Source organism: Actinokineospora sp. NBRC 105648 (genome assembly GCF_030269645.1).
In the GTDB taxonomy this organism is placed as follows: Bacteria; Actinomycetota; Actinomycetes; order Mycobacteriales; family Pseudonocardiaceae; genus Actinokineospora.
The window spans coordinates 57,672-173,014 of record NZ_BSTR01000004.1; the positions used below are offsets into that span (position 1 = coordinate 57,672).

Here is a 115,343-nt window from a genome sequence, read left to right on the forward strand (position 1 = left end):
TGCTCGACCTGACCGACGCCGCGGTCGAGGGCACGCTCCGGCTGACCGACGCGGTGCTGAACAACCCGGGCATGGCCGCGCTGCTCGGCGCCCGGCTGCGGGTGACCGGCTCGATTCAGGCCGCCGCCTTGCGGGCCGCGGGCGAACTGCGGCTGCGCGGCGCGAACGTCGGCGGCAGCGTGCACCTGACCGGCGCCCGGCTCGCGCACCCGTCCGGCACCGCCCTGGAGGCGACCGGGCTGACCATCGCGGGCAACCTGTTCTGCGACACCGGCGGCGGCTGCTTCGACGCGGCCGGGACGGTGATCCTCTCCGGCGCCCGCATCGGCGGCGACGCGGTGTTCTCCGGCGCGCGGCTGCACGACGCCCGCGACGGCGACGGCCAGGTGCTGGTCCTGCCGCACGGCTCGGCCGTGGACCAATACGTGCTCGACGCCGACCGGCTGCGCGTCGACGGCGACGTCAAGCTCGACGCCGGGTTCACCGCGGGCGGCACGGTCGGCCTGCGCGGCGCGCACATCGGCGGCCACCTCCTGCTGTCCGGCGCCACCATCGGCCACCGCGCGGCGGTGGCCGACCTGGCGAAGGCGTTCACCGAGGGGCGGGCGGTCACCCGGGTGCCGGTCGCCCTGGTGGCCGACGGCGTCGAGGTGCGCGGCGACGTCGAGGCCAGGGGCAGCACGAACGGCAAGATCGACTCCGACGGCGACGTCCGCACCGCGTTCCGCGCCTACGGCCAGGTCCGCCTGGTCGACGCCCACGTGCACGGCAGCGCCAGCCTGTCGCGCGCCCGGTTGCGCGGTCCGGCCATCGACGTGCTCTTCGCCGACCGGCTGCGCGTCGGCGGCACGCTGTTCCTGCGCAAGGTCCGCGCCAGCGGCTCGATCCGGCTGCAGAACGCGCACATCGGCTCCAGCCTGGACTGCTCGGGCGCCCGCCTCACCAAGCCGCGCCTGCGCGCCGACGGTTCGCTCAAGCCGTCCCTCGACGCGCGGGTCGCCACCGTCGGCAAGGACCTGCTGTGCAGTCACGGGTTCCGCGCCATCGGTGGTGTGCGGGTGCGGTTGGTCGAGGTGGGCAAGATGGTCACCTTCGCGGGGGCTCGGCTCGGCGGCCGCAGCGGACCCGGCCACCCCGTCGCCGACAAGGTCCTGTCCGCGTACGGCCTCACCGCGCAAGAGCTCGTCCTCATCTTCCCCGCAGACCGCCCGCCTCTTGGTGCCGTTGTCCTCACCCGCGCGTCAGCCGTGTCGGTGATCGATGGCGCGGGGCTGTGGGCCGCGCGCGGGGGTGTCGAGGTCGAGGACTTCAGCTTCACCGCGCTGACCGCTGTCCCCGAGGTCTCGGTGCGCACCCGCCTGCTGTGGCTGCGCAAGGTGCAGCCGGACTTCGCCCCCGGGCCGTACGACCGCCTCGCTGCCGTCTACTCCCAGGGCGGCCAGGAGGAGCTCGCGCAGCGAGTGCACCTCGAGCGCCAGCGCCGCCGCTACGCCGAGCTGCACGCCGCGGGCCGGTTGTGGGGGCGGCTGCAGGACGCGACCGTCGGCTACGGCTACCGCCCGTGGCTCGCCATGATCTGGCTCGCGCTGTTCTGGCTGCTGGGCACGCTGTGGTTCAGCTGGCACGCGATGGACAAGCTCGACAACGACGTCAACCCGGTGTGGAACCCGCCGCTGCTGGCCACCGACCTGCTGCTGCCGATCATCGACCTGGGCCAGGACAACAAGTGGCGGATGGTCGGCGCGTCCCAGTGGATCTCCGGGGTGCTGATCGCGGTGGGCTGGGTGCTGGCCACCACGGCGGCGACCGGGGCGACCCGGGTGCTCAAGCGCTCGTGATCCACACCTGTGGACAACTTCGATCAGTTCTGCACGGGCACCAGGGGTACTGACTCAGGGTGACCTGTGGACACACTCTGTGTTCGTCACACGATCCGGTGGGCATGTTGAGTCACGCGTGCATAACGGTGCGTCCCGGTGCCAGTGTCTTCGTCGTACGGCCAGTCGCCGTGCGCATCCCGGATCGGAAGGCGCCAGGTACCTCGTGGACAAGCAGCAGCCGAAGGAGACGCCCGCACTGCGGCGCGTGCTCTCTCGCACCCTGCTCGTCCTCGGCGGCACCGTCGCCTCGACGGCCGCCGCGTGGGCCATCTCGACGGCCACCGCGGCCGCCGACGTCGCCACCGACCTGCAGGACGACCTGCGCTCCGTCGTCGACTCGGTGCCCGCGCTCGACGCGCCCGCACTGGGCGGCCCCAAGGCGCTGGTCACCGACCTCACCGACCGCGTGGGCGCCCTCATCGGCGAGCCGATGAGCGCCCCGCTGGCCCCCGTGGCCATCGCCGCGGTCGACCAGGTCGGTCGCGACCTCGCCGGTCGGTTCACCCCCAGGATCGACCTGCCCGCCAGTGGCGCGGTCGAGACCGTGGTCCCCGACCACAGCCCCGTGCTCGGCGCCACCGAGCTGCCCGGCCTGATCGACACCGATCTCGCCGCGCCGCCCGCCGCCGAGCAGCGGGTCCAGGCCCAGCCCGGACCCGTCGGCGCCGACCTGCCCGTGGCGGACGCCGGACACCGCGCCGTCAGCCACGTCCTGACCCGGCGCGGTTCCCCCGAGCCCCGCCACGAGGCACCGGCCCTGCCCACCGGCCCCAGTCCGCTGGCGCCCCTGAGCATGCCCGCTCCCGCCAACTCGGGTCACACCGCGAACAGCGCGGCGGACGCCAACGGCCTCGGCCAGGTGGCCACCGCCATCGCGGGCACCGACACCACCAGCCGTGCCCTGTGCACCGCCCAGGTCCGGGTGCCCGCCGTCATCGACGCACAGCCTGGCGTCACGCCCGACTGACCACCCCGCGCGGCCGGGGAGCGCTCTGCTCCCCCGGGTCATGCGCGCACGTCAGCCATGCCCCAGGCCGTGCTCTCCCGCGGGACCACTCCCGCACCCCAATTGCGGGTGACCTCCTTCCCCGACGCCTCGCGTCCGGTCACCCGCGTCCTCTCCCGATCAGGGAAAACCGAAGGAGAATCTCCAGATGCAGACCTGGGCTAAGCGCGGTTTCCAGACCGCGTTGGTCACCGGTGGCTTGTTGATGCTGGGTACCGGCATCGCCTCCGCGGACGACGTCGTCAACCCCGATGCCACGCCGAACTCGGCGCTGGACATCAAGGCCGTCGTCCCCGTCAAGATCCAGAACAACCCGATCGGCGTTGGCGGCGGCCGTCAGGTCGACGCCCCCGCGGTGAACCGCACGATCGCCGTCTCGCCCCGCGACGTGCTCAAGGCGGCGGGCGTCGAGAAGCTGGTCGCCCCGACCGTCGACGGCCCGTCGAGCAAGCTGCTCGACAACGAGAACGGCCCGCTGCGCGGCAACAAGATCGTCGGCACGGTCATCGTGCCGGTGGACGCCTCCGGCAACGCGATCGGCCTGCTCGGCGACGCCAAGGCCGTCAACGACTCCACCCAGAGCGTCACCGAGGACCGCCCGATCGTCACCGACGGGTCGGACCACGGCCTCGCGGGCAACGTCGTCGACCTCGACTACACCGCGCCGGTGCAGCTGACCGGCAACGCCGTCGCCGTCGGCGGCAACGCCGACACCGAGAACACCGCGTCGCAGACCGCCACCGCGGGCGGCGACACCACCACCAACGGCAACCACGGCGCCCTCGCGGGCAACGTCGTCGCCGGGCACGCCACCACCCCGGTGGGCGTCAACGGCAACGCCGTCGGCGCCATCGGCAACGCCTCCGCCCAGTCGGTCACCAGCTCGGACAGCCTGGCAGGCGGCGTGATCAAGACCGACGGCGCCGACAGCGCCGTCTCGGGCAACGCCGCGGGCGTCCCGGTGTCCGCCCCGGTCCGCGCCAGCGGCCAGGCGATCGGCGTGCTGGGCAACTCCGAGACCAACTCGGCGTCCACCACCACCGCGCAGGCGGGCGACCAGAGCCCGGACTTCAACGGCAACCCGACCTACATCCACACCAACGGGGCCGACGGCGCCACCGTCGCGGGCACCGCCGCGCAGCCCGCCATCAGCACCCCGATCACCGCCGACTGCGGCTCGATCGTGGGCGTGGGCAACGCCGACTCGCTGTGCACCTCGGACGTGTCGAGCAACGCCGGTGGCGGCAACCGCACCTTCGGCAACGACAGCGTGCTCGGCGGCACGATCATCGGTCAGTCCACCGGTGCCCCGGTCAGCGTGATCGGTGCCGCGGGCGGCGCCATCGGCAACGCCACCACCGACCAGACCAACACCGTCAACACCGGCGCGGGCGGCGCGAACCGCACCCGCGGCCACGACAGCGTGCTCGGCGGCACCCTGGTCAACTCCCCGGTCAGCAGCCCGGTCGACGCCTGCGGCACCAGCGCGGGCGCGGCGGTGAACAGCGACGTCGCGTGCAGCAACACCTCCACCACGGGTGCGGGCGGCGACGCGGGCTCCACCGGCGACGACTCGGTCGGCGGCGGCAACGGCGTGACCACGCCGATCTCCAACCCGGTCGAGCTGGTCAACAACAACATCGGTGGCGGCGGCGACTCCGCGATCGAGACCTCGGAGACCAAGGTCTCCCGCGCGGGCGGCGACGCCAACACCGCCGACGACGACGCGGTGCTCGGCGCCAACCTGGTGCAGGTCCCGGTCGCGGGCCCGACCCAGCTCTTCGGCAACAGCGCGGGCGTGCTCGCCAACACCGACTCGGCCACCACGCTGGACAACACCGTGGAGGCGGGCGGCACCTCCGAGGCCTCCGGCACCGGCGGCACCGGCTCGGGCAACATCGTGCAGGCCCCGACCACCCTGCCCGCCCAGGTCTTCGGCGCGGGCGGCACCGTGGGCGGCAACGGCACGGCCAACGGCAGCAACCTGACCTCGTCGTCCTCGGGCGGCTCGGCCACCACCGACGGTGTCGACGGCAACCTCGCGGGCAACGTGGTGGACGCGCCGCTGGGCAACGCCGCCCAGGTGTTCGGCGACTCGGTCGCCGTACTCGGCGACAACGACGCCGCGGCTGACAACACCACCGACCTGGTCGCCGGTGGCACCACCGAGACCAGTGGCAAAGACGGCAACATCTCGGGCAACATCGTCAAGCCGCAGGCCCTGGTCCCGCTGCAGAACGGCGCGACCGCGGTCTCCGGCGTCGGTGGCGACAACACCGCCACCGCGGGCAGCACCACCACCGGCGCGGTCGGCGGCGACGCCACCACCAACGGTGACAAGGGCTTCCTCGCGGGCAACCTGTTCGACGTCCCGGCCGCGGCCCTAGCGCCGGTGCACGGCGACGCCGTGTCCGCGGTGGGCAGCGACGCGCAGGCCACCTCCGAGCACGCCACCTCCGGCTCGGTCGGCGGCACCTCCACCACCAGCGGCAAGCAGGGCAGCCTCAACGGCATCCTGCTGACCGCGCCGACCAAGGTGAAGGCCCCGGTCAAGGACGCCGAGGTCGAGCTGGCGGGCGACGCGGACGCGGACGCCGACCAGACCGAGAACGTCACCGTCGGCGAGGCCAGCAACAACGTCCCGGACGAGGACCACCTGCGCCTGCCCACCGGTGGCCTCGGCGCGACCGAGCTGCCGAAGCTGCCGCTGCTCTCCACGCTGCCGCTGCAGGGCGGGCTGCCGCACTTCAACGGCCTGCCCACCGGTCGCTCCGCCTACGGTGCCGACCCTCTGACCGGCCTGCTGGGCGGTCTCCCGGTGAGCCTGCCCACCGCAGGCCTGCCGACCGGTGCCATCGGCGGCCTGCCGCTGGGTGGCGCTGCCGCTGCCCGCGACCTGCCGGTGAACGGCCTCGGCGGCACCAACCTGCTGGGCGGTCTGCTCGGTGGCGGTCTCCCGGTGAGCCTGCCCACCGCGGGCCTGCCCACCGGTGCCGTCGGCGGCCTGCCGCTGGGCGGCGGGCGCTCGATGGCCCGTGAGCTGCCCACCCCGGCGGCCCTGCCCACGACCGACGACCTCACCGGGTCGTTCTCCGGCAACCTGTTCCAGGCCCCGGCCCTCCCGGTGCAGACCCCGGCGCTGTCCACTCTGGACACCCCGTCGGCGTCGTCGCTGACCGACACCCGGTCCAAGCTGGCCGGCCTGTTCGGGAACCTCCCGATCGGCTGATCAGCCACACCTGAGCGGGCCCGGGAGCACAGTGCTCCCGGGCCCGCTCGCTGTTCGAGGGTCGAACTGGTCGAGCGACTAGTCGAACTGCCAGGACCGCTTGGCCAGGCCGTACCAGAAGCCGTCGATCACCGCGCGCTGCTCGCGCAGCGAGTCGACGCTGGCGCCGAGGGCGACGAACAGCGGGGCGAAGTGCTCGGTGCGCGGGTGCGCCAGCCGGGCGGCCGGGGCCTTGCGCTGGAAGTCGATCAATGCGTCCAGGTCGTGGTCGGTGATCGCGCGGTCGCCCCAGTCGTCGAACTCCGCGGACCAGCCGGGCGGCTCGTGCGCGGGATCGCGGCTCAGGCTCAGGCCGCTGAGGTTGTGCGTGAAGAAGCCGCTGCCGACGATCAGCACGCCCTCCTCGCGCAGCGGCGCGAGCTTGCGGCCGATCTCGACCAGGGTCGCCGGGTCCAGGGTGGGCATGGAGATCTGCAAGACCGGCACGTCGGCCGCGGGGAACATCTCGACCAGCGGCACGTAGGCGCCGTGGTCGAGGCCGCGCGCGGGGTCGTCGGCGACCGGGGTGTCGGCGGAGCGGAGCAGCTTGCGGACCTTGGTCGCCAGCTCGGGGGCGCCGGGGGCCGGGTACCGCACGCGGTAGTAGCGCTCGGGGAAGCCCCAGAAGTCGTAGGTCAGCGGCACGGTCTCGGTGGCGCCCAGGGTGAGCGGCGCCTCCTCCCAGTGCGCGGAGACGATCAGGATCGCGCTCGGCTTGGCCAGGTCCGCCGACCAGGCGGCGAGCTGCTCGGTCCACAGCGCGTCGTCGGCCAGCGGCGGCGCGCCGTGGCTCAGGTACAGCACGGGCTGCCGGGTGAGGTGTGTGGTCATCGTCCCGTTCCTGGTCGAGTCCGCCTTTAGTTGAACTTTAAACAATGTAGCACGAGGCGGGAGACGTGGCGGTCAGTCCAGGTTGTGCACCATCTTCGCCAGGGTCTGGACCGTCGCCAGGTACTCCTCTTCGCTCACCCCCTCGACGACCCGGGCGCGCAGGCGGTCGACGCGGACACCGATGTCCGCGCGCGCCTCGGCGCCCTCGTCGGTGAGCTCGATGATCTCGTCGTGCCGCGCCCAGCCCCGCTCGACGAGGACGTCCACCACCGGCGCCGCGGTCGGCTCGAACGGCGCCATGGACCGGTCGACCTCGCTCGCGGTCGCGGGCAGCAGGTTGAGCACCTGCCACTGGCGGCGGGTGGTCCCGCTCGCGCCCAGCTCGCGGTCGAACCCGGCCTCCAGCCTGCGGTCCAGTTCCTTGACCCAGTACCCGATCGGCTTCGGCACGACTGACCTCCATGTCAGGTAACAACTAAATGTAAGATAGCAAGTATGGATGACATCGCGGTGGTGGCGAAGGCGATGGTGGCGATCCGCCGCCTGCAGACCCGGCGAACCCTGGCGGGCCTGGGCGCGCGGCGCGGGCAGGACCACGACCCGGTGATCACCGCGGTGGTCGACGCGGTCGAGGAGCGGCAGCCGTGCTCGGTCGGTGCGGTCGCCGCCGCGTTGTCGGTCGACCAGCCGCGGGCGAGCAGGCTCGTTGCCCGCGCGGTCGAGGCGGGCGTGGTCGAGCGGCGCGCCGACCAGGCTGACGGCAGGCGGATCCTGTTGGTGCTGACCGAGTCCGGCCGGGCCCACGCCGAGGCCGTGCACGCCTTCCGGCACACCGTCTTCGCCGAGGCGCTCGCAGACTGGACACCTCGTCGACGCGCGTTGTTCGCCGGGATGCTGGTGGATTTCGTCGATTCGTATGCCGCGCTGACAGAGGGCTGACGCCTACCTGACAGGTAATCGACGGACCGCGCACGGCCTGGCACTGTAGGTGATGTTGCGGCCGCGACGGACCAGAAACCAGCTCCACCGAAGGGGAATCCCGCCATGAGCGACCTGACCGAGCTCGTCGACCGCTACATCGCCGTCTGGAACACCGCCGACGCCGACGCCCGCCGCGCCGCCATCGGCGAGCTGTGGACCGACAACGGCGTGTACGTCGACCCGCTGTTCGAGGTCCAGGGGCCGGACGCGATCAACGCGGGCATCGGCGCCGCGCTCGCCCAGTTCGTCGGCCACGAGATCAAGCTGCTGGGCGCGGTCGACGCCCACCACAACACCGCCCGCTTCCGCTGGGAGCTCGTCCCGGTCGGCGGCGGCGAGTCCGTCGTCGAGGGCTTCGACGTGGCGGTCGCCGAGAACGGCAAGTTCTCGGGCGTCTACGGGTTCCTGGACAAGGCCCCCGCGGCCTGACCACCGAGCCGCCGTGGGAGCCCGGTACCCCAGGGCTCCCACGGGCTCGATCTGGGTTGATCTTCCGATGCTGTTGGGCGCACCCCCCGAGCCCTGGTACGCATCGGGCACCGCGTGGACCATCGCGCTGCACACCCGCAGCGCCCGGGACATACCGCGCTCGGCCTTCGACGGTGAGCCGCTCTACCTCGAGCTCGACGCCCCGCGCCAACGCCTCGCCCCGGTGACCCGCGCGGTCGCCGCCGCCGCTTCCGCGGCGCTGTCCGGCGTGGCGGTCCTCGCGGTCTGGCTCACGATGGAGCCCCGGTCCGACTTCTTCAGCCTCGTTCCCCCACCGTCAGCGCTCACCCCGGTCGTAGGCGTCGGCTTGGGACTCGTCGTCCCGCTGGTCGCCCGGGCCATCGGCAGGTGGCGGCTGGGGCTTCTGCCGCGCGGGAAGGTCGAGCGGCTGGAGCGGCTCAGCCCTGGGCGAGGTCGGCGAAGCGGCTGTAGTGGAGTTGGTGGGCGACGACCACGGTGGCGGTCGGGCCCGCTCGGTGCTTGGCCAGGATCAGGTCGGCCTCGCCGGCGCGGGGGTCGTCGCGCTCCCAGGCGTCCGGGCGGTTGATCAGCAGGACCATGTCGGCGTCCTGCTCCAGGGAGCCGGACTCACGCAGGTCGGACAGCATCGGCCGCTTGTCGGTGCGCTGCTCGGGACCGCGGTTCAGCTGGCTGATCGCGATGACCGGGACCTCGATCTCCTTGGCCAGCAGCTTGAGCTGGCGGGAGAACTCCGAGACCTCTTGCTGCCGCGACTCGACGCGCTTGCCGGAGGTCATCAGCTGCAGGTAGTCCACGACCACCAGCTTGAGGTCGTGCCGCTGCTTGAGCCGCCGGGCCTTGGCGCGGATCTCCATCATGGTCAGGTTCGGCGAGTCGTCGACGAAGATCGGCGCCTCGCTGATCTCGCTCATCCGGCGGGCCAGCCGGGTCCAGTCGTCGTCGTTCATCTTGCCGCCGCGCATGTCGCCGAGGCGGATCTTGGCCTCGGCGGAGAGCAGCCGCATGACGATCTCGGTGCGGCTCATCTCCAGCGAGAAGATGGCGCTGGTGAGGCCGTGCTTGATCGAGCAGGAGCGGGCGAAGTCCAGGCCGAGGGTGGACTTGCCGACCCCGGGGCGGGCCGCGACGATGATCATCTGGCCGGGGTGCAGGCCGTTGGTGATCTCGTCCAGGTCGGCGAAGCCGGTGGGGATGCCCAGCGAGGTGCCCCCGCGCGAGGCGATGGCGTCGATCTCGTCCATGGTCGGCTGCAGCAGCTCCTCGAGCGCGACGTAGTCCTCGCTCATGCTGCGCTCGGTGACCTCGTAGATCGCGGCCTGCGCCCGGTCGACGATCTCGGTGACGTCCGCGCCCTCGGCGCCCTGGTAGCCCAGCTGCACGATCCGGGTGCCCGCCTCGACGAGCCTGCGCAGGATGGCCTTTTCGGCGACGATCTCGGCGTAGTAGCCCGCGTTGGCCGCGGTGGGCACGGTGGAGATCAGGTTGTGCAGCTGGACCGCGCCGCCCACCCGCATCAGCTCGCCGCGGCGCTCCAGCTCGGCGGAGACGGTGATCGGGTCGGCGGGCTCGCCGCGGCCGTAGAGGTCGAGGATGCAGTCGTAGATGACCTGGTGGCCCGGGCGGTAGAAGTCGCCGGGGCGCAGCGCCTCGATGACGTCGGCGATGGCGTCCTTGGACAGCATCATCCCGCCGAGCACGCTCATCTCGGCGGCCAGGTCCTGCGGTGGCTTGCGGTCCAGGCCGTGGCCGGACTCGCTCGGCATCGGCGGCAGGGAACGGTCGTCGGTGATCGCCACCGGCCTGCCCCCTCACCTGTTCTCGCGTCTCGCTCGCACGCGTGTTCGACCACACGGTACGTGCCCGGTACGACGTTTCCCTACGACATCCGGGTGTCTCCCCCACCCGCGGCGTGCCGTCCGGGAAACGCTAAGACCCCCGCTCGGCCGGGGGCAAACGGCCTTGGGGACGCACCTGTGGATAACCTGGGGATGGTTGGAGCCACATGGGTACAGCTCCCCAGTGGGGTGTGGACAACTTGGGGACAACCGACCGACTTTGCAGAAAATCCGCAGGTCAGCGGCTGTGTACAAGGTGTGGAGAAATTACCTCGTCCGATCCCCGGCGTGTCGCGGAATCGGCGTTTGTCGGCGTGTCGCGACCAGGTTCGCTCACTGGGGTGACCCCCACCTGTGGACAACCCGGGCACGGCGAACAGCCCCACTCAGCGTCACCGGGCGAACCGGTGACAAGAGCAACCGAGTGGGGCTGTTCGAAGGTGGTGTGCCCTCGGCCGCGTCAGTTGGCGGCGGCGACGTGCACGGTGAACGCGGCGGTCACCTCGGGGTGCAGGCGCACGCTGACGGAGTGCTTGCCCACCGTCTTGATGTGCCCGTCGACCTCGATGGCGCGCTTGTCCAGCACCGGGCCACCGGCCGCCTTGACGGCGGAGACGATGTCGGCGGTGGTGATCGAGCCGAACAGCTTGCCCGAGCCCGCCGCGGCCTTGGCCGCCAGCGGGATGCTGCCCAGGGCGCCCAGCGCGGCCCGGATCTCCTTGGCGTGGTCGAGGCCGCGGATCCGGCTGGCCTCCTGCGCGCGGCGGATGACCTGGACCTGCTTCTCCGCGCCCTTGGTCGCCGCGATGGCGAAGCCGCGGGGCAGCAGGTAGTTGCGGCCGTAGCCGTCCTTGACCTCGACGAGGTCGCCGGGGCCACCCAGTCCGGTGACGTCGGTGGTGAGGATGAGCTTCATGGTCGTCCCCTCCTGGTCAGCGGGCGGTCGAGGTGTAGGGGAGCAGTGCGACCTCGCGGGCGTTCTTCACCGCGATGGCGACGTCGCGCTGGTGCTGGCTGCAGTTGCCGGTCACCCGACGCGCGCGGATCTTCCCGCGGTCGGAGATGTACTTGCGCAGCAGCGTGGTGTCCTTGTAGTCGATGTTCACAGGACGGTCTTTCTTCTCGTCCTTGCAGAACACGCAGACCTTCTTCTTCGGCTTGCGAATGGGTGGCTTGGCCACGGTCAAACTCCTGAGTGGTGTCTAGAGAAAGCGTCTTTGGGGTGCGCGCGCCGGGATCAGAACGGCGGTTCGTCGTTGAAGCCGCCGCCACCGCCACCTGCGGGCGGAGCGGAGCCCCACGGGTCGTCGGGCGGTGCGGACGGGCCGCTGTAGCCACCGCCACCGCCGCCACCTCCGCCGCTGAAACCGCCGCCACCGCCACCGCCACCGCCGCCGGTGCCCCGGCTGACTTTGTTGACCTTGGCGGTCGCGTACTTCAGCGACGGGCCGACCTCTTCGACCTCGAGCTCGACGACCGTGCGCTTCTCGCCCTCACGGGTCTCGTAGGACCGCTGCTTGAGCCGCCCGTGCACGATGACGCGCGCACCGCGGGTCAAGGACTCGGCCACGTTCTCCGCTGCCTGGCGCCAGATGTTGCAGCGCAGGAACAGCGCGTCGCCGTCCTTCCACTCACCGCTGGCCTTGTCGAAGGCGCGCGGGGTGGACGCGACGGTGAAGCTGGCGACGGCCGCACCCGAGGGGGTGAAGCGCAGCTCCGGGTCGGCGGTGAGGTTGCCGACCACTGTGATGATCGTGTCGCCCGCCATGCTCAGGCCGTCTCGCGGCGCATGACCTTGGTCCGCAGCACGGACTCCTGCAGCGAGAGCTGGCGGTCGAGCTCCTTGACCGCGTCCGGCTCGGCGTTGACGTCGAGCACGGCGTAGATGCCCTCGCTGTGCTTGTTGATCTCGAACGAGAGGCGGCGCTTGCCCCAGATGTCGACCTTCTCCACGTTCCCGCCCGAGGTGCGGATGACGTTGAGGAACGTGTCGAGCGACGGTGCGACGGTGCGCTCGTCGAGCGTGGGGTCGAGAATGACCATGACCTCGTAATGACGCATGAAGACCACTCACCTCCTGTGGACTCGCGGCCACGGACTTTCCGTGGCAGGAGGGTCTGCGAACTCAGCGTAACACCGCAGGTCTCACGCCCCGCGCAGCACCCAGGCGCGGACGAGTGCACCAGTGACCACCGACAACGCCAGCGCGGCCGGCACCACCGGCAGGCCGACACCGCCGACCGGGACCACGGGCAGTACTCGCGCCTCCCCTGCCGTGCGTACCCCGGTGGTGTCAGACCCGAGGATCCCGAACTCCGGGGCGTAACCGGGTACCGCGCCGTACAGGGCGTCCGGCGCGGCGGCGGGCGTGAACACCCCCGCCTCGGCGTAGACGGTGCCCACCCGAGTAGCACCGCCCTTGAACGCCACACGGTCTGATCGCAGTCGACCGCGAGGAAGGGCAGCGCATCGGCCGCTGCCGGGGCGGCGCCGAGCACGCCGCAGGTCAGGGCCACCACTGCTGAACCGAGCAACTGCCGCACGCCACGAGTTCCTCCCCCGACCGGGTTGTCCACGATCGAGTGAAGGCTGCCGGGGAGTCAGGAAACGGTGCGGCGAAGCACCCAGGTGCGGACGAGGGCGGCGGTGACCCCGGAGAGCACCAGCACCGCGAGCAGCACCGGCAGCGCGACGCGGTTGCCGCCGACCGGGTCGAGGGCCTCGGCGTGCCCGGCCGCCTGGACGCCGTCGCTGTCACCGGTGCCGAGGATGCCGAACTGCGGCGAGTAGCCGGGGACCGCGCCGCCGTAGCGGACGCCCGGCGACGGGGAGAACAGCCCGGCCTGGGCGAACGGGATGCTGGAGTAGTCGGTCATCGCCGAGCGGCCGAAGTTCAGGCCGGAGCCGTAGAGCGGCAGGCCGCCGGTGGGCAGGCCGCCGATGACGGTGCCGTCGACGCCGGGGATCGTGCCGGTCGTGCCGCCGGGAGTGGTCGTACCGCCGCCCCCGCCGGTGTTGCCGCCGCCGGTCTGCGGGTTGCCACCGGTGCCCGGCGTGGTGCCGGGGTTGGTGCCCGGGTTGTTCGGGACCCCGGGGATGCCGGGAATCCCGGGGATCAGGTTGGGCAGCTGCGGGAGCGCCGCGGCGCCCTGCTCGATGGTCTTGCCGACAGTGGCCGCCCCGTCCTGAACAGGGGCCACGACCGTGTTCAAGACCTTGGTCGTGACGCCGCACAGACTGGCAAGTTTGCTGGTCACGGGAGCCAGGACTACGGAGCCCAAGGGCAGCGAGTTCACGACCTTGGCCGCGATCGCCTGCCCACTGATGGTGCTGTTGGCCGTCGAAATGGCGCCTATGGGGATCGCGGGCAGGTTGGTGAGGGTCTTGCGGAGGCCCAGGAGACCGAGTGGATCGGCGATTGACACGATCGGATCGAGGACCGCGGAGACCTTGAGTGAAATCGGGGTCCCAGGCGCCCCTTCGACTGTGGTGCTGCAGTCGCCGATCAGGATCGGCTCGGCGGCCGCCGCCGTGCCCGCACCCGCCACCAGGCCTGCCGTGACTCCGCTGATCACCAGCGTGAGTCCGGCCGCGATCGTCTTGACGCGCCGTCGCATGAAGATCCTCCGGGTACCGGCCAGTAGCTTCACTGGGAGAAACGACTGTAACCCGCAATGGTGACGTCGTCGGAACCAGTTTCCCCGAAAGAGGTTCGTGTTAGCCCGGATGGAGCACCGTGCCCGCGGGCACCCACCACCGAGGGATCCGACCGTCGGCCAGGGCGACTACCCTGCCTGACCATGAGCATCGGTGCCCACGTCCGCGATGACGACCCGCTCGGCGCCGCGCGGGAGCGCGGGGCCGACGTGGTGCAGTTCTTCCTCGCCGACCCCCAGGACTGGAAGGCCCCGAAGGCGCACCCGCGCACCGATGAGCTGCTGGCCACCGACCTGACGCTGTTCGTGCACTCCCCGTACGTGGTCAACCTGGCCTCGACGAACAACCGGGTCCGGATCCCCTCCCGCAAGCTGGTCACCCAGCACGCCGACGCCGCGGCCAAGGTCGGCGCCAAGGGCTTGGTCGTGCACGGCGGGCACGTCAACAAGGGCGAGGACGTCGAGGTCGGCTTAGCGAACTGGCGCAAGTTCTTCGAGCGGCAGCACGCCGAGGGCGGCTTCGCGGTGCCGATCCTGATCGAGAACACCGCGGGCGGCGACAACGCGATGGCCCGCCGGTTCGACGTGCTCGCCCGGCTCTGGGACCTGGTGGCCGAGTTCGGCGCGGGCTTCTGCCTGGACACCTGCCACGCCTTCGCCGCCGGGGAGGACCTGGTCGGCATCGTCGAGCGGGTCAAGGCCATCACCGGCCGGATCGACCTGGTCCACCTGAACAGCTCGCGCGACGAGTTCGGCTCCGCGCGCGACCGGCACGACAACATCGCCACCGGCACCATCGACGCCGACCAACTGGTCGAGGTGGTGGCCGCCGCGGGTGCGCCGGTGGTGGTGGAGACCCCCGCGGAGGGGCAGGCGGCGGACATCGCGTTCCTGCGTGCGGCGCTCGGCCGGTGAACACCGTGCCCGCAGGCGTCACGGCGACCGGGAAGGTGGACGGCACGGTGGAGGACACCGCGCGCCCGGCCCGGGGCTCGGCGGCTGGTCGGCTCGGCCGGTCCGCGCTCGCGGCGCTGGTCCTGCTCTGCGGGGTCACGCTGCTGCTCGGGTTCGCCAACAAGGACCGCTGCACCGGCCCGGAGTTCGACACCTGGGGCCGCAGTCAGCCGGACTTCGCCGAGCGCAAGTACGCCGAGGTCTGCTACTCCGACATCCAGTTCCTCTGGATCGGCCGCGACATAGACCGGCACGTCTTCCCCTACGTCAACGGCGGGATCACCCCCGATGGCGAGCTCAGGGGCGGCACCGTGGAGTACCCGGTGCTCACCGGGCTGCTCATCTGGGCGGGCGCGCTGTTCGCGCACACCGACGCGGGTTTCCTGCTCGCCTCGGCCCTGATCATGGCGCCGTTCGGCCTGGTCACCGCTTGGCTGCTGGGCAGGCTCTCGCGCTGGCGGGCGCTCATCTGGGCGTTGTCGCCGCCACTCGTGCTCTACGCCTTCCACAACTGGGAGCTCCCGGTCGTGGCTTGCGCGGTCGCCGCGGTCTACGTCGTGCACCGCGGCTGGGGCGCCCAGGGGGTCGCGCGGCCGCTGGTCCAACGGGCCTCGGTGAGCGCGGTGCTGCTCGGGCTCGGGTTCGCGTTCAAGCTCTACCCGGCGATCTTCGTGCTGCCGCTGATGCTCTACGTGCTCACCGGTGGCCGCGACGGTCGCGAACTCCCGGCGGGCAAGCGGCGCGACGTCGGCGGGATGGTCAAGGTCGCGCTGGTCGCCATGGGCACCGCGGCCGCGGTCAACCTCCCGTTCGCGATCGCGGGCTTCGACGGCTGGCTGGCCTCGTTCGTCTTCCAGGGCCAGCGCAAGGCCGACATCACGGCCAACTCGATCTGGTTCTGGGGCCTGCGACCGGACTCCGACCCGGAGAACGAGGCCGTGCACCAGCTGATCGGCATCGCCTCACCGGTCCTGGTGTTCGCCTCCTTCGCCGCGGCCTGTGTGGTCGGCTGGATCCGCTACCAGCGCGAGGGGACCTTCCCGTGGGTGGCCGTCTCGGCGGCGATGCTGTGCGGGTTCCTGCTACTGCACAAGGTGCACTCGCCGCAGTACACGCTGTGGCTGGTTCCAATGTTCGTGCTGATGAAGGTCCGCTGGGGCTGGATCGCCGCCTACTTCGTGGCCGACCTGGCGATGGGCATCGGGATCTTCCTGTGGTTCGCCCAGATCGCGGCCAAGCAGCCATCGGGCATCTACGAGGGCTTCGCCGCCCAGGCGGTGATGATCGGCGTCTGGGGCCGAGCCGCCCTGCTGGTCGGCCTGTTCATCGCGTTCCTGGGCGCCAAGTCCACTGTGGACGATGTGGACGCGGAACCCCTACCCTCGCGGGTATGACCACCGGCTACTCCGGCAAGCCACTGGCGGTGAAGCTGGGGGTGAAACCCGGCTCGCGCGTCCTGGTGACCGGCGCACCGGCGGACTTCGACCTCGACGCCCCACACCACCGGCGCGCCGGACGGGAGCCCTACGACGTGGTACTGCTGTTCTGCCCGTGGACAGCCGACCTCGTACGCGGCTGGGACACGGCGGTCGAGCGCACCACGGTAAACGGCGCCCTGTGGGTCGCATGGCCGAAGAAGGCGGCCAAGGTCCCCACTGACCTGGACGAGAACTGCGTACGCGGCCACGCCCTCGACCACGGCTTGGTGGACGTCAAGGTCTGCGCGATCGACGAGACCTGGTCCGGCCTGAAACTCGTCCGCCGCCTCACCGACCGCTGAGAGCGGGCCACTGAGAGCGGGCCGCAGCTCGATCCCACCACTTCGCCAGCCCGGCCCAGCCCGGCCCAGCCCCTCGTCTCCCCCTCCGCTCTTTCCTTTAATTTCGCCACCAATCCGCAATCGCGACAGGATCCCAAGCCCGCTGGTACGCAACACCCGCCACCCATGTGCTCGATTTGCTGGACTCGCTTCGTGTGGGGGGAGAGTGCCGCTAAACTTGCCGTGTGGTGGGGATGCCCTTCACCCGCCCTTTTTTCGCCACCGCGGTGCTCTAGGGGCCCCGCGCGAAGTGAGTTCAGTAAATCGAGCCCGCGTCTTAGTCGGGCAACCTGTATGAGCTACGCACGGCTGATACCAGTAGCCCATACAGGTTGCCCAAGTTAAGAGCGGGCGCTCGATCTAGTGAACTCCCTTTGCGCGGGGCCCCTAGAGCACCGCTGTGGGGAAAAAGCGTGGGGTGAAGGGCATCCCCACCACCAGGTCAAGGTTAGCGGCACTCCTCCCCCACACAAAGGGAGTCCACTAGATCGAGCATCCGTAGCGGGGCTGCCGGTACCAGCGGACTCGAGTTCTTTAAGAGCCCGGTCGGTTCGAGCGTGCGAGTTCTTTAAGAACCGGCCGGTTCGAGCGTGCGGGTTCTTTAAAGTCCTGCCGGTTTGGCGGGTGTGAGTTCTTTGAAGAGTGGGAGATTGGGCTGTCGCTCAGACCAGTTCTGCTTGGCGTTCCAGTGGCTTGGCCGCTGCGGCCTCTCGGTGGCGGTGCACCAGGGATTCCGTGGTGATCACCACCAGGGCCAGCCAGACCAGGCCGAAACCGACCCAGCGGGCCGTGGTCATCTGCTCGTGGAAGACGACCAGGCCGATGACGAACTGGATGGTCGGGACGAAGTACTGCAGCAGGCCCATGGTGGTCATCGACACCTTGGTCGCGGCGGCGCCGAAGAGCAGGAGCGGGATCGCGGTGATCACGCCGGTGCCGATGAGCAGTACCGCGTTGAGCCAGCCCGCGTGGCCGAAGGTGCCGTTGCCCTGTGCGTGGTCGAAGACCAGGTAGGCCAGGGCGAACGGGGTGAGCAGCAGGGTCTCGACGGCCAGGCCCTCGGACGAGCCGACGTCGGCCTTCTTCTTCATCAGGCCGTAGGTGCCGAAGGAGAACGCCAGGGTCAGCGCGATCCACGGCAGCCTGCCGTAGTCGAAGGTCAGCTCCACGACCGCCGCCAGTGCGATGCCCAGGCCGAGCCACTGGGCCGGGCGCAGTCGTTCGCCGACGAACAGGACGCCCAGGGCGATGGTGACCAGCGGGTTGATGAAGTACCCGAGTGCTGTTTCGACGACCTGGTTGCTGTTGACGCCGTAGATGTACATGCCCCAGTTGAGGCCGATCGTGATCGCGCCCGCGCTGATGTAGCCGAGTCGGGTGCGGGTCTCGCGGAGCTTGGACCAGCGGCGGGTGACCGTGATGAGCACCAGCACCACCAGCAGCGACCAGACGATCCGGTGGGCCAGGATCTCGACCGGTCCGGCCGGGCGCAGCAGTGGCCAGTAGAGCGGGAAGAACCCCCAGCAGGCGTAGGCGAGGAAGCCCAACCAGAAACCCTGCCTGCTGCGCACCGGCTGCTCCGATCATCCCACCACTGAGGGGTCAGTGTCTCATTGGGACAGCGCCGGGTCGAGTGAGTTGTATTCCGGCAGTCCGGGCCCGCGCCGGTCAGCCGGTCGTCGTGCCGACCTTCTCGCCCTCGTCGACGTCGGTCGCCTGCTCGGGCTCAGTCGGTCGCGACCTGCCGATGACCACCTTGTCCGGGGCGTCGGCCAAGATCCCGCCCGCCGGGTCGTCGCCCGCGAACCGGCGCACCCGGTCGAGCGCCGGGTGGTAGATCTCATAGATCACCAGCACGCACAGGCCGATGACCGCCAGGTCGCGCAGCACCACGAAGCCGAGGAACCACTCCTCCGGCAGGCCCTTGTTGCTCTCGCCCAGGTAGTAGGCCATCCGCGGCGCCCAGACCAGGGCGTCGATGGTCATCCAGGCCAGCAGCAGCTTCCAGCGCGGGATCGCGAGCACGGCCAGCGGCACCAGCCACAGCGAGTACTGCGGGCTCCACACCTTGTTGGTCAGCAGGAACGCCGAGACCACCAGGAACGCCAGCTGCGCGACCCGCGGTCGGGTGCGCGCGTGCAGGCCGATGTAGGCGATTCCCGCGCAGAACAGCACGAACAGCAGCGCGCTCACCAGGTTGAGCCAGTGCGGCGACTCGCCGAAGGGCACCTGGCCGTCGAAGCCCTCCCAGCCGGTGAACTTCATCAGCACGTTGTAGAGCGAGTCCGGGTCCGCGCCGCGCTCGGAGTTGCGGCGGAAGAACTCCCACCAGCCGGGGCGCTCCAGGATGATCAGCGGCAGGTTGCAGGCGAGCCACACCCCCGCGGCCGCGCCCGCCGCCTGCCACCAGGCGCGCAGCTTGCCGGTGCGGACGCACAGGATCAGCAGCGGGCCGAGCAGGAACAGCGGGTAGAGCTTCGCCGCCGCGCCCAGCCCGAGCAGCACGCCCGCGACCACCGGGCGCTTGCGCGACCAGGCCAGCAGACCGCCCGCGGCGCACGCGGTGGCGAGGGTGTCGAAGTTGGTGAAGGCGTGCACCAGCACCAGCGGGGACAACGCGATGAACGCGACGTCCCACGGCCGGTGCTTGGCCGTTCGCCCGGTGGCCCAGATGGTGATCAGCCAGGCCAGCGCCAGCCAGAACGCGCTGATGTCGAAGTAGATCACCACCGGCAGCCCGGTCGGCAGCCAGCCCTGGTCGGCCAGCACCACCCAGCCCTGCGCCAGCTTCGCGTTGACCCACTGGAACATCCCGGTGATCACCGGGTACTCCATGTACCGCAGCTGCTGGGTCGGCTTGCCCTCGTCGTCGTACCAGGACGTCTCGTACGGGAAACCGCCCTTGTCCAGCCGCTCGGCGGAGTAGAGCGGGACGATGTCGGAGTAGCACATCGCCACGAACGGGCGGTTCGCCCGCCAGTCCAGCTCGAGCTTGCCGTTGGCCTCGTACTGCTGGGCGCAGGCGGCCTTGCCGAACCAGCTGAACGCCAGCGCCACGATCGCCAGCAGCAGCCCCACCCGCAGCGGGGTCCAGAACCAGTGCCTGCCGACCACCGCGTGCTCCCCGAGCGGACCGCCGATCGGCCCGGTGGCGCCCCTGGCCAACGGCTCCGTCCAGGACGGCCGGACCCGCTCGTGCGGGCCGAGGGTGGCGGTGTCGCTGACCTCACCGAGCCCGGGCGCGCGAACGTCCCCGGTGGGTGACTCGACCTCGTCGGGCCGAACTGGATCGCCTGGCACGCGGCGATGCTACGGCCTGCGGTGTGCGAACGGGGTAGGCCGGCGGGCAAATCCGGGGGGCAAATGACCGCGAGGCCGGGGACGTCGTCCCCGGCCTCGCTGATCTACACCGCGGTACCGCTAACCGCCCTGTCCCGGTAGTGGGATGTCCGTCCCGGTGGCGGTGGGACGGGTCTTGGTCGGCTTGCCGGTCGTGGTCGTGGTGGTCGGCGTGTCCTCCGGCGTGGTGGTCGTCGTGGTGACCGGCGGCGGCGACTCGCTGGTCGGCGCCGGGTTGCTGGGCGGCGTGGTCGGGCGCACCGAGCTGCTCGGCGCGATCGACGGCTCCGCCCGGCCGATCGGGACGAACCGGCCGAAGGTCTCCTTGGGCGCGCCCTGCAGGTAGGAGTTCATGAACTTCTGCCAGATCCGGCCGGGCCCGTTCGCACCGGAGATCGGCTTGCCACCCGCGTCGCGGACCGGCGCGCCCTTCTCACCGCTGAGCGACACCGCGGTGGAGATCTGCGGGGTGTAGCCCACCATCCACGCCTTGGCGTTGTCGTTGGTCTCGGTGCCGGTGCGGTCGGTGTACTGGTGGGTGCCGGTCTTGCCCGCGCAGAGCCGGTTGTTGGCGCACTCCACGTGCGAGTACTTCGGGATCGGCAGCAGCGCCTCGGTGACGTTGCGGGCGATCTTCTGGTTCTGGTCCGGGTCGTTCGGGGTGAACGCCAGGGTCTCCTGGTAGGTGGGCTCGGCGCCCGCCTCCCAGACCGTGGCACCGTCCGGGTACTGGATCTTGGCGATGATGTGCGCGGGCCTGCGCACCCCGCCCGAGGCGAAGGTGGCGTAGGCGGTGGCCATGTCCAGCGTGCTCACCCGGGTGTTGCCACCGCCGATGGCGATGTTGCTGTCCAGCGCCGCCTTGCTCAGGTCGCTGGCGACCCCGGCCTCCTTGGCCGCCTCGGCCACCTGCGGCGGGTGCACGTCCTTGACCACCATCCGGACGAAGACGGTGTTCAGCGACTCCTTCATCGCCTGCGCGACCGGGCATTGCACCCCGCAGGTCGTCTTCCCGGCGTTCTTGACCCGGGGGCCGCCGTTGCTGCCGGTGATGTCCGAGCTGTCGTAGGTCTCCCCGAGGCCCTTGCCCTCCTTGAGCAGGCCCACCAGGTCGAACGGCTTGAACGAGGACCCGGGCTCCTGCGGCGCGCCCGCCCAGTCGATGCCGTTGCCGTCGCGGCCCGAGTAGTAGGCCAGGATCGCGCCGTTCTTCGGGTCGACCGCCACCAGGCCGGGCTGCAGGTTCTCCGGCTGACCGTCCATCCCGCTCTTGACCGCTTCCTCGGCCAGCTGCTGGGCCCGGGGGTCGATCGTGGTGGTGATCCGGTACCCGTTCTTCTTGACCTTCTCCTCGGAGTAGCCGAGCTTGGTCAGCTCGTCCTGCACCAGCTCCGGGAACTTCGCGCGCGGGCCGTTCAGCGACACCGGCTTGGTCGTCTCCAGCGCCACCGGTGCCGGGAACTGGCCGCGGTCGGCCTCGACCATCCACTTGTTGGCGATCATCCGGTTGGTGACGAACTCCCACCGGCCCTGCTGGTAGGGCAGGTCCTTGGACCGCGCGGGCGACTGGATCATGCCCGCGAGCAGCGCGGCCTGCGACTTGGTGACCTGGTGCAGGTCGTCGATGTTGTAGTACGCCTTGGCCGCCGCCGCGATGCCGTACGCGCCCCGACCGAAGTAGATCGTGTTCAGGTACGCGGTGATGATGTACTTCTTGTCGTAGGTCTTGTTCATCTTGTAGGACTTCACGACCTCGACCCACTTGCGCCGCAGCGTGGGGTCCTCGTCGCCACTGGCCTTCTTGATGTACTGCTGGCTGATCGTCGAGCCGCCGCCCTCGCCGCCGGTGACCTGGTTCCAGGTCGCGCGCAGGATGCCGCTGATGTCGAAGCCCGCGTTGGTCTCGAAGCTCTGGTCCTCGGCCGCGTACACCGCGTGCTTGATGTCGTCGGGGATGTCCTCGGGGTTGAGCAGCACCCGGTTGGCGCCCGCGTCGGCGATCTTGGCCATCTCGTCGCCGTTGGCGTAGAGCAGCGTGACGACCTTGTCCTGGTCGCGCGCGACGTCGGCCGGGTTGTCCACGTCGACGAGCTGGTAGGTGATGAAGAACGCCAGCACCGGGCCGATGATCGCCAGGATCAGCAGCACGTAGCAGGTGCGCCGCACCCGTCGCCAGATCTTCTTGCGCCGCATGGTCTTCGACTCTTCTTCGGTGGGACCGGTGTCGTCGTCGCCGGTGCCCTGCGCACCGCTGGCGACGGGTTCCTCGTAGTCGTCGAACTCCGGCTCGCGGTGGGTCAGCAGCTCCGGCTCGGAGCGCGCCTGGCCGGGCGTCTTGTGCATGAAGACCGTCGGGTCCTCGGGCACCTGCGGCCGGACCGGCTTGCCCGCGGGCGGGAGGGCGACCGTCGTCTGGTCGCCGCCGCGGCCGGGCACGGGCAGCGCGGTGGTCGCGCCGGGGGGTGCCTGCCGGGGGCCGTTGGGCCCACCGGGGCCCATGGCCAGTCCGGGCGCGCCGCCGGGACCGCGACCGCCGGGCCCACCAGGACCGTTGGGGCCACCGGGACCGCCGGGCCCACGCGGTGGTCCGCCGTTCGGGCCGCGCCGGGTGCCGCCGGGTCCACCCTGGACCGGGCCGCCCTGATCACCGGGGCCACGTCCGGGCCCACCGTTCGGGCCGCCGGGGCCACGTCCGTTGCCGTTGCCGGGGCCGGGGCCACCGTTGCCGATTCCGCCGGGGCCGCCCACCCCTGGGCCGCCGGGTCCACCGGCCGCGCCAATCCCCGGGCCGCCGGGTCCGCCGGGCCTGCCACCAGGTCCACCAGGTCCACCGGTCGCGCCTACCGGGCCGGGCCCGCCTGGGCCACGCGGCGCGGCACCGGGTCCACCCGCGGGTCCGCTGCCGGGTCCACGCCCGCCGCCGGGGCCGCCGGGTCCACGCGGCGCGCCGCCGTCGGGTCCGCCGTGCGGTGCTCGGGTCGCGCCACCGGGAGTGCCCGCGCCGCTACCGGCGCCGCCACTACCGCCGCGGCCGCTGGGACCCGCGGGACCGCCGTCGCCCGCCGGGCCGTCGCCCTCGTCCTCCCACAGCGGGCTCCAGAACCCGGTGCGCTCCTCGCCGGACTGCTGCTGACCCGCACGCGCCTTCCCCGCGTCCGGGTCGTCGCCGGTGGGCCACTCCGGTTCTTGTCGTCGCCGCTGGTCGTCATGGTCGTTCACGAAAAGCCTCCCAGACCGATCGCCCCGGTCCGGGGCTTCGTTCGGTGGTCATGCGCGGCGGCGGTGGTGATGTGGCCTGTGCTGGGGACCGAGTCTCGCAGGCACATCACTCAGCTGCCGTCCTCCGGCGGGTTTTGGGCGTGCGAACGCCCCCCGATCCCAGGACGTATGACTGCACCAGGTGGTTCCAGGAACATGTCCGGCAAACCTCGACCGTGTAGACGGTGAACTCCTCGAACGTCGTCGCCATCTTGGCCAGCTCCTCGGGGGCGCGGGCCGAGCCGGACGCGTGCTTGAGCTCGTCGCCGTACACCCAGCTGACCTGGGTCAAGTGCTCCTTGCGGCAGACCGGACAGGTCACCTCGGTCGGCTGACCGTGGAACTTCGCGGCGCGCAGCAGGTACGGGTTCGCGTCGCACACCTCGTTGGTGCCGACCCGACCCGAGTAGACCTCGGCGAGCAGCGACCGGCGCTGCAACGCGTAGTCGACCACCTGCCGCTGCGTTCGCACGCCGACAGCCTACGCGGCGGCGTTATCACGGCGGTGAGCCGATTGGTCCAGCCGACATGCACCGTGGATCACATTCGTGACCTGCGGACCGCTGACCGGCGGCGATGCCCGGTCGACCGCCAAACCCCACCACCTGCGGCGTTTGCGTGGTGATTGACACACGCCCCCGAGTTGGCAACCCTGCTGATGTATCGGCACGATATAAGTGGCCAGTAGGTCACTCCTACATCGTGCCTCGTCTTGAGGAGGTGCCCGTGCTCGAGTTCGCGATCCTCGGGCTGCTCCATGAGGCCCCGATGCACGGCTACGAGCTGCGCAAGCGCTTGCACGACCTGCTCGGCACGCTGCGCGCGTTCTCCTACGGCTCGCTCTACCCGACGCTGCGGCGGCTGCTGCGGTCCGGGTGGATCGTGGAGGAGACGCCGGACGCGGAGTCGCGGTCGTGGGGCAGGCGGGGCAAGCGCGTCTACAAGCTCACCGCCGAGGGCAAGGAGCACTTCGCCGAACTGCTCGCCGACGCGGGTCCGCAGACCTGGGACGACGAGGGCTTCGGCATCCACATGGCCTTCTTCTCCCGCACGCCCGCCGAGGTCAGGATGCGCATCCTGGAGGGCAGGCGGCGCCGGGTCGAGGAGCGCCGCGAGGGCCTGCGCAGCTCGATGGCGCGGGCGGGCGAGCAGATCGACCGCTACACCAGGGAACTGCACCGGCTGGGGCTGGAGACCAGCGAGCGCGAGGTGCGCTGGCTGAACGAGCTGATCGCCCACGAGCAGAGCGAACAGCGCGATCCCACCGATTGACCGTCAGGCAGGCGAGGCGCCTGTGACGAGACCCCGCGCGGGCGGGGCTTGAAACGAGAAGGAGAACCGGCATGGGCGAGAACCGCCAGAGCGTGCGGGTGGCCATCGTCGGCGTCGGCAACTGCGCGGCGTCGCTGGTGCAGGGCGTGCACTACTACCGCGACGCGGACCCGGCCGCCCGGGTGCCCGGCCTGATGCACGTCCAGTTCGGCGACTACCACGTGCGCGACATCGAGTTCGTCGCCGCGTTCGACGTCGACGCCAAGAAGGTCGGCCGCGACCTGTCCGAGGCGATCGTGGCCAGCGAGAACAACACCATCAAGATCTGCGACGTGCCGCCGCTCGGGGTCACCGTGCAGCGCGGCCACACCTACGACGGCCTCGGCGAGTACTACCGCGAGATGATCACCGAGTCGGACGAGGAGCCCGCCGACGTGGTCGCCGCGCTGCGCGAGGCCGAGGTCGACGTGCTGGTGTCCTACCTGCCGGTGGGCTCCGAGGACGCCGACCGGTTCTACGCCCAGGCCGCCATCGACGCGGGCGTGGCCTTCGTCAACGCGCTGCCGGTGTTCATCGCCTCGGACCCCGAGTGGGCGGCGAAGTTCACCGCGGCCGGGCTGCCGATCGTCGGCGACGACATCAAGTCCCAGGTCGGCGCCACCATCACGCACCGGGTGATGGCCAAGCTGTTCGAGGACCGGGGGGTGGAGCTGCAGCGCACCTACCAGCTCAACTTCGGCGGCAACATGGACTTCATGAACATGCTGGAGCGCAAGCGCCTGCAGTCGAAGAAGATCTCCAAGACCCAGTCGGTCGTCTCGCAGATCCCGCACGAGATGGCCAAGGCGGACGTGCACATCGGCCCGTCGGACCACGTGCCGTGGCTCGACGACCGCAAGTGGGCCTACGTCCGGCTCGAGGGCCGTTCGTTCGGCGACACCCCGCTGAACCTGGAGTACAAGCTCGAGGTCTGGGACTCGCCCAACTCCGCGGGCGTGATCATCGACGCGGTCCGGGCCGCGAAGATCGCGCTGGACCGGGGCATCGGCGGGCCGATCCTGTCCGCGTCGAGCTACTTCATGAAGTCGCCGCCCGAGCAGTACGCCGACGACGACGCCTACGAGGCCGTCGAGGCGTTCATCCGCGGTGACGTCGAACGCTGAGCCGCACCGACCTGAGAGCCGCCATCCGCACCGGATGGCGGCTCTCGGCGTTCCGGGGCGTCACGGTCCGGCAGCGCATCGCGACGACCTGGGTGTGCCGCTGGGGTGTTCGCTCGCCGTTCACGTGAATGTCTGCTTTAACTGGTTTGCGGCTCCTACGGTCACGCCGTTCCCACTGACCACGTTGCCCGAATTCCCGGAGGCCATGTGTCCCCCACCGACGGCCGGATCTCGCTGCCGCTGCTGCCCCCGAACCACCCGCTCGGCAGGTCCTCGGTCACCTGCGAGTACCGCTGCGCCAACGCCTGCTCGCACGAGGCGCCCAACAGCTCGGACAACGCCTACTTCGGCGATGTCGTCCGCTCGATCGTCAGCCGTCGGGGCATGTTGAAGGCGGGGGCCGTGCTGGCCGTCGCGGGGGCCGGTGTCGCCGCCACCGGCACCGCTGCCGCCGCCGCGCCCGTCGATGCCGCCGGGGCCGAGCGCCACCGCCCGGGCAGGCCCGCGCGCGGGCTGAACTTCGAGGCCGTCGCACCCAACCGCGAGGACCGGATCGTCACGCCCGCCGGGTACCAGTCCGCGGTCGTCATCCGCTGGGGCGACGCGGTGCTGCCGGGGGCGCCCGCGTTCGACTTCGACAACCAGACCGCCGCCGCGCAGGCGAAGCAGTTCGGCTACAACAACGACTTCTGCGGCCTGGTCCCGCTCGACCACGACTCGTACCTGATGGGCTCGAACCACGAGTACACGACCGAGTCGTTCATGTTCAAGGGGTACAACGCCGCGACCCCGACCGAGGAGCAGGTCAAGATCGGCTGGGCCGGGCACGGCTTCTCGGTGGTCCGGGTGGACCGCGAGCGGCGCAGCGGCAAGCTGCTGCCCAGGCTCGACCGCAAGTACAACCGGCGGATCACGGTGACCTCGAAGTTCGAGTTCACCGGTCCGGCCGCGGGCAGCCAGTTCCTGCGCACCACCGTCGACCCGACCGGCCGCCAGGTCTTCGGCACCTTCGGCAACTGCGCGGGCGGGGTCACCCCATGGGGCACCATCCTCTCCGGCGAGGAGAACTTCAACGGCTACTTCGGCAACGGCGACAAGGTCACCGACCCGGTCGCGGTGCCGCGGATCGCCCGCTACGGCACCCCCAAGGGTGAGAGCACCCGCAAGTGGGAGCGGTTCGACCCGCGCTTCGACCTGTCGAAGGACCCCAACGAGTTCAACCGGCACGGCTGGATCGTCGAGATCGACCCGCTGGAGCCGAACTCGACGCCGGTGAAGCACACCGCGCTGGGCCGGTTCAAGCACGAGGGCGCCACCATCCAGGTCGCCCGCGACGGCCGCGTCGTGTGCTACCTCGGTGACGACGAGCGCTTCGACTACATCTACAAGTTCGTCTCCAAGGAGCGCTACCGCCCGGGCAACAGCTCCCACACGCGCGCGCACAACAAGAAGCTGCTCACCGAGGGCACCCTCTACGTCGCGCAGTTCACCGGCGACAGCCCGGCCACCGAGTTCGATGGCACCGGCAAGCTGCCCGCCGACGGTGCCTTCGACGGCTCCGGCAAGTGGATCAAGCTGGTCTCCGGCAACGAGTCCTTCGTGGAGGGCTTCACCGCCGAGGAGGTCTACGTCTTCACCCGCCTGGCCGCGGACAAGGTCGGCGCGACGAAGATGGACCGCCCCGAGGACGTCCAGCCCAACCCGGTGACCGGCCGTGTGTACGCCGCGCTGACCAACAACACCGACCGCGGCAAGCCGGGCAAGGAAGGCCCGACCGAGATCAACCCGCGCAACGGCAACCGGCACGGGCACGTGCTGGAGTGGGAGGAGGCCCGCGGCGACCACACCGCGACCACCTTCGCCTGGCGCCTGCTGCTGGTCTGCGGCGACCCCACCTCGCCCGACACCTACTTCGGCGGCTACGACAAGACCCAGGTCAGCCCGATCTCCTGCCCGGACAACGTCGCGTTCGACCGCTACGGCAACCTGTGGATCGCCACCGACGGCAACGCGCTGGGCTCCAACGACGGCCTGTTCGCGGTGCCCACCGAGGGCCGCGAGCGCGGTCACCTCAAGCAGTTCCTCACCGTGCCGGTCGGCGCCGAGACCTGCGGCCCGGTCGTCGAGGAGGACTTCATCCTGGTGTCGGTCCAGCACCCGGGCGAGCTCGACGGCGCCAGCGCCGACAACCCGCTCGCGCACTGGCCCGACGGCGGCACCTCGCAGCCGCGCCCGTCGGTCGCGGTGATCTGGAAGTCCGGCTGCCGAGTCGGCGACTGAGCATGCCGGGCACTGGGCCGGTCGAGGTGTGCGTCCGCTGGGAACGGAAGCCTTGTCCAGCAGCGGACTCGTCGAACACCCGGCCTGCCCGGTGCCCGACCGCTGAGCGACGTGTGCCCGCTGTCGATCCGACAGCGGGCACACGGCTAGGTTGGGCGCCATGCCCCTGGCCCTGATCACCGGCGCGTCCCGCGGCATCGGCGCCGCCACCGCCCGCGCGCTGGCCGACACCCACTCGCTGCTGCTGGGCGGTCGCGACCTGGTCGCACTGCAAGCCCTGGCCGACGAACTGCCCGACGCCCGACCGTGGCCAGTCGAGCTGACCGACCCGGCGGCGCTCACCGCGGGCACCTCCGGTCTGTCCTCTTTGGACGTCCTGGTGCACTCGGCCGGGGTGGCCCGGGTCGGCCCGCTCACCGAGGCGACCGCCGACCTGTGGCGCACCACCTACGAGGTCAACGTCATCGCGGTCGTCGAACTGACCCGCTTGCTCCTACCGGCATTGCGCTCCGCACGCGGCCAGGTCGTCCTGGTCAACTCCGGCGCGGGCCGAACGGCCAACGCGGGCTGGGGTCCCTACGCGGCCAGCAAGTTCGCACTCCGGGCCTACGCCGACGTCCTGCGCGCGGAAGAGGAAACCTCCGGCATCCGAGTCACCTCGATCTACCCGGGCCGCACCGACACGGCAATGCAGAAGATCGTCCGCGCTGACGAGGGCGGGGACTACCAGCCAGACAACTACCTACGCCCGGAATCGGTCGCCACTGCCATCCGGACGGCGGTACTGGCCTCGGATGACGCACACCTCACCGAACTCATCCTCCGCACCCGCCCCACCCGATAGATCGTGCTCTTGGCTTTCCCTTTCCCCTTCCCTTTCTCTTGCCCGTTCTCTTGCCCTTGATCCCTAATTCCTAAGCCCTGCGGAACGCAACACCCGTTACGGATGTGCTCGATCTGGCGGACTCCCTTTGTGTGGGGGAGGAGTGCCGCTAACCTTGACCTGGTGGTGGGGATGCCCTTCACCCCACGCTTTTTCCCCACAGCGGTGCTCTAGGGGCCCCGCGCAAAGGGAGTTCGCCAGATCGAGCCCGCTCTTAGTCGGGCAACCCGTATGAGCTACGTTTCATGAACCGGGCGTAGCCCATACAGGTTGCCCGACTAAGACGGCGCTCGATTCAGTGAACTCACTTCGTGCGGGGCCCCTAGAGCACCGCGGTGGTGAAAAAAGGGCGGGTGAAGGGCATCCCCACCACACGGAAAGTTTAGCGGTACTCTCCCCCCACACGAAGTGAGTCCACTGAATCGAGCACTGGCGTAGCGGGTGTTGCGTAGCGTGGGGCTTGAGATCTAAAGATTGTGTCGGCTCGCGGCTGTTGGGGGCTTGAGATTTAGGGATTGTCGTGGCTCGCGGCTGCATGGGGCTCGGGATTTAGGGATGCGCCGCATTGGGTTGAGTTCTTGGGCTTGGGCCTTGTGTTGTGGCCGGGTCAGTTCGTGAGGGCTGGGACTTCGATGCCGGTGAGGCGTCGGGTCACCTTTCCCGCTGCTGCCTGTGCCTCGCGACGGTCGACCTGTGTCGGTTCGCCCGCTGCCACTACCTGCTCCCCCGCCACCCAGACATCGGTGATCGTGCGGGAGCCTGCTGTCCACACCAGGTTCGACAGCAGGTGTTCGTCTGCCACGTCGACTCCCGCCGCGAACGCCGGGTCGTCGATGCCGACGTGCACCACATCCCCCCATGCGCCCAAGGTCAGTGACCCGATGTCGTCTCGGCCCAGGGCCGTTGCGCCGCCACGGGTGGACATCAGCAGCAGGTCGGCTGCGGTGAGCGCTGTTGAGTCCATGGTGGACACGCGGGCGAGCATCCCGGCCAGCCTCAGTTCCTCCCACAGGTCCAGGTCGTCGTTGCTGGCGGGCCCGTCCGTGCCCAGCCCGATCGGGACCCCGGCCGCGCGCAGGGCCGTCACCCGGGCGATCCCGGAGGCCAGTTTGGCGTTGGAGCCCGGGCAGTGCGCTACCCCGACCCCGCGTCGGGCGAACAGTGCGATGTCGTCGTCGGACAGGTGTACCGCGTGCGCGGCCAGGACTCGTCCGTCGAGCAGGTTCGCCTTCTCGAGGAGTGCGGGTACTGAGCCGTGTTCCGCGCGTTGGGCGATGTCCTCCTGCAGGGACTCCGCGACGTGGATCTGGACCAGCGCGCCCCGGGCGCGGGCCTCGGTGCCGACCAGGGTCAGGACCTCGGGGGTGAGGGTGTACGCCGAGTGCGGGCCGTAGCCCAGTTCCACGCGGTCGCCCGGGCCGAAGCGGAGGCCGTCGGTGTCGATCCACCTGCTCACGCCGTCGAGTTGGCTGCGCCAGTCCCAGCCGGGGGCGTCGATGATCGCGGGTGCCAGCACCAGGCGGGCACCGGTGTCGAGTGTCGCCCTGGCCACGTCTTCGCCGTGGAAGTACATCTCCGCGCTCGTGGTCACGCCCGCGCGCAGCATCTCGACCGAACCCAGGACCATGCCCGCGTAGACGTCGGCCGCGTTGAGCCGGGACTCGGCGGGCCAGATGACCTCGGTGAGCCAGCGCATCAGCGGGAGGTCGCCGCCCATCCCGCGCAGGACCGTCATCGGGCTGTGCGCGTGTGCGTTCACCAGGCCCGGCAACAGGATCCCGGTCAACCGGCGCACTTCGCCGTCGAACTCGCCCGCCGTGCTGATTGGTCCACAGTGGATGATCCGACCGGTGTCGTCCAGGTCGACGACGGCGTCGCGCAGCACCGAGCAGGACGGGTCGCAGGGCAGCACGACGGGGGCGTGCAGGCGCAGGCTCATGGCCTGATCCTGCCACCGCGCCGGTCAGCGGCCGCGGGCTGGGAGCTGGCGCAGGAACGCCGGGTGCCCGCTGGACTCGACGGCGGGCACGTACACCTCGGCCGAGTGCTCCACGCGCACGCCCGCCGCGTCGAACGAGTGCAGGACGGCGCGGTTGAGCTCGACGGCGACGCGGTCGCGCCAGAGGGTGCGCTCGGAGGTGGTGTCCAGGCCGAGCTTGGCCGCGACGGTCGCCGCCATGGCGTAGGCGCCGTCCTCGGCCAGCACGTCCTCGCCGATGGCGCGGCAGATGTAGACGCCGTTGTAGGGCGCGGCCGGGTAGTCGATGCCGCCGATGTGCAGGCGGGTGTTGCTGATCACCGGCACCGCGTGCCAGCGCAGGCCCAGCCCGGCGAACCAGGGCAGCTCCGGGTGCCGCAGCGGCACCTCGAGCACCGCGTCGCGCGGGAGCGGGAACAGCCGCACGCCGTCGCTCTCCACCACCAGCGGCAGCAGGTCGAACGGCCCGCGGCTGACCGGCGGGCGCCAGCCGAGCCTGCACACCCCGGTGGTGAAGTCGAGGTAGCGGCGGTCGCCGAGCACGCGCTCGCCCTCGCGGTAGCCCGCGTACCGGACGAGCTGGTCGTTGCGGATGCGCGGCCCGGGTCGCCACGGCGAGTCCGGCGCGAACACGCTCACCACCGGCCGCACCGCGCCGCCGCTGGTGGCCATCCGCAGGTGGTGCACGCACTCGGCGGCGACCGCCGCGGGCTCGCGGACCTCGCGCAGGTCGCGCACCAGCAAACCGCGCCAGGGCACCTCCTCCGGGCACCAGCCGCTCTCGCGCAGCGCGACCCGGGCGCCGAACGCGAGTTCGCCGGGGGTGTGCCGGTAGGTGCCGGTGGCGGCGATCTCGGCGCGCACCTTGGCCAGCCGGGCGCCGATCGGGCCCGCCTTGGGCCGGGCGCCGTGGAACATCCGCAGGAACCGCTCCGCGGCGTGGTAGAGCGAGTTGCCGACCGGGCGGCCAGGAGCCGGGGTGATGAGGTCGTCGCGCAGGGCGGTCACATCACTGATATCGGTACCCGGGCAGTTCAGCTCGACTACTCGGACGTGTGGTCCTCGGCGAGGATGGGTGACTGACGGTCAGTCCTTCACTCGTTCGAAGAGCAAATCCCGACTGATCCGTCCTTCGTCCTGGGCCCGCGACTCGAACTTGGTGACCGGTCGCCAGTCCGGGCGCGGCGCCCAGCCGTCGTGCTGGTTGCGCAGCAGTGGCTCCGCGGTGAGCACTTCGAGCATCTGCTCGGCGTAGTGCTCCCAGTCGGTGGCCAGGTGGACGGTCCCGCCGGGGACGAGCCGGGAGGCGACCAGCGCGATGAACTCCGGCTGCACCAGCCGCCGCTTGTGGTGCTTCTTCTTCGGCCACGGGTCCGGGAAGTAGATCCGCACGGCGGCCAGCGACCCGGGCGCGATGTGCTCGGTGAGCAGCACGACCGCGTCACCGCGCAGCAGCCGCAGGTTCGTCAGCTCCATCGCCTCGGCGCGCAGGATCAGCTGGGCCAGCCCGGGCTCGTAGACCTCGACGGCCAGGTAGTTCAGCTCCGGCGCGGCCTGCGCCAGCCGGGAGGTGGTCTCGCCCATGCCGGAGCCGATCTCCAGCAGCACCGGTGCCCGCCTGCCGAACCAGGAGTCGGTGTCCAGCGGCCCGGCGGGCAGCTCGCCGACCTGCTTGCCCAGCTCCGGCCAGCGCCGGTCCCAGGCCCGCACCTGGCCCACGGTCATCCGGCCACCGCGGTGCACGAAGCTGACGACGGTGCGCTTGGGCGGTCCCTGGTCGGCCCCGGTCACGGGGTCGGTCGCTGTCGTGGGGTCGGTCGAAGTCACGGGGACAGCCTGCCACCCGACCCGACCACGCCCAGCCCTAGGCCGGGCGCAGGGACTCCAGCCTGGACAGGTTGGCGCGCAGGTCGGGTATGCCGCCGACGGCGATGGGCGCGGGCGGGCGGCCCGCGTGCACGGCCACCACGTCCACCCAGCCGGGGTGGCGGTGGGTGTGCGCCAGCGTGGTCGGCATCCCGGGCTCGGCCAACGCGCGCTCGGAGGGCATGTACTCCCAGTAGCCGGTGTCCCCGTCGATCCCCCACGGCACGAAGATCCAGCCGGGGCGGGCGTCGAGGAGCTTGGCGACCCGGTCCTCCACCGCGAAGCCCTCGCGGCGGGAACCCATGCTGCCCGCGGCGACGGCGCGCAGCCACCACGGCGCGGGCAAGCCGGGTTCGGCGCTCGCCGCCGCGCGGTAGAGGGCGAGGACCTGGGCCTCCGGGGCCCGGTGCACCCAGGCCCGGCGCGCCTGCCCGGGCGCGCCTGCCGCGGGGGTGCTGGGCTGCTCCAGGGCCTCGGACCATTCGAGGCCGATCAGGGGTTCGACGTGCAGGCCGCGTTGGGCCTTCGAGGCGCTGGAATCAAGCACCGTCAAGGTCCACCTCCAAGGGCTCCGAGACGGGTCCGTGTGTCCATCTGACCCCGGGACCGTAAGCGACGTCCGCAAGCTGTGGGGGGCCTCACAGCTTCTTAACGTGGTCTTAATCCCTCTGCTTGTTGTAGGAAACTCCGCGCCCCGGCGCCAGAGTCGGAAGACCTCAGGCGTCGCGGCGGTTGGCGGTGACCAGGGCCGCGGCGAGCACCACCAGGGAGATTCCCGCGAAGTAGACGAGGTAACCCCACGGTCCGAACGCCGGGTCCGGGATCCGTTGGCCCACCCCGATGAACTGGTCGGCGGCCACGAACGGCATCCAGCGGTGGATGTCCTCCCCCGCCGTCGGGATCAGCTGGATCAGGTTCTCCACCAGCAGCGAGTACACCAGCAGCAGCGCCACCGCACCCGCGGTCTGGCGCACCAGGATCCCCACGCCCAGGGCCAGGACCGCGGCCAGGGCGAACACCAGGCCCTCGCCCGCGACCGAGCGCCAGTCGTCCGCCGAGTCCAGCGCGAGGTCGGCCGACGGCTTGAGCAGCCTGCTGACCCCCCACGAGCCGAACGCCACCAGCTCGCCGAGCACACCCGCCAGCGCGGCCACGACCGCGGTCTTGGCCAGCAGCGCGGCGATCCGGTTGGGGGTGGCCTGGAACGTGCTGCGGATGGTGGAGAAGCGGTACTCGGTGGTGACCGCGAGCGCGGCCAGCACCATGACCACCGACCGGCCGAGGTTGGCCGTGGCCTGCGTGGTCGTCACCCCCACCTCAAGGCCACCGTTCGCCTGGCCCACCAGCAGCGCGGTGAACCCGATCGGGAGCACCACGGCGGCCAGCCCGCACCACCACGGTGACCTGGTGCTGAACAGCTTGATCCGCTCGGCGGTCAGCAGGCTCATGCGGGCGGTGCCTCCTCGGTAGCCCCGGCGGGCTCAGCGGGCGCGGTGTGCTGGTCGGTGTGCGCGGTGTACTCGACGGTGTCGCCGGTGAGCTGGATGAACGCCTCCTCCAGCGAGCCGATCTGCGGGTTGAGCTCGTGCAGCACGATCTTGTTGGCCGCCGCCAGCTCGCCGATCGCCGCACTGTCCACACCGGACACCCGGATCGCGTCGCCGTCGGCCACCAGCGAGACCCCGTCGGCGCGCAGCAGCTCGGTGAGCCGGTCCAGCTCGGGGCTGCGCACCACCACGGTGTTCTCGGTGGCGTTGGCGATGAAGTCGTCGACGGTGCCCTGGTAGATCAGCTTGCCGCGGCCGATGACCACCAGGTCCTGCGCGGTCTGGGCCATCTCGGAGAGCAGGTGGCTGGAGACGAACACCGTGCGCCCCTCGGCGGCCAGCCGGTGCATGAAGCGGCGGATCCACAGGATGCCCTCGGGGTCGAGCCCGTTGACCGGCTCGTCGAACAGCAGCACCCGCGGGTCGCCCAGCAGCGCGCCCGCGATGCCCAGGCGCTGCGACATGCCCAGGGAGAAGCCGCCGGCGCGCTTGTTCGCCACCGCCGTGAGGCCGACGATGTCGAGCACCTCGTCGACCCGGGAGTACGGGAGCTTGCTCGCCGCGGCCAGCCACCGCAGGTGGGCGCGCGCGGAGCGGTTGGGGTGCACCCACTTCGCGTCGAGCAGCGCGCCCACCGTGGTGAGCGGGCGCTTGAGGTCGCGGTAGTGCTCGCCATCGATGCGCACGTCACCGGAGGTCGGGCGGTCCAGCCCGAGGATCATCCGCATCGTGGTGGACTTGCCCGCGCCGTTCGGGCCGAGGAAACCGGTGACCCGGCCCTCGCCGACGCCGAACGAGAGGTTGTCGACCGCGACGGTGCGGCCGTAGTGCTTGGTCAGACCGGTCGCCTCGATCATGGCCCCGATCTTGGCACGTTCGCCCACCGGACGCCGGACGTGCGCGAGCCCGGGCCACCCCCCGAAGGTGACCCGGGCCCACGCGTCCCCGAGATGGTCCGGCCGTTCCCCGAATGACCGGCCGGACCGCTGGTCTAGGCGTCGCGCCGGTTGGCGACGACGAGTGCGGTGCCCAGCAGCACGGCGGCGACACCGGCGAAGTAGGCCAGCGCGCCCCACGCGCTCAGCGGCATCTCCGGGTCGACCCCGTTGAGGAACCGGCCCGCGTTGACGTACGGCATCCAGTTCCGCAGGTCGTCGCCGACCCGCGGGATCAGGCCGACCAGGTTCTCCGCCAGCAGCGGCCAGATGAGCAGGATCGAGATGGCCCCCGCCGACTGGCGGACCAGGATCCCCACCGCGACCGCCATGACCGCGGCCACGCCGTAGACGAGTCCGACCCCGGCGACCATGCGCAGGTCGCCGCTGTCGCGGATGGACAGCTCCGGGCCGCCGTCGATCAGCTTGGCGACCGCCCAGGAACCGAACGCGGTGATCTCGCCGACCACCACGGCCAGGCCGGTGACCACCGCGGTCTTGGCCAGCAGGATGGAGGTGCGGTTGGGCACCGCCTGGAAGGTCGTGCGGATGGTGGCGAAGCGGTACTCGGTGGTGACCGCCAGCGCCGCCATCACCGTGATGATCATGAGGCCGAACTGGGAGCCGAACTGGCTGTGCTCCACGGTGAGCGGGCGGTCCCCGGCGTGGGTGAGCGCGACCATCCCGGCCAGGCCGACCGTGATGCCCAGGGTCATGATCATCGACCACCACGGCGAGCGGGTGGTGAACAGCTTGATCCGCTCGGTGGCGAGCAGCGCGGTCATCAGGCGTCCCTCCGGTTCGCGACCGCCAGGGCGATCACCAGCAGCACCGCGGCGAAGCCCGCGAAGTAGGCCAGCGCGGCCCACGGGCCCAGCGTGGCGTCCGAGAGCGGCGGGCCGAAGTTGACGTCCCGCCCGGTCGGGTCGGGGTTGCCGGTGACGAACTGGTGGGCCATGTTGAACGGCAGCCACTTGTGGATCTTCGGGCCGACGTTCGGGATCAGCACGATCAAGCCCTCGACGAGCAAGTTGTAGATCAGCACCAGCGAGATCGCGCCCGCCGAGTGCCGCACCAGCACCCCGACGGCCACCGCGACCACCGCGGCGACGGCGTAGACCAGGCCGACCCCGGCGACCGCGCGCCACTCGTAGGCGGTGTTCAGGGTCAGGTCGACCCCCGGCTTGATCAGCTTGCCGATGCCCCAGGAGCCGAACGCGGCGATCTCGCCGACGATCCCGGCCAGCACGGCCACGACCGCCGTCTTGGCCAGCAGCGCCGACCAGCGGTTGGGCACCGCGAGGAAGGTGGCCCGCATGGTGGAGAAGCGGTACTCGGTGGTGATCGCCAGGCCGGCCATGACCATGACCACGACCAGGCCGAAGTTGTACCCGAACTGGGTGGCGGCCACCGTCAGCGGCGCCTGGGCGTCCGCGGTGCCCGCCATGAGCGCGGCGAAACCGATCGTCACGGCCAGCGCCGCCACCGTGCACCACCACGGCGAGCGGGTGGTGAACAGCTTCATCCGTTCGACAGCGAGGAGTGTCATGTCGTCACTTCCCCGCGGGCACGAGCGTCGCCGGGACCTGGCCCTCGGCGATCTCGGTGTGGTACTCGACCGAGTCACCGGTGAGCTGCATGAACGCCTCCTCCAGCGAACCGCGCTGCGGGCTGAGCTCGTGCAGCACGGTGCCGGTCTGCGCGGCCAGCTCGCCGATGTCGGCGCAGTCCATCCCGGACACGATCAGGCTCTCGCCCTCGTCCCGGATGGACACCCCGGTGCGGCCCAGCGCCGTGCGCAGCGCGCCCAGCTGCGGGCTGCGCACCCGCACGGTGTTCTCGGTGGCCTGGGAGACGAAGTCCTCGGTGCTGCTCTGCGAGATCAGCTTGCCGCGGCCGATGACGACGAGTTCCTGCGCCGTTAACGCCATCTCCGAGAGCAGGTGGCTGGAGACGAACACCGTGCGGCCCTCGTCGGCCAGCCGGTGCATGAACTTGCGGATCCAGAGGATGCCCTCGGGGTCCAAGCCGTTGACCGGCTCGTCGAACAGCAGCACCTGCGGGTCGCCGAGCAGCGCCGCGGCGATGCCCAACCGCTGGGACATGCCCAGCGAGAAGCCGCCCGCGCGCTTGCCCGCCACCGCGCTGAGCCCGACGATGTCGAGCACCTCGTCGACGCGCTTGGCGGGCAGCCGGTTGGACTTGGCCATCCATGCCAGGTGCGCGCGGGCCGACCGGTTCGGGTGGACCCACTTGGCGTCCAGCAGCGCCCCGACGGTGCGCAGCGGCTGGTGCAGGTCGCGGTAGCGCTTGCCGTCGATCAGCGCCGAGCCCCCACTCGGCGTGTCCAGGCCCAGGATCATCCGCATGGTGGTGGACTTCCCGGCACCGTTCGGACCGAGGAAGCCGGTCACCCGCCCGGTCGGGACTGTGAACGACAGGTTGTCGACGGCGAGCGTCTTGCCATATCGCTTGGTGAGGCCGACTGCCTCGATCATGGTGTACTCCTAGTGCTAGGTACCTCGTGTGACGCGCATCCCCATCGCGCCCCGTCCCCCGGCTGACCCAGCGAATACTTCCCGCCCGGCACGCCGCACCGCGTCGTCCTGTGGTCGCCCCTCGGGGTCAGCTTCCAGAGGTAGCCTCCATCAGCCCTGGGGCTGGCGGAATCCGTGACCACCCTGAGTGGACCCTGATCCGGTGCGCGGTCCACATAGGGGTGACAGGGTTAATGAACCATGCTTCAATAACGGCGTGGCCCGCCCCAAGACCATCACCGACCAGCGGTTGCTGGACGCGGCGCACGAGGTGATCGCCCGGGTCGGACCCGGGTTCACCCTGGCCCAGGTCGCCGCCGAGGCCGGTGTGTCGGTCGGCACCGTGGGCGGGCGGTTCGGCTCGAAGGCCGGGCTGCTGCGGGCGCTGTTCGCGCACGCGACGGCCGTGGTCGCGGTCGGGATGCGCACGGCGGCGGAGGCCGAGGACGACCCGGTGGCGGGCCTGCGGGCGGCCGCGACGGTCACCTTCGTCTCCCTCGGCGACGCCGAGAGCGCCGCCAACCACCTGAGCCAGCTGGGGTTCGACCTGATCGACCCGCACCTGCGGGCCATGTTGGGCACGCACTTCGAGGTGATGCAGGACGAACTGCGGCGCGCTTTCCGCCGGGCGGCACCGCTGCTGCCCGGTGCACCGGGCGAGGACCTGGCCTCCCGCGTGCTGCTGTCCCTGGTGAACGGCATTTCCATCGACTGGTCCATCCGCCCGCACGGGCGCCTGGTGGACCGGTTGTCCGACGACGTCGACGCGGTCCTCACGGCGTGGGGCCGCAGGTGAGCTGGGAGGACGAACGGTGACTGGGCAACTGGCGGGGAAGGCCGCGGTCGTGACGGGCGCGACCCGGGGCTGCGGCCGCGGCATCGCGGTCGAACTCGGCGCGGCGGGCGCGACGGTATACGTGACCGGCCGCACGACGCGGGCGAGCGCGTCGCCGATGAAGCGCCCGGAGACCATCGAGGACACCGCGGAACTGGTCGACGCGGCAGGCGGCAAGGGCATCCCGGTGCGCTGCGACTTCACGGTCGTGTCCGATGTGGACGCCCTGCGCGACCGGATCGCCGCCGACCACGGCCACATCGACGTCCTGGTCGACGACGTCTGGGGCGGCGACCCGTTCGTCGAGTTCGGCACCCCGCTCTGGGAGTCCGATTTGGACAAGGGACTCGGGGTGGTGCACAACGGCCTGGACACCCACATCATCGCCCTGCACCGCCTGCTGCCGCTGGTGGTGAAACAGCGAGGCGGCTTGGTCATCGAGGTGACCGACGGCGACAACGACCACTACTGGGGCGTCGGGATCCCGTACTACCTGGTCAAAGCAGGCGTCCGGGCAATCGGCCGGGTCCTGGGCGAAGACCTCAAGGCGCACGGCGCAACCGGCCTTTCGGTGACCCCGGGATTCCTGCGCTCGGAAATGATGCTGGAGGTCTTCGGCGTGACCGAGGAGAATTGGCGGGAGGGTGTGGCCAAGGACCCCAACTACATCATGGCCGAGACCCCGCGCTACCTCGGCCGCGCGATCGCCGCATTGGCGGCGGACCCGGCGGTCTCCCGCTTCGCGGGCAAGACCATGGCGAGCTGGACGTTGATGCGCGAGTACGGCTTCACCGACGTCGACGGCTCGCAGCCGGACTGGGGCCGCTGGTTCGACGACGTGGTCGCCAAGGGCCTGGACCCGAAGACAGTGGACGCAACCAACTACCGGTAGCGAAGCAGGTAGGCGGAAATAGGTAGGCGGAAATCGGTAGGGCCGAGTTCCGCCAACCTCGACTTGGCAGCGCAAATGCTCGATTGGGTGGATTGGCTTTGTTTGGGGAGAGAAGAGGCGCTAGCCTGGTTCCGGCGTGGGTGATCCCTTTCCCACCCGCTTCACCCCGGCGCCTCTTCTCTTAGGGGCCCCGAACAAAGCCAATCCACCCAATCGAGCGCCACAGCGGAGTGAACAGTTCCACCGCAAAACAAGACTCAGACGTCGCCGGGGCGGACCAGGCCGGTCTCGTAGGCGAGCACCACGGCCTGGACCCGGTCCCGGAGCTCCAATTTGGACAGGACGCGCCCCACGTGGGTCTTCACCGTCGCCTCGGACAGGAACAGCTTCCGGGCGATCTCGGTGTTCGACAGCCCCTGGGCCATCAGCACCAGGACTTCCCGCTCCCGCTCGGTGAGCACGTTGAGCACCGAGGCGTCCCGCAGCTCCCCGCCGCCGGGTCCCAGGAACCGGTCCAACAACCGCCGGGTGACGCTCGGGGAGACGACCGCGTCGCCGCTGGCCACCGAGCGCAGTGCGGAGACCAGGTGGCTCGGGGGTGTGTCCTTGAGCAGGAACCCGCTGGCCCCGCAGCGCAACGCGGACAGGGCGTACTCGTCGAGGTCGAAGGTGGTCATCACCAGCACCTTGGAGGTGCCGTTCTCGGTGATCACCTTGGTCGCCTCGACGCCGTCGAGCACCGGCATCCGGACGTCCATCAGCACCACGTCCGGGCGCAGCCGCTCGGCCAGCTCGATCGCCGCGCGGCCGTCGCCTGCCTCGCCGACGACCTCCATGTCCTCTTGCGCGCCGAGCACCATGCGGAAGCCGACCCGCATCAGCTCTTGGTCGTCCACCAGCACAACCCTGATCACGCGTCCCAACGTAGACCTCGCAGCCGCGGCTTCACGCGGTGGTCACCGGGAGCACTGCCCGGACCCGCCAGCCGCCCTCGGTGTGCGGGCCCGCTTGCAGGGTCCCGCCGAACACGTTCGCCCGCTCCCGCATGCCGATCAGCCCGTTGCCGCCCACCGCGGTGAGGCCCTTGCGGGAGCTGCCCGGTCCACGGTCGGTGATGTCGAGTTCCACCCGGTCCCCCACCCGGGTGACCTGCACGGCCGCGGTCGCCCCCGGGCCCGCGTGCTTGATCGTGTTGGTCAGCGCCTCTTGGACGATGCGGTAGATGCCCAGGCCGACACCGGCGGGCAGGTCGTCCAGCTCGCCTGCCAGGTCCAGACGCACCGGCACGCCGATCGCGCGCACCCGCTCGGCCAGGTCCGAGATGGACTGCGCGCCCGGCTGCGGGGCGCGGTCGGACTCGGTGTCGTCGCTGCGCAGCACGCCCAGCAGGCGCCGCAGTTCGGTGAGGGCCTCCCGGCCGGTGGCCGAGATCGTGTTGAGCGCCCGCTCGGCCATCTCCGGCTGCGAGCGGACCGCGTAGGCCGCGCCGTCGGCCTGCACCACGATGACGCTGACCGCGTGCGCCACCACGTCGTGCAGCTCGCGGGCGATGCGCGCGCGCTCCTGGCCGACGGCGATCCTGGCCTGCTGGTCGCGCTCGGTCTCCAGCAGGTCCAGCCGCCGTTCGACCTCGCTGTGGTAGGCCCGGCGGGCGCCCATGAACTCGCCGAGCACCCAGCAGAAGGCGAAGATCACCACGATGACCAGCGTCGGCAGCACCCCCGCGGGCATGTCCAGCCGCCAGATCGCCCAGATGGTGACGCCGACGGCCAGCCACAGCACGTAGAGGGCGCCCTGCCTGCGCCCGACGTAGGCGACCACGGTGTAGAGCGAGATCCCCAGCGCGATGTCGGCCACCCGGATGCGCGCGTCGGTCTGGTTCAGCGCCGCGGCGGAGTGGGTCAGCAGCTGGGCGAAGCCCGCGGCCAGGATCAGGTAGGCCGAGAGCAGCGGGTCGCGCCTGCGCACCACCAGCGGCCCGAGCAGCGCGACGCCGACGAGGAAGAACGCGACCGGTTGCACCCCGCCGGGCATGCTGATGACGGTGAGCAGCTCCATGCAGGCCAGCACCGCCGCGATGACGCAGTCCCCGGCGATGGGGTGCCTCTTCATCCACATGCTCAGCCGTCGCACCAGGTGAGCGTAGGCACCGGTGCCGTCCGACCGCGTCACCCCGCCGTCGCATTGCCGGTGCGACCGCAGGCTGAGCGGCGCGGACGCGGCTGTTCGGGCGACTCCGGCCACAGCCGGGGCCGGTCATGGCACGATTCGTCCCGACACCAGGGGAGGACCGGCTTGTCGACCGCGACCGAGCAGCAGCACCTGGCCGGGCCGTTGTCCGCGGCCGTGGCCAACCTGTGCCAGCGCCTGCAGCCGCAGGTGTCCGCGCGCACCGCGGCGGGTTTCCGCGAGGTGCTGCGCAGACTGTCCGCGCCGCTGCAGGTCGCGGTGGCCGGGCGGATCAAGTCGGGCAAGTCCACCCTGGTCAACGCCCTGATCGGCAGGCGGGTCGCGCCCACCGACGTCGGCGAGTGCACCCGGCTGGTCACCCGCTTCCAGTACGGCACCGTCGACCGGGTCGAGCTGATCTTCACCGACGGCCGCAAGCAGGTGCTGCCCTTCGACGTCGGCGGCATGATCCCCAACGACCTCGAGGTCGACTTCGACAAGGTCTCGCACCTGGAGGCGTACCTGACCAACGCCGTGCTGCGCGACCTGACGGTGATCGACACCCCCGGCCTCGGCTCGCTCGACCTGGCCTCGGTCAAGCGCACCGAGCAGCTGCTCGGTGCCGCCAAGCACCGCAAGTCGGGTGCCGAGGCCGTCGAGGGCGAGGAACCCGAGGAGGAGGACGGCGACGAGCTCGACGACACCTCCCGCAACGCGGTCGCCGGTGCCGAGGCGGTGCTCTACGTGGTCACCCAGGGCGTGCGCGCCGACGACCAGCAGGCCCTCGCCGCGTTCACCGCCGCCACCGCCAGCCGCGAGGCCGGGCCGGTCAACGCCATCGCCGTGCTCAACAAGGCCGACACCATCACCCCGGAGTCGGTCTCGGGCAGCGACGGCGACGTGTGGAAGGCGGCGACGATGCTCGCCGAGAAGCAGGCGGCCACGCTCAAGCCGCGGGTCGCCGACGTCATCCCGGTCATCGGCCTGATCGCCGAGTCCGCCGAGTCAGGCGGCTTCACCTCCGCCGACGCCGACGCCCTGCGCCAGCTCTCCCACCTCGACGACGCGGTGTGGGACACGATGTTGATCTCGGCGGACATCTTCACCAGCTGGGAGTGCGACGTGCCCACCGGCACCCGCGCGCGCCTGCTGGAGAAGCTCGACCTCTACGGCATCCGCTGCGCGGTGGACGCCCTGCGCGCCGAACCCGAGCTGACCGCAGGCGCCCTCCGCCGCAAACTCCTCGACGCCTCCGGCCTCGCGGGCGTCCGCTCCCGCCTGGACGCGGTCTTCCGCGCCCGCGCCGACGGCATCAAGGCGGCGGCGGCCCTGGCCTCGGTCACCGCGCTGGCGCACGCCTCCGGCGACCCGGGCGAACGCCAGCGCGTCCACGACGCGATCGAGGTCCTGCTGGCCAAGCCGGAAGCCCACCAACTGCGCCTCCTGGAGGCGCTGACCCTGGTGACCTCCGGCGCGGTCAACATGCCCGACGACCTGGCCGAAGAGGTGCTGAGAGTCGGCAGCAGCGCGGAGGTGGGCGAGCAGCTGGGCATGAAGGGCCGCCCGCACAAGGAGCTCTCGGCCTACGCCCTGGAACGCGCGGGCTGGTGGCGCTCGTTCGCCTCATTCGGCGCCACGCCGGCCCAGAGCCGCGTGGCGCACGTGGTGCACCGGGCCTACTTCCTGATCTGGCAACAACTCAAAGCCCAATCCTGACCTAGCGAAGATCCGACCCTGTGTCGTTCTCTACCTAGACCCTGCTCGTTACCGGGGGCGGTATCTGGAGGAGTTCCGCGGCGAGCCGGCCGGGCGAGCTTGCCCGAGTGGTCTACACGCTGCGCCTGCTGTCGAGGGTCGTCGCACTGCGCCAAGCGCGCGGCTTGGCCGGATGGCTTGGGACACGGCGGTGACCGCTCTCCTGCGGCACGTGGTCGACGACGGGGCCTGCACCCGGCGGGCGATAGCCTTGATCATCAGCACCGCGTTCGCCGTGGCCGGGTTGGTGGCCGTGCTCGGTCTTGTTCCCGTCACCGTCCTCGTCCCACCCAGCCTGTCCGCTCTCCTGCTCCGCCGGGGAAGGACACCCGAACGGGTCTGACCGAGCGTGTCCGCGCTATACGATTCGGCGGCAACTGGCGCGGACAGGCTGGGTGGGACGAGATGGCTTCCTGGTTCAAGGGCAAGCGCAAGGACGGGGTCGAGGACTCCACCATCGAGGTGCGGGCGCAGGTGATCGCCGACGTCGACAGCGCGGAGCAGGCCCGGCCGCCCGAGCAGACAGCAGAGGACGAGTTGGTGGACGATTTCCGGGTCGAGCCCGCGTTGGTGAGCATCGCGCCCGAGCTCTACGACCAGGCCGTGGACGAGCGGCGGTCGCTGGTGGCGCTGTGCCTCTACGCCCACGACCGGGCCCGCAGCTCCGGTGTCGCCGAGCGGATCGAGGAGGGGTTGGCCGCCGTGGGGGTCACCGCGCTGCGGCCCGACGGGGAGCGGTTCGACCCTGCCCACCACGAGGCCGGGGGCACCGTGGGCACCGAGGACGACCTGCTCGACGGCACCGTCGCGGAGACCGAGGTGGTCGGGTTCAGCGACCGCGGCCAGCTGCTGCGGCCGCCGATCGTCACCGTCTACACCGGCAAGGCGACCACCGCATGACCCAGCCGAAGCAGCCGCTGTCGCTGCCCAAGCAGGTCGCCCAGGCCCGCGAGTCGCTGCTGACCCTGCTCAAGGAGTCCGCGCCCGAGTCGGCGCAGTGGGTCGAGGAGATCCGCGCGCGGCGCAAGAAGAAGCCGAGCGTCGTCGTGGTCGGGGAGACCAACCGGGGCAAGAGCTCGTTGGTCAACGCCCTGATCGACAGCCCCGGGCTGTCCCCTGTGGACGCTGACGTGGCCACCGCGACCTACCTCGTGTTCGGGCACGCCGAGGAGTGGGAGGCGCGGGCCTGCTACCCCGGGCAGCTGGCGCCGGTGCCGGTCGACCTGGCCAAGCTGGTCAACTGGGTGTCCGCGGCGCACGAGCTGCCCGACGGCGAGCTGCCGCCGCGCTACGTCGAGGTCGACGGGCCGGTGCCGATGCTGGAGAAGCTGGTCGTCGTCGACACCCCCGGGGTCGGCGGGCTGGACTCGGTGCACGGCGAGCTGGCCGTCGAGGCCGCCGCCTCGGCCACCGCGCTGCTGTTCGTGGTCGACGCGTCCGCGCCGTTCACCACCGGCGAGCTGAGCTTCCTGGCCGGGGTCGGCGAGCGGGTGGAGACCGTGGTCTTCGCGCTGTCCAAGGTGGACGCCTACCGCGGCTGGCGGCAGGTGCAGGAGGCCAACCAGCAGCTCCTCGCCGAGCACGCGCCCCGGTTCAAGGACGCGGTCTTCCACCCGGTGTCCTCGCGGATGTACGAGATGGCGGGCAAGGCGCCCAACCCCGAGGCCGTCGAGATGCTCAAGGAGCGCTCCGGGATCGCCGAGCTCTCCCAGGCGCTGCAGTCGCTGCTGGTCGGCCGCTCGGCGATGCTCGGTGAGGCGAACACCCTGCGTGCGCTGTCCTCCGCGCTCGGTGAGCTGAAGGTGACCCTGGACAACGAGCGCCGCGCGCTGACCACCGGCGAGGCCGAGGCCGAGGCGCTGCGCGCGCGCAAGGACGAGCTGGCCGCCGAGCGCCGCTCGTCCACCCGCGGCTGGCAGGTGAAGCTGCGCAGCGAGATCCAGCGGGCCCGGCTGGAGAACGCGCACGAGGTCAGCCGCCAGATGCGCGACCTGCAGTCCTGGTTCCGCCAGGCCATCGACACCTCCGACCGGGACAAGCTCAAGGAGCTGCCCGGCCAGGTCGACGCGGCCATGCAGATGGTCAGCGGCCGGATCAGCGAGGCGGTGAGCGTCCGGCTCAACCAGGTGGCCGACTCCGTCCTCAGTGAACTGTTCAGCGCCGAGGAGCTGGAGGTCATCCGCGGCCAGTTCGCCCGGTCCGGACAGTCCCAGGTGGTCTTGCGGACCGCGGAGAAGCGGCTGCCGACCGCCGAGGACAAGCTGCTGGTGTTCATGGGCGTCTCCGGCGGCTTCGGCGCGGGCAAGATGGCCGTGCTCCCGCTCGCGGGCGCGATCGCCGCGCCGATCCTGCTGGTGCCCACGATCATCATCGGCCTGGGCGCCGGCTGGTGGATCGCCCGCACCCGCAAGCACACCGCGGACAAACAGCACATGAAGACCTGGCTCAACGAGTCGATCGCCGACTCGCGCTCCACTTTGGACCAGCTGGTCTCCGAGCAGCTGATCGACGCCGAGTCGCAGCTCTCGCTGGCCCTCGACGAGGCGCTGGGCAAGCGGATCAGCGGGATCGAGGAGCAGCTGCGCGAGGTGGACAAGGCCCTGCGGCTGGACGTGAGCGAGCGGCAGAAGCGGGTGACCGTGGTGAACAAGCGGCTCGCCGACGTGGTTTCCGGGCGCGACCGGGCCGAGCGGCTGCTCGCCGGGATCCGGTCCGTTCGCGACAAGAACTAACGGCGTAACACCGGGAACCGGTCCGGCGAAGCGTCAGTCATACCGCCAACAAGCCAGAGAAATCCCGAGAGGGATGAGTTAGGGGGCACCCGTGTACGTGGACGAGACCGGCGCTGACACCACCGACACCACCGCGGACGACGCGGGCCACGACGAGTTGACCGTCGAGGTCGGCGGCGAGGGCTACGAGGTCCAGGAGAACTACGACTACGACCAGGACGGCCACAACGACACCGCCGTGGTCCAGACCGAAGAGGGCTACATGGCCTTCACCGACACCGACGGCGACGGCACCGCCGACACCATGGTCGAGCTCGACCAGGACGGCAACGTCACCGCGGCCGCCGAGTACAGCGAGGCCTCCGGCGAGTGGACCGAGGCCGAGGCGGGCTCGGTGCACAACCCGTCCGGCGACGGCGCCGACGACGGCCACGGAACCGGTCACACCGCCCCCTCGAACGACGACGACAGCAACACCCACACGACCACGCACACCTCCGGCGGCGGTGACGACATCACCGTCGACACCAAGGACGGCGACGTGGCGGCGGGCGCCGCGGAGTACGACGCGGACGGCGACGGCAAGAACGACACCGCGGTCACCACCGACCAGCAGGGCAACACCTACGCGTTCACCGACTCCGACGGCGACGGCGAGGCCGACGAGGCCATCGTGATCGAGGCCGACGGCGACGTGACCGTGGCCCAGCACACCGGTGAGGACGAGTGGACCACCGTCGAGACCGGTCACATCGGTGCCGACGGCTCGTACTCCTCCGACAGCACCGCCGCGGCCCCCGCCTCCGGCTCGGACTCGGCCTGGACCAGCTGATTTGTGTTGATCACCGCACGGTGAGTGAGATAGGAAAAGATCCCGGCGCGCCACTGGCGCACCGGGATCTTTCTCGTTCCGGCCCGCTGACGTGGGCAGATTCACTGTGGGTCACGACCGTTCGGTAACCGGACACCTTGGTGGCCGATCATGACCCTCGCATCCGGGTACTGAATCGATCCCCTTATCGTTCTTGTGAGAGAACCGACAGGCAAGGTATCGGTTACCTGCCGGTCACTTCGCTAACCTCAACACATTCCCTTCACGGCACGTACCCGCTCCACCCGGGCGGGTGCTCAGCCATTCGGTTAGGACGCCGCCGTCCCGGTCAGGGCAGTGGTGTCCTGACTGGCATTTCGGCGTTCAGTCAGGAGACGAGGCGAGATGACGGCAGTGACAATCCCTGGCGTTGACCAGGCACCGACTACGCACAAACGGCTCCTGGCGTGGGTGCGGGAGGTGGCCGAGCTGACCGCTCCCGAGCAGGTCGTCTGGGTCGACGGGTCCGAGGAGGAATGGACCCGGCTCACCGACAAGCTGGTGGACGCGGGCACCTTCACGCGTCTGGACAAGAAGCCGAACTCGTTCTACGCGGCGTCGGACCCCAACGACGTCGCCCGCGTCGAGGAGCGCACCTTCATCTGCTCGGTCGACGAGGCCGACGCGGGTCCCACCAACAACTGGATGGACCCGGCCGAGATGAAGGGGCTGATGACCGAGCTGTACCGGGGCTCGATGCGCGGCCGCACCATGTACGTGATCCCGTTCTGCATGGGCCCGCTCGAGGCGGACAGCCCGATGCTGGGCGTGGAGATCACCGACTCCGAGTACGTCGTGGTCTCGATGAAGATCATGACCCGGATGGGCACCAAGGCGCTGGAGAAGTTCTTCGACGCCGAGGGCAAGGAGCGCGACTTCGTGCCCGCGCTGCACTCGATCGGCGCGCCGCTGGAGCCGGGTCAGGCCGACGTCGCGTGGCCGTGCAGTGACACCAAGTACATCGTGCACTTCCCGGAGGAGCGGCTGATCTGGAGCTACGGCTCCGGCTACGGCGGCAACGCGCTGCTGGGCAAGAAGTGCTACTCGCTGCGGATCGCCTCGGTGATCGGCCGCGACGAGGGCTGGCTGGCCGAGCACATGCTGATCCTCAAGCTGACCTCCCCCGAGGACAAGGTCTACTTCGTCGCGGCCGCGTTCCCCAGCGCCTGCGGCAAGACCAACCTGGCGATGCTGGAGCCGACCATCCCGGGCTGGCGGGTCGAGACCATCGGCGACGACATCGCCTGGATGCGCTTCGGCGAGGACGGCCGCCTGTACGCGGTCAACCCGGAGAACGGCTTCTTCGGCGTCGCCCCGGGCACCGACTTCCACACCAACCCGAACGCGATGCGCACCATCGCCAAGGGCAACTCGCTGTTCACCAACGTCGCGCTGACCGACGACGGCGACATCTGGTGGGAGGGCATCGGCGAGCCGCCCGCGCACCTCACCTCGTGGAAGAAGGCCGACTGGACCCCGGAGTCCGACGAGAAGGCCGCGCACCCGAACTCGCGCTACTGCACGCCGATCGACCAGTGCGACACCAAGGCGCCGGAGTGGGACGACCCGAAGGGCGTGCCGATCTCGGCGATCTTCTTCGGCGGGCGGCGGGCGACCACCATCCCGCTGATCACCGAGTCGCGCGACTGGCAGCACGGCACCTTCATGGGTGCCACGCTCTCCAGCGAGACCACCGCGGCCGCGGTCGGCAAGACCGGCGTCGTGCGCCGCGACCCGATGGCGATGCTGCCGTTCATCGGCTACAACGCCGGTGACTACTTCAACCACTGGATCGAGACCGGCAAGCGCGCCGACGCCACCAAGCTGCCGAAGATCTTCTACGTCAACTGGTTCCGCCGTGGCGACGACAAGCGCTTCCTGTGGCCCGGGTTCGGCGAGAACAGCCGGATCCTGAAGTGGGCGATCGAGCGCATCGAGGGCAAGGCCACCGCCCGCGAGACCCCGATCGGCTGGGTGCCCACCGCCGACGAGCTCGACCTGTCCGGCCTGGACGGCGCCCGCGCCGACATCGAGGCCGCGCTCGAGGTCGACGCCGAGGAGTGGCGCGCGGAGCTGCCGCTCATCGAGGAGTGGTTCGACAAGATCGGCGACAAGCTGCCGACCCCGCTGCGCGACGAGTTCGAGGCGCTCAAGCAGCGCCTGGGCTAGCCCGCCAGACCCCCGGAGGCCACCGTGCACGCGCACGGTGGCCTCCGGTGTATTTCTCCCCGGACCGGCCTCCCGTCTGCGACAGTGAGCGCGGGCGCGGAGACAAACGGGAGGTCCGGTGCGCGCAGACCGCACATGGCGCTGGGAGCGCTCGGGGTACGACGAGCGCGTGCACGCCTTCCCCGCCGACGAGCTGGCCAGCTTCGTCGAGGCCGCCTGCACCCACACCGTGCCCTACGCCAAGGTCACCCGCGGCCACGCGGGCGCCCGGTGCCTGCGCTGCCTGCTCATCGTCGGTGACCAGCTCGTCGCCCGGGTGGCCGGTCCCCCGGCTGGCTGAGTTCGCCTGTGGATCGTTCTGTGGGTAGCGCCGCCGACCGCTGTGGATCATGGGTGCGCGCGCCCTGGGCTGGGCGCTTGTCGGGAGATCATTCGTGCCGCTAGCCCCAGGTGTCCCAACTGCACCAGAGTTGTCCACAGCCTGGGGACAAGGTTGTGCACAGCCTGTGGAAACGATGGGCCGAATGGGGTCGGTGACTGACCGATCGCGATCACGTCCGGTCAACCAGTGACGTGACGGCCATCTCGTTCTAGGGTGTCGCGGCAACACTCCCGCTACCGGAGCGAGGTCGTGATGGCGCCACCCCCGAGGACAGGCATCCGCTGGAGCTGGTGGAACCTGCTGCTGCTGGTCCCCCTGGTCCTGTTGATCACACCGATCTTCAACCGCACCGGTCCCGCGCTGTTCGGGATGCCGTTCTACTACTGGTTCCAGCTCGCCGGGGTGGTGATCGGGGTCGGCGCCACGTCGGTCGTGTTCGCGATGACCAGGGACCGGCCGACACCCCCGCCGCCCGGGCCCGACCGCGGCGTGGACACCCTCGACGAGGGGGCGCGGCCGTGAAGTGGACCGAGTTGATCGTCTTCACGCTGCTGTTCGGCGTGGTGACCGTGCTGGGTTTCGTGGCCGCGCGCTGGCAGGCGGGCAGCACGCTCGACCACCTCGACGAGTGGGGCCTGGGCGGGCGCAAGTTCGGCTCGTGGATCACCTGGTTCCTGATCGGCGGTGACGTCTACACGGCCTACACCTTCGTCGCGGTGCCCGCGCTGATGTTCAGCGCGGGCGCGGCGGGCTTCTTCGCGCTGCCGTACACGGTGATCCTCTACCCGCTGGCGTTCATGCCGCTGCTGCGCATCTGGTCGGTCTCGCGCTCGCACGGCTACGTCACCCCGGCCGACTTCGTGCGCGGCCGCTACGGCTCCCGGGCCCTGGCGCTGCTGGTGGCGATCACCGGCATCGTGGCGACGATGCCCTACATCGCGCTGCAGCTGGTCGGGCTGGAGGCGGTGCTGCGCACGTTGGGGCTCAACGGTTCCGGCGTCGTGGGGCACCTGCCGCTGCTGATCGCGTTCGTGATCCTGGCGGTCTACACCTACCAGTCCGGGCTGCGCGCGCCCGCGCTGATCGCCTTCGTCAAGGACATCCTGGTCTACGTGGTGATCATCGTCGCGGTGGTCTACCTGCCGATCAAGCTCGGCGGCTGGTCGTCGATCTTCGGCGCGGCCGAGGCGAAGTTCGCCGCCACCCCGGCGCCGGGCGACGGGATCCTGCTCAACGCCAACAACCAGCTGCAGTACGCCACCCTCGCGCTCGGGTCCGCGCTCGCGCTGTTCCTCTACCCGCACTCGCTCACCGGCGTGCTCGCCTCCCGCGGCCGCAAGGTGATCAAGCGGAACATGACGGCGCTGCCCGCGTACTCGCTGCTGCTGGGTCTGTTGGCGCTGCTGGGTTTCGTGGCCATCGCGGCCGGGACCGCGCCGATCACCAACCGGGCCACCGGCAACCCGGACACCAACACGATCATCCCGAACCTGTTCGAGCAGCAGTTCCCGTCCTGGTTCGCCGGGATCGCCTTCGCCGCCATCGGCATCGGCGCGCTGGTGCCCGCGGCGATCATGTCGATCGCGGCGGCGAACCTGTGGACCCGCAACGTCTACAAGGAGTTCATCCACCAGCGGGCCACCCCGAAGGAGGAGGCCCGGCAGGCGAAGCTGGCCTCGCTGGTGGTGAAGTTCGGCGCGGTCGCGTTCGTGCTGTTCATCGATCCGCAGTTCTCCATCGACCTGCAGCTGATCGGCGGGGTGATGATCCTGCAGACGCTGCCCGCGGTGGCGATCGCGCTCTACACCCGGTGGTTCCACATCTGGGGGCTGATCAGCGGCTGGGTCGTCGGGATGGGCTGGGGGATGCTGATCCTGTTCAACATCCCCAGCGCGGACGGGAAACGCGCGCACTTCGGCGCCTCCGCGCTGAAGCTGGGCGAGCTGAACGTGTTCGGCTGGCACCCGTTCGGCGGCTCGACCGTGCAGATCTACGTCGGGTTCGTGGCCCTGGTGGCGAACCTGGTCGTCGCGGTGGTGGTGACCGCGCTCGCGCGCCGGTTCCGGGTGTTCAACGGCACCGACCAGACCAACCCGGCGGACTACCACGTCGACGAGGACGACAAGAAGCTGCGGGCCATCGCCGCGCACTAGCGCGGTGCCGTCGATGAGAGAGCGGTGTGCGGGCTTTGCCGCCCGCACACCGCTCTCCTGTCGGAACTGATGCGTTCTGGGAGATCAGCGGGTTGGAGATCAGCGGGTCAGCGTCTGCGGACGAGGGTGGTCGCGACCAGCACGGCGGCGCTGATCAGCGCGGGCACCGCACCGGCCAGCAGCCCGATCACCACCAGCCCGGCGATCATGGCGGCGACCAGGAGCAGGGCCAGGTGCAGTGTGGGCGCCCAGCCACCGAGCAGCCGTTCGGCGATGACCAGCAGGCGCTCGTGCGTGGTGCGGCGCGGCGGCGGCCGGTCGGCCACGACGGGCGACGCGGGCGCGTGCGGCCGTGGCGGGGTCAGGTCCGATTCTTCGAAGGTGAGGCGCAGGGTGCGGCGGTCGTCCGTCCGAACGGACTCCGTTCCTGTCACGGTCACAGCGTCGAGCTCCTTCGTGGTACTGCGGTTACCGACCAGTTTCCCCCTGATGCGGCGACGATCAGATGACTACTCCGTAGTAGACGATGAGCGGAGCGTGTTCGTCGGTAAGCGGCATCCTTGTGACTCCCCTCACCTATCGGGTGATGCTATGACCCAGCGCTACGGCAGATGGCCTAGAGGTACCGCCATCGATCGGCTGAAGAACTGAACGGGTGGAGTAGTAACGGTTCCGTCGGCCCAACCGCACCCACTACCGGCATTCTGGCCGCAACTTGCAGATAGCGCCCCGGTCCGCAGCCCGTTTCATTCGTTCAGAGCAGCGGTAGAACCCGTGCGTGGTACCGGCCCGCGGTCCGTTCGTCGTGCGCCGCGGGCACTTCACCGACGCCCAGCGGCTAGTTTCGGGCGATGACTGTGAGCCGCTTCGGCGTCGTCGACCTGACCGCCCTGCCCGAGGACCTGGGAACCCGGATCGGCGCCATCGCCGAGAGGTCCGGGTTCGTGCCCAACATCTTCCTGGCCCTGGGCCACCGCCCGGACGAGCTGCGCGCGTTCATGGACTACCACGACGCGCTCATGGACTCCGACGACGGACTCAGCAAGGCCGAGCGCGAGCTCGTGGTCGTCGCGACCTCGGGCGCCAACCACTGCACCTACTGCGTGGTGGCGCACGGCGCGATCCTGCGGATCCGCACCAAGGACCAGCACATCGCCGACCACGTGGCGTCGAACCCGTGGGCGGCCGAGCTGACCGACCGGCAGCGGGCCATCGTCGACCTCGCGCTCTCGCTCGCGGTCGACTCGGCGGGCTTCGGCGAGCACGACGTGGCGGTGGCCGAGGACGCGGGCCTGACCAGGGCGGAGATCTGGGACATCGGCGCGATCACCGCGTTCTTCGCCATGTCCAACCGGCTCGCGCACCTGATGTCGTTGCGCCCCAACGACGAGTTCTTCCTGATGGGCCGGGTGCCTAGGGCGTAGCGACCAGCCGGGCGGCGCCGACCACGCCCGCGTCGGCGCCCAGCTCGGCGGGCACGACCCGCAGGTGGTGCAGGTACGGCAACCTGGCGTGCTCGACGATCGCGGCCCGGATCGGGGCGAAGAGCAGGTCGCCCGCTTTGGCCACGCCACCGCCGACCACGGCGAGGTCCAGGTCGACCACGACCGCGGTCGCGATGATCGCCTTCGCCACGGCCCGGCCGCCGCGGTCGAACGCGGCGCGGGCGATCTCGTCGCCGTGCCGCGCGGCCGCGGTGAGGTGGGCGGCGTCGGCGTGGTCGGGCGCCCGCCAGCCGGCGGTCCGCGCCCAGCGGACCAGGTTCGGCCCGCTCGCCACGGTCTCGACGCAGCCCTTGCCGCCGCAGCTGCACAGCTCGCCGTCGTCCTCGACCACGATGTGCCCGAGGTGTCCGGCGTTCCCGGTGCGCCCGCCGTGCGGCTGGTCGTCGATGACCAGGCCGCCGCCGACACCCGTCGACACGACCAGTCCGACCATGGACGGGGTGTCCCGGCCCGCGCCGACCCAGGACTCGCCCAACGCCATGCACAGGCCGTCGCCCGCCAGCTCGACGCGGACCCGCGGCACGAGTTCGGCGACTCGGTCGCGCAGCGGGAAGTCGCGCCAGCCGGGGATGTTCAGCGGCGCGACGGTGCCCGCGACCGGGTCGACCGGGCCCGCGCAGCCGATGCCGACACCCGCGACGTCGGCGGGGAGGTCGGTGAGCACGTCGCGGACGGCGGTGAACACGTCCTCGGCGTCGCCGGGCGGGGTCGGGACCTGCCGCCGCCACTGGAGCCCGCCGTCGCGGTCCACCGCGCCGACGGCGATCTTCGTCCCGCCGATGTCGATACCCAGGAACACCGGTGCAGTATGCGCGGCGGCCGGGGCCGGAGACGCGGAAGCCCGGGAACCGAAGGCTCCCGGGCTTGATAAACCACCTGGGCATGAAGAAACCCCGTAGTGCTGCCAGGTCGGGGGTCCGCCAGCACTACGGGGTCAACCGGAACATCGTGCTCAGCCCCGGTCGTGTTACACAGAACCGAGATGTGCCCTGCATCACATCTCGGTTCCGGCTCTTGGTCAGCGCCAGACGTTCTGGGTCTGGGCGAGGGTGATCAGCTCGTGGCGCATCGACGGCGTGGCGGCCTGGTCGATGGCGCGGTTCACCGCCTTGCGAGTGCGGGCCTCGGCGCGGCGGGCGCGGATCTTCGCGGCGACGTTCATTGCTCCTGCATCCCCTTTGAGAGGTCTTCCTGCCGTCCTGGCTGGGCGGCATGCCTCAAGTATGCACCTCGAAGCCGCTCGATGCACGTGTTTGTCCGGTGAACTGGCGCACACACCGATGAATCATCGGTTGTTAACTGAAGTTAACCGGGTCCTGTCCGGTTAGTCGGGTGATCTGGCGGACACGTGCGTAACGTGCGCCGAGGTCCGCGCGACTGGCGATCGGGATGCATAGGGCTATCTAGCAATGAAGCTAGAGAAGTGGATACGGCGCCATCGAGGGCGCGCTACTCCGCCATGCCGAGCAGGTACCGGCCGAAGTGCGGCACGGTGAAGGCGATCCGGCCGCGCTCGGCGGAGTAGACCAGGCCCTTCTTGATCAGGCTGTCCCGCGCCGGGGAGAGCGAGGACGGCTTGCGCCCCAGGAAGACCGCGATGTCGGAGGTGCCGGAACCCTCGTCCCGGCCCTCGGTCAGCTCGGCCATCGCCCGCAGGTACTCCCGCTCGGCGGGCGTGGCCCGCTCGTAGCGCGACCCGAAGAACCCCACCGCCAGCTCCGCCTCCGCCTCGGGCGCCGCCACCGCGACGTCCTCGGCGGTGATCGGGTCGTCCGGTGCGGCGTCCCAGGCGGCCTTGCCGAACGCCTGGATGAAGTACGGGTAGCCGCCGGAGCGCTCGAACAGCGCGTCGAGCGCGGCCGGGGTGATCCCGGCCTGCTCCCGGTCGACCGGCACGAGCACGGCCTGGTCGGCGTCCTCCCGGTCGAGCCGATCGATCCGGACGTAGCGGAACAGCCGCTCGGAGTAGGACTTGCTGGCCGAGAGCAGCGCGGGCAGGTGCGGCAGCCCGGCCCCGACGACCACCAGCGGCGCGCCCGACTGCGACAGCTCGTGGCAGGCGGCGCACAGCGCGGAGATGTCCTCGGCGCCGATGTCCTGCATCTCGTCGATCAGGATCGCCACCCCGGTGCCGACGTCCTGGGCCAGCTCGGCGACCTCGGTGAACAGCTCGACCAGGTCGATCTCGATGTCCCCGGAGTCGGCCCGCCCCAGGGCGGCGGGCACGTCGATCCCCGGCTGCCAGCGGTCCCGCAACTTGGCGTTCTCCGGCGCCGCGCGCAGCGCAAACGCTTTCAGCACACCGAGAACCTCTTCGACCCGTTCCGGCGCGCGGTGCCGCACGGCGAGATCTCGGATGGCCCGGTGCAGTGCGGCCGACAACGGCCTGCGCAGATCGGCGTCAGGCCGTGCCTCGATCTTCCCGGCACCCCAGCCCCGGCGAACGGCCATCGAACGCAACTCACCGAGTAGGACGGTCTTGCCGACACCTCTTAGTCCGGTGAGCACAAGACTGCGCTCGGGCCTCCCCCGCGCGACCCGCTCCAAGACCACTTCGAAGGCCTTGAGCTCCTTCTCCCGCCCCGCGAGTTCCGGCGGCCGCTGCCCAGCGCCAGGGGCGAACGGATTGCGCACCGGATCCATCATCGGACTGTATCGGGCTGTCTAGCGAGCGGCCGATATTTGCCCGAGCGTGTTGCCGCCCGGCGTGGGACGTCGGGCTGCGTGGTGGTTCAGGCCGCATCGGAGGTCGGGCTGTGTGGGAGGTCAGGCCGCGTGGGCAGCCCACTCCACCCAATCGAGCCCCTCGCACGCAACTTGAGGCCGTGGTCATAGCGGCGGGCAGGCGTGAAGCTCTACCGTTCTCTAGTTCTGACTCTAGAGAGATGTAGAAACGGCTACTACTTCTCCAGGATGGCGGTGACGCCTTGGCCACCGGCGGCGCAGATGGAGATCAAGCCGCGGCCGGAGCCCTTCTCGTTGAGCAGCTTGGCCAGGGTGGCCACGATCCGGCCGCCGGTGGCGGCGAAGGGGTGGCCCGCCGCCAGCGATGATCCGTTGACGTTGAGCTTGGCGCGGTTGATCGGGCCCAGTGGTTCGGTCAGGCCGAGCTTCTCCTTGGCGAAGGCCACGTCCTCCCACGCGGCCAGCGTCGCCAGGACCTGGGAGGCGAAGGCCTCGTGGATTTCGTAGAAGTCGAAGTCCTGCAACGAAAGGCCGGCTCGGGAGAGCATTCGGGGCACGGCGTAGGCGGGCGCCATCAGCAGGCCCTCGCCGCCGTGGACGTAGTCGACGGCCGCGGTCTCGGTGAAGGTCAGGTAGGCCAGGACGGGCAGGCTGCGTTCCTTCGCCCACTCCTCGCTCGCCAGCAGCACCGCCGAGGCGCCGTCCGAGAGCGGTGTCGAGTTGCCTGCGGTCATGGTGCCCTCGGGGCCGCCGAACGCGGGCTTGAGCTTGGCGAGCTTCTCGGCCGAGGAGTCCGGGCGCAGGTTCTGGTCGCGGGTCAGGCCCTGGAACGGGGTCACCAGGTCGTCGAAGAAGCCCCGGTCGTAGGCGGCGGCGAGCTTCTGGTGGCTGGCGGCGGCGAGTTCGTCCTGCGCCTCGCGGGAGACGTTCCACCGCGCGGCGGTCAGGGCGGCGTGTTCGCCCATGGACAGGCCGGTGCGCGGCTCGGCGTTGCGGGGGATGTCGGGGACGATGTGGCCGGGGCGGATCTTGGCCAGCAGGGCGAGCCGCTGGCCGACGGTCTTGGCGTTGTTCAGCGAGATCAGGATGCGCCGGAGGTCCTCGTTGACCTGCAGCGGCGCGTCGCTGGTGGTGTCGACGCCGCCGGCGACCGCCGAGTCGAGCTGGCCCAGGGCGATCTTGTTCGCCACCTGCGCGATCGCCTGCAGGCCGGTGCCGCACGCCTGCTGCACGTCGTAGGCGGGGGTGTCCGCGGCGAGCCTGCTGCCCAGCACGCACTCGCGGGTGAGGTTGAAGTCCCGGCTGTGCTTGAGCACCGCCCCGGCCGCCACCTCGCCCAGTCGCACGCCTTGCAGGCCGAACCGGGCTACCAGCCCGTCCAGCGCGGCGGTGAACATGTCCTGGTTCGACGCCTGGGCGTACGGGCCGTTGGACCGCGCGAAGGGGATGCGGTTCCCGCCAAGGACCGCCACTCGGCGCACGTGACTCGGGGTCATTCCATCCTCCTGAGCACAGGTTTGCGGCTGCGGTAGCATCGTAACCTACTCTTGAGTAGCTTGACCGGCGAGCAGGGAGGCACACCACAGATGACTGACCGCTACCAGCAGTTCAGCACTTCCGGCGTCGGGCGGCTGCTTGTGCGGCGGCTGGGGTTGCCGGATCCCACACCGCTGCGCAGGTACCGGCCGGGCGCGCCCGCGTTGGACGGTCCCGCGCTGGTGGGCGGGGCGCCCGGCGGGCGGCTGCTCGACCACCTCGGCACCGTGCTCAAGTCGGCCGGGATCGAGGTGGCGGCCACCGCCGACGGTGTCCGGCCCGGCGCCCTGGTCTTCGACGCGACCGGGGTGACGACCGTCGAGCGGCTGCGCGAGCTGTACAACTTCTTCCACCCGGTCATCCGCGGCCTGGGCACCTGCGGGCGCGTGGTCGTGCTCGGCACCCCGCCGGAGCGGATCACCGACCCCGGTGAGCGGATCGCCCAGCGCGCGCTCGAGGGTTTCGTGCGCTCGGTCGGCAAGGAGCTCGTCCGCGGTGCCACGGCCCAGCTCGTCCAGGTGGCGCCGGGCGCCGAGGAGAAGGTCGAGTCCACCCTGCGGTTCCTGCTCTCCGGCAAGTCCGCCTACGTCGACGCGCAGGTGATCCGGATCGGCGCGCTCGGCGGCACCGCCACCGAGCCCGAGGACTGGGCGGCCCCGCTCGCGGGCAAGGTCGCCCTGGTCACCGGCGCCTCGCGGGGCATCGGCGCGGCCATCGCCGACGTGCTCGCCCGCGACGGCGCGCACGTGGTCGCGCTCGACATCCCGGCCCAGGGCGCGGACCTGGCCCAGGTCGCCAACCGCGTCGGCGGTTCCACGCTCCAGCTGGACATCACCGCGGCCGACGCCCCGGCCAGGCTCGTCGAGCACCTGCGCGCGCGGCACGGCGGCGTGGACGTCGTCGTGCACAACGCCGGGATCACCCGGGACAAGAAGCTGGCCAACATGAAGGAGGCCGCCTGGGACGCCGTCCTGTCGGTCAACCTCGCCGCCCAGCTGCGCGTCAACGACGCCCTGCTCGCCGACGGGACGCTGCGCGCGGGCGGCCGGATCATCGGCGTGTCCTCGATCGCGGGCATCGCGGGCAACACCGGCCAGACCAACTACGGCACCAGCAAGGCGGGCGTGATCGGCATGGTCGACGCCCTCGCCCCGGTGCTCGCCGAGCGCGGGATCACCATCAACGCGGTCGCGCCCGGCTTCATCGAGACCAAGATGACCGCCGCGGTACCGCTGGTCATCCGCGAGGCCGGTCGGCGGATGAACAGCCTGTCCCAGGGCGGTTTGCCGGTCGACGTCGCCGAGACCATCGCCTGGTACGCCAACCCCGCCTCCGGCGCGGTCAACGGCAACGTGGTCCGGGTCTGCGGCCAGAGCTTGTTGGGGGCCTGATGTCGGTGCGGGAACTGCAAGAACTGGACAGCGCGCCGAACCTGGGCTTGCTGTACCCCAAGGCTGTCCTCGCGGGCTTCACCAAGAAGGGCGGCGACCTGCCTGACCGCGCCTACCTGCGGCGCGGCGTGCGCGTCGATCCCCGACACCTGGCGGACTACAACCGGGTGTGCGAGTTCCGGCTCACCGACGAGCTGCCGGTGACCTACCCGCACGTGCTCACCTTCCCCATGCAGGTGAAGCTGATGACCGACCCGGACTTCCCGTTCCCGCTGATCGGCTCGGTGCACGTGGCCAACCGGATCACCCAGGCGCGGGCGCTGCGGGTGGACGAGGAGGTCGACCTGCGCGTGCACGTGGAGAACCTGCGGCCGCACCCGAAGGGCCGCCAGTTCGACATGGTCAGCGAGGGCGTGGTCGGGGGCGAGGTCGTGTGGCGGGACGTGAGCACGTACCTGCGCCGCGGTTCGGGTTCAGGGGCTCGCTCGGGTGAGGACCACCGCGAGCCGCCCGCGCCCTCGGCGGTGTGGCGGGTGGGCGACGACATCGGTCGCCGGTACGCGGCGGTGTCCGGCGATCGGAACCCGATTCACCTGCACGCCTTGAGCGCCAAGGCTTTCGGGTTCCCGCGGGCCATCGCGCACGGGATGTGGACCAAGGCGCGGTGCCTGGCCGCGTTCGAAGGGCGACTGCCCGGGGCTTGCACCGTGGACGTCCGGTTCAAGCTGCCGGTGCTCTTGCCCGCGAAGGTGGGCTTCCACGCGGCCGCCACACCCGGCGGGTGGGGCTTCGAGCTGTTCGACGCGCGGTCGGGCAAGCCGCACGTGGAAGGTGTGATCACCGAGCTCTAGGGCTGCGGCTCGCCCGCTTCCGGTGTGGGGACCCAGACCGTGCCGTCGACCAGGTCGCCCAGGCCCATCCAGACCAGGTTCATCAGCCAGGACGCGACGACCTTCTCCGGCACGTCGGGGTGGTCCAGCCACCAGTCGGCCAGCGACTCCCCCGCGCCCACCAGCGCGGCGGCCAGCGCCTCGGTGGACTTGGTGGCGGTCTCGTCCAAGCCCCGGCTGGTGGCCGAGCGGACCAGCAGGGCGTCGACCAGGTTGATCGCCCGGCCGCGCATCGCGAGCAGCTCCTCGCTGAACGGACCGCCCTGCGAGGTGGCCTGCCGGTGCAGCACCCGCCAGCTCTCCCGCTGGGCGCCGACGAAGCGGAAGAACGCGCGCAGGCCGTGCCAGAGCTGCATGTCCGGTGCCAGCTCCGCCCGGACACCCGCCGCGATGGCCTCCATCAGCAGGGTGGCCTCGCGCCGGATGCAGGCGGCGAACAGGTCTTCCTTGTGGCCGAGGTAGGCGTAGATCATCGGCTTGGAGACCCCGGCGACGTCGGAGATCTCGTCCATCGAGGCGCTGTGGTAACCGTGCTGGGAGAAAACCCGCACGGCGGCGTCGAGGATCTGGCGCTCCCGCACGTCGCGGGGCAACCGCTTCACCCGCGCCGGTCGACGCTGTTCGTCGACGCTCACGCCGTACCTCCTGTCGAAGACGGGTCCACCCTTGTCAGCCAACCTACCCGCCCGTAGCCTACTGATGAGTAGGTACGGGAGGTGCTCATGTCCGACCCAGGACGCGCCGGTGCGGACATCGGCGCGCTCGAGCCGCGGGAGCTGGTCGCGCTGCTCGATCGGATGGACCCCGCGGACATCGCCGCGATGGACATCGACGTGGATGCTATCGGTCGGGCGGTCGACCCGAGGCAGCTTGGCCGCGACGACCTCAGCCTGCTGCTCGGCGCCATCAACCGGCTGGCCGAGGCGGGCGCGGGCGTGGACCTGTCCGGGCTGGCCCCGCCGACCTTCGCCCGGATCATCGCGCACGCCTCCCGCGAGCAGGTCGAGGCGATCATGGGCCAGCCCCGCCTGCGCGCGGCGGTGCTGACTGAGATCTTCCGGCGCATGGGCTCCCACCTGCGGGAAGACCGAGTGGTCGGCCTGCACGCGGTGATCCACTGGCGGCTCACCGGTGGCACTGGAGAGGGTGGCTACGACCGGTACGAGGCGGTCATCGCCGAGGGCGCCTGCGTGGTCGGGCGGGAGATGGCGCAGCGACCGCGGGTCACCATCACGCTGTCCCCGGTCGACTTCTGCAAACTCGTCACGCACAACGCCTCCGCGCCGGTCCTGTTCATGACCGGCAAGCTCAAGGTCCGCGGCGACCTCGCTTTCGCGGCCGGGCTCACCGGCTTGTTTGAGCTGCCGCACCCGTGAGCGGGCACACTGCGGGGATGTCCATCCGACGCGGGCGGCGACCCCGGTGGCACCGCCTCCCCCCGACCGCGGTCGTCGACCTGGACGGCTTCGCCGACGCCATCGACCCCGCCCGGCTCGACCCCGGGCAGTTCGTGCGGCTCGTCGCCGTGCTGGAGATGCTGGGCAGCGCGGGTACCGGCATCGAGCTGGCGGGCATGCGCACCGAGACCTTCATCCGCTTCCTCGGCCGGGCGTCCCGCGAGCAGCTCGAGGAGCTGACCTCGCACTCGGAGCTGCGGCACGTGGTCTTCGCCGAGCTGTTCCGCAGGATGAGCGAGCACCTGGACACAGCGCGGACGGGTGAGCTGCGCGCGGTCGTGCACTGGCGCTTCACCGGCGGTGCCGACGACGGCTACGACCGGTTCGAGACGGTGATCGACAGAGGCCGATGCGTCACCCGCGACATGCCCACCGACGACCCCCGGGTGACAGTGACCATCGGGCCGGTGGACTTCCTGCGCGCGGTGACCGGCGCGGTCAGCCTGACGATGCTGTTCCTGTCCGGGAAGGTCAAGGTCAAGGGCGACATCGCCTTCGCGGCCGGGCTGATCGGCTACTTCGACCTGCCCCGCCCGATCCCCTGATCGGGGCACGGTGGGTGACAGTCCGCCGAGACCTCTGCACCATGGGTGCTTGTGGCGGTGTGTGGCAGCACGAGGACGTGGAACGGCAAGCGGTGCCGCAACCCGGTCAGCGGGCGAGGACGGCGCTGCCACCAGCACACCTGTCTCGCGCTGTTCTTCCGGAAGGCGCGGCCTGACCCGGTGGTCCCGCCGCAGACCCCCCGCACCCCACCACAACCGATGCGCTTGGCCACCCGGACCGAAGGCCTGCGGATCGCCACCCGCGACTGGCGGACCGCCGTGGCGGACGGCGCGCGGACGGCGGTCGACCCCGAGACGTGGACGGCGTTGCTGGCAGCCGACCCGGCTACCACGTGCACCCGGTTCGCGCAGTTGGCGCGCACTCTGGCGGATGGGGACCGGCAGCTGATCGCTCGGTTGTTGGACCCGGTGGTCTCCCCGGGAGTGGTGGCTCGGGTGGTCGCGGGGCAGGTGACTCGGCGGTTGTTCGAGGTGACTTCTGGGGCTGCGCACGTGGAACTCGTGGTTAGTGCGTTGCGGGTGTTGGGGGTTTATGTCTGTGCTACTGGGGATCGGGATTTGGCTGATTGTCGGTGTTTGCGGGATATGATTGATGACAAGGGTCTTGCGGTGACTAAGCGGGCTTTGCAGGAGGGGTTGTCTGTTTTAGCTTGATCTCTTGGTGGCTTCCTTGGGTGCCCGGTGAGGTTGCGCGCCTGTGTACCCGAGTAGGAGCGGGCTCGATTCAGTGAACTCGCTTCGTGTGGGGCCCCTAGAGCACCGCGGTGGGAAAGAACGGCGGGTGAAGGGCATTCCCACCACAGGTCAAGTTTAGCGGTGCTTTCCCCCCACGCGAAGCGAGTCCACTGAATCGAGCGCATTCGTAGCGGGTATTGCGTTTTGTGGGGGGCGAGTGAAAAGCCTAGAGCCAGTGCTGGCCAGAGCCAGAGCAGAGTCAGAGCCAGAGCTGGCTGGGGCTGGGGCTGGCTGGAGTGGCTTTAGCTTGGGCTGGTTGGGGGCTGGAGCTGAGCCATGAGCCGAGGGGGTGGGCTTTGCTCGGGGGCGCGGCCGGGTTGGGGTGGGTGGGGTTGACCGGGGGGACGTCGTGTTGCGGGGAGCCGGGAGGGCTCCCCGCAAACAACGAACGCTGGGCTGCGTCTAGTAGGTGATCGCCAGTGCGGGGTCGGCCAGGAGGGTGCCCAGGTTGGCCAGGAACTCCGAGCCCTGTTGGCCGTCGACCAAGCGGTGGTCGAAGCTCAAGGCCAGTTGGCAGACCTTGCGGATCTTGATCTCGCCGTCGACGACCCAGGGGGTGTCTCGGATGGCGCCGAAGGCCAGGATGGCCGACTCGCCCGGGTTGATGATCGGGGTACCGGTGTCGACGCCGAAGACGCCGACGTTGGTGATGGTGATGGTGCCGTTGACCATGTCGGCGGGTGGGGTCTTGCCCTCGCGGGCGGTGGTGGTGAGGGCTTCCAGGGCGACCGCGAGGTCGCGCAGGGACAGGGTCTCGGCGTCGCGGATCTTGGGCACGATCAGGCCGCGCGGGGTTGCCGCCGCGATGCCCAGGTGCACGTAGTCCTTGAAGACGATCTCCTGGGCGGCCTCGTCCCAGGCGCTGTTGACCTCCGGGGTGCGCTTGACCGCCATCACCAGTGCCTTGGCGCAGAACGCCAGCGGCGTGAGCTTGACGCCGCGGAAGTCGCGGTGGTCCTTGAGCTTGGCGCGCAGGTCCATCATCGGGGTGACGTCGACGGTCAGGAACTCCGTGACGTGCGGTGCGGTGAAGGCGCTGCTCACCATCGCCTGGGCGGTGATCTTGCGGACGCCCTTGATCGGCACCCGGCGCTCCCGGGCGCCCGCGGGCACCTGGGTGGCGGCGGGCCGGACCGGCTCGGCCGAGCCGGTCGCGGCGCGCTCCACGTCGGCGCGGGTGATCACGCCCGCGTCGCCGGAACCGGACAGCGACCGCAGGTCGACGCCCAGGTCCTTGGCCAGCTTGCGGACCGGTGGCTTGGCCAGCGGCACGTAGCCGCCGGGCAGCTCCAGCAGGGCCGCCGGGGTGTCCGGCACGGTGACCGTGCTCGTCCGCTCCGGCTCGACCTCGGTGGGCACCGGGCCGCGGGCGTGCTCGAACGCCGCCGCGACCGTGCTCTGCGCCGCCGCTGCGGCGGGCTCGGCGGGGACCGCGGGCCCCCGGCGCGCGCGCCGCTTGGCGGTGACCGTCTTGGAGCCGTAGCCGACCAGCGGCTTCATCTCCTCCTCGGCCTCGGCGGGCGGGGCGGACCCGTTGGTGGCCGCGGGCGCCGCCGGGGTCGGCTTCGCCGCGGCACCGCCCGGGTCGACGTCGATGGTCAGGATCGGGGCGCCGACGTCCACCGTCTGCCCGGGCCGCACGTGCAGCTCGGTGACCACACCCGCCCACGGGCAGGGCAGCTCGACGGCGGCCTTGGCGGTCTCGATCTCGACGATGATCTGGTTGACCGCCACCGTGTCACCCGGCTTGACGTGCCAGGACAGGATCTCGGCCTCGGTCAGCCCCTCGGCGGTGTCCGGGAGGGGGAAGGTCTTGTACTCAGGCATCAGTCACCAGGCCAGCGATCGGTCGACGGCGTCCAGCACCCGGTCGAGGTCGGGGAGGAAGTGCTCCTCGAGCTTGGCGGGCGGGTAGGGCGTGTCGAACCCGGTGACCCGCAGCACGGGCGCCTCCAGCGAGTAGAAGCACTCCTGCTGCACCCGGGCGGCGATCTCCGAGGTGATCGAGGACTCCGAGGGGGCCTCGGACACCACGACCAGCCGACCGGTGCGGCGCACCGAGTCGAACACCGGTCCGAGGTCGAGCGGGGACAGCGACCGCAGGTCGATGACCTCCAGCGAGTGCCCGTCCTCCTCGGCGGCGGTGGCCGCGTCGAGGGCCACCTTCACCGACGGCCCGTAGGCGACCAGCGTGGCGGTGTTGCCCGCGCGCAGCACGCGCGAGGCGAACAGCGGTGCGGGCGTGGCCCCCGGGTCGACCTCGGCCTTCATGAAGCCGGAGTGGTAGTACCGCTTCGGCTCGAAGAACAGCACCGGGTCGTCGCACTGGATGGCCTGCTGGATCATCCAGTAGGCGTCCACGGCGTTGGAGCAGGACACGACCTTGAGTCCGGCGGTGTGCGCGAAGTACGACTCCGGCGACTCCGAGTGGTGCTCGACCGCGCCGATCCCGCCGCCGAAGGGCACCCGGATGACCAGCGGCACCTTGACCCGGCCCATGGTGCGGGCGTGCAGCTTGGCGACCTGGGAGACGATCTGGTCGAAGCCGGGGAAGATGAACCCGTCGAACTGGATCTCGCACACCGGGCGGAAGCCGCGCACGGCCAGGCCGACCGCGGTGCCGATGATGCCGGACTCGGCCAGCGGTGTGTCCAGCACGCGGTGCTCGCCGAAGTCCTTCTGCAGGCCGTCGGTGATCCGGAAGACGCCGCCGAGCTTGCCGACGTCCTCGCCCATCACGATGACCTTGGGGTCGGCCTCCATCGCCGTGCGCAGCCCCAGGTTCAGGGCTTTGCCCAGCGTGAGCGACCCAACGGTGGCGACGGTGCGCTCGGACTTGTCGATCACGGGTGCGGCCATCAGTGCTCACCTCCGGCGAACTCGGCGTGGTAGGCGAGGAACTCGTCGCGCTGGGCGTCGAGGAACGGGCTCGCCTCGGCGTAGACGTGGTCGAACATCTGCTCGGTCGGCGGCTGCGGCATGTTGAAGCAGAACTCGCGCAGGTCGGCGGCCAGCGCGTCGGCGTCGGCCTGGACCGAGTCGAAGAAGTCCTGGTCGGCGTCGCCGTGCCGGACGAGGTTCACCCGGACCCGCTCGATCGGGTCCTTGAGCTTCCAGGCCTCGAGCTCGTCGGAGTGCCGGTAGCGAGTGGGGTCGTCGGTGGTGGTGTGCGCGTCCATCCGGTAGGTGAACGCCTCGATCAGCACCGGGCCGTTGCCGTGGCGGCACTGGTCGAGCGCCCAGCGGGTGACCGCGAGCGTGGCGAGCACGTCGTTGCCGTCGACCCGGATGCCCGGGAAGCCGTAGCCGCGGGCGCGCTGGTAGAGCGGCAGCCGGGACTGGCGCTCGGTGGGCTCGGAGATGGCCCACTGGTTGTTCTGGCAGAAGAACACCAGCGGCGCGTCGTAGACCGCCGCCCAGACGAAGCCCTCGTGCACGTCGCCCTGGCTGGTGGCGCCGTCGCCGAAGAAGACCATGGTGGCCTCCCCGTCGTCGTCGCCGACCTTGCCCTCGAACCGCTGGCCCATCGCGTAGCCAGCGGCGTTGAGCACCTGGTTGCCGATCACGATCGTGTAGGGGTGGAAGCGCTTCTCGGTGGAGTCCCAGCTGCCGTGGTCGGTGCCGCGGAAGATGCCCAGCAGGTCCTTGGGGTCGATGCCCCGGCACCAGGCCACACCGTGCTCGCGGTAGCTGGGGAACGCCATGTCGGTCGGCCGCATCGCCCGGCCCGCGCCGATCTGCGCGGCCTCCTGGCCCAGCAGCGGCACCCAGATGCCCAGCTGGCCCTGCCGCTGCAGGGCGTTGCCCTCGCGGTCGGCCCGGCGGACCAGGACCATGTCGCGGTAGAGCGACCGCAGGTCCTGCGCGGTGACATCGGCGACGTACTGGTCGAACTCCGGGTTCTCGACCCGCTCACCCTCTGGTGTGAGGAGCTGGACCAGTTCCGGTCCACCCTCGCTGGTCGCACGCAAACCCGCGATCACCTGCTCTGATGTCGGTGCGGCGGCGGTGGCTGCGGGCCCCTCGCGGGGTTCCGGGTGCGTCCACTGTTCTGGGGACGACATGCGCGTTCTCCTTGTGTCTGTGCCGCGCAGTCGCTCGTGGCGACGGCAGACGGCCGCGCCGCCGGTCACCACCGCCGATTGGTTGGGGCGTTGGCACCCGTCGACGCTGACGGCGTTCCTCTCACATCCTGACACGGCACAGCATGGCTTGGTCAGTGCCGGCGCGTGGGAAGTTGTCCACAGGATGCTCTTGAGCTGCGAAAACGCTAGGACCACCGACGTTCGGGGGTCAGAGGAGGGACCGGTCGCGGCAGCTCAGGACGACGGGTGTGAACGCTCGTACACCCCCGGGTGATCGTCGCGTGAGCTGTGTCACAAAGGAAGCGGGGTGCGCGGCCGCGGCGGGAACTGGCCGGCCGCGCACCCCACCCGTGACCCTGCCCGAGCGAACCTGATGAACCCCTGAGTGTCGCGCTCGGAGTTGAGTTCCGGGGTGGGTGCGGTGGCAGGATCGAGAGGTGGACACGACAGCAGCTCAGCAGACGGTCCGGCGGTTGTGGGAAGCAGAGATCCTGCCCAGCCTGTCGGACTTCATCGCCATCCCGGCCCTCTCGCCGCACTTCGACGCCGACTGGGCGGCCAACGGCCAGCTCGACGCCGCCGTCGAGCACCTGCGCGGCTGGCTCAGCGCGCGCGACATCCCGGACGCGCGGGTGGACGTCGTCCGGCTGCCGGGACGCACCCCGGTACTCCTGCTCGACGTGCCCGCGACGGGCGCCGACAAGGGGACGGTGCTGCTCTACGGCCACCTGGACAAGCAGCCGCCGGTCGGCGGCTGGGCCGACGGGCTCGGGCCGTGGTCACCCGTCCTGCGCGATGGGAAGCTCTACGGCCGCGGCTCGGCCGACGACGGCTACGCGGGCTACGCCGCGGCCGCCGCGATCGAGGCCGTTCGCGCGGGGGGCGGCGCGCACAGCCGTTGCGTGGTGCTGCTGGAGACCGGCGAGGAGTCCGGTAGCCCTGACCTGCCGTTCTACCTCGACCACCTGCGCGAGCAGCTGGGCGAGGTGTCCCTGGTGATCTGCCTGGACTCCGGCGGCAACGACTACGAGCGGCTGTGGCTGACCACCTCGCTGCGCGGCCTGGTGTCGATGGACATCACCGTGCGGGTGCTGCGCTCCGGCCAGCACTCCGGCCTGGCCAGCGGCGTGGTGCCGAGCTCGTTCCGGGTGCTGCGCAGGCTGCTGGACCGGATCGAGGACGCCGAGACCGGCGAGATCGTGGTCAAGGAGCTGCACGTCGACATCCCGGACGACCGGATCGCCGAGGCGGCCACCTCGGTCGCGGCGGCCCCGGGCACCTTCCGTGGCGCCTTCCCCTTGGCGGGTGACACCCGACCGGTGGATCAGGACGAGCTGGAGCTGGTCCTCAACAACAGCTGGCGGCCCACCCTGTCGGTGATCGGCGCCTCGGGCTTCCCCGAGCCGGTCGACGCGGGCAACGTCCTGCGCCCGTTCACCACGCTGACGCTCAGCTTCCGCCTGCCGCCGACCGCGGACTCGGCCGCCGCCTTCGCCGCCGTGCGCGACGCGCTGACCGCGGACGTGCCCTACGGCGCCACCGTCGAGCTGGACCGGGTGGAGAACGCCGACGGCTGGAACGCCCCGGCGCTGGCCCCGTGGCTGCGCACCGCGCTGGACGAGGTGTCCGAGATCGTCTTCGACAACCCTTGGGGCACAGTGGGTCTGGGCGGTTCGATCCCGTTCATGGGGCTGCTCGCCGAGCGCTACCCGGACGCCCAGTTCGTGATCACCGGCGCCCTCGGCTCGGACAGCAACGCCCACGTCCCGAACGAATGGCTTCACGTGAAACAAGCGGAAAGGGTCACCGAGGCCGTCGCGCACCTGCTGGACGCGCACGCCTCGCACGGCTAACCCGATCGGGAGAGGCGGTCCGCCTGCCGGGTGGTCTCCGGCAGGCGGTACCGCGGCGTGAGGGTGAGCACGAGGTCGGTCGCGGTGTCCAGGTCCATCCGGTGCCCGATCGAGACGAACACGGGTTTGACCTGGTCACGGGTGCGCAAGGCGCGCCCGACGACCTCGTCGCCGTCGACCAGCGGCGTCCAGTCGCCGCGCTGCGGGCCGGGCGGCTCGAAGGCGCCCAGGGCGTTCTTGCCCACGCCGAGCGCCGGGACGCCGGTGAGCACCCCGGCGTGGCAGGCCAGGCCGAACCGGCGGGGGTGGGCCAGGCCTTGGCCGTCGCAGACCAGGACCTCGGGCTGGTGCGACAGCTTGGCCAGCGCGGCCAAGAGCAGCGGTAGCTCGCGGAACGCGAAGAGGCCCGGGATGTAGGGGAACGACTCGGCGCCCGTGCACGAAGCCTGCTCGACAACGCGCAGGTCGGACAGGTCGATCGTGCAGGCCGCCGCGGTCAAGCCGCTGTCGGTGTAGTGCACGTCCAGCCCGGTGGCGGTGCACGGGGCGAAGCCTGCGGGCGCGTGCGGGTCGACCCGTGGCCGCAGGCGCTCCTGCTCGGTGATCGCCTCAGCCTCCGTGGTGGGCCAACCAGCGGTGGGCCAACCAGTGGTCACCGGGACCGGATCCACTCCGGGAACAGCAGGTCGGCGTGGTGTTCCCGGAGCCGGGTGAGCTCGTGGACGGGTACGTTCTTCGCCCAGGTGCCGGGGTCGATCTGGACGAAACCGTCGGCGGCGGCCTTGGTCTTGTCCGGCCCCAGGTAGTACAGACCGGTCGACCCGTCCGCGGCGATGCCGACCACCAGGCACTCGTGGCCGAGGTGGTCGGCCCGGGTGGTGACCTCGTCGAGGCGCTCGCAGTCGGTGAGCGCGACCTGGGCTTCCCACCCGGTAGGGGTACCGGTGAACCGGGGGTCGTGCGGGTCGGTCACCGCGTGCAGGGTGACGACGTCACCCGACCGGGTCGCCTCGAACTCGCGGCCGTCGACGAGGGCCACCGTGGCGTTGCGCGGGCGCTGGTAAGTCATCGCAGTTCCTCCCAGGCGCGGCCGCGCCAGATCGCCACCGGGTGGGCGCCCGCGGCCGTGTTCGACATGATGCGCGCCCCCACCGGTACCGCGGCCGGGCTGCGCCACCACTCCGGGACGGCCAGTGGGCCACCAGCGGTGATGCCGGTGCCGGTGAACGGCCACGGGGCGAACTCCGTGCGCACCGAGTTGGGGTCGACGCCCGCTGCCAGGGCGGCCGCGGTCATCGCGTAGCCGGGCTCGCGCGGGGCGAGACCCGGTAGCGACGGCGCGCCGTAGGGCACGAGGTAGCGGTCGGGGTGCTCAGCCACGAACTCCATCGTGTGCAGCACCGGCTGGTCGGGCCGGAACGGACTGCCCGCGTAGTCCAGCCGGAACGCCTGGTGGAAGTCGCGCGGCGCACGCAGCTGCACGCAGTCCTGCCGCCGCGCCACCGTGCCGCCGACCAGGCGGAAGTCGAACGGCGGCTGCATCCCCGCCACCCCCGGGGACACCTCTCCGCGCAGGTAGCGCTCGGCCGCGTGCGGCGCGAGCACCTTCACCAGCACCGTGTCCGGCTGGAGCGTGACCACCGTGTGCACCCGTGCGGTCAGCAGCCGCTCCTCGGGGCCCAGGCTCCCCGAACCCGGCAGTCCGGTCACGGGAGTTGTGCCCCGAACGTGCGATCACGCCACCGGGTGAACGCCAGGTCGCGCTGGACCTCGTGCACGTCGGCCAGCTCGGCCGCGGCCACGCTGCGCTGGTACTCGTGCAGGTCGACCTGGGTGAACCCGTTCTCCAGGGCCCAGGCGCCGTTCTGGTCGGCGTAGGTCACCGCCGCGACCCCGTCCGCCACCGAGTCGACCGCGACCCGGTGGCCCTGCCAGCGCCCGTACGACCTGGCCGTGTACACCCGGTCGCACTGCTCGGAGCTCAGCTGCGCCACCCAGCCGCCGTAGCGCTCGTGCCAGGCGAACAGGGACGCGTCCGGGTTGTCGGCCTGCCGGGTCTTGAGCACGACCCGGTCGTCGTTCGGCGAGTACGTGCACGGGTGCGTCACGCCGCCGACCACGGCGAACTGCCCGGCGCGCACCCCGCGGTAAGCGGTCACGGTGTCACCCACCCCAGCACACTGTCATACGTCGCCACGAGCACCTTGTTGCCCGCCGCGTCGTAGCGGTTGATCGTGGCGCCGTCCGGCAGCGGCAGGCGGTCGGTCATCTTGAACTCCGGCACGCCCATCGTCGGGTGCGCGGTCACGCCCGCGCCGGTGTAGGGCCAGTCGCTGATGAACTGGGTGTACCGGTTGGGGTCGACCCCGGCGTTCTCCACCGCGTGGATCATCTCGTCGCGCGCGGCCAGCACCCTCGGGTCGGTCGACGGGATGTCGCCGTGGACCGAGGGCGCGCCGACCGGCGTCTGGTAGAGGCTCGCGTCGGACGCCGGGAACTCGATCGTGTGGATGTTGGGCTGACCGGTGTCGTACGGCGAGTTCACGTAGTCGAGCCGGTTGCCGTTGATCAGGTCGGCCGGGGTGCTCAGCGCGCCCGCGTCCTGGTTGCGGGCCACGAAGCCGCCGACGTCGGTGTAGCTGCCGTCGAGGTACTTGGCCACGGTGTCGTCGGGGATGACCTTCTGCATCAGCGTGCCGTCGACCACCTCGACCTCCTTCATGGCCCGCGCCATCAGGTCGCGCTCGTGCGGGGTCAGCTGCCCCGAACCGGGCACGTCTCCCGGCTTGGGGTCGGCGCCGAGCTTGTCCATGGCGCCCTTGAAGTCCGCCCACTCCTGGTCGCTGAACTTGCCTCGGACGCTGTCCAGCCAGTGCGGCCCGGCGGGGGCGTGCGGGGTCGGTGTGGCGGCGCCGACGGGCGGCGTGGCCGACGAGGCGGACGGCGTCACCGCAGGTGTGGCCGTCGGTGTTGCCGAGGACGGTGTGACCGACGGAGATGCACCCGAAGGTGTGACCGAGGACGGTGTGACTGAGGACGGCGGGGTCGGGGCTGCCGAGGACGGTGTGGTCGACGGGGACGACGACCCACTGGGCGCGCTGCTCGTCGAGGGCGTGGGTGGCGCGCCGCTGGTCGTGGTGCTCGCGTCCGGCGCGCCCGAGGGCGCCGCGCTGGTCGACGGCGCGTCCGGGGTGTCCGGCGTGGTCAGGTGGGCAGGCGTCGTGCCCGACGGCGGGTCGACCGGGGCGGGCGTGGAGCGGACCATGTCCGGCGCGTCCGGGGTGTCGGCGCCGCGGGAGGCGGTGCGCAGCTTGGTCAGCCCGGACTTGATCGCCTCCCAGATCTCGCCCAGCTTGGCCATGATCGGCCGCAGCTTCTCCACCGACCGGGTGAGCTTGGTGATCACGTCGGTGATCCGGCCGACCCACTTGGACACCAGCGCGCCGACCGAGGCGACGATGTGCGGGGTGGCCAGGCCCAGCGTCAGACCCGCCTCGGCGAGCCACTGCGGCAGCCGCAGCAGCAGCGTGGAGATGCACTCGGCGACCAGGTCGCGCACGATGCCGCGGACCGCGCCGACCAGCACGCCGACGACTTCGACGACGGTCCCGATGGTGCCCGCGCCGGTGGCCGCCGCGGTGATGTGCTCGCCCTGGGCGCCGGTGTTGGCCCGGTAGGCGTCCGCGGCGGGCCCGGCCCACCCGGAGGTGCCGTTGGCGACCTCGGTCTTGAACTCGGTGGCCACCCCGCCCACGGCCTGCGCCACGTTCTTCCAGGTCTGGGCGTACGCCGCGATCTGGTCGGCGTCGCCCGCGAGCCAGTTGAGCGCGTCGCGCAGCGGGGCGATGTGCTCGATCACCCAGGAGATCGCGTACTGCCCGAGCGTGCCGATCGGGTCGAGCGCCAGCGACAGCACCTCGAGGCCACCGCCGAGCGCGCCCAGGCCGCCCTCGACCCAGGACCCGTCCTGCACGCCGTGGTAGATGTCCGCGGCCGACTCGACGATGCCGATACCGGTGTAGCTCTGGGTGGAGTCCTGGCGCGCGGCGACCAGGGGGTTGGTCGCGGTCGGGGTCGTCACCGCGCACCGCCCGCGAAGGGCTGGGTGTTGGCCTGCTCGGTATTGCGGTAGGAGCCCGCGGTGTCGCGTACGCCGTTCGCGGTGGCGTCCATCGTGGTGGCCGCCTCCTTGATCGCGTCGACCCCGGGCGTGCTCACCGCGTGCACCACCGGCACGAAGAACTGGCAGATGACCCCGTACGCCGAATCGCCCAGGTTGACCTGGTTGGCGGCCTGGAACGCCTGGTCGAGGCGGTCGTTGAGGGCGTCGAGGCGGCCTGCGTGACCGCCCAGCTCATCGGTGAGGACGCCGTATCCGTCGGGCACCGGGGACTCCTTCTCAGCTCAGGATGGAGGGTCCGCCCCAGGGGTCACCGTCGTCGTCTGGGAAGTCGTCTCGGGCTGGGCGGCGCGGCTGTCGTGGCTGGGTCGGCTCGTCGGCGGGCGTGTCGTCGGCCATTCGACCGAGACGCATCTCGTCGACGGTGCCGTCGCTCGGACGCGGCTGCTCCGGCTCCGGTTCCGGGAATCTCTGCCGGTAGGACCCGACCACCGCGGCGACGGTCTGCGGGTCGTCGCCGACGGTCCGCTCCATCACCTCGGCGACCTTCTCGGTGATCCGCGACTGCGCAAGGCGCATTGTGGTGAGCACCAGGCCCGCCAGCTCGGTGCCGGGCAGGTCGCGGTGCCGGTCGTCGATCACCAGGGCGGTGACCGCGCCGGTCGCGTCAACGGTCACCCTGACGACCTCGTCGCGGGAGGTCTCGGTGACCGCGACGGCGGCCACCTCGGCCTGCATCGCCTGGTAGCGCTGGGCCTTGGCCTCGACCCCGGCCTGCCAGCGGCGCAGCTCCTGCTCGGTCTGGAACCCGTCCCCACCGAATGACGGCTGGCTCACCACGTGCTCCCGGGTGTTCGGTTCGGCTGGCCGCCAGTCTCGCGAACCGGCGGTGAGGTGTCCGTTACCTCACCAGGCCGGGTAGCGCTCGCGCCAGGAGGGGTCGGTCAGCGAGTTGGCCGGGCTGAACTCGACCAGGGCGTCGCGGCCGAGCCGCTCGATGACCTCGCGCAGCTCCAGCTCCTCGAGCCACTCCGCCGGGATGGACCGCAGGCCGTGCACGGCGCCGAGCAGGTTGCCGCAGATGGCGCCGGTGGAGTCGCTGTCGCCGGAGTGGTTGACCGCGATCAGCAGCCCCTCGGCGAGGTTGTCGGCGACCAGGGCCGCGCAGACGCCGATGGCCAGCGCCTCCTCGCCGACCCAGCCGCCGCCCAGCTTGGCCAGCATGTCCGGTGACGGCTTGCCGCGTTCGGCCATCGAGACCGCCTCGTCGAGCGCCTGCACGGTCTCCTCGGAGTCCTCCCAGGTGACCAGCTCCGCGCGGACCTCGGTGAGCGCGGTCGGCAGGTCGCCGCCGTCGAGCAGCCGGTGGACCACGAACGCGAGCGCGCCCGCGGTGAGGTAGCCGCTGGGGTGACCGTGGGTGAGCGCGCCCGCCTGGGCGGCCACCACGAACGAGTCGAGCGGGTCCTCCGACCACAGCGCGCACGGGGCGGCCCGCATCACCGCGCCGCAGCCCTTCGAGTCGTTGATCTTGTGCGACAGGGTGCCGCGCTCGGCGCCGCCCGCGAAGCCCTTCAGCGCGGTGAGCACCGTGGCGCCGGGGGCCCGGCGGTGGTGCAGACCGCGCTCGTGGACCAGCCAGCCGTCCGGCTCGGCCTCCATCGCGTACGACCCGCCCGCCTGGTGCCACGGGGTGCCCTGGGTGTGGTACCAGCGCTGGTAGGCGTGCTGGACCACCGACGCGGGCTGCTGCTCGAAGAACATCAGCCGGCGGCCCAGGTGGCCGCGGATCATCGCCTCGACGGTGAACAGCGCCATCTGGGTGTCGTCGGTGATCCGGCCGCGGCCGCCGTAGGCCTCCTCGTAGCCGGTGACCCCGTCCGGCCCGAACCGGGCACGGATCTCGTGGGTGGAGAGGAACTCCACGGGCGCGCCCAAGGCGTCGCCCACGGCTCCGGCGAGCAGCGAGCCGAGCCAGCGCTCAGCCGGGATTACCCGGTCGTAGGGGAGGTCACCGTCCACGTACCGGGAGCGTAGTGCCACCCGGTGTCAGGGCACCGTCTGCGCCGAGGGTTCACGCAGCGCGCCGGGTCGACCACACTGGGGCGGGTGAGCGAACAGGAGCGCCTGGCGCAGTCCCCGACCGCGGCCTCGCCGTGGCGGCTGTGGGGTCCCTACCTGGCCGCGCGCCAGTGGGGCACCGTCCGCGAGGACTACTCCGCCAACGGCGACGCCTGGGGCTACTTCCCGTTCGACCAGGCCCGCTCGCGCGCCTACCGCTGGGGTGAGGACGGCATCGCCGGGGTCTGCGACCGGCACGGTTTCCTCAACCTGGGCGTGGCCCTGTGGAACGGCCGCGACGAGATCCTCAAGGAGCGCTACTTCGGCCTCACCAACGCCGAGGGCAACCACGGCGAGGACGTCAAGGAGCACTGGTGGATCACCGACGGCACCCCGACGCACTCGTGGATGCAGCTGGTCTACCGCTACCCGCAGGCGGCGTTCCCCTACGCCCGGCTGCGTGAGCTGGCCGCGGCGGCGGGCCGCCACGAGCGGGAGCCGGAGCTGTCGGACACCGGGGTGCTCGACGGCGACCGCTTCTTCGACGTCCGGGTCACCTACGCCAAGGCGGGCCCCGACGACCTATGCGTGGAGATCGAGGCCACCAACCACGGACCGGACGCCGCGCCGCTGCACCTGCTGCCGCAGGTGTGGTTCCGCAACACCTGGTCCTGGGGCCGGGACGCGCGCAGGCCCGCGCTCATCGCGTCCACAGTGGACGGTTGGTCCCGGGTGCTGGCCGAGCACGCCCTGCTGGGCCGCTACACGGTGCACTTCGACGGCGCGCCGCAGCTGCTGGTCACCGACAACGAGACCGACGAGGCGCTGCTCTTCGGCCGCGCGGTCAACCCGAGCCGGTTCACCAAAGCGGGCATCGATGACCACGTGGTGGGCGGTAAGGCTGACACGTGCCAGGTAGTGCAACCTGGCGGTGCGTCACAGCCCGGGACGAAAGCGGCTGCCTGGTACCGGTTCGACAGTGTCGCGCCGGGTGAGTCCGTCAAGGTCAAGCTGCGGCTGATCGCCGGTGACGGCCACGGCCGCGCGTTCGGGCGCACCTTCCTCGCGGCGATGTGGGAGCGCAGGGAAGAGGCGGACGAGTTCTACGCGGGGGTCGCGCCGGACTCTTCCGCCGAAGAGCAGAAGGTTGTGCGCCGCGCGCTGGCGGGACTGCTCTGGACCAAGCAGCACTACCGCTTCCGCGTGCGCGAGTGGTTGGAGGGCGACCCCGCGCACCCACCCGCACCGCACGAGCGCCACGGGCCGCACGCGCGCAACGCGCACTGGAAGCACATGGACGTCGCCGACGTGCTCTCCATGCCCGACGAGTGGGAGTACCCCTGGTTCGCCGCCTGGGACCTGGCGTTCCACATGGTCCCGTTCGCCATGGTCGACCCGGCCTTCGCCAAGGACCAGCTGCTCCTGATGTGCCGCGAGTGGCTGATGCACCCCGACGGCCAATTACCCGCCTACGAGTGGGAGTTCGGCGACGTCAACCCGCCTGTGCACGCGTGGGCGACGTTGCAGGTCTACCGGGCCGAGCAAGAGGCGACCGGTAACGGCGACCGCGTGTTCCTCGCGCGGGTCTTCCACAAACTGCTGCTCAACTTCTCTTGGTGGGTCAACCGCAAGGACCCCGGTGGCAACTACCTGTTCGAGGGCGGATTCCTCGGCATGGACAACATCGGCCCGGTCAACCGGTCGGCACCGCTCGCGGGCGGGTGGCGCTTCGAGCAGTCCGACGCGACCTCGTGGATGGCCACCTACGCGCTGCACCTGATGCGGATCGCGCTGGAACTGGCCCGCCACGACGAGGCCTACGCCGACGTCGCCACCAAGTTCGTCGAGCACTTCCTGTCCATCGCCCAGGCGTCCACGCACTTCGGGTCGGCGAACCGGCCGATCTGGGACGAGGAGGACGGTTTCTGCTACGACCTGGTCTCCCGGGTGCTGCCCGGTGGCGGCGTGGAGGCGCAGCCGGTGCGGGTGCGCTCGATGGTGGGGCTGATCCCGGTGCTCGCGGTCGCGCCGCTGGACCCGTGGGTGTTCACCGAGCTGCCGGACTTCGCCGACCGGCTCAACTACCTGCTGCGCCGCCAGCCCGAGTTCGGCCAGTTCCTCACCTGGCACACCGCCGCCGACGGCACCCGCAGCGCGCTGCTGTCGCTGCTCGACGAGCGCAAGCTGCGCCGGGTGCTGTCCCGGATGTTCGACGAGTCGGAGTTCCTGTCCCCGCACGGGATCCGCTCGCTCTCGGCCGCGCACCGCGACGGGCTCGACGTGGAGATCGCGGGCGCGCAGCACCGGATCGAGTACGAGCCGGGCGAGTCGCGCACCCCGATGTTCGGCGGCAACTCCAACTGGCGCGGCCCGATCTGGTTCCCCACCAACGCGTTGCTGGTCGAGGCGCTGTCCGCGCTGGAGGACTTCCACCGCGGCGCGGTCACCGTCGAGCTGCCGACCGGCTCCGGCCGCAAGGTGTCCGCGGGCGAGGCGGCCGCGGACCTCGCGCGCAGGCTCGCCGGTCTGTTCCTCCCCGGCCCGGACGGCGGCAGGCCCGCGCACGGCAAGCGCGTGGAGGCACGGGATTCCCCGCTGTGGAGCGATCACATCACCTTCAGTGAGTATTTCGACGGGGACACCGGCGAGGGTCTCGGGGCCGCCCACCAGACCGGCTGGACCGCGCTGGTCGCGGTACTTCTTGCCGGATGGCCGGGCGCGCGCCGGAAATAGTGCGTCCGACATCTCGTGCACGCAACAAACAGGCTGCGTGCGTGTGACAAACCGACGAGTAGTGCACATCCCGTACAGCGGGTGGCAGTATGCGTGCACTCGCACCTGAGATGAATGAGGAGTGACACCGTGGCGCGTCGATCCAAGCTGAAGGTGCTCGCCCTGTTGCCTGCCCTGGCCCTCGTGGTCGCGGCCTGCGGCAGCTCCGACAGCGGCTCAAGCGGCGGCACCACCGCGGCGAACGGGGTCAAGCTCGTCGAGGCGGGCAAGATCAAGACCTGCACGAACCTGCCGTACCCGCCGTTCCAGTTCAAGGACGGCGACAAGGTCGTCGGCTTCGACGTCGACCTGATCGACCTCGCCGCGAAGAAGCTCAACGTCACCCAGGACATCGTCGACATCCAGTTCGACGTGATCAAGAGCGGCGCCGCCCTGAACTCGGGCAAGTGCGATGTCGCCGCGGCGGGCATGACGATCACCGACGAGCGCAAGCAGAACCTCGACTTCACCAACCCCTACTTCGACGAGGTCATCGCGCTGCTGGTCCCCAAGGGCTCCGGCATCACCGGTCTGGACCAGCTCAAGGACAAGAAGCTGGGCGTGCAGAAGGCCACCACGAGCCTGGACTACGCCAAGGAGAAGGGCTTCACGCCCACCGAGTACGAGGACTCCGGCAAGCAGCTGCAGGCGTTCCAGTCCGGCCAGGTCGACGCGGTCCTGCAGGACCTGCCGGTGGTCAACGAGTGGCTCAAGAAGCAGAACCTGGGCGAGAAGTTCGAGATCGGCGCCGAGATCGAGACCGGCGCGCAGTACGGCTTCGCGGTGAAGAAGGGCGGCAACCCCGAGCTGCTCAAGACGCTCAACGACGCGCTCGACGGCGCCATCAAGGACGGCACCTGGGCCAAGTCCTACGAGCAGTGGATGGGCTCCAAGCCCAAGTCGACCCCGTCCGGCAAGTGAGCGACCACCCAGCGGCCACGCCGGGCCCGGCACCCCGGGCCCGGCTCAGCCCGCGCAAGCGGCAGCGCGTCAGCCGGGGCATCCAGTACGCGGTCTTCGCCGCGGTCGTCGTCGCGGTCGCGCTCACCGCGGACTGGTCCTCGCTGCGCGAGTACTTCTTCGACCTCGACGTCGCCGCCAAGGCGTTCCCCGAGATCGTCACGGTGGCGCTGAAGAACACCGTGATCTACACGCTCTCGGCCTACGTGGTCGGGTTCCTGCTCGGCCTGGTCGTGGCGCTGATGCGGCTGTCGTCCATCGCGGTCTACCGCGGCGTGGCGCTGGTCTACATCGAGGTCTTCCGCGGCCTGCCCGCGCTGGTGGTGTTCCTGATCTTCGGGTTCGGCCTGCCGGTGGCCTTCCCCGGCCTGAAGTTCCCGTTCGACCAGTACGGCACGGTCGCCGTGGCGCTGGGCTTGGTGGCCTCGGCGTACATGGCCGAGACGTTCCGCGCGGGCATCCAGGCGGTGCCCAACGGCCAGATGGAGGCGGCCCGCTCGCTGGGCATGCCGCACACCCGGGCGATGATCTCCATCGTCATCCCGCAGGCGCTGCGGGTGGTCATCCCGCCGCTGACCAACGAGCTGATCCTGCTGTTCAAGGACTCCTCGCTGGTGTTCATCCTCGGCGTGACCGCGCTGACCACCGAGCTGTCCAAGTACGGCGGCGACCTGGCGGCCGAGTACGCCGACTCCACCCCGCTGGTGCTCGCGGGCGCGATGTACCTGGTGATCACGGTGCCGCTCGGCTACCTGGTCCGGCGCCTGGAAGCCAAGCAGAGGAAGGCCAGATGAGCGCGGCTGTCGAGATCATCGACCTGCACAAGTCGTTCGGCGACCTGCGGGTCCTCAAGGGGATCAGCACCACCGTCCGCTCCGGCGAGGTGGTCTGCGTCATCGGGCCGTCCGGCTCGGGCAAGTCGACGCTGCTGCGCTGCGTGAACCTGCTGGAGCAGCCCGACAGCGGCACCATCCTGGTCAACGGCGTCGAGCTGACCGACCAGGACTGCGACATCGACGCCGCCCGCCGCCGGGTGGGGATGGTGTTCCAGCAGTTCAACCTGTTCCCGCACCTGACCGTGCTGGCCAACCTGACCATCGCCCAGCGCAAGGTGCTCGGCCGGGACAAGGCCGAGGCCGAGCGGGTCGCGCTGGCCAACCTGGAGAAGGTCGGCGTCGCGGAGAAGGCCGGGGTCTTCCCGGCCAAGCTCTCCGGCGGCCAGCAGCAGCGGGTGGCCATCGCCCGGGCGCTGTCGATGGACCCCGAGGTCATGCTGTTCGACGAGCCGACCTCGGCGCTGGACCCGGAGCTGGTCGGCGACGTGCTCGGGGTGATGCGCCAGCTGGCCCAGGAGGGCATGACGATGCTGGTCGTCACGCACGAGATGCAGTTCGCCCGCGAGGTGGCGGACAAGGTCCTGTTCATGGACGGCGGGCACGTCGTCGAGGAGGGCCCGGCCGCGCAGGTGATCAGCGACCCCCGCCACGAGCGCACCAAGACGTTCCTGCGGCGGGTGCTCGACCCGACCCACCAAGATCCCGCTTAGACCCGCTCAGTCACTGGTCGGGAACGCCTGGTGACCGGCGTGCGTTCAACCCTGCGGGAGGGGACGCATGGCCGGGAGGGATGTCTCGGACGAGGTCGGGGGCGTGCTGGATCCGCACGCCCCCGACCCGCCCGCGTGGGCGCGGATGGCCGCCGCCGAGGTCGTCCGGGCGGGTGAGCCGGACAGCGGCGGGGTGCTGCGCAGGCGGCGGCCGAGCATCGCGCCGATCGTCAGCGTGTCCGACCGGTACCTGGTCGGGCCGCTGGACCTGCGCGCGGTCGAGTTCCCCTACCTGCTGGAGTTCGTCCGCTGCCGGTTCGAACAGCCGCCGGACATGCGCCAGGCCCGGCTCGCGGGCGTCGAGTTCCGCGACTGCTGGCTGCCCGGGTTGCAGGGGCGCAACCTGCGCAGCGACAACGACGTTCAGCTCGTCGACGGCACCGTCGTCGCGGGCACCGTCGACCTGACCGACGGCGAGATCCACGGCACGCTCGTGCTGCGCGGCAGCACCCTGGTCGCCGAGTCGGGGCCCGCCCTGCACGCCGACCGGCTGCAGCTCGCGGGGGCGCTGCTGGCACCGAACCTGACCGCGCGCGGCGAGATCCGCATCCCGGGCCTGCGCACCGGCGGCAACGTCAACTTCGCCGGGGCGCTGCTGGACAACCCGCGCGGGCACGGCATGAACGGCAACGGCGTGCACGTCGGCGGCAACCTGCACCTGTCCCCCGACCCGGCGACCGGCGAACCGTTCCGCTGCAACGGGCAGCTCTTCCTCCCGAGCGCCCGCGTCGACAGCGACTTCTCCCTGCGCGGCGCGCAGCTGACACCGCGCACGGAGCACTCACGGCCACTCCCGCCGGACGACCCGTTCTTCGACCCCAACGCCTGCCTCGTCGCGGACCGCTCGCGGGTGGACGGCAACGTCAACCTCGACCGCGACTTCACCAGCACCGGCACGATCCGCATCGTCAACGCCCACATCGGCGGCTCGCTGCGGCTGTCCCACTCCCGCATCGACCTGTCCGGCGGCGTGGAGTCGTTCGTCGAGCAGGTCGGTTCCGGCCCGCGGCCACCGGGTCCGTACACCGACCGGGCCCTGCACCTCGACGGCACCGACATCCGCGGCGGCATCGACGCCCGCCACCTTCGCGTCGCGGGCCAGGTGCGGCTGGTGGACGTGAAGGTGCAGGGCAGCGCGCTGTTCGACCGGGCGGTGCTGAGCAACCGCTACGGCGACGCGGTCGAGGGGCGCAGGTTCTCCGTCGGCGGCAACCTCGACGGCCGCGCGCTGCTGGTGTTCGGCTCGGTGTTGCTGCCGGGCGCGAAGATCGGGGCGAACCTCGACCTGCGCGGCAGCAGGCTCATCGCGCCGGGCAGCTACGCGCGGGACAAGTCGGCGAAACCGTCGCTGGACCTGCGCGTGTCCCACATCGGCCGCGACCTGGTGTGCGCGGACGGCGCGGAACCGTTCTCCGCGCACGGCGAGATCCGGATGCGCCGCGCGGAGGTCAGCCGGGAGACCAACTTCACCGGCGCCGAGCTCGGCAACGGCCGCAACACGGTGGCGCTGAACGCCTTCGGCGTGCAGACCCAGGAGCTCCGCCTCGACGTCGCGGTCCCGCCGAAGGGCCGCGTCGACCTCCGGCACCTGCGGTGCGCCTTCCTGACCGACAACGCCCGCTTCTGGAACGCCCAGGGCAGGATCGAGCTGGAGGACTTCCGCTACGACGCCCTCGGCACCCCCGTCGAACTCGACGACGACGCCGAGATAGTCCGCCGCCTCCAGTGGCTCCGCCAGGGCATGCGCGACGTCTACCGGCCAGGCCCCTACGAGCAGCTCGCCCACATGCTGCGCGCGGCGGGCAACGAGGAGCACGCCGCCACCGTGCTGGTGGAGAAGCAGCGCCGCCGCTACCAGGCCCTCGCCGACGGCGCCGAACTGGCCGCCCCCGGGATCCGCGCCTGGAGCTGGCTCCAACGCTGGATGGTCGGCTACGGCTACCGCCCCACCCGAGCCCTGGCCTGGCTGCTCGGCTTCCTCATCGCGGGCACGGTGTGGTTCTCGCTGCTGCCCAGGCCGCACGAGATCAACGCCGACGACCACCTGGTGTGGAACCCGGTGCTGTACACATTGGACCTGCTGGTCCCGATCGTCGACTTCGGCCACAAGAACAAGTGGGCCATCGGCGGCGCGGCCCAGTGGATCTCCGCCGTCCTGATAGCCCTCGGCTGGATCCTGGCGACCACGGTCGCCGCGGGCATCACCAGAATGCTGCGCCGGAACACTTAGGAGTGCCGATGACCGAGCCGAACGCCCACGCGAGCGTCGAGATCAGTGCGCCGGCCCAACGGGTCTACGCGTTGGTGAGCGACCTGCCCGGCCTGGCAGACCTGTCCACCGAGTTCGCAAGTGGACGGTGGCTCGGAGACGTGAGCGCGGCGAAGGTAGGCGCCCGCTTCCGTGGCGCGAACCGGCGCGGCGCCCGCCGGTGGTCCACTGTGTCCACCGTGACGGACGCGTCGCCGGAGCGGTTCGCCTTCGAGGTGACCTCCCTCGGCTTAGCGGTCTCACGCTGGCAGTACGACATCGAACCGACCGCGAGCGGGTGCCGGGTAACCGAGAGCACCTGGGACCGCAGGCCGACCTGGTTCCGCCCGATCACGGTGCTGGCAACGGGGGTGAGCGACCGATCGGCGGAGAACCAGCGCAACATCGAAGCCACCCTCGCCCGCCTCAAGACCACCGCCGAACGAGCCTGAAGCCTCTGGCCAGCGCTGCCCAGATCGGTGCCTCCGGCGCGCGATTCCACTGCCGTCGGTGCCCTGGCCGCCCGGACGAGGTGGGGACTTGATCGCCCACACCGCGGGCGTCGAACTACCGTCCTACGGACGTCGTGTTCGCTTCCGACGTGACTACCGCACAACCCCGCCGCTTGTCCCGTGCCGCCGAACCCGTCGGTCGGAATCACACGGTCCGGTACACCTCGCGTCGATGCGCAACTCGCACGACGGTCACCAGGATCCGGGAGTCTTCGACCTGGTAGACCACCCGGTGGTCGCCAATCCGGATGCCCATCACGCCTGCTGGCGCGCGGCAGCCCGGCGGACGAGGATCTGTCCCCAGGGCCGCCACTGCCACCGCGATCTTGCGTCCGGTCTGCATATCGAGCCCGCGGAGCTCCCGTAGAGCGGAAGCCGTCCATTCGATCTCGTAGGACACAGGTCAGGCATCGCCGAACTCGGCGAGCACGCTGTGGTGGGGAACTCGTGGTTCTGCGGAGGCCAGTGCCTCCCGTGCTGCGGCGAGGTCGGCTTCATCTTCGGCCGCTTCGAGCCGCCGGAGATCGTCGATGGGGACGATCGCTGCAACCGGCTGGCCGTGCCCGGTCAGCACAACGCGTTCGTGTGCGTGCTCAACCCGTGAGACGACCTCGCCGAGCTGGTTGCTCGCTACGCTGATCGGCATCTCACGCATGCCCCAAATTGTACGAATTGGGAGAAGTCTGGCCGGTGGGTTGTTCTGCTTCCTGGGCCCGATGTTCTCTGGGCTTGACCTGCCCACATGGTGGGCCGCTGAACACCGCAGTTGCCCTACGCTGTTGGATCCCACCGTGACCTCTCAGAACAACCGCCTGTCGCGTGCCGCCGAGCTGGTCGGTCGCGGTTGGTTGAACACCGGGGGCAAGGACCTGCACCTCGGTGACTTCCGCGGCAAGGTCCTCCTCCTGGACTTCTGGACCTTCTGCTGCATCAACTGCCTGCACATCCTCGACGAGCTGCGCCCCCTCGAGCAGGAGTACGCCGACGTCCTGGTGACCGTCGGCGTGCACTCCCCCAAGTTCGTGCACGAGGCCGATCCGGACGCGCTCGTGGCTGCCGTCGAGCGGTATGACGTGCACCACCCGGTGCTCGACGATCCGGAGTTGACCACCTGGCAGGCCTACGCCGTGAAGGCGTGGCCGACGCTCGTCGTGGTGGATCCTGAGGGGTATGTCGTGCACATCGCCGCTGGTGAGGGGCATGTGGAGGCGTTGCGGCGGGTCATCGCCGAGGTTGTTTCCGTGCACGAGGCCAAGGGCACGTTGCACCGGGGTGACGGGCCCTACGTCCCGCCCGTGCCGCCGGAGACGGAATTGAGATTTCCGGCTAAGGCGGTTGCCTACGGTGACGCCTTGCTGGTCGCGGACACGGCACATCACCGGATCGTGGAGATCCGGGACGAGGTCGTTGCCAAGAGCTACGGCACCGGGGCGCGAGGTCGGCAAGACGGCCAGGACGCCACCTTCTCCGAGCCCTCCGGTATCGCGGTCCTCCCCGACGAGGTCGCGCGCGAGGTCGGCTACCACCTCGTAGTGGCTGACACGGTCAACCACCTCCTGCGTGGCATCAACACCGACACCGGCGTCGTCACCACCGTCGCGGGTACCGGTGACCAGTGGCGTGACGGCTCCACCGACGGTCCCGCCACGGCCATCGACCTCACCAGCCCGTGGGACGTCGTCTGGTGGACCCCCGCCAACGGTGTCGTCATCGCCATGGCGGGCAACCACACCCTCAGCCTCTTCGACCCGCGCGCCAACACCGTCGAGCGCTTCGCGGGCACCACCGTCGAGGGGCTTGCCGACGGGCCCGCCACCGAGGCGTTCTTCGCCCAGACCTCGGGTCTCGCCGCCGCCGAGGACCGCCTCTGGCTGGCCGACTCCGAGACCTCCGCCCTGCGCTGGATCGAGCCCGACCGCTCGGTGCACACCGCCGTCGGCAAGGGTCTGTTCGACTTCGGTCACCGCGATGGCCCCGCCGACCAGGCGTTGCTGCAGCACCCGCTCGGGGTGGCGGTGCTCGGGGACGGGAGTGTCGCGATCGCCGACACCTACAACGGCGCCGTCCGCCGCTACGACCCCGCCACCGGCGAGGTCAGCACGTTGGCGACCGGGCTGGCCGAGCCGTCCGGGATCGCCGTGCACGGGGACGACCTGGTCGTGGTCGAGTCCGCCGCGCACCGGCTCAGTCGGCCGGTGGCCGCCGCGCACCTGGTCCACGGGGAGGCCCACCAGGTGCGCCGCCCGCCGACCGACATCGCGGCCGGGGTGCTGGAGCTGACCGTCGTGTTCACCCCGCCGCCGGGGCAGAAGCTCGACGAGCGCTGGGGTCCCTCGACCCGGTTGGAGGTCACCTCCTCGCCGCCGGAGCTGCTCGTCGAGGGGGCCGGGGTGGGCACCGACCTCACCCGCAAGCTCACCGTCGCGGCCGGTGTGACCGAGGGCGTGCTGCACGTCGTCGCCCAGGGGGCCAGCTGTGACGACGACAGCGCCGAGCACGGCGCGTGCCACCTGACCAGGCAGGACTGGGGTGTGCCGGTGCGCGTCACCGACTCGGGAGCGACCAGGCTGCCGCTGGTGATGGGCGGTCTCGACGAGCGGCCCGAGCACGGCTGAATCGACGGCACGAGCAGGCGGTTACCATTCCTCGGTGCCGGAACCCAAGCTTGAGATCCAGATGCTGCACGACCGGATCCTGGTGCGGCTCACGCCGGAGGAGGGGGAACGGCGCAGCTCCGGCGGCATCGTCATCCCGGCGACCGCGCAGGTCGCCAAGCGGCTGGCCTGGGCGGATGTGCTCGGGGTCGGCACCAATGTGCGCACCGTCAAGGTCGGCGACCGCGTGCTGTTCAACCCCGAGGACCAGTTCGAGGTAGAGGTCCACGGGCAGGCCTACCTGGTGATGCGCGAGCGGGACGTGCACGCCATGGCCACCGAGCGCACTGAACACGGGACCGGGTTGTACCTCTGAGGGGAAAGGTGGGCCGTGCCGGACGAGGAGAACTGGCCGGGCGGGGCCAGATGGCCGGAGTCGCACGCGGAGCAGACTGATGTGCTGCCCCGGATTCCGGCCGCGGGGACGCCGTGGGAAGGCGTCACCGGGCAGATCCAGCCGGTCGGGCAAGAGCCCGAGGCGGCGAAGAAGAGCTTCAAGAAGCCCGCGATCATCGCCGGGGCGGTGCTCGGCGGGCTCGCCCTGCTCTACGGCATCGACCTGGCTGTGAGCAGCGGGAACGTGCCGCGCGGGGTCACCGTGGCGGGGGTCGAGGTCGGCGGCCTGTCGCAGGCCGAGGCCGAGCGCGCGCTGCGCGAGAAGATCGAGCCGAGGCTCACCCAGCCGGTGGCGCTGAAGATGGGCGCGGTCGAGGACAAGCTCGACCCGACCAAGGCAGGCCTCAAGCTGGACTGGCAGGCGACCCTGGACCAGGCGGGCGACCAGCCGCTGAACCCGTTCACCCGGATCAGCTCGCTGTTCAGCAGCCGCGAGGTCGGGGTGGTCACCGGCACCGACGAGGCCGCGCTGACCGCCGACGTCGACCGGCTCAAGGCCGCGGGGGCGCGCACGCCCGCCGAGGGCGGGATCAAGTTCGAGGGTGCCGTGCCGACCGCGGTCGAGCCGGTGCCCGGCCAGGAGCTCGACGTCGCCAAGGCCCGCCAGGTCATCCTGGACGGCTGGGTCGGCGGCAAGCCGCTGGAACTGCCGGTGACCAGCACCCCGGTCAAGACCACGTCGGACGGTGTGCGGTCGGCGCTGGGCTTCGCCAAGACCGCCACGGGCAGCCCGGTGACGGTCAAGGGCGAGGGCAAGGACGCCAAGATCGAGCCCGCCGTGATCGCCGCCGCGCTCACCTTCGAGCCCGGCGACGGCGGTGGCCTGACCCCGAAGCTCGACCTGGTCAAGGTCACCGACGCGGTGCGCCCGCAGCTGGTCTCCACCGAGAAGGAGGGCAAGGACGCGCAGGTCGTGTTCGAGGGCGGCGCGCCGTCGGTCACCCCCTCGGTGGACGGCATGGGGGTCAAGTACGACACCGCGTTCGCCCCGCTGCTCGACGTGCTGGGCAAGCCGGACGGCCGCGAGATCAAGGTCGAGTACGCCAAGACACCGGCGAAGGTGACCACCGAGCAGGCCAACCAGCTCGGCATCAAGGAGGTCATCGGCGAGTTCAGCACCAAGGGGTTCGCGGTGGACTCCGGGGTGAACATCCGGCAGGTGGCGCAGAAGGTCAACGGCGCCATCGTCAAGCCGGGTGAGACGTTCAGCCTCAACGGCTACACCGGTCCGCGCACCTCGGCCCAGGGCTACGTCGAGGCGGGCGTGATCAAGGACGGCGCCCCCGGCCGCGAGGTCGGCGGTGGCATCTCGCAGTTCGCGACCACGCTGTACAACGCGTCGTACTTCGCCGGGCTCAAGGACGCCGGGCACAAGGAGCACAGCTACTACATCAGCCGTTACCCGCCCGCGCGCGAGGCGACGGTGTTCCAGAACCACGACGGCAGCAGCGTCATCGACCTCAAGTTCACCAACGACGCCACGACCGGGATCGCGATCCAGGCGATCTGGACCCCGTCGTCGATCACGGTGAAGATCTGGGGCACCAAGCGCTACACCGTCGAGTCGGTCACCGGCGGCCGCAGCGCCGAGACGCCGCCGCAGGAGAAGCCGGGCCCGACGACGGGCAAGTGCTCCCCCAGCACCGGCGCGCCGGGCTTCACCACCTCCGACACCCGCGTGCTGCGCGACGCCGCCTCCGGCCGCGAGGTCCGCCGGGACACCCGGACGGTGAAGTACAACCCCCAGCCGAAGATCATCTGCGCGCCCGCGGCCCCACCGCCGCCCCCGGCGCCCGCAGGCTGACCCTCGCGCGCGAAGAGCCCTCGCTCCCGTCAACCGGAGCGAGGGCTCTTGCGTTCGTCCGTCAGTGCCGGGCCGCGTGCCCGCGACCGCTCTTGCCGTAGATCCCCGCGACCAGCGTCACGGCGACCACGGCCACGATCACCTGCAGCACGATCTCCAGGAAGTCGATCCCCGACGTCTTGTCCCAGCCGAACGGCTTGGCCAAGAGGGTGCCGACGAACGCGGCCACGATCCCGGTCAGGATCGTCAGCCACCACGGGATCCGCTGCTCACCGGGCGCGAGCGCCCGGCCGACCACGCCGAGGATGGCCCCGACGACGATCGCGCTGATAATTCCGCCGATTCCCATGCGAGTACCTCGCTCTCCGGGCGGAACCGCCCATGGGGCCCAGCGTCGCACCGCAGGTTTGACCGCGCCCCCCAGGTGACACCTCTACCTCGGCATACCCACCCGATCGGGTGACACCCAAGCCGAGGAGGACGCCCGATGACCAGCGCGGCGAACACAGCCAGACAGGCGCACGACAACAGCGCCGTCAAGGTGCTGGGCAAGGCGGGCATGGCCTGCTACGGCGCTGTCTACGTGATCGTGGCGTACCTGGCGGTCCAGGTGGCGGTCGGCGGCGGCGGTCAGCAGGCGAACCAGACCGGGGCACTGCAGGAGATCGCGGGCACCCCCTTCGGCGCTGTGGTGCTGTGGGTCCTGGCCGTCGGTCTGCTGGCCTTCGGCCTGTGGCAACTGCTGATGGCCGCCTTCAGCTACCAGTGGATCGAACAGGGCCGAAAGCGCGTCTTCAAGAAGATCGGCGCCGTCGTCCGCGGCGTCGTGGGCATTTCCCTGGGCATCTCCGCGATCCGCATCGCCTCCGGCAGCGGCGGCCAGAACGGTGACCAGAAGCAGAAGGAGTTCACCGCCCGAGTCATGGAACTGCCCGCGGGCCGGATCCTGGTCGGCATCATCGCCCTGGTCGTCATCGGCGCGGGTGTGGCGAGCATCGTCTCGGGAGTGCGCAAGTCCTTCATGAAGGACCTCGACACCAGCGAACTCCCCTCCGGCACCCAGCGCTGGGTGCGGAAACTGGGCATGATCGGCTACATCGCCAAGGGAGTCGGCATCGGCATCGTCGGCATCCTGCTCGGCATCGCCGCGATCGACGCGAAACCGGGCGAGGCAGGCGGCCTGGACTCGGCACTGCGAACACTGGCGGCACAGCCGTTCGGCACCTTCCTGCTGATCGCGGTGGCCCTGGGCTTCGCGGCCTTCGGTGCTTACTGCTTCGCGGCAGCCCGCGCACACCGCACCTGACAGGCAAGCGCACCTGACAAGCAAGCGAACGGCGGCGGTCCCCGGGCAGGGTGACCGCCGCCGTTCGTGCGATCGAGGGTTGGGGATCGAGGGTTGGCGAACCAGCCACAACTTCCCCGCCCTGCCCTTTCTTTTAATCCCCAATCTCTCAATCCCTAATTCTCTAATCTCTAAATCTCTAAATGCCGAGCCCGCTGGTACGCAACACCCGTTACGTTTGTGCTCGATTGGGTGGACTGCCTTCGTGTGGGGGGAGGCGACCGCTAAACTTGCCTCAGTGGTGGGGATGCCCTTCTCCCCACGCTTTTTCCCCACGCGGTCGCCTAGGGGCCCCGCGCGAAGGCAGTCCAGCCAATCGAGCCTCGCTCTTACTTGGGCAGCCCACACGGTGTGCCGCACGTCGACCTACGGTCGACCGTCTTCGGCGGCTCATCGCTGGGGCTGCCCGAGGAAAAGACGGGTGCTCGATCTAGTGAACTCGCTTCGTGTGGGGCCCCTAGAGCACCGCGGTGGAGAGAAAAGGGCAGGTAAGGGCATCCCCACCCACGGCAAGTTTAGCGGCACTCTCCCCCCACACGAAGCGAGTCCACTAGATCGAGCATTCGTAACGGGTGTTGCGTACCAGCGGGCGCCGGTTCAAGGATCTGAAAATAAGAGCAGGAAAAATAAGGGCGGCGCCGAACTGGTGTCCGGCGCCGCTTCGTTTCCTTTTTCTCGTTGTTGTCTTGCTTTTAGAAGGCTGCTTCGTCGATGTCCATGAGGTCGTTGTCCGCCGTCTCGACGATCTTCCGTGCGGCCGAGAGTTCCGGCAGGACGTTCTTCGCGAAGAACGATGCCACCGCGATCTTGCCCTCGTAGAAGTTCTTGTCCTTGCCGGTCACACCCGCGTCCAGCCGGGCGATCGCGATCTCCGCCTGCCGCTGCAGCAGCCAGCCGACCAGGAGGTCGCCGGTGGCCATGAGCAGGCGGACGCTGTGCTGGCCCACCTTGTAGATGCTGCGCGGGTCCTCCTGCGAGGCGGTCAGGTACTGCACCAGCGAGCCCAAGATCCCCTGGACGTCCTCGAGTGCCTGCTTGAGCAGCGCGCGCTCCTGCTTGAGCCTGCCGTTGCCGCCCTCGGCGTCGATGAACTTGGTGATCTCGCCCGCGATGAAGGCCAGGCCCTGGCCCTTGTCGCGGACGATCTTGCGGAAGAAGAAGTCGAGGGACTGGATGGCGGTGGTGCCCTCGTAGAGCGAATCGATCTTCGCGTCCCGGAGGTACTGCTCGATCGGGTAGTCCTGCAGGAAGCCGGAGCCGCCGAGGGTCTGCAGGGACTGGACCAGTTGTTCGGTCGCGCGCTCGGAGCCGACGCCCTTGACGATCGGGAGCAGGAGGTCGTTGACGCGTTCGGCGAGCTTGAGCGAGTCCTCGTCGCCCTCGCGGGTCCAGAGCTGGTCCTGGAAGGTGGCGTTGTACAGGTACACCGCGCGCAGGCCCTCGGCGTAGGCCTTCTGCAGCATGAGGCTGCGGCGGACGTCGGGGTGGTGGGTGATGGTGACCCGCGGTGCCGCCTTGTCGAGCATGTTCGGCAGGTCGGCGCCCTGGACGCGCTCCTTGGCGTAGCCGAGCGCGTTGAGGTAGCCGGTCGAGAGGGTGGCGATGGCCTTGGTGCCGACCATCATCCGGGCGTACTCGATGACCTGGAACATCTGCGCGATGCCGTCGTGGACCTCGCCCAGCAGCCAGCCCTTGGCCGGGGTGCCGTGCTGGCCGAAGGTGAGCTCGCAGGTCGTGGAGACCTTCAGGCCCATCTTGTGCTCGACGTTGGTGACGAAGGCGCCGTTGCGCTCGCCGAGTTCGCCGGTCTCGGTGTCGAAGTGGAACTTGGGCACCAGGAACAGGCTCAGGCCCTTGGTGCCGGGGCCGTGGCCCTCGGGGCGGGCGAGCACCATGTGCATGATGTTCTCGGTGAGGTCCTGGTCGGCGGAGGTGATGAACCGCTTCACGCCCTCGATGTGCCAGCTGCCGTCGTCCTGCTTGATCGCCTTGGTCCGGCCCGCGCCGACGTCGGAGCCCGCGTCCGGTTCGGTGAGGACCATGGTCGCGCCCCAGGCGCGGTCGATCATCAGCTGGGCCCAGCGCTGCTGCTCCTCGGTGCCGTTCTTCTTCGTGATCATGGCGAAGTTCGGGCCCGCCATGTACATGAACAGCGCCGGGTTCGCGCCCAGGATCAGCTCGGCGGCCGCCCACTGCACGGTCGGCGGCAGGCCGAAGCCGCCCAGGTCGTCGGTCAGGCCCAGGCGCCACCACTCGCCGTCCCAGAGGGCCTGGTAGGACTTCTTGAACGACTCGGGCAGGGTCGCGCTGAACGTCTTCGGGTCGTACACCGGCGGGTTGCGGTCGGCGTCGACGAACGACTCGGCCAGCGGGCCCACCGCCAGCTTGTTCAGCTCGACGAGCACCCCGCGCGCGGTGTCCTCGTCCGACTCGGCCAGGACGCCCTTGCCGAGGCGTTCCTGCACCTTGAACACCTCGAACAGGTTGAACTCGAGGTCGCGGACGTTGCTCTTGTAGTGGCCCATCTCGTTGCTCCGTGTCCTCACGCTGGTGCGGGTAAGTCCCCCCGCGAGCAGAGCTGACGCTACTCACCGGTAACAAAAGTGTATTACCGACCGGTAGCCCCGGCAAGGAGATTGCACCGGATCACCCCGCCGAACCTGTGCTCCGGCTCACCTGCTGGGCGACCAGCACGCCGGTCTTGAAGGCCACCGCGACGGCGTGCGTGCGGTCCCGTGCGCCCAGCTTGCGCAGGATGCTCTTGACGTGGGTGCGGACGGTCTCCACCGAAACGTAGAGGATCTTGGCGATGGCCTGGTTCTCCAGCCCGTCGGCGATCAGCGCCAGCACCTGGAACTCGCGCCGGGACAGCGGCTGCCGGTCGCCGTCGCGCACCACCGCCAGCCTGCCGCGCGGCGGGGCGACCGTCTTGGCCAGCGCCGGGTCGACGTAGCGCCGGGTCTCCAGCGCGGCCCGGATCGCCTCGACCAGCTGCGGCGGTTCGACCGTGCGCGGGATCACCCCGTGCACCCCGGCGGCGATGGCGGTGGCCACGTACTGCGTGGTCCGGTGCGCGTCGCGGACGAGGACCACCACGACGAGCTCCGGGTGGGCCGCGGCCAGCGTGGCGCTCAGGTGGCTGCGCGGGTCGAGCCCGGAGTCGATGAGGGCCAGGTCGGGCCGGTAACGCTCGGTGAACTGGACCGCCCCCTGCGGGGTGTCCGTCGCGCCGAGCCACCGCAGTCCCGGCGTGCGCAGTATCAACGCCGACAGGCCCTCGCGGAACAGGGGGACACCGTCGACGAGCGCGACCGTCGGGCCGCCGCCCCTTGGCCCGCCGGGGACGGCGGCGCGGTTGGCGGTACTGCGTGGCATACGTGGTCCTCCAGCTGTCTTCACTCGTCCGAGTAAGTGCGACGCTCAGGCCCAGCGGTCGTGACGTGCGGTTTTGGGAATTCGGACCGTTTCGTCGTCAAGGTCACCCACAGGGGTGAGGATGGCGGTGTGATCCGTGTTACATACATCGCTCCGTGGTTGGCTGGTGTGTCCGGACACGGCCAGCCAGGTCACGAACCGGTCGGTAGGCCCCCGAACGGGTAGGAACCGTCGGTCGTCGGGGATAGGGTCGAGACTCCGGAGTGACCAGTCGGATGCCGAGCGTGGGCGGCGTGACCGAGCAGGGGGCTACGTGGAAGCGGGCGCGGTGCGCAATGCGGACGAGTGGTTCCGGCTCATGGTCGAGACAGGTCTGGCCCCCGGCTTGCGCGCGCTGGGTCTGACCGGCACCGGCAGGCAGTTCCGCGTGGTCCAGGACGCGCACGTCGGGCAGGTGTCGATCCTGCAGTCGACCAAGCCCAGCGCCTACTCGACCCGGTTCACCCTGTCACTGAGCGTGACCGCCACCGACGAGTGGGCGGCGCAGCTGCGCATCCGGCCGTACGCGCGGGCCGCGGGACACCAGGGCTCGGGCTGGCAGGAGCGCATCGGCAACCTGATGCTGGTCGGCGGCGGCGTCCCGATCGGCGACCTGTGGTGGAAGATCGAGGCGGGCAAGCCGTTCGCCTCGCTGTCGGACGAGGTGCTGACCGCGGTGCGCGAGTTCGGCCTCCCGGCGATCCGCGACCAGATCCGCGCGCGTGTCAGCTGAGGAGAACCCGGACTACCTGCGCGCCCAGCTGCTCACCTACCTTGGCAACAAGCGGAACCTGCTCGGCCCCATCGACGCCGCCGCCCGCGTCGTGCGCACCCACCTCGGCCGCAAGCTCCGCGTCCTGGACGCGTTCTCCGGTTCCGGGGTCGTGTCCCGCGCGCTCAAGCAGCACGCGAGCCAACTCGTCGCCAACGACATCGAGGACTACGCCCGCGCCGTCAGCGAGTGCTACCTGACCAACGCCTCCGAAGTCGATCTGGTGTCGCTGACGGCCCTGGTGGATCACCTGAACGAGCAGGTAACCCACCACCCGACCGAGGGCTTCCTGCGCAGGCTGTACGCACCCCGCCACGACCACGACATCGCACCGGGCGAACGGGTCTTCTACACGGCCGCCAACGCCGCCCGATTGGACACCTACGCGGGCTTGATCCGCGAGGTGGACCCCACTCTTCGCCCGCTGCTGCTAGGCCCCTTGCTCTCCGCGGCGTCGATCCACGCGAACACAGCCGGAATCTTCAAAGGCTTCTACAAAGACCGCGCCACCGGCGTAGGCCGCTTCGGCGGCAGTGGTAAAGACGCATTGTCGAGAATCACCGGCGAAATCCGCCTCTTCCCACCGGTGCTGAGCAATTTCTCCTGCGACTACGCCGTATTGCAGCGCGACGCCAATACCCTGCCGGATGTCCTGCACGACCTGGACTTGGCCTATCTCGACCCGCCGTACAACCAGCACCCGTACGGCTCGAACTACTTCATGCTCAACCTGCTGGTCGACTACACCGAGCCGCGCGACCTCAGCCCCGTCTCCGGCATCCCCACCAGCTGGCGCCGATCCGGCTACAACGCCCGGAAGCAGGCCCCCGACCTGCTGGCCGACCTCGTCACCAGGGTCCCCGCCCGCTTCCTGCTGATCTCCTTCAACAACGAGGGATTCATCAGCCCGACCCACCTGACCGAACTCCTGCACACGGTCGGCACGGTCACGGAGTTCACCACGCAGTACAACACCTTCCGCGGGAGCCGAAACCTACGCGGTCGGAATCTGCACGTGACCGAGCACCTGTACCTGGTGGACCGGCAAAAAGAAATCAGGATGCCACCCGTACCCCTGGTGACACCCTGACGCTTGAGCGGATGACGGGAATCGAACCCGCGTATTCAGCTTGGGAAGCTGATGTTCTACCATTGAACTACATCCGCGCGATCTGAAGATCGACCACAGCCTACACGGCGGGACCGCTGTCGTCACACGCGGGGCGTGGGTGGATGCGAAGGTGCTGGTCACCGGATCGTGGAGGACCTACCGTCTAGGGATGACGACACTTGGTGATGGTGGTACTACCGAGCGGGACATCAGGCCGGGATCGTTGTTGGCGGGGGCCCGGCTCATCGCGGCGCTGAACACCGAGAATCGGATCTTCCGGGCGGGGACGTGGGATCCGGGTCAGATCCACGGGGCGGGCTACCAGGTTCGGCTGGCCGACAACCGCCTGGCTTTCCCCGGGGGGTCGGGTTCCGGCAAGCACGTGGTGATCGGCGAGGATGGGCACCGTTCGGGTTTCGCCCTCGAGCCGGGTGGTACCGCCCTGGTCTCCACCCAGGAGCGGTTCTCGTTGGACTTCACCATCTCCGCGCTGATCGGTCCGCGGTTCCGGTCGGCGATCAAGGGCTTGCTGGTGTTGCACGGCATGGTCGCCCACCCCGGTTTCGGCAGGCGGCTCAACGAGGACGGCGAGTGGGTCCCGAAGGAGGACGAGCGCCTCTGCCTGGTCATCATCAATGTCGGGTCCGAGCCCGAGTACCTCCGTGCTGGGGACCCGATTGCCTACCTGCAGTTCTTCGAGGTCGACCCGGTTCCGGACCCGGTCCCGATCAAGAACGCCGGGTTCGATGACCTCTACGCCAGGCTGTTCGAATCCGACTCGGCCGGCGGCGGGCTGGGGTACTTCAAGATCATCTATGACGTTCAGCGGAAGGTCGACGACGCCAGGCTGCTCGCGGAGAAGCAGGCTGAGGAGTACGAGAAGCGGGAGAAGGTGCTCCAGGTCAAGGTCGACGCCGCGGTGGCGGCCGTCGACCGGGTGCGCAACTCCACCGACAACGTGGTGGTCTTCGGGGTCTTCCTGGTGGCCGTCACCCTGCTCGGGGTGGTGCTGACCACGCTGGTCGGGGTGGTGCAGAAGATCGGTGACTTCGAGCTGTGGAAGGTCATCACGGTCGCGGCGTTGTCGCTGGTCTTCACGGGGACGGCAGTGGCGGGTGTGTGGTTGGTCGCCAAGAGTGCGCGAAAAGGCCTGGAATCGCCCGTGAACAAGCAGGGCTGACCCCCGTCGAGAGTGGCGGTGGGGCGCTCCGCGCCGGCGGTGCAAGACTAGCCGCGTTGGCGGGGATCCCCGAGGCTGCCAGAGGCGGGTGAGGTTGATGGGCGACGACAGGCTGGACGCGCTTCTCGAGGACGCGGCCAACTTCGACGACCGGTACGTGCGCACCCACGACGAGATCACCGCGTTGGTCGAGGTGCTCAAGGACCAGGGTCGCAAGATCGTGCTGACCAGCGGTTCCTTCGACGTGCTGCACGAGGGCCACTCGATGTACCTGGAGGCCGCGCGCGCCCTGGGCGACTTCCTGATCGTCGGGGTGGACAGCGACGCCAAGATCCGGCACCGCAAGGGGCCGAGCAGGCCCGCGGTGCCCGAGCTCGAGCGGCTGCGCATGGTCACCCACCAGCGCGGGGTCGGCATCGTGACGCTCAAGCGCCAGGAGGACCCGCGCTGGAGCCTGATCCGGGCCGTGCAGCCGGACGTGCTCGTCGCCACCGCCGACACCTACTCGGCGGCCGAGATCGCCGAGCTGGAGAACGACGGCTACTGCGGGCGGGTCGAGGTCAAGGAGCGGATGGCCACCATCAGCACCTCCGCCCGGCTGCGCCTGGTGCAGCTCGACCTGGCCAAGCGGCTGACCGACCAGATCGCCGAGCGGCTGCCCGACCTGGTCGCCTCGATCACCGACGAGATGCTCGCGCCGTCGTGCCCGCCCAGCTGATGCTCTACCTGCCGGTTTTGCACGCCGGCTACGAGCGCCTGGTCGAGAAGCACTCCGCGCTGGGCGCCGAGGTGCTGTTGCTCGGCCGCGGTTTCGGTGAACGCTATCCCGTGGTGCGCAAGGGAATCCGGGCCCTCGACCCCAAACGGGTCGTGGAGTACCTGTGCGCGGTCGATGGATCGCTGCGCGTCTCGGTGGTCGAGCCGGAGGACCTGCCCGCGCGTGTCAGCGGGCCCACCCTGTTCCTGCCCGACGAGACGCTGATGCGCGACATCGTGCGCGACTTCCGGCTGCGTGAGCGGGCCGAGGTGTCCTTCGACGCGAGTGTGCTGCTGCGCTGGGACCGCAAGCAGAGCAAGACCGCCACCGTCCCGCAGGTCGCGGGCGTGGTGAGCACCGACAAGCTCGCCCAGCGGTACAGCGCGCTGGCCAAGGAGCTCGGCGGCTTCAGCCCCGACTGGTGGCGCCAAGTGGGCGCGGTCGCCGTGCGCGACGAGGTCGTGCTCGCCACGGCGTACAACACGCACCTCCCGTCCGAGTACGAGCTCTATGCGCATGGTGACCCGCGCGATGCTTACCGTAAGAAGCAGCGCCTAGACCTAACGACCGCGTTGCACGCCGAAGCCACCGTTATCGGCCACGCCGCGCGCGATGGGGTCAGCCTGCGCGGTGCCGACATGTACGCCTCCACGTTTCCCTGCCCGTCGTGCGCGCGGCTGATCGTGGCCGCGGGGTTCGCGCGGTGCTTCTTCGCCGAGGGCTATTCGATGCTCGCGGGCGACCAGCTCATGCGCGAGGCGGGCATCGAGGTGTTCTCCGTCGACCTCGGCGAGCACGTCGAGCGGCAGCTCTCCCTCGACGATCTCTCCGGCGACCTGGCTACCGACCCGGCCGGGAACTGAGCTTGAACCGCACCGGCTGGTGCTCCGGGTCGGTCACCGCGCCGACGATCACGTGCACGTGGACGTGCTCGATGGTGCCGCCGGTGTACTCGCACGGCCCGCAGCGCGCGCCCAGGCCGTAGAACTCCAGCTCGAAGGTGTCGCGCACCCAGGACAGCGCGGTCCAGAAGTCGTTGCGCGCCTCGGTGGGCAGGTCGAGCAGGTCGGCGACGTGGATCGTCGGCACGAGCAGCAGGTGGTTCTGGGTGCCCGCGTACGGGTACCGGTTCGGCGTGACGCTCCACCAGGACGTGCGGTGCAGCAGCCGCTGCTCGGGCTCGTTCGCGAGGTTGTCCGGGCAGAACAGGCAGATCCCGGACCGCTCCAGCCGGTGCATCTCCTCGAGCTGGCCGGGGTCGCGGTGGTTGCCGGTGTAGTACAGGGTCATCGCCGGTAGTCCAAGAAGGAGTACGCGGGGCGGTCGCCGTCGGCGGGGTGGCTTTCCTCGCGCACCAGGGTGAACGGGTCGAGCCAGCCCGCGGGCATGAAGGCGTCGCCGTCGATCTCGGCGTGCACGCGGGTGAGCAGCACATCGTCGACGGCGTGCAGCAGTTGCGTGTAGACGGATGCGCCACCGGCCAGGTAGGCGACCGGGGTACCGAGCTCGGCGCTGATCTTGACCGCTCGGTCGAGCGCGGCTTCCGGGTCCGACACCACGGTCACCAGGTCGCTGTCGCTGGTGTAGCCGCCGTGCGACAGGACGACGGTGCGCCTGCCCGGCAACGGCTTGCGCAGTCGCGCCTCGATGGAGCGCTGCGTGACGCTGCCCATGACCACCACGTGCCCGAGGGTGGCGGCCTTGAACCTGGCCAGGTCGCCCGGCAGGTGCCAGGGCAGGTCGCCGTCCCGGCCGATCGCGTCGTTCTCGGCCGCCGCGACGATGAGCGCGAGTCTCATGAGGCCACCGGGATGTCGCGCACGCTCGGGTGCGGGTGGTAGTCGGCGAGCTCGAAGTGCTCGCCGCGGAAGTCGTGGATGTCCTTGACCTGAAGCCCCGCCTCGGTGAGGCGCACCGCGGGGAGCCTGCGCGGCTCCCGGGTCAGCAGCTCCTCGACGGCCGGGATCTGGTCCTCGTAGATGTGCGCGTCGGAGATCGTGTGGTAGTACGCCGCGGCGCGCAGACCGGTGAGCTGCTCGAGCATGAGCGTCAAAGCGCCGTACTGCACCATGTTCGACGGCACGCCCACCGGGAGGTCGCCGGAGCGCTGGAACATGTGCAGGTGCAGCCCGTCATTGATCACCCGAACGTGTACCCAGCCGTGGCAGGGCGCGATCGTCGTGCGCGGGGTCTTGCCGGTGCCGCGCACCTGGTACTGCGGGATCCACGGGCTGACGAAGTGGGTCCGGTCGGCCGGCAGCTCGGTGAGCTGCTCGACCAGGTGCTTGAACTGGTCGAACGGCGGGCCCTCGGCGGTCGGGAAGTCGTGGAACGCGCCGCCGTAGGAGCCGGGGCCGATGTCGCCGGGGGCCAGGCCCTTCGGCTCGGTCTTCGCCGGGGTGGTCCACTGTCCCCACCAGTCGCACCCGAACTCGGCCAGCTCGTCGGTGGTGGTGGCGCCGTTGATGAACGCGCACAGCTCACCGATCGGCTTGCGCCAGAACGACTTCAGGCTCCGCTCGGTGATCAGGGGGAAACCCTGCGCGAGCGGGAAGGTCATCGTCTGCTGCATCAGCGTCAGCGCGCGCGGTCCCTGCCGGGTGGCGGTGAACTCACCCTGCGCCAACACCCGCGCCAAGACGTCGCGGTACTGCGTGGCGATCGGCCGATCCGGCTCGGGTAGGTACTGCACTCGCGCCACTCTAGGAGACCCGCCTCTCCACCGGGGTCAGAGGTACCGCGATGGCCGGTAGTACGGCCGCCAGCAGCAGGGCCCATGGCCAGCTCACCGCGGTGACCACGGCCGCGAACGCCGGCGCGACGGCCAGCGCCATACCGTTCTGGCCGGTGTTCTGGATGCCCAGCGCGCGACCCGCCCAGTGTGGACCGGCGAGCTCGGCGGTGGCGGTGAAGGCGAGGCCGTTGTCGGTCACCGAGATGACCATCGCGAGGATCAGGCCGGTGACCGCGAGCCACGGTGACACCAGGTCGCCGAGCGCCCACAGCAGGACCGACGCGCAGGCCGCGAACGCGATCTGGCGCATCGGCCGCATCCGGCTGCCGACCCGGTCCGACCACGCCCCCGCGCCGATCCGGCCCGCCGCGCCGAGGATCTGGACGACGGCCAGCACGGCCCCCGCGGTCACCGGGCTCCAGCCCTGCTCGGAGACCAGGTAGGTCAGGGCGAAGGTGGCCGTGACGAACTGCGGCCCGACCAGGAGCGCGCTCGCCGCGTGCACCCGCCACAGAGGCGTTGTGCCATAAGGGGAACGGGTCTCGGCGACGTGCTTCGCCGGTGTGCGGGGCGGGTCTTCCAGGAAGAACCCGACCACCACGGCGATGACCAGGCAGAGGCCCGCCGGGATGACCAGCGACCAGCGGTAGCCCCACGCCTGGGCGGCGGGCGGCAGGGTCAGGGCGGCGAAGCCGATGCCGATCGGGGTGCAGGTCTGCCGGATCCCCATGGCCAGCCCGCGATCGGTGGTGAACCACCCGAGGATGGCCCGGCCGCTGGCGGCACTGATGGACGCGGAGAACACGCCGGCGATGGCCAGCATCACCGCGAGGGTGGGAATGCCCGGGAGAACGGCGGCGGCCAAGCCCGCCAAGCCGGTGCCCGCCATGCCGATGGTCATCACGACCCGCTCACCGAAGCGGTCGGCGGCCGCGCCCCAGGCGATCAGCGCGACCAGGACACCCAGAACCGGTGTGACGGCAAGGGTTCCAGCGGCGGTGAGGGAGAGACCTTCGGCGGCTCGAAGGGCCGGGATGACGAACGGCAGACCGTAGACCAACGCCGTGGTGGCCGCCTGCGCGGCGACCGCGACCGTCAAGATCCCCCAGCGTCCCATGTTAATTACGGTAGCTAATGGTTCCTGGGATGTGGAAGGACTGTCTCATTGGATGGACAGAAGAAGATCCTGCGCATCGCAGCGGGAGGCCGACCCCGCTGGAACGCAACACCCGCTGCGGATGCTCGATCTAGTGGCGCGTGCGGTGGAGTGCCGTTTTCGTTGCCCGAGTAAGAGCGGGGCTCGATCTAGTGAACTCGCTTCGTGTGGGGCCCCTAGAGCACCGCGGTGGGAAAGAAGGGCGGGTGAAGGGCATTCCCACCACACGGCGAGTTTAGCGGTGCTCTCCCCCCACACGAAGCGAGTCCACTAGATCGAGCATCCGTAGCGGGCCTTGCGTGCCAGCCGGGTCGGCCTCACCGCTGCGGTTGAGTGGGGTGGCTTTTCCGCTGCGGTTGAGGGGAATGAACTGCGGTGGCTCAGGCTGTTGTGGACTTGTCCTCTTCGGACAGTGGGGTGCCGGTGCCGACCTCGTCGGTGGGGGTGTCGGCGGGTTCGGTGGGGGTTCGCTTGACTGAGGCCAGCAGGAGTTGGGCCACGTCCACCACCTCCACGTGCTCGCCCGCCAGTCCGTCCGCCTGCCTGGCCGTGACGCCGTCGGTCAGCATCACGCGGCAGAACGGACAGCCGGTGGCGATCTTGGACGGGGCCGTTCCCAGTGCCTCGTCGACGCGTTCCACGTTGATCCGCTTGCCGATGCGCTCTTCCATCCACATCCGTGCACCGCCCGCGCCGCAGCACATCGAGCGGTCGCCGTGGCGGGGCATCTCGCGCAGCTTCGCGCCGGAGGCGCCGACGAGTTCGCGGGGGGCCTCGTAGATCTTGTTGTGCCTGCCCAGGTAGCACGGGTCGTGGTAGGTCACGTCCTCGGCGACCGGGGCCACCGGTACCAGGCGCCGTTCGCGGACCAGCTTGTTGAGGAGTTGGGTGTGGTGCACGACCTCGTACTTGCCGCCCAGTTGCGGGTACTCGTTCGCCAGCGTGTTGAAGCAGTGCGCGCAGGTCACGACGACCTTGCGCTTGCCCGCCTCGCGGCCCTCGAAGACCGTGTTGATCACTTCGACGTTCTGCTGGGCCAGCATCTGGAACAGGAACTCGTTGCCCGCGCGCCGGGCCGGGTCGCCGGTGCAGGTCTCCTCCGAGCCGAGGACGACGTAGCTCACTTCAGCCATGTGCAGCAGCTCCGCGACCGCGCGGGTGGTCTTCTTGGCGCGGTCCTCGAAGGCGCCCGCGCAGCCGACCCAGAACAGGTACTCGGCGTCGCCGAGCTCGCCGTCGAAGACCGGGACCTCGAAGTCCAGCTCCTTGGTCCAGGCCAGCCGGTCCTTGGCGTTCTGGCCCCAGGGGTTGCCCTTGTTCTCCAGGTTCTTGAACATCCCGCCCAGCTCGGAGGGGAAGTTCGACTCGATGAGCACCTGGTAGCGGCGCATGTCGACGATGTGGTCGACGTGCTCGATGTCCACCGGGCACTGCTCCACGCACGCGCCGCAGGTCGTGCAGGACCACAGGACCTCGGGGTCGATCACGCCCAGCTCGTCGACGCCGCCGATCAGCGGGCGCTCGGCCTCGGCCAGCGCCAGCACGTCGATGCCGGCGTGCGGGTTGTCCCCGGTCAGGCCGATCTCGTCGCCCGCCATGTCCTTCTTGCCGCCCGCGAGCAGGTACGGGGCCTTGGCGTAGGCGTGGTCGCGCAGCTGGGTGATCATCAGCTTCGGGGACAGCGGCTTGCCGGTGTTCCACGCCGGGCACTGCGACTGGCAGCGGCCGCACTCGGTGCAGGTGGTGAAGTCCAGCCAGCCCTTCCAGGAGAAGTCCTCGACCTTGCCCGCGCCGAAGACGTCGGTCTCCGGGTCGGCCTCCTCGAAGTCGAGGACCTTGCCGCCGGAGGTCATCGGCTTGACCGCGCCCAGCGCGACGCCGCCGTCGGCCTCCCGCTTGAAGTAGATGTTGAAGAAGGCGCTGAACCGGTGCCAGGCCACGCCCATGGTCATGTACTTGGCGACCACGTACACCCAGACCATCGCGCCCATCAGCTTGACGAACGCCAGCACCGAGACCAGGTTCGGGCTCGCGGGCAGCAGGTCGCCGATCGGGTTGGTGACGAAGGCCGCCCAGGTCGGCACCTCCTCGACACCGGGCAGCGCGGACTTGGCCGCCCGCACGCCCAGGATGCCGATCCCCTCGAAGATCACCACGGCCTCGACGAAGTAGGCCTGCCAGGCGTTCGAGCCCTGGAACCTCGACACCCGGTCGGCCCGGCGCGGGTGGTTGCGCTGCCGGATCACCGCCAGCGCCACCCCGCCGACGACGGTGCCCAGGCCGAGCAGCTCCATCAGCAGGTGCCACAGGCTCCAGTGGTCCAGCACCGGCCAGCCCCAGCTGGGCACGAAGACCTCGCCGTAGGCCTCGAACAGCGCGGCCGAGCCGATCAGGAAGCCCCACATCACCAGCCAGTGCCACGGGCCCACGTGCCGGAACTTGTTCATCCGGGTGTGCGCGGCGAACTCCTTGACCAGGGTGCGCATCCGGGGCACGAACGGGCCGTTGCGGGTGGCGTCGGGCTGCCCGAGCCGCACGATGGCGACCATCCTGGCCACCGTGCGGACGAACAGGCTCCAGGCCACGAGGCTGATCGCGACCGCGACCAGGCCCAGTGTCAGCTGCACGGCACCCATCTGGTGGTGACCTTCCTTCGGTTGGCTTCCGGGGCGGGACCCTACGCCTTCTTACTGGCCGGTAACCGGGTTGGTGAAGCCTAAGTCGGGCAAGTGTGGCGCACACCTCGTCAACAACCTGGACGTTCGTACAGGTAGTTTGCCGCTGTGCACCCGCTCATCTTGCTCGCGATCACCGTGGTCGGCTCGTCGGCACGGCTGCGGCCGGGCTACCGGCGGGTCGACGGCCGCAAGACCCGCGGCGAGCGCAAACGCCAGGAGATCACCGAGGCCACGCTGCGGGTGATCGAGCGCGACGGGGTCGCGGGCGTCTCGCACCGCACCGTCGCGCGGGAGGCGGGCGCGTCCGCCGCGTCGGTCACCTACCACTTCGCCACGCTCGACGAACTGCTCGTCGACACCCTGGTCTGGTCGGCCGAGCGGCTGGCCGCCCAGGTGCGCGACCTGATCGAGACCAGTCGGATCAAGGGCGGCAGGCCCGCGGGCGCGGTCGCCGAGATGCTGGCCGAGGCGCTCGGGCCGGAGCGCGCGCGGACCATGGCGCAGTACGAGCTCTACCTGCTCGCCGCCCGCAGGCCCGCGCTGCGACCGGCCGCCCGGCTGTGGCTGGACGTGCTGGCCAGCCTGGGCCGCCAACCGGACGAGGTCGGCTTCCGGGCGTTCCTCGCCGCGGTCGACGGGGTGCTCGTGCAGGGCCTGATCGACGACGAGCCACCCACCGCGGCCGAGCTGCTGCCGGTGGTCGAGCACCTGCTCGAACCACTCCGTTGAGCCGGTTGATCTACCCCGTGAGAGGTAGGTCGAACTGCGACCGTGGGGCGATGGCAGCGCGCCCGGCCAGCCATAACCTGGCTCTATGGTCAAAAGAGCGCTGCTGGCAGCCGTGATCGCGACCGCGGCGCTGGTGACCCCGGCCGTCGCGGCCACGCCGAGCACCATCGCGGTCCCCCGGCCGACCGGGCGCTACCCGGTGGGCGCGAGCACCCTGCACCTGGTCGACAAGGCGCGCACCGACCCCTGGGCGGGCGGGCCGCGCGAGCTGATGATCACGCTGCGGTACCCCGCGTTGCCTGCGGGTCGACCCGCGCCGTACGCGACCGTTCCCGAGGTCACGGCGCTCTTGGCGGACCAGGGCATCCCGGTCGACGCGGCACTGGTGGCGGGCACGCGGACGAACGCGCGGGTCGACGCGCCGCCGCTGCCCGGGCGCCGTCCGCTGGTGATCCTCTCCCCCGGCTTCGGCCTGCCGCGGTTCACGCTGACCGGGCTGTCGGAGGACCTCGCCTCGCACGGCTACGTCGTGGCCACCGTCGACCACGCCTACGAGAGCGTGGGGATGGCGCTGCCCGACGGCAGGCTCCTGGGGTGCGAGGCCTGCGAGGTCGTCGACGGCACCAACGCCCACCTGGTTCCCGAGACCCGCGCCAAGGACGTCACCTTCCTGCTCGACCGCCTGCTGACCTCCCGCTACGCCCGGCTGATCCATCCCAGGCAGATCGGGATGGCCGGTCACTCGATCGGCGGCGCCGCGGCGGTCGAGGCCATGCGCACCGACCGCCGCGTCCGCGCGGGGGCCGACTTCGACGGCACGATCTTCACCCCGGCCACGCTCGACCGGCCGTTCCTGCTGGTGGACTCGGACCGGCCCGCGGACCCGAGCTGGACCGCCGCCTGGCCCGAGCTGACCGGCCCGAAGGGCTGGCGCACCGTCGCGCACGCCAACCACGGCTCGTTCCACGACGTCGCGGCCCTGGCGCCCCAGCTGGGCTTCCCGGACGACCCGGCACTGCCCGGGGCGCGCGCCACCGAGATCACCCGGGGCCTGCTGTTGTCCTTCCTGGACCGCTACCTCAAGGGCGTCCCGGTGCCCGAACCGCACTACCCGGAGGTCCGCGACAGCGCCCCGAACAGCGCTGATCGCGCTGGGCTGCCCCCACAGGGGTAGGGACAACCTCAGGGCGGAGTCGGGGGCGTCCCTGATTCATCGGGACGAGCAGCCGCCATAGCGTCGTGTCGTAGCAGTTTTCTGGCTGAGGGGTGAGTGATGGCGCCGAGGAACGTTTCGGGTCAGCGGAGGATCGTGCTGGGGGTGTCCGTCGCGGGGGTGGCGGTCGTGGCGTCACTGGTGGGCGCTTGCGGTCTCGCGCCCGAGAAGTTCACCGACGACGCGGGGGTCGGGCAGACCATCCGCTCGGTGCGGGTCGGGACCGAGTCGGGGTCGGTCAAGATCCGCACCGGGTCGTCGACCTCGGTGCACCGCGACGTCTCGTACGCGAGCACGAGACCGGGTCCGACCCACCACGTCGAGGGGGACGTGCTGGTGCTGGGCGGCTGCGAGGTGCGCAACTGCTGGGTCGACTACGAGGTCGTCGTCCCCGAGGGGGTGTCGGTGTCGGGGGACGTCGACTCCGGCTCGGTGGACGTCGAGGGGGCCTCGACGGTCAACCTGCGGGCCAGTTCGGGGCGGGTGGCGGTGCGCAGGGCCTCCGGTGCGGTCAACGTCGTGGCGGACTCCGGGTCGGTCGACCTGGTCGACGTCAAGGGCAAGGTCGCGGTCGAGGCCAGCTCCGGGGACGTCTCGGTGCGGGACATCGGCGGTGACGCCACCCTGCGCGCCCAGTCCGGCACGGTCGAGGCCCAGGGGGTGAGCGGCTCGACCAACGCCGAGGCGTCCTCGGGCAGCATCACCGTGCGGCTGGCCAAGGTCGGCGGCGTGCACGCCAACGCCGACAGCGGCTCGGTGAACGTGATCGTGCCCAAAGGCGACTACCGGGTGACCGCGCACGCCGACAGCGGGGACGTGGACAACGCCATCGGCGACCACCTCGACTCGCCCAACCACCTCGACCTCGCCGCGGGCAGCGGGGACATCACCATCAGGTTCGGCTGAGCCGTGGCCGACGACAGCACCGAGCTGACCGGGGCCCCGACCGGGGCCCCGGTCGTGCACGAGCGGGCCGACGCCGCACGCAACCGCAGGCGCATCCTGACCGCCGCCCGCAGGCTCTTCGGCCAGCGCGGCGTCGACACGGTCACCATGGACCAGATCGCCTCGGCGGCAGGCGTCGGCAAGGGGACGCTGTTCCGCCGCTTCGGCGACAAGTCCGGCCTGGCCGCAGCCCTGCTCGACGAGGGCGAGCGCGAACTGCGCGAGCAGGTGGCGCGGGGGCCCGCGCCGCTGGGTCCGGGGGCCGCGCCCGCCGAACGCGTGCGGGCGTTCTTCGACGCCTACCTGACCTTCCTGGCCAACCACCTGGACCTGGTGCACCTGGCCGAGACGGCGCGCCCCGGCGCCCGCTACCGGATCACCGCCTACCGGTACTGGCACCGCCACGTCGCGGGGCTGCTGGCCGACGCCCGGTTGCCCGCCGACGGCGACGCCCTCGCGCACGTGCTGCTCGCCGCCGTCGCCGCCGACCTGCAGCGCGCGCTGCGCGAGGAGGTGCCCGCCGAGCGGATGCGGCGCAGTGTGCTGCTTGTGATCGACGCCGCAGTGGCCGCCCCGGTCGGGGCGGGAACAAGCGGCCCAGGTCCCTCGTTGTGGGTGCAGGAAGGTTGAGCGGGTAGGGCTCAAGTCTGAAAACTGAGTCCGGTAGGCTCAACTTCACCAGCCCGGCCCCCAGTGGGCCGAGAACCACAGGCAGCAACACAGCAGGAGGAAGAAATGGCGCGAGCGGTCGGCATCGACCTGGGGACGACCAACTCCGTCGTCGCCGTCCTCGAAGGCGGTGAACCGACGGTTATCGCCAACTCCGAGGGTTCCCGGACCACCCCGTCCATCGTGGCCTTCGCCAAGAACGGCGAGGTCCTGGTCGGTCAGCCCGCCAAGAACCAGGCTGTCACCAACGTGGACCGCACGGTCCGCTCGGTGAAGCGGCACATCGGCACCGACTGGAAGACCGAGATCGACGGCAAGGGCTACACCGCGCAGGAGATCAGCGCCCGCGTGCTGATGAAGCTCAAGCGCGACGCGGAGGCCTACCTCGGCGAGACGATCACCGACGCGGTGATCACCGTCCCGGCCTACTTCGAGGACGCCCAGCGGCAGGCCACCAAGGAGGCCGGGCAGATCGCGGGCCTCAACGTGCTGCGGATCGTGAACGAGCCGACCGCGGCGGCGCTGGCCTACGGCCTGGACAAGGGCGCCAAGGAGCAGACCATCCTGGTCTTCGACCTCGGCGGCGGCACCTTCGACGTCTCGCTGCTCGAGATCGGCGACGGCGTCGTGGAGGTCCGCGCCACCAGTGGTGACAACCACCTCGGCGGCGACGACTGGGACCAGCGCATCGTCGACTGGCTGGTGGAGAAGTTCAAGGCCTCCAACGGCATCGACCTCACCAAGGACAAGATGGCGCTGCAGCGCATCCGCGAGGCGGCCGAGAAGGCGAAGATCGAGCTGTCCAGCTCGAACAGCGCCAACATCAACCTGCCCTACATCACCGTCGACGGCGACAAGAACCCGCTGTTCCTCGACGAGAACCTGACCCGCGCGGAGTTCCAGCGGATCACCGCCGACCTGCTCGACCGCACCCGCACCCCGTTCAACAACGTGGTCAAGGACGCGGGCGTCTCGGTCGGCGAGATCGACCACGTGGTGCTCGTGGGTGGTTCCACCCGGATGCCCGCGGTGGCCGAGCTGGTCAAGGAGCTCACCGGCGGCCGCGAGGCCAACAAGGGCGTCAACCCCGACGAGGTCGTCGCGGTCGGTGCCGCGCTGCAGGCGGGCGTGCTCAAGGGCGAGGTCAAGGACGTCCTGCTGCTCGACGTGACCCCGCTGTCGCTGGGCATCGAGACCAAGGGCGGGGTGTTCACCAAGCTCATCGAGCGCAACACCACCATCCCGACCAAGCGCTCGGAGATCTTCTCCACCGCCGACGACAACCAGACCACCGTGGGCATCCAGGTGTTCCAGGGCGAGCGCGACTTCGCCCAGGACAACAAGAAGCTGGGCACCTTCGACCTGACCGGTCTGCCGCCCGCTCCCCGGGGCGTGCCGCAGGTGGAGGTCACCTTCGACATCGACGCGAACGGCATCGTGCACGTCAACGCGAAGGACCTGGGCACCGGCAAGGAGCAGTCGATGACGATCACCGGCGGCTCGGCGCTGCCCAAGGACGACATCGAGCGGATGGTCAAGGACGCCGAGGCGCACGCCGACGAGGACAAGAAGCGCCGGGACGAGGCCGAGGTCCGCAACCAGGCCGAGACCCTGGTCTACCAGACCGAGAAGTTCGTCAAGGACAACGACGAGAAGCTCCCGGCCGAGGCCAAGGAGAAGGTCAACGCCGCGATCGCCGAGGCCACCGAGGCGCTCAAGGGCACCGACATCGCGCCGATCAAGGCCGCGATGGAGAAGCTGGCCACCGAGTCGCAGGCCATGGGCTCGGCGCTCTACGCCAACACCGGCGCCGACGCCGCGGGTGCGGGTGCCGACGGTTCGGCGCAGGCCAAGGCCGACGGCGCCGACGACGTGGTGGACGCCGAGATCGTCGACGAGGACAAGAAGTGACCGAGCAGCACAGCGCTGACCGGCTCGCCGAGGACCAGACCGGCGACGAGCCGCGCGCCGAGCGCGAGACCGGTCCGGTCGTCGAGGTCGAGGAGGAGGTGCCCGCCGCGGCGGGCACCCACGCCCCCTCCACCCCGGAGGCCGAGGTCGGCGGCAGGCACGCCGCCGAGGAGCCCGAGCTCGACCCGTCCGCGGTGTTCAAGGCCCAGCTCGACGAGCGCACCGCGGACCTGCAGCGGCTGCAGGCCGAGTACGCCAACTACCGCAAGCGGGTCGACCGCGACCGCGAGGCGGTGGTGTCCTCGGCCAAGGCCCAGGTCGTCACCGACCTGCTGTCCGTGCTCGACGACGTCGAGCGGGCCGGCGCGCACGGCGACCTCACCGGCGCGTTCAAGGCGGTGGCCGAGAAGCTGATCGGCTCGTTGCAGAAGGCCGGGCTGGAGCCGTTCGGCCACGAGGGCGAGCCGTTCGACCCGTCGGTGCACGAGGCCGTGCAGCACAACACCTCCACCGATGTCGACGGACCGACGGTGACCGGCGTGCTGCGCCGGGGCTACCGGTTCGGCGACCGGGTCGTGCGGGCCGCGCTGGTCGCGGTCACCGACGCGGAGCAGGCCCCGGCGGCACCCGCCGACGAGCAGAACTGAGCGAGGGGAGGGGACGTCCGGTGAGTGCCAGGGACTGGATCGACAAGGACTTCTATCGCGAGCTGGGCGTCTCCTCCGACGCCTCGGACGCGGAGGTCAAGAAGGCCTACCGCAAGCTCGCCCGCGAGCTGCACCCGGACGCCAACCCGGGCAACGCCGACGCCGAGGCCCGGTTCAAGTCGGTCTCCGAGGCCTACGGCGTGCTCGGCGACCCGGACAAGCGCAAGCAGTACGACGAGGCGCGCAGCATGTTCGGCTCCGGCGGCTTCCGGCCGGGGGGCTTCGGGGGCGGCGGCGGTAGCGGCTTCGACTTCGGCGACATGTTCAACGGCCAGCCCGGTTTCGGCGGCGCCCAGGGCGGCGCGGCCGGTGGCGGGCTCGGCGACCTGTTCGGCAACCTGTTCAACCGCGCCCGCGGCGGCGGCGCCGGTGGGGCCACCCGGCCCAAGCGCGGGTCGGACGTGGAGACCGAGGTCCGCATCGACTTCGTCGAGGCGGTCAAGGGCGCCACCGTGCCGCTGCGGTTGTCCAGTCCGTCCACATGCGACACCTGCCACGGCTCGGGGGCCCGGCCGGGCAGCACCCCCAAGACCTGCGCCGCCTGCGGTGGTGTGGGTCTGGTCAGCCGCAGCCAGGGCGCGTTCGCCTTCAGCGAGCCGTGCCGCGACTGCCGCGGCACCGGCCGCATCGTCGAGGACCCGTGCCCCGACTGCGCGGGCGAGGGCGTCAACACCAAGACCCGCACGCTCACCGTCCGCATCCCGGCCGGGGTCGAGGACGACCAGCGCATCCGCCTCGCGGGCCAGGGCGAACCAGGTCGCCAGGGCGCCGCGGCGGGCGACCTGTACGTGCGCGTGCACGTCACCGCGCACCCGGTGTTCGGCCGCAACGGCAACGACCTGACCCTCACCGTGCCGGTCACCTTCGTCGAGCTGGCCCTCGGCACGACCCTCACGGTGCCCACCCTCGACGGTGTGGTGTCGCTGAACGTGGCCCCCGGCACGGCTTCCGGAAAGGTCCTGCGCGTGCGCGGCAAGGGCGTCGCCAAGCGCGACGGCCAGGTCGGGCACCTGATGGTCACCCTGCAGGTCGCCGTCCCGGCCGTGCTGAGCGCCGAGGCGAAGGCCGCGCTGGAGGCCTACGCCGCGGCCACCGCCGACCACGACCCGCGGCCGGAGCTGACCGCCGTCGTGCAGAAGGCGAGGCAGTCGTCATGAACCCGTTCCCGCCGGGCGCCGACGAGGACACCCCCGTCTTCGTCATCTCGGTGGCCGCCCAGCTCTCCGGCCTGCACGCCCAGACCCTGCGCAGCTACGACCGCCAGGGTCTGGTCTCCCCCGGCCGGACCCCCGGCGGCGGCAGGCGCTACTCGGTCCGCGACATCGCCCTGCTGCGCGAGGTCCAGCGCCTCTCCCAGGAGGCGGGCGTCAACCTGGCGGGCATCAAGCGCATCATCGAGCTCGAGAACGAGGTCGACGCCCTGCGCGGCCGGATCGACGAGCTCACCGAGCAGCTGGCGGCGGCCTACGTGGCCGCCGAACAGGCCGCGGCCGCCATCCACAAGTCCTACCGCCACGACCTCGTCCCGGTCCGCCAGCAGACCGCCCTCGTCGTCTGGCGCCCCCAGAAACGCGGCTGAAAGCCGGAACGCTGGATCCCCACCGCCCACCATCCCAACCGGGCCGCGGGCAGCAAGCCGCCCGCCTGCCGGGATTGGCCGCGCGCCGCATCGCCGACCCTCTGTCCAGACAATGCCCGGTTCTTCCAGGCCGTGATCGACCTCGCCACCCGCCCACTCTGACCTTGAAGAGACGGCCTGGCCACTTGCAGCAGGGCCCGTTCTCGGCGCCACTCCCTCTGCGCGCCCAATGCCGTCAGGCGACGCAGAACTCGTTGGCCTCGGGATCGTGCATGACGACGTGGCCGAGTTCTCCCCCGTAGGACTCCTCGCGCACCGCTGTCGCGCCCGCGGCCACGAGTTCGGCCACCTTCGCGCGGATCAGCCGTTCCCGTTCGGCCATGTCCCACGGTGGTTCCCCGGCCACCCGGATGTCGATGTGCACCCGGTTCTTCGCCGTCTTCGCCTCGGGGACCCGCAGGAAACCGATCGCAGGTCCCTTGCCGTCCGGGTCGACGATCGACGCGCCGTCCGGGTCGTCGTAGCCCGGTTCGGGTATCCCAGCGCGCGCGCCCAGAACGCGGCGAGCCGGTGGGGGTCCGCCGCGTCGCAGCCGAGGGTCCAGTGCACGGCGCCGGGATCAGTCCAGGCTGAATGGGTCGTAGGTGATGCGGTCCAGCGGGGTGCCCGCGACGAGCATCCGGGACACCGTCGAGCGGATCATCCCGGGTGAGCCCGCCACCAGCACGTCCCGGTCCGGCCAGGCGCCGTAGCGGGTGACGATGTCGGCCAGTGTGCCGTGCTCCACCCCGTAGGCGTCCGGGTCGGACTCCAGCACGGGGGTGACGGTCAACCACGGGTTCGTCACCGCGACGTTCTGCAGGTGCGGCAGGTCGTAGAGGTCCGCGCGGACCCGGCCGCCGGTGAACAGGTGCACGTGCGGGTTGTCGCCCCACTGGGCCAGGTCGTCGATGATCGAGCGCATCGGCGCGACACCGGTGCCGCCGGCGATCATCAGCACGTCGCGGCCGCTCGCGCGGTCGACGCCGATGCGGCCCATCGGCGGGCCGAGCCGCCAGCGGTCGCCGACCTTGGCGTGCGCGACGATCGAGCGGCTGACCCAACCGTTCTCCACGCCGCGGATGTGGAACTCGATCACGCCGTCCGGACTGGGGGCGTTGGCCGGGGTGAAGTACCGCCACAGCCGCGGCCGCTGCGGGACCTCGACGCTGAGGTACTGACCCGGCTTGTAGACCAGCGGGTAGTCCGGCCGCACCCGCACCACCGCCAGGTCCCAGCCGAGCCGCTCGTGGTCGACGACCTGGGCGGGCCAGGACGCCGGGCCGTCGTCGGCGGCCGCGGCGTCCAGCATCGCCCGGGCCATGATCGTGTACGCCTCGGCCCAGGCGCGCTCCACCTCGTCGCTCCAGGCATCGCCCGCGAAGCGCTTGACGGCGGCGATCAGCGCCATGCCGACGGCCTCGTAGTGCGAGCTGATCACGCCGAACTTGCGGTGGTCGCGGCCGAGTTGGCGCAGGAACGGCACCAGGTCCTCGGGGCGGTCGACCATCTGCACCACGTGCACCAGCGCGCGCAGCAGCCGGGACCGCTGGACCTGCATGTTGGCCGGGAACATCTCCCGGGCGCTGGGCTCGATGCTGAACAGCATCCCGTAGAAGAACTGGCCGACCTGGTCCGCCTGCGGCTCGACGACCGCGAAGCTGTCCCGGACGAGGCGCACCATCGCACTGACGGCGGTGGGGGACTCGTGTCGGGGCTGCGAGGTCGGGATGGGACTCACAACTGCGTTGGCTGTCATGATCGGGGGGTCGACTCCACCTCTCGGGCGCCCGTTAAGGCTGTCACCACGGTACTCGCGCATCCATCCCCCGACGGAGTGGACAGTAGACGCAAAATTGGCGCTTGAGCGCCTTGATCACACCTTTGTGTCAATCGCGGTAACGCTTCGTGCAGGCCAATCCGTCCAATGGGGTACATCGTACGTGCGGGCTACGCGTCCGGGCTGTTCTCGTGGAACGGTGTCCGGCGTGTCCATCGACCCCCTTCCCCCCGCGGGCGCCGACCTGTTGCGGCTCGAGTTCGCCGAGGTCCCGCCCGCCGCCGCGCACGCCACCGGACCGCGTGAGCCCGCCGGAGCGGACGCGGGCGGCCTGGTCCTCGACCGGCTCACCGCCCCGATGATCGAACTGGTGCACCGGATGGAGCTGGCCTACGTCGCCACCGCCGACGCCGAGGGCGCCTGCGACTCCGGCCTGCGGGCCGGTCCACCGGGCTTCATCCAGGTGCTCGACGACCGGCACCTCGCCTACGCCGAGTTCGACGCGCCCGCGAGCCTGGACAACATCGGGGAGAACCCGCACGTGGGCATCCTGCTGGTCGACGCGGCCAAGGCCGTGCAGGTCAACGGCCGGGCCACGGTCCTGGGCGAGGCCGAGCTGCCCAACCGGGTCGGCGCCCGGCACTGGGTGCTGGTCGAGGTCGAGGAGGCCTACCTGCACCGCCGCGCGGCCGGGCGCCGGCCCGCGCACACTCCCGCGGGCTAGGACTCCGGTGGGCTGGGCTCCCCCTGCCGGGGATGTCCGGTTAGCGTTCCGCACGCGGGGGTCGAGAAAGGGACGCAGGGTTGGCGGACGCGGACGACCGCGAGGCGGCGGCGCAGGACCTGGAGCGGGAGCTGTCGAAGCTCTTCGGCCGGGCGCGCAGTCTCTCGCTCACCTTGGCGGCACGGGTGCACCCCGGGCTGGACGGCGCCTCCTACGCCCTCCTGGTCCACCTGAGCGGCATCGGGCCGGTGCGGGCCGCCGACGTGGTCGAGCGCACCGGGCTGGACAAGTCCACCGTCAGCAGGCAGATCGCCCGGCTGGCGCAACTGGACCTGGTCGAGCGGGTGCCCGACCCGTCCGACGGCCGCGCCCGGCTGGTCCAGCTGACCGAGACCGGTGCCGCCCGGCTGACGAAGGTGCGCGAGGACCGCCGCGTGCAGCTGCGCGCGAAGTTCACCGACTGGTCCGCCGCCGACATCCACCAGTTCTCCCGCCTGCTGGGCCGGTTCAACGCGGACCTCTGACCGGGCGTGCGTGCCGAGGCGCGGTGATCACGGCGCCGGTCGCCCCGGCGCTGGTTGCCGCCTTCGGCTGCCGACTCGGGGCCGGCAGCGTTGATCTTCAGGCGTGGCTGGTCGCCGCGGAGCGCGGCCCGCCCGAGTCGCCCGCACCGGCCCCGACCAGCGAAGATGTGACCGGTGTCTCGTTGCCCGTCGTTAACCCGCGGCGGGTCCCTCGCGGCGACCGCGATCCGTGATCGAATTGGCGCAGGTCACCACCCGTGAAGCCCAAACACGAGTGGGTGACTGATGTTGTCCACCGGCCTGTGGATAAGGACCTGGGCATTGTGGATAAGTGGATTACTTGTGTGGATAGCACGATTGCGACATGTGGGTGACCACCCGATCGGGTGGTCCTGCTCGGCCTCAGCTCTCGGTGGAGTGGTCGTACGTCTGCTGTTCACCTGATCCGTGATCGCGGGCACCAGTTCGGACTTGAGCGGAACTCGCTCAACTTTGCTGACGTTGACCCGGTAGACAGTGCGGCGACCCGAGGTGGGAGATGGACGCGTTCAACCCGACGACCAAGACTCAGCAGGCGATCTCCGCGGCCGCGCAGGCCGCGTCCGGGGCCGGGAACCCCGACATCCGACCGGTTCACCTGCTCGGTGCGCTGCTGGCCCAGACCGACGGCATCGCCGTCCCGCTGCTCACCGCCGTCGGCGCCGACCCGGACGTGGTCCGCAAGGACCTGGAGCCGCTCGGCCGCGGCCTGCCGTCGGCCACCGGCGCCACGGTGTCCTCCCCCGGCCTCTCCCAGCAGGCGCTGCGGGCGATCACCAACGCCCAGAAGCTGGCCACCGAGATGGGCGACGAGTACGTCTCCACCGAGCACCTGCTGGTCGGCCTGTCCGCCGAGGGCGGTGACGTCGCCGACCTGCTCAAGCGGCACGGCGCCACCCCGGACGCGCTGCGCGAGGCGTTCGCCCGGGTCCGCGGTTCGGCCCGGGTGTCGAGCCCCGACCCGGAGGGCACCTACCAGGCGCTGGAGAAGTACGGCGTCGACCTCACCGAGCGGGCCCGCAAGGGCGAGCTGGACCCGGTGATCGGCCGCGACAGCGAGATCCGGCGGGTCGTGCAGGTGCTCTCCCGCCGCACCAAGAACAACCCGGTGCTCATCGGCGAGCCCGGGGTCGGCAAGACCGCCATCGTCGAGGGCCTGGCCCAGCGGATCATCGCCGGGGACGTGCCCGAGTCGCTGCGCGGCAAGCGCGTGGTGTCCCTCGACCTGGGCTCGATGGTCGCCGGGGCGAAGTTCCGCGGCGAGTTCGAGGAGCGGCTCAAGGCCGTGCTCAAGGAGATCACCGACTCCGCGGGCCAGGTGGTCACCTTCATCGACGAGCTGCACACCATCGTCGGCGCCGGCGCCACCGGCGAGGGCGCGATGGACGCGGGCAACATGATCAAGCCGATGCTGGCCCGCGGCGAGCTGCGGATGGTCGGCGCGACCACCCTCGACGAGTACCGCCAGCACATCGAGAAGGACGCCGCGCTGGAGCGCCGCTTCCAGCAGGTGCTGGTCGGCGAGCCCTCGGTCGAGGACACCATCGGCATCCTGCGCGGTCTCAAGGAGCGCTACGAGGTCCACCACGGCGTGCGGATCACCGACACCGCCCTGGTGGCCGCGGCTACCCTGTCCGACCGCTACATCACCGCCCGGTTCCTGCCGGACAAGGCCATCGACCTGGTCGACGAGGCCGCGTCCCGGCTGCGGATGGAGATCGACTCGCGGCCGGTGGAGATCGACGGGGTCGAGCGGGCCGTGCGCAGGCTGGAGATCGAGGAGA

The 115,343-nt window shown here is 70.6% G+C and carries 107 protein-coding genes, 1 tRNA gene and 1 pseudogene (2 of these 109 cut by a window edge); 55 read left to right on the forward strand and 54 right to left on the reverse strand.

All coding sequences use genetic code 11. From position 1 onward, the window contains the following. The 3 genes from QSK30_RS05165 to QSK30_RS05175 form a co-directional block, all read left to right on the forward strand. Positions 1–1,838, forward strand: the 3' portion of a protein-coding gene (locus tag QSK30_RS05165) for a hypothetical protein (RefSeq protein WP_285499995.1). The gene continues 403 nt to the left of window position 1, outside the view; only the last 1,838 of its 2,241 coding nucleotides appear in the window; its start codon lies beyond the left edge, outside the window; its stop codon occupies positions 1,836–1,838. Between the two features lie 205 nt (positions 1,839–2,043). Further along, entirely contained in the window at positions 2,044–2,847 is an 804-nt protein-coding gene (locus QSK30_RS05170) for a hypothetical protein (protein ID WP_285499996.1), read from the forward strand. Positions 2,848–3,034: 187 nt separating this feature from the next. Further along, positions 3,035–6,115: a beta strand repeat-containing protein gene (locus QSK30_RS05175; RefSeq protein ID WP_285499997.1), complete on the forward strand. Its 3,081-nt coding sequence runs from the start codon at positions 3,035–3,037 to the stop codon at positions 6,113–6,115. A gap of 78 nt (positions 6,116–6,193) precedes the next feature. Here QSK30_RS05175 and QSK30_RS05180 read toward each other — a convergent pair whose 3' ends face one another. Together QSK30_RS05180 and QSK30_RS05185 are read right to left on the reverse strand one after the other, a co-directional pair. Continuing rightward, positions 6,194–6,985 (reverse strand): dioxygenase family protein, encoded by a 792-nt coding sequence (locus tag QSK30_RS05180; RefSeq protein WP_285499999.1) that lies wholly within the window; start codon positions 6,983–6,985, stop codon positions 6,194–6,196. 72 nt (positions 6,986–7,057) lie between these two features. Further along, positions 7,058–7,435 (reverse strand): MarR family winged helix-turn-helix transcriptional regulator, encoded by a 378-nt coding sequence (locus QSK30_RS05185; RefSeq protein WP_285500001.1) that lies wholly within the window; start codon positions 7,433–7,435, stop codon positions 7,058–7,060. A gap of 45 nt (positions 7,436–7,480) precedes the next feature. On the opposite strand from QSK30_RS05185, the gene QSK30_RS05190 reads away from it, so the two are divergent. Further along, positions 7,481–7,924: a MarR family winged helix-turn-helix transcriptional regulator gene (locus tag QSK30_RS05190; RefSeq protein WP_285500003.1), complete on the forward strand. Its 444-nt coding sequence runs from the start codon at positions 7,481–7,483 to the stop codon at positions 7,922–7,924. A 105-nt stretch (positions 7,925–8,029) separates the two neighbouring features. Continuing rightward, positions 8,030–8,395 carry a nuclear transport factor 2 family protein gene (locus QSK30_RS05195; protein WP_285500005.1) on the forward strand — a complete coding sequence of 122 codons (366 nt, stop codon included), beginning with the start codon at positions 8,030–8,032 and terminating at the stop codon, positions 8,393–8,395. 458 nt (positions 8,396–8,853) lie between these two features. On the opposite strand, the gene dnaB is transcribed toward QSK30_RS05195, so the two are convergent. The 7 genes from dnaB to QSK30_RS05230 all read right to left on the reverse strand — a co-directional run bounded on the left by dnaB (position 8,854) and on the right by QSK30_RS05230 (position 13,889). Further along, entirely contained in the window at positions 8,854–10,233 is a 1,380-nt protein-coding gene (dnaB, locus tag QSK30_RS05200) for a replicative DNA helicase (protein WP_502871793.1), read from the reverse strand. 499 nt (positions 10,234–10,732) lie between these two features. Then, positions 10,733–11,188 carry a 50S ribosomal protein L9 gene (rplI, locus tag QSK30_RS05205; RefSeq protein WP_285500007.1) on the reverse strand — a complete coding sequence of 152 codons (456 nt, stop codon included), beginning with the start codon at positions 11,186–11,188 and terminating at the stop codon, positions 10,733–10,735. A gap of 16 nt (positions 11,189–11,204) precedes the next feature. Further along, entirely contained in the window at positions 11,205–11,453 is a 249-nt protein-coding gene (gene rpsR, locus QSK30_RS05210) for a 30S ribosomal protein S18 (protein ID WP_035289928.1), read from the reverse strand. 56 nt (positions 11,454–11,509) lie between these two features. Then, on the reverse strand, positions 11,510–12,040 hold the full coding sequence (locus QSK30_RS05215; protein ID WP_285500012.1) for a single-stranded DNA-binding protein: 531 nt from the start codon (positions 12,038–12,040) through the stop codon (positions 11,510–11,512). Between the two features lie 2 nt (positions 12,041–12,042). Next, positions 12,043–12,333, reverse strand: a complete 291-nt coding sequence (rpsF, locus tag QSK30_RS05220) for a 30S ribosomal protein S6 (RefSeq protein WP_285500013.1) — start codon at positions 12,331–12,333, stop codon at positions 12,043–12,045. 84 nt (positions 12,334–12,417) lie between these two features. Next, a complete protein-coding gene (locus QSK30_RS05225; protein WP_285500015.1) occupies positions 12,418–12,675 on the reverse strand; it encodes a hypothetical protein in 258 nt (85 codons plus the stop codon). Between the two features lie 197 nt (positions 12,676–12,872). Next, positions 12,873–13,889, reverse strand: a complete 1,017-nt coding sequence (locus tag QSK30_RS05230) for a hypothetical protein (protein WP_285500017.1) — start codon at positions 13,887–13,889, stop codon at positions 12,873–12,875. A gap of 183 nt (positions 13,890–14,072) precedes the next feature. On the opposite strand from QSK30_RS05230, the gene QSK30_RS05235 reads away from it, so the two are divergent. From QSK30_RS05235 to QSK30_RS05245, 3 genes are read left to right on the forward strand one after another with little or no spacing between them, the layout of a single operon-like run. Next, positions 14,073–14,843: a deoxyribonuclease IV gene (locus tag QSK30_RS05235; protein ID WP_285500018.1), complete on the forward strand. Its 771-nt coding sequence runs from the start codon at positions 14,073–14,075 to the stop codon at positions 14,841–14,843. After that, positions 14,840–16,276, forward strand: a complete 1,437-nt coding sequence (locus QSK30_RS05240; protein WP_285500019.1) for a glycosyltransferase family 87 protein — start codon at positions 14,840–14,842, stop codon at positions 16,274–16,276. Before QSK30_RS05235 ends, QSK30_RS05240 begins: the two co-directional genes overlap by 4 nt. Then, entirely contained in the window at positions 16,273–16,662 is a 390-nt protein-coding gene (locus QSK30_RS05245) for a DUF3052 domain-containing protein (RefSeq protein ID WP_285500021.1), read from the forward strand. The genes QSK30_RS05240 and QSK30_RS05245 overlap by 4 nt, the downstream gene beginning before the upstream one ends. A 701-nt stretch (positions 16,663–17,363) precedes the next feature. Here the strand turns inward: QSK30_RS05245 and rarD are convergent. The 4 genes from rarD to QSK30_RS05265 form a co-directional block, all read right to left on the reverse strand. After that, positions 17,364–18,272 (reverse strand): EamA family transporter RarD, encoded by a 909-nt coding sequence (gene rarD / locus QSK30_RS05250; protein WP_285500023.1) that lies wholly within the window; start codon positions 18,270–18,272, stop codon positions 17,364–17,366. Positions 18,273–18,369: 97 nt separating this feature from the next. Beyond that, a complete protein-coding gene (locus tag QSK30_RS05255; RefSeq protein WP_285500025.1) occupies positions 18,370–20,001 on the reverse strand; it encodes a glycosyltransferase family 87 protein in 1,632 nt (543 codons plus the stop codon). A gap of 120 nt (positions 20,002–20,121) precedes the next feature. Beyond that, positions 20,122–23,259 (reverse strand): transglycosylase domain-containing protein, encoded by a 3,138-nt coding sequence (locus tag QSK30_RS05260; protein WP_285500027.1) that lies wholly within the window; start codon positions 23,257–23,259, stop codon positions 20,122–20,124. 106 nt (positions 23,260–23,365) lie between these two features. After that, positions 23,366–23,770, reverse strand: a complete 405-nt coding sequence (locus QSK30_RS05265; protein WP_285500029.1) for a DUF5318 domain-containing protein — start codon at positions 23,768–23,770, stop codon at positions 23,366–23,368. A 254-nt stretch (positions 23,771–24,024) separates the two neighbouring features. Here QSK30_RS05265 and QSK30_RS05270 point away from each other — a divergent pair, with 254 nt between their 5' ends. From QSK30_RS05270 to QSK30_RS05285, 4 genes are all read left to right on the forward strand, one after another. After that, positions 24,025–24,570 (forward strand): PadR family transcriptional regulator, encoded by a 546-nt coding sequence (locus QSK30_RS05270; RefSeq protein ID WP_285500030.1) that lies wholly within the window; start codon positions 24,025–24,027, stop codon positions 24,568–24,570. Positions 24,571–24,641: 71 nt separating this feature from the next. Next, a complete protein-coding gene (locus QSK30_RS05275; RefSeq protein ID WP_285500032.1) occupies positions 24,642–25,733 on the forward strand; it encodes an inositol-3-phosphate synthase in 1,092 nt (363 codons plus the stop codon). Between the two features lie 207 nt (positions 25,734–25,940). Further along, the gene (locus QSK30_RS05280; protein WP_285500033.1) at positions 25,941–28,013 is read left to right on the forward strand and encodes a PhoX family protein; all 2,073 of its coding nucleotides are present in this window, start codon (positions 25,941–25,943) and stop codon (positions 28,011–28,013) included. A gap of 160 nt (positions 28,014–28,173) precedes the next feature. Further along, on the forward strand, positions 28,174–28,857 hold the full coding sequence (locus tag QSK30_RS05285; protein WP_502871794.1) for an SDR family oxidoreductase: 684 nt from the start codon (positions 28,174–28,176) through the stop codon (positions 28,855–28,857). A 646-nt stretch (positions 28,858–29,503) separates the two neighbouring features. Here the strand turns inward: QSK30_RS05285 and QSK30_RS05290 are convergent. The 9 genes from QSK30_RS05290 to QSK30_RS05330 form a co-directional block, all read right to left on the reverse strand. Then, a complete protein-coding gene (locus QSK30_RS05290) occupies positions 29,504–30,835 on the reverse strand; it encodes an amidohydrolase family protein (protein WP_285500035.1) in 1,332 nt (443 codons plus the stop codon). Between the two features lie 24 nt (positions 30,836–30,859). Beyond that, the gene (locus tag QSK30_RS05295) at positions 30,860–31,882 is read right to left on the reverse strand and encodes a nitric oxide synthase oxygenase (protein ID WP_285500036.1); all 1,023 of its coding nucleotides are present in this window, start codon (positions 31,880–31,882) and stop codon (positions 30,860–30,862) included. Between the two features lie 78 nt (positions 31,883–31,960). Further along, positions 31,961–32,599, reverse strand: a complete 639-nt coding sequence (trmB, locus tag QSK30_RS05300; RefSeq protein ID WP_285500401.1) for a tRNA (guanosine(46)-N7)-methyltransferase TrmB — start codon at positions 32,597–32,599, stop codon at positions 31,961–31,963. A gap of 139 nt (positions 32,600–32,738) precedes the next feature. After that, complete coding sequence (locus QSK30_RS05305; protein WP_352231546.1) at positions 32,739–33,287, reverse strand: hypothetical protein; 549 nt, start codon at positions 33,285–33,287, stop codon at positions 32,739–32,741. A 169-nt stretch (positions 33,288–33,456) separates the two neighbouring features. Next, positions 33,457–34,188, reverse strand: a complete 732-nt coding sequence (locus tag QSK30_RS05310; protein WP_285500038.1) for a hypothetical protein — start codon at positions 34,186–34,188, stop codon at positions 33,457–33,459. Further along, on the reverse strand, positions 34,185–35,144 hold the full coding sequence (locus QSK30_RS05315; RefSeq protein ID WP_285500039.1) for an ABC transporter ATP-binding protein: 960 nt from the start codon (positions 35,142–35,144) through the stop codon (positions 34,185–34,187). The genes QSK30_RS05310 and QSK30_RS05315 overlap by 4 nt, the downstream gene beginning before the upstream one ends. Positions 35,145–35,278: 134 nt before the next feature. Beyond that, positions 35,279–36,007: an ABC transporter permease gene (locus tag QSK30_RS05320; protein ID WP_285500040.1), complete on the reverse strand. Its 729-nt coding sequence runs from the start codon at positions 36,005–36,007 to the stop codon at positions 35,279–35,281. Then, complete coding sequence (locus QSK30_RS05325) at positions 36,007–36,771, reverse strand: ABC transporter permease (protein WP_285500041.1); 765 nt, start codon at positions 36,769–36,771, stop codon at positions 36,007–36,009. The genes QSK30_RS05320 and QSK30_RS05325 overlap by 1 nt, the downstream gene beginning before the upstream one ends. Positions 36,772–36,775: 4 nt before the next feature. Further along, entirely contained in the window at positions 36,776–37,720 is a 945-nt protein-coding gene (locus QSK30_RS05330; RefSeq protein WP_285500042.1) for an ABC transporter ATP-binding protein, read from the reverse strand. A 256-nt stretch (positions 37,721–37,976) separates the two neighbouring features. On the opposite strand from QSK30_RS05330, the gene QSK30_RS05335 reads away from it, so the two are divergent. Together QSK30_RS05335 and QSK30_RS05340 are read left to right on the forward strand one after the other, a co-directional pair. Further along, positions 37,977–38,555 (forward strand): TetR/AcrR family transcriptional regulator, encoded by a 579-nt coding sequence (locus tag QSK30_RS05335; protein ID WP_285500043.1) that lies wholly within the window; start codon positions 37,977–37,979, stop codon positions 38,553–38,555. A 28-nt stretch (positions 38,556–38,583) separates the two neighbouring features. Next, on the forward strand, positions 38,584–39,486 hold the full coding sequence (locus QSK30_RS05340; RefSeq protein WP_285500403.1) for an SDR family oxidoreductase: 903 nt from the start codon (positions 38,584–38,586) through the stop codon (positions 39,484–39,486). 257 nt (positions 39,487–39,743) lie between these two features. Here QSK30_RS05340 and QSK30_RS05345 read toward each other — a convergent pair whose 3' ends face one another. Together QSK30_RS05345 and QSK30_RS05350 are read right to left on the reverse strand one after the other, a co-directional pair. Next, positions 39,744–40,400 (reverse strand): response regulator, encoded by a 657-nt coding sequence (locus tag QSK30_RS05345; protein ID WP_285500044.1) that lies wholly within the window; start codon positions 40,398–40,400, stop codon positions 39,744–39,746. A gap of 31 nt (positions 40,401–40,431) precedes the next feature. Further along, the gene (locus tag QSK30_RS05350) at positions 40,432–41,583 is read right to left on the reverse strand and encodes a sensor histidine kinase (protein ID WP_502871799.1); all 1,152 of its coding nucleotides are present in this window, start codon (positions 41,581–41,583) and stop codon (positions 40,432–40,434) included. Between the two features lie 198 nt (positions 41,584–41,781). Here QSK30_RS05350 and QSK30_RS05355 point away from each other — a divergent pair, with 198 nt between their 5' ends. The 9 genes from QSK30_RS05355 (at position 41,782) to mctP (ending at position 51,717) form a co-directional block, all read left to right on the forward strand. Continuing rightward, complete coding sequence (locus QSK30_RS05355) at positions 41,782–43,371, forward strand: dynamin family protein (protein ID WP_285500045.1); 1,590 nt, start codon at positions 41,782–41,784, stop codon at positions 43,369–43,371. A 190-nt stretch (positions 43,372–43,561) separates the two neighbouring features. After that, the gene (locus QSK30_RS05360) at positions 43,562–43,753 is read left to right on the forward strand and encodes a hypothetical protein (protein WP_285500046.1); all 192 of its coding nucleotides are present in this window, start codon (positions 43,562–43,564) and stop codon (positions 43,751–43,753) included. Between the two features lie 62 nt (positions 43,754–43,815). After that, positions 43,816–44,310 carry a nucleotide exchange factor GrpE gene (gene grpE, locus QSK30_RS05365; RefSeq protein WP_285500047.1) on the forward strand — a complete coding sequence of 165 codons (495 nt, stop codon included), beginning with the start codon at positions 43,816–43,818 and terminating at the stop codon, positions 44,308–44,310. Beyond that, the gene (locus QSK30_RS05370) at positions 44,307–46,142 is read left to right on the forward strand and encodes a dynamin family protein (protein WP_285500048.1); all 1,836 of its coding nucleotides are present in this window, start codon (positions 44,307–44,309) and stop codon (positions 46,140–46,142) included. The genes grpE (QSK30_RS05365) and QSK30_RS05370 overlap by 4 nt, the downstream gene beginning before the upstream one ends. Positions 46,143–46,233: 91 nt before the next feature. Then, complete coding sequence (locus QSK30_RS05375; RefSeq protein ID WP_285500049.1) at positions 46,234–46,974, forward strand: hypothetical protein; 741 nt, start codon at positions 46,234–46,236, stop codon at positions 46,972–46,974. Between the two features lie 384 nt (positions 46,975–47,358). Then, entirely contained in the window at positions 47,359–49,182 is a 1,824-nt protein-coding gene (locus QSK30_RS05380) for a phosphoenolpyruvate carboxykinase (GTP) (protein ID WP_285500050.1), read from the forward strand. A 118-nt stretch (positions 49,183–49,300) separates the two neighbouring features. Further along, positions 49,301–49,522 carry a hypothetical protein gene (locus QSK30_RS05385; protein WP_285500051.1) on the forward strand — a complete coding sequence of 74 codons (222 nt, stop codon included), beginning with the start codon at positions 49,301–49,303 and terminating at the stop codon, positions 49,520–49,522. A 294-nt stretch (positions 49,523–49,816) separates the two neighbouring features. Then, positions 49,817–50,086, forward strand: coding sequence for a DUF3311 domain-containing protein (locus tag QSK30_RS05390; RefSeq protein ID WP_285500406.1), 270 nt, complete (start codon positions 49,817–49,819; stop codon positions 50,084–50,086). After that, positions 50,083–51,717 carry a monocarboxylate uptake permease MctP gene (gene mctP, locus QSK30_RS05395; RefSeq protein WP_285500052.1) on the forward strand — a complete coding sequence of 545 codons (1,635 nt, stop codon included), beginning with the start codon at positions 50,083–50,085 and terminating at the stop codon, positions 51,715–51,717. The genes QSK30_RS05390 and mctP overlap by 4 nt, the downstream gene beginning before the upstream one ends. Before the next feature lie 107 nt (positions 51,718–51,824). Here the strand turns inward: mctP and QSK30_RS05400 are convergent, their stop codons facing one another. Then, entirely contained in the window at positions 51,825–52,157 is a 333-nt protein-coding gene (locus QSK30_RS05400; RefSeq protein ID WP_285500054.1) for a hypothetical protein, read from the reverse strand. A gap of 411 nt (positions 52,158–52,568) precedes the next feature. On the opposite strand from QSK30_RS05400, the gene QSK30_RS05405 reads away from it, so the two are divergent. Continuing rightward, positions 52,569–53,141: a peroxidase-related enzyme gene (locus tag QSK30_RS05405; RefSeq protein WP_285500055.1), complete on the forward strand. Its 573-nt coding sequence runs from the start codon at positions 52,569–52,571 to the stop codon at positions 53,139–53,141. Here QSK30_RS05405 and QSK30_RS05410 read toward each other — a convergent pair. The 4 genes from QSK30_RS05410 to QSK30_RS05425 form a co-directional block, all read right to left on the reverse strand. After that, positions 53,131–54,021, reverse strand: coding sequence for an ROK family protein (locus QSK30_RS05410; protein WP_285500056.1), 891 nt, complete (start codon positions 54,019–54,021; stop codon positions 53,131–53,133). The two genes, QSK30_RS05405 and QSK30_RS05410, sit on opposite strands and share 11 nt — an antisense overlap. A 219-nt stretch (positions 54,022–54,240) precedes the next feature. Then, on the reverse strand, positions 54,241–54,384 hold the full coding sequence (locus tag QSK30_RS05415; protein WP_285500057.1) for a hypothetical protein: 144 nt from the start codon (positions 54,382–54,384) through the stop codon (positions 54,241–54,243). 287 nt (positions 54,385–54,671) lie between these two features. Continuing rightward, positions 54,672–55,865, reverse strand: coding sequence for an ATP-binding protein (locus tag QSK30_RS05420; RefSeq protein WP_285500058.1), 1,194 nt, complete (start codon positions 55,863–55,865; stop codon positions 54,672–54,674). A gap of 257 nt (positions 55,866–56,122) precedes the next feature. Continuing rightward, on the reverse strand, positions 56,123–57,403 hold the full coding sequence (locus QSK30_RS05425) for an acetyl-CoA C-acetyltransferase (protein ID WP_285500059.1): 1,281 nt from the start codon (positions 57,401–57,403) through the stop codon (positions 56,123–56,125). Between the two features lie 90 nt (positions 57,404–57,493). Here QSK30_RS05425 and QSK30_RS05430 point away from each other — a divergent pair, with 90 nt between their 5' ends. Then, positions 57,494–58,834, forward strand: a complete 1,341-nt coding sequence (locus QSK30_RS05430; protein ID WP_285500060.1) for a 3-oxoacyl-ACP reductase — start codon at positions 57,494–57,496, stop codon at positions 58,832–58,834. Then, entirely contained in the window at positions 58,834–59,685 is an 852-nt protein-coding gene (locus QSK30_RS05435) for a MaoC family dehydratase (RefSeq protein WP_285500061.1), read from the forward strand. Before QSK30_RS05430 ends, QSK30_RS05435 begins: the two co-directional genes overlap by 1 nt. Here QSK30_RS05435 and QSK30_RS05440 read toward each other — a convergent pair. Beyond that, positions 59,682–60,359, reverse strand: coding sequence for a TetR/AcrR family transcriptional regulator (locus tag QSK30_RS05440; protein ID WP_285500062.1), 678 nt, complete (start codon positions 60,357–60,359; stop codon positions 59,682–59,684). The two genes, QSK30_RS05435 and QSK30_RS05440, sit on opposite strands and share 4 nt — an antisense overlap. A gap of 87 nt (positions 60,360–60,446) precedes the next feature. On the opposite strand from QSK30_RS05440, the gene QSK30_RS05445 reads away from it, so the two are divergent. Next, positions 60,447–61,100: an SCP2 sterol-binding domain-containing protein gene (locus QSK30_RS05445; protein ID WP_285500063.1), complete on the forward strand. Its 654-nt coding sequence runs from the start codon at positions 60,447–60,449 to the stop codon at positions 61,098–61,100. A 17-nt stretch (positions 61,101–61,117) separates the two neighbouring features. Further along, positions 61,118–61,726 carry an SCP2 sterol-binding domain-containing protein gene (locus QSK30_RS05450; RefSeq protein WP_285500065.1) on the forward strand — a complete coding sequence of 203 codons (609 nt, stop codon included), beginning with the start codon at positions 61,118–61,120 and terminating at the stop codon, positions 61,724–61,726. Between the two features lie 1,158 nt (positions 61,727–62,884). Here QSK30_RS05450 and QSK30_RS05455 read toward each other — a convergent pair. The 3 genes from QSK30_RS05455 to pdhA are packed head-to-tail and all read right to left on the reverse strand — an operon-like array spanning position 62,885 to position 66,546. Then, the gene (locus tag QSK30_RS05455) at positions 62,885–64,309 is read right to left on the reverse strand and encodes a dihydrolipoamide acetyltransferase family protein (protein WP_285500067.1); all 1,425 of its coding nucleotides are present in this window, start codon (positions 64,307–64,309) and stop codon (positions 62,885–62,887) included. A 3-nt stretch (positions 64,310–64,312) separates the two neighbouring features. Next, positions 64,313–65,341 carry an alpha-ketoacid dehydrogenase subunit beta gene (locus QSK30_RS05460; protein WP_285500069.1) on the reverse strand — a complete coding sequence of 343 codons (1,029 nt, stop codon included), beginning with the start codon at positions 65,339–65,341 and terminating at the stop codon, positions 64,313–64,315. Continuing rightward, positions 65,341–66,546: a pyruvate dehydrogenase (acetyl-transferring) E1 component subunit alpha gene (gene pdhA, locus QSK30_RS05465; RefSeq protein ID WP_285500070.1), complete on the reverse strand. Its 1,206-nt coding sequence runs from the start codon at positions 66,544–66,546 to the stop codon at positions 65,341–65,343. Before pdhA ends, QSK30_RS05460 begins: the two co-directional genes overlap by 1 nt. Positions 66,547–67,004: 458 nt before the next feature. Between pdhA and QSK30_RS05470 the strand changes: the two genes are divergently transcribed. Beyond that, positions 67,005–68,420 carry a M20/M25/M40 family metallo-hydrolase gene (locus QSK30_RS05470; protein ID WP_285500071.1) on the forward strand — a complete coding sequence of 472 codons (1,416 nt, stop codon included), beginning with the start codon at positions 67,005–67,007 and terminating at the stop codon, positions 68,418–68,420. Here QSK30_RS05470 and QSK30_RS05475 read toward each other — a convergent pair. The 8 genes from QSK30_RS05475 to QSK30_RS05510 form a co-directional block, all read right to left on the reverse strand. Continuing rightward, positions 68,417–69,076 carry an endonuclease V gene (locus QSK30_RS05475; protein ID WP_285500072.1) on the reverse strand — a complete coding sequence of 220 codons (660 nt, stop codon included), beginning with the start codon at positions 69,074–69,076 and terminating at the stop codon, positions 68,417–68,419. The two genes, QSK30_RS05470 and QSK30_RS05475, sit on opposite strands and share 4 nt — an antisense overlap. Next, complete coding sequence (locus QSK30_RS05480) at positions 69,073–69,489, reverse strand: hypothetical protein (RefSeq protein ID WP_285500073.1); 417 nt, start codon at positions 69,487–69,489, stop codon at positions 69,073–69,075. The genes QSK30_RS05475 and QSK30_RS05480 overlap by 4 nt, the downstream gene beginning before the upstream one ends. Then, positions 69,486–70,130 (reverse strand): hypothetical protein, encoded by a 645-nt coding sequence (locus QSK30_RS05485; protein ID WP_285500075.1) that lies wholly within the window; start codon positions 70,128–70,130, stop codon positions 69,486–69,488. Before QSK30_RS05485 ends, QSK30_RS05480 begins: the two co-directional genes overlap by 4 nt. Beyond that, complete coding sequence (locus QSK30_RS05490; protein ID WP_285500076.1) at positions 70,127–70,579, reverse strand: hypothetical protein; 453 nt, start codon at positions 70,577–70,579, stop codon at positions 70,127–70,129. Before QSK30_RS05490 ends, QSK30_RS05485 begins: the two co-directional genes overlap by 4 nt. After that, positions 70,576–72,501, reverse strand: a complete 1,926-nt coding sequence (locus tag QSK30_RS05495; protein ID WP_285500078.1) for a hypothetical protein — start codon at positions 72,499–72,501, stop codon at positions 70,576–70,578. Before QSK30_RS05495 ends, QSK30_RS05490 begins: the two co-directional genes overlap by 4 nt. Continuing rightward, a complete protein-coding gene (locus QSK30_RS05500) occupies positions 72,498–72,806 on the reverse strand; it encodes a type VII secretion target (protein ID WP_285500079.1) in 309 nt (102 codons plus the stop codon). Before QSK30_RS05500 ends, QSK30_RS05495 begins: the two co-directional genes overlap by 4 nt. Positions 72,807–72,819: 13 nt before the next feature. Next, entirely contained in the window at positions 72,820–73,377 is a 558-nt protein-coding gene (locus tag QSK30_RS05505) for a YbaB/EbfC family nucleoid-associated protein (RefSeq protein WP_285500081.1), read from the reverse strand. Between the two features lie 69 nt (positions 73,378–73,446). Further along, positions 73,447–74,562, reverse strand: coding sequence for an ADP-ribosylglycohydrolase family protein (locus QSK30_RS05510; RefSeq protein ID WP_285500082.1), 1,116 nt, complete (start codon positions 74,560–74,562; stop codon positions 73,447–73,449). A gap of 87 nt (positions 74,563–74,649) precedes the next feature. On the opposite strand from QSK30_RS05510, the gene QSK30_RS05515 reads away from it, so the two are divergent. From QSK30_RS05515 to QSK30_RS05540, 6 genes are all read left to right on the forward strand, one after another. After that, positions 74,650–77,334 carry an MGH1-like glycoside hydrolase domain-containing protein gene (locus QSK30_RS05515; RefSeq protein WP_285500083.1) on the forward strand — a complete coding sequence of 895 codons (2,685 nt, stop codon included), beginning with the start codon at positions 74,650–74,652 and terminating at the stop codon, positions 77,332–77,334. A 129-nt stretch (positions 77,335–77,463) separates the two neighbouring features. Then, the gene (locus tag QSK30_RS05520; RefSeq protein WP_285500085.1) at positions 77,464–78,294 is read left to right on the forward strand and encodes an ABC transporter substrate-binding protein; all 831 of its coding nucleotides are present in this window, start codon (positions 77,464–77,466) and stop codon (positions 78,292–78,294) included. Further along, the gene (locus tag QSK30_RS05525; protein WP_285500087.1) at positions 78,291–79,127 is read left to right on the forward strand and encodes an amino acid ABC transporter permease; all 837 of its coding nucleotides are present in this window, start codon (positions 78,291–78,293) and stop codon (positions 79,125–79,127) included. The genes QSK30_RS05520 and QSK30_RS05525 overlap by 4 nt, the downstream gene beginning before the upstream one ends. Continuing rightward, on the forward strand, positions 79,124–79,879 hold the full coding sequence (locus QSK30_RS05530; protein ID WP_285500089.1) for an amino acid ABC transporter ATP-binding protein: 756 nt from the start codon (positions 79,124–79,126) through the stop codon (positions 79,877–79,879). Before QSK30_RS05525 ends, QSK30_RS05530 begins: the two co-directional genes overlap by 4 nt. A gap of 67 nt (positions 79,880–79,946) precedes the next feature. Next, entirely contained in the window at positions 79,947–82,169 is a 2,223-nt protein-coding gene (locus tag QSK30_RS05535; protein WP_285500091.1) for a hypothetical protein, read from the forward strand. 8 nt (positions 82,170–82,177) lie between these two features. After that, a complete protein-coding gene (locus QSK30_RS05540; protein ID WP_285500092.1) occupies positions 82,178–82,639 on the forward strand; it encodes an SRPBCC family protein in 462 nt (153 codons plus the stop codon). Between the two features lie 205 nt (positions 82,640–82,844). On the opposite strand, the gene QSK30_RS05545 is transcribed toward QSK30_RS05540, so the two are convergent. Together QSK30_RS05545 and QSK30_RS05550 are read right to left on the reverse strand one after the other, a co-directional pair. After that, the gene (locus tag QSK30_RS05545) at positions 82,845–83,099 is read right to left on the reverse strand and encodes a type II toxin-antitoxin system RelE family toxin (protein ID WP_285500094.1); all 255 of its coding nucleotides are present in this window, start codon (positions 83,097–83,099) and stop codon (positions 82,845–82,847) included. Positions 83,100–83,102: 3 nt separating this feature from the next. Continuing rightward, positions 83,103–83,354, reverse strand: a complete 252-nt coding sequence (locus QSK30_RS05550; protein ID WP_285500096.1) for a type II toxin-antitoxin system Phd/YefM family antitoxin — start codon at positions 83,352–83,354, stop codon at positions 83,103–83,105. A gap of 61 nt (positions 83,355–83,415) precedes the next feature. Between QSK30_RS05550 and QSK30_RS05555 the strand changes: the two genes are divergently transcribed. From QSK30_RS05555 to QSK30_RS05565, 3 genes are all read left to right on the forward strand, one after another. Next, entirely contained in the window at positions 83,416–85,314 is a 1,899-nt protein-coding gene (locus QSK30_RS05555; RefSeq protein WP_285500098.1) for an NHL domain-containing thioredoxin family protein, read from the forward strand. Positions 85,315–85,375: 61 nt separating this feature from the next. Further along, complete coding sequence (locus QSK30_RS05560; RefSeq protein WP_285500408.1) at positions 85,376–85,669, forward strand: GroES family chaperonin; 294 nt, start codon at positions 85,376–85,378, stop codon at positions 85,667–85,669. Positions 85,670–85,684: 15 nt separating this feature from the next. After that, entirely contained in the window at positions 85,685–87,553 is a 1,869-nt protein-coding gene (locus QSK30_RS05565) for a VanW family protein (RefSeq protein ID WP_285500099.1), read from the forward strand. 61 nt (positions 87,554–87,614) lie between these two features. Here QSK30_RS05565 and QSK30_RS05570 read toward each other — a convergent pair whose 3' ends face one another. Beyond that, on the reverse strand, positions 87,615–87,902 hold the full coding sequence (locus tag QSK30_RS05570; RefSeq protein ID WP_285500100.1) for a GlsB/YeaQ/YmgE family stress response membrane protein: 288 nt from the start codon (positions 87,900–87,902) through the stop codon (positions 87,615–87,617). A gap of 138 nt (positions 87,903–88,040) precedes the next feature. On the opposite strand from QSK30_RS05570, the gene QSK30_RS05575 reads away from it, so the two are divergent. Next, on the forward strand, positions 88,041–88,859 hold the full coding sequence (locus tag QSK30_RS05575; RefSeq protein WP_285500101.1) for a DUF1206 domain-containing protein: 819 nt from the start codon (positions 88,041–88,043) through the stop codon (positions 88,857–88,859). Between the two features lie 731 nt (positions 88,860–89,590). On the opposite strand, the gene QSK30_RS05580 is transcribed toward QSK30_RS05575, so the two are convergent. Continuing rightward, a complete protein-coding gene (locus tag QSK30_RS05580) occupies positions 89,591–91,423 on the reverse strand; it encodes an acyl-CoA dehydrogenase (protein ID WP_285500410.1) in 1,833 nt (610 codons plus the stop codon). A gap of 121 nt (positions 91,424–91,544) precedes the next feature. Further along, a complete protein-coding gene (locus tag QSK30_RS05585; protein ID WP_285500102.1) occupies positions 91,545–92,273 on the reverse strand; it encodes a LuxR C-terminal-related transcriptional regulator in 729 nt (242 codons plus the stop codon). Positions 92,274–92,586: 313 nt separating this feature from the next. Between QSK30_RS05585 and QSK30_RS05590 the strand changes: the two genes are divergently transcribed. Continuing rightward, a complete protein-coding gene (locus QSK30_RS05590) occupies positions 92,587–93,045 on the forward strand; it encodes a hypothetical protein (RefSeq protein WP_285500103.1) in 459 nt (152 codons plus the stop codon). Next, complete coding sequence (locus tag QSK30_RS05595) at positions 93,035–94,174, forward strand: DNA adenine methylase (protein WP_285500104.1); 1,140 nt, start codon at positions 93,035–93,037, stop codon at positions 94,172–94,174. The genes QSK30_RS05590 and QSK30_RS05595 overlap by 11 nt, the downstream gene beginning before the upstream one ends. A gap of 6 nt (positions 94,175–94,180) precedes the next feature. Here the strand turns inward: QSK30_RS05595 and QSK30_RS05600 are convergent. Further along, positions 94,181–94,251: transfer RNA gene (locus QSK30_RS05600), tRNA-Gly, on the reverse strand. A gap of 113 nt (positions 94,252–94,364) precedes the next feature. On the opposite strand from QSK30_RS05600, the gene QSK30_RS05605 reads away from it, so the two are divergent. From QSK30_RS05605 to QSK30_RS05615, 3 genes are all read left to right on the forward strand, one after another. Next, on the forward strand, positions 94,365–95,375 hold the full coding sequence (locus QSK30_RS05605) for a dCTP deaminase domain-containing protein (RefSeq protein WP_285500105.1): 1,011 nt from the start codon (positions 94,365–94,367) through the stop codon (positions 95,373–95,375). A 97-nt stretch (positions 95,376–95,472) separates the two neighbouring features. Then, a complete protein-coding gene (locus QSK30_RS05610) occupies positions 95,473–96,093 on the forward strand; it encodes an adenylyltransferase/cytidyltransferase family protein (protein ID WP_285500106.1) in 621 nt (206 codons plus the stop codon). Next, positions 96,078–96,995 carry a deoxycytidylate deaminase gene (locus QSK30_RS05615; protein ID WP_285500107.1) on the forward strand — a complete coding sequence of 306 codons (918 nt, stop codon included), beginning with the start codon at positions 96,078–96,080 and terminating at the stop codon, positions 96,993–96,995. The genes QSK30_RS05610 and QSK30_RS05615 overlap by 16 nt, the downstream gene beginning before the upstream one ends. Here the strand turns inward: QSK30_RS05615 and QSK30_RS05620 are convergent. The 5 genes from QSK30_RS05620 to QSK30_RS05640 form a co-directional block, all read right to left on the reverse strand. Further along, positions 96,973–97,422, reverse strand: a complete 450-nt coding sequence (locus QSK30_RS05620) for an HIT family protein (RefSeq protein ID WP_285500109.1) — start codon at positions 97,420–97,422, stop codon at positions 96,973–96,975. The genes QSK30_RS05615 and QSK30_RS05620 overlap by 23 nt on opposite strands. Next, positions 97,419–97,931, reverse strand: coding sequence for a dihydrofolate reductase (locus QSK30_RS05625; RefSeq protein WP_285500111.1), 513 nt, complete (start codon positions 97,929–97,931; stop codon positions 97,419–97,421). The genes QSK30_RS05620 and QSK30_RS05625 overlap by 4 nt, the downstream gene beginning before the upstream one ends. Next, positions 97,928–98,824, reverse strand: a complete 897-nt coding sequence (gene thyA / locus QSK30_RS05630; protein WP_285500113.1) for a thymidylate synthase — start codon at positions 98,822–98,824, stop codon at positions 97,928–97,930. The genes QSK30_RS05625 and thyA overlap by 4 nt, the downstream gene beginning before the upstream one ends. A gap of 10 nt (positions 98,825–98,834) precedes the next feature. Further along, a complete protein-coding gene (locus QSK30_RS05635) occupies positions 98,835–99,983 on the reverse strand; it encodes an MFS transporter (protein ID WP_285500114.1) in 1,149 nt (382 codons plus the stop codon). 419 nt (positions 99,984–100,402) lie between these two features. After that, positions 100,403–102,658 (reverse strand): (Fe-S)-binding protein, encoded by a 2,256-nt coding sequence (locus QSK30_RS05640; RefSeq protein WP_285500116.1) that lies wholly within the window; start codon positions 102,656–102,658, stop codon positions 100,403–100,405. A 177-nt stretch (positions 102,659–102,835) separates the two neighbouring features. On the opposite strand from QSK30_RS05640, the gene QSK30_RS05645 reads away from it, so the two are divergent. The 8 genes from QSK30_RS05645 to QSK30_RS05680 all read left to right on the forward strand — a co-directional run bounded on the left by QSK30_RS05645 (position 102,836) and on the right by QSK30_RS05680 (position 110,453). Next, positions 102,836–103,429 (forward strand): TetR/AcrR family transcriptional regulator, encoded by a 594-nt coding sequence (locus QSK30_RS05645; protein WP_285500412.1) that lies wholly within the window; start codon positions 102,836–102,838, stop codon positions 103,427–103,429. 85 nt (positions 103,430–103,514) lie between these two features. Continuing rightward, positions 103,515–104,603 (forward strand): alpha/beta hydrolase family protein, encoded by a 1,089-nt coding sequence (locus tag QSK30_RS05650; RefSeq protein ID WP_285500118.1) that lies wholly within the window; start codon positions 103,515–103,517, stop codon positions 104,601–104,603. Between the two features lie 135 nt (positions 104,604–104,738). After that, a complete protein-coding gene (locus QSK30_RS05655) occupies positions 104,739–105,548 on the forward strand; it encodes a DUF4097 family beta strand repeat-containing protein (RefSeq protein WP_285500120.1) in 810 nt (269 codons plus the stop codon). 3 nt (positions 105,549–105,551) lie between these two features. Continuing rightward, positions 105,552–106,217 carry a TetR/AcrR family transcriptional regulator gene (locus QSK30_RS05660; protein WP_285500122.1) on the forward strand — a complete coding sequence of 222 codons (666 nt, stop codon included), beginning with the start codon at positions 105,552–105,554 and terminating at the stop codon, positions 106,215–106,217. Positions 106,218–106,322: 105 nt separating this feature from the next. Continuing rightward, positions 106,323–108,167: a molecular chaperone DnaK gene (dnaK, locus tag QSK30_RS05665; RefSeq protein WP_285500124.1), complete on the forward strand. Its 1,845-nt coding sequence runs from the start codon at positions 106,323–106,325 to the stop codon at positions 108,165–108,167. Further along, entirely contained in the window at positions 108,164–108,814 is a 651-nt protein-coding gene (gene grpE / locus QSK30_RS05670; protein ID WP_285500126.1) for a nucleotide exchange factor GrpE, read from the forward strand. Before dnaK ends, grpE (QSK30_RS05670) begins: the two co-directional genes overlap by 4 nt. Before the next feature lie 20 nt (positions 108,815–108,834). Further along, entirely contained in the window at positions 108,835–110,031 is a 1,197-nt protein-coding gene (gene dnaJ, locus QSK30_RS05675) for a molecular chaperone DnaJ (RefSeq protein WP_285500128.1), read from the forward strand. After that, a complete protein-coding gene (locus tag QSK30_RS05680; RefSeq protein WP_285500130.1) occupies positions 110,028–110,453 on the forward strand; it encodes a heat shock protein transcriptional repressor HspR in 426 nt (141 codons plus the stop codon). The genes dnaJ and QSK30_RS05680 overlap by 4 nt, the downstream gene beginning before the upstream one ends. A 235-nt stretch (positions 110,454–110,688) precedes the next feature. Here the strand turns inward: QSK30_RS05680 and QSK30_RS05685 are convergent. Both QSK30_RS05685 and QSK30_RS05695 read right to left on the reverse strand, forming a co-directional pair. After that, a pseudogene (locus QSK30_RS05685) lies at positions 110,689–111,062 on the reverse strand (VOC family protein). A gap of 10 nt (positions 111,063–111,072) precedes the next feature. Next, positions 111,073–112,176 carry an FAD-binding oxidoreductase gene (locus QSK30_RS05695; protein WP_285500133.1) on the reverse strand — a complete coding sequence of 368 codons (1,104 nt, stop codon included), beginning with the start codon at positions 112,174–112,176 and terminating at the stop codon, positions 111,073–111,075. A gap of 304 nt (positions 112,177–112,480) precedes the next feature. Between QSK30_RS05695 and QSK30_RS05700 the strand changes: the two genes are divergently transcribed. From QSK30_RS05700 to clpB, 3 genes are all read left to right on the forward strand, one after another. Continuing rightward, on the forward strand, positions 112,481–112,996 hold the full coding sequence (locus tag QSK30_RS05700; RefSeq protein WP_285500134.1) for a pyridoxamine 5'-phosphate oxidase family protein: 516 nt from the start codon (positions 112,481–112,483) through the stop codon (positions 112,994–112,996). An 80-nt stretch (positions 112,997–113,076) separates the two neighbouring features. After that, complete coding sequence (locus tag QSK30_RS05705; RefSeq protein WP_285500135.1) at positions 113,077–113,520, forward strand: MarR family winged helix-turn-helix transcriptional regulator; 444 nt, start codon at positions 113,077–113,079, stop codon at positions 113,518–113,520. A 538-nt stretch (positions 113,521–114,058) separates the two neighbouring features. Continuing rightward, positions 114,059–115,343, forward strand: the 5' end (the start) of a protein-coding gene (gene clpB, locus QSK30_RS05710; RefSeq protein ID WP_285500136.1) for an ATP-dependent chaperone ClpB. Its footprint extends 1,310 nt past the window's final position; only the first 1,285 of its 2,595 coding nucleotides appear in the window; the start codon lies at positions 114,059–114,061; its stop codon lies beyond the right edge, outside the window.

Bases quoted from the DNA above. Each gene is read 5' to 3' on its own strand.
- QSK30_RS05415 (WP_285500057.1), bottom strand. From the start codon at position 54,384: ATGAACGTCGCCGCGAAGATCCGCGCCCGCCGCGCCGAGGCCCGCACT.
- QSK30_RS05610 (WP_285500106.1), top strand. From the start codon at position 95,473: ATGGGCGACGACAGGCTGGACGCGCTTCTCGAGGACGCGGCCAACTTC.
- QSK30_RS05650 (WP_285500118.1), top strand. From the start codon at position 103,515: ATGGTCAAAAGAGCGCTGCTGGCAGCCGTGATCGCGACCGCGGCGCTG.
- QSK30_RS05555 (WP_285500098.1), top strand. From the start codon at position 83,416: ATGTTCTCTGGGCTTGACCTGCCCACATGGTGGGCCGCTGAACACCGC.
- QSK30_RS05275 (WP_285500032.1), top strand. From the start codon at position 24,642: ATGGGCGAGAACCGCCAGAGCGTGCGGGTGGCCATCGTCGGCGTCGGC.
- QSK30_RS05540 (WP_285500092.1), top strand. From the start codon at position 82,178: ATGACCGAGCCGAACGCCCACGCGAGCGTCGAGATCAGTGCGCCGGCC.
- QSK30_RS05330 (WP_285500042.1), bottom strand. From the start codon at position 37,720: ATGATCGAGGCAGTCGGCCTCACCAAGCGATATGGCAAGACGCTCGCC.
- rpsF (WP_285500013.1), bottom strand. From the start codon at position 12,333: ATGCGTCATTACGAGGTCATGGTCATTCTCGACCCCACGCTCGACGAG.
- QSK30_RS05310 (WP_285500038.1), bottom strand. From the start codon at position 34,188: ATGAGCCTGCTGACCGCCGAGCGGATCAAGCTGTTCAGCACCAGGTCA.
- QSK30_RS05430 (WP_285500060.1), top strand. From the start codon at position 57,494: ATGACTGACCGCTACCAGCAGTTCAGCACTTCCGGCGTCGGGCGGCTG.
- QSK30_RS05640 (WP_285500116.1), bottom strand. From the start codon at position 102,658: ATGGGTGCCGTGCAGCTGACACTGGGCCTGGTCGCGGTCGCGATCAGC.
- QSK30_RS05190 (WP_285500003.1), top strand. From the start codon at position 7,481: ATGGATGACATCGCGGTGGTGGCGAAGGCGATGGTGGCGATCCGCCGC.
- QSK30_RS05550 (WP_285500096.1), bottom strand. From the start codon at position 83,354: ATGCGTGAGATGCCGATCAGCGTAGCGAGCAACCAGCTCGGCGAGGTC.
- QSK30_RS05435 (WP_285500061.1), top strand. From the start codon at position 58,834: ATGTCGGTGCGGGAACTGCAAGAACTGGACAGCGCGCCGAACCTGGGC.
- QSK30_RS05325 (WP_285500041.1), bottom strand. From the start codon at position 36,771: ATGACACTCCTCGCTGTCGAACGGATGAAGCTGTTCACCACCCGCTCG.
- QSK30_RS05530 (WP_285500089.1), top strand. From the start codon at position 79,124: ATGAGCGCGGCTGTCGAGATCATCGACCTGCACAAGTCGTTCGGCGAC.
- QSK30_RS05535 (WP_285500091.1), top strand. From the start codon at position 79,947: ATGGCCGGGAGGGATGTCTCGGACGAGGTCGGGGGCGTGCTGGATCCG.
- QSK30_RS05175 (WP_285499997.1), top strand. From the start codon at position 3,035: ATGCAGACCTGGGCTAAGCGCGGTTTCCAGACCGCGTTGGTCACCGGT.
- QSK30_RS05450 (WP_285500065.1), top strand. From the start codon at position 61,118: ATGTCCATCCGACGCGGGCGGCGACCCCGGTGGCACCGCCTCCCCCCG.
- QSK30_RS05425 (WP_285500059.1), bottom strand. From the start codon at position 57,403: ATGACCCCGAGTCACGTGCGCCGAGTGGCGGTCCTTGGCGGGAACCGC.
- QSK30_RS05445 (WP_285500063.1), top strand. From the start codon at position 60,447: ATGTCCGACCCAGGACGCGCCGGTGCGGACATCGGCGCGCTCGAGCCG.
- trmB (WP_285500401.1), bottom strand. From the start codon at position 32,599: ATGACCGTGGGCCAGGTGCGGGCCTGGGACCGGCGCTGGCCGGAGCTG.
- QSK30_RS05480 (WP_285500073.1), bottom strand. From the start codon at position 69,489: ATGACTTACCAGCGCCCGCGCAACGCCACGGTGGCCCTCGTCGACGGC.
- QSK30_RS05390 (WP_285500406.1), top strand. From the start codon at position 49,817: ATGGCGCCACCCCCGAGGACAGGCATCCGCTGGAGCTGGTGGAACCTG.
- QSK30_RS05285 (WP_502871794.1), top strand. From the start codon at position 28,174: ATGCCCCTGGCCCTGATCACCGGCGCGTCCCGCGGCATCGGCGCCGCC.
- dnaK (WP_285500124.1), top strand. From the start codon at position 106,323: ATGGCGCGAGCGGTCGGCATCGACCTGGGGACGACCAACTCCGTCGTC.
- QSK30_RS05405 (WP_285500055.1), top strand. From the start codon at position 52,569: ATGACTGTGAGCCGCTTCGGCGTCGTCGACCTGACCGCCCTGCCCGAG.
- QSK30_RS05420 (WP_285500058.1), bottom strand. From the start codon at position 55,865: ATGGATCCGGTGCGCAATCCGTTCGCCCCTGGCGCTGGGCAGCGGCCG.
- QSK30_RS05575 (WP_285500101.1), top strand. From the start codon at position 88,041: ATGACCAGCGCGGCGAACACAGCCAGACAGGCGCACGACAACAGCGCC.
- QSK30_RS05570 (WP_285500100.1), bottom strand. From the start codon at position 87,902: ATGGGAATCGGCGGAATTATCAGCGCGATCGTCGTCGGGGCCATCCTC.
- QSK30_RS05320 (WP_285500040.1), bottom strand. From the start codon at position 36,007: ATGACCGCGCTGCTCGCCACCGAGCGGATCAAGCTGTTCACCACCCGC.
- pdhA (WP_285500070.1), bottom strand. From the start codon at position 66,546: ATGTCGTCCCCAGAACAGTGGACGCACCCGGAACCCCGCGAGGGGCCC.
- QSK30_RS05315 (WP_285500039.1), bottom strand. From the start codon at position 35,144: ATGATCGAGGCGACCGGTCTGACCAAGCACTACGGCCGCACCGTCGCG.
- QSK30_RS05605 (WP_285500105.1), top strand. From the start codon at position 94,365: ATGACGACACTTGGTGATGGTGGTACTACCGAGCGGGACATCAGGCCG.
- QSK30_RS05245 (WP_285500021.1), top strand. From the start codon at position 16,273: ATGACCACCGGCTACTCCGGCAAGCCACTGGCGGTGAAGCTGGGGGTG.
- QSK30_RS05380 (WP_285500050.1), top strand. From the start codon at position 47,359: ATGACGGCAGTGACAATCCCTGGCGTTGACCAGGCACCGACTACGCAC.
- QSK30_RS05290 (WP_285500035.1), bottom strand. From the start codon at position 30,835: ATGAGCCTGCGCCTGCACGCCCCCGTCGTGCTGCCCTGCGACCCGTCC.
- QSK30_RS05625 (WP_285500111.1), bottom strand. From the start codon at position 97,931: ATGAGACTCGCGCTCATCGTCGCGGCGGCCGAGAACGACGCGATCGGC.
- QSK30_RS05370 (WP_285500048.1), top strand. From the start codon at position 44,307: ATGACCCAGCCGAAGCAGCCGCTGTCGCTGCCCAAGCAGGTCGCCCAG.
- QSK30_RS05560 (WP_285500408.1), top strand. From the start codon at position 85,376: ATGCTGCACGACCGGATCCTGGTGCGGCTCACGCCGGAGGAGGGGGAA.
- grpE (WP_285500047.1), top strand. From the start codon at position 43,816: ATGGCTTCCTGGTTCAAGGGCAAGCGCAAGGACGGGGTCGAGGACTCC.
- QSK30_RS05230 (WP_285500017.1), bottom strand. From the start codon at position 13,889: ATGCGACGGCGCGTCAAGACGATCGCGGCCGGACTCACGCTGGTGATC.
- QSK30_RS05180 (WP_285499999.1), bottom strand. From the start codon at position 6,985: ATGACCACACACCTCACCCGGCAGCCCGTGCTGTACCTGAGCCACGGC.
- QSK30_RS05585 (WP_285500102.1), bottom strand. From the start codon at position 92,273: ATGCCACGCAGTACCGCCAACCGCGCCGCCGTCCCCGGCGGGCCAAGG.
- QSK30_RS05455 (WP_285500067.1), bottom strand. From the start codon at position 64,309: ATGCCTGAGTACAAGACCTTCCCCCTCCCGGACACCGCCGAGGGGCTG.
- QSK30_RS05680 (WP_285500130.1), top strand. From the start codon at position 110,028: ATGAACCCGTTCCCGCCGGGCGCCGACGAGGACACCCCCGTCTTCGTC.
- QSK30_RS05580 (WP_285500410.1), bottom strand. From the start codon at position 91,423: ATGGGCCACTACAAGAGCAACGTCCGCGACCTCGAGTTCAACCTGTTC.
- QSK30_RS05235 (WP_285500018.1), top strand. From the start codon at position 14,073: ATGAGCATCGGTGCCCACGTCCGCGATGACGACCCGCTCGGCGCCGCG.
- QSK30_RS05195 (WP_285500005.1), top strand. From the start codon at position 8,030: ATGAGCGACCTGACCGAGCTCGTCGACCGCTACATCGCCGTCTGGAAC.
- QSK30_RS05460 (WP_285500069.1), bottom strand. From the start codon at position 65,341: ATGGCCGCACCCGTGATCGACAAGTCCGAGCGCACCGTCGCCACCGTT.
- QSK30_RS05215 (WP_285500012.1), bottom strand. From the start codon at position 12,040: ATGGCGGGCGACACGATCATCACAGTGGTCGGCAACCTCACCGCCGAC.
- rplI (WP_285500007.1), bottom strand. From the start codon at position 11,188: ATGAAGCTCATCCTCACCACCGACGTCACCGGACTGGGTGGCCCCGGC.
- QSK30_RS05695 (WP_285500133.1), bottom strand. From the start codon at position 112,176: ATGGTGCGCCTCGTCCGGGACAGCTTCGCGGTCGTCGAGCCGCAGGCG.
- QSK30_RS05635 (WP_285500114.1), bottom strand. From the start codon at position 99,983: ATGGGACGCTGGGGGATCTTGACGGTCGCGGTCGCCGCGCAGGCGGCC.
- QSK30_RS05620 (WP_285500109.1), bottom strand. From the start codon at position 97,422: ATGACCCTGTACTACACCGGCAACCACCGCGACCCCGGCCAGCTCGAG.